Genomic DNA, 112,448 nt, shown 5'->3' with positions numbered 1-112,448 from the left:
CAGGAGTACAGCGCGAGGTCGTAGTCGCCGGAGGCGATGTGGTCCTTGAAGTAGCTCGCGTCCGGGACTTTGCTGATCGTGGTGCGGATGCCGACCCGCTCCAGCATGGCCGAGATCCGCTCGGCGACCGAGTTCAGCGTCTCGGAGCCGGCGCCGGCCGGGAGGACGAAGCGGAGCAGGAGCGGCTTGCCGTCCTTGGCGAGCGGCTGCACGGCCGCGGCCGCCGGCGCGGCCGTGCCCTGCGGAGCGTACGCACCCTGTGCACCGCCCTGCTTGCCCTCTCGAGCCAGGTGCCGGTCACCGCCGTCGTCCCGTCCGCCGCTCTTGTTGTCCTCGCCGACGATGTACTCGCCGTCCTTGCCGCCGTCGGACTTCTTCTCGTGCTTGCTCTTGTCGTGCTCGGGGCCGGCCGCCTTCTGGGTCTTCTTCTGCTCCTTGACCGGGCCGCCCGGCACCCAGCCGGCGTCGGCGAGCAGCGCCTGCGCCGCCTTGGTGTCCAGGCCGCCGATCGCGCCGCTGTTGTCGGCGTACGCGGGCTGCCCGGACAGGGCCAGATGGCTGCCGACCGGGACGGCGGGCAGGCCCAGCGGGGTGAGCACCAGCCGGGCCAGTTCCCGGCGGTCCAGGGCGCGGGCGACGGCCCGGCGGACGCGTTCGTCGGCGAGGGGGCCCGTGGAGCCGTTCAGGGCGAGCTGGGTGTAGGCGGGCTCCAGCGACTTGCGGACCTCGATGCCGCGCAGCGCCTCCTGGTCGTCCAGGTACCGGGAGACGGCCTTGCGCAGTTTCTTCACGGAGGTCTTGCCGGAGCCCTGCAACGGGTTCGCGGTGCGGCGGGCGGCGAGCCCGATCCGCTGGGCGTCCGCGGGGTCGACGTCGGCGAGGTCCACGCTGCCGTCGGCGAGCGCGGCGGCCCGCTTGTCGCGGGGCACGGCGTGCAGCACGATCTCGTCCAGCTTGGCGGGCTTGCCCCACCAGCGCGGGTTGCGGGTGAGGACGACGTCCTTCTTGGCGGTGTCGACCTTGTTCACCGTGTAGGGCCCGGCGGTGACCTTCAGATTGCGGCGGGCGCCGTCGTTGAAGGCGTCCGGGGTGCCCATGACGTCCTTCGGGTACAGCGGGGAGAACAGCGACTTCCAGTCGGCGTAGGGGCGGGCGAAGGTGACCCGGACCTGGAGGTCGTTGGCGCCGCGCTCGATCTTCTCGATGCGGTCGTAGCCGGCGTTGCGGGCAGTCCAGTAGGCGCTGTTCTTCCCGGCCAGGGCGCGCCACTGGGCGAGGAAGTCGGCGGCGCCGATCTCCCGGCCGTCGCTCCAGACGGCCTGCTGGTTCAGCTTGTACAGCACGACCTGGCGCGGCTCGGTCTCGATGACCTTGGCCGACTCCAGATAGGCGGGGTTGGGCACCGGCCGGCCACTGGCGTCCAGCCGGAACATCGAGGGCAGGACGGCCTGGGCGACGCGGCTGGTGCCGGCGTCGGCGTCGGCCTGGAAGGCGTTCAGGGTCTCGGGCAGGGCGTCGACGGCCCACTTCAGCGTGCCGCCGTCGGCGACCAGGCCACGGGCGACCGGAGCGATGTCCTGCCCGGCGAGCGGCTTGCTGACCTTTTCCTCGGAGCTGCACCCGGCAAGGAACGGCACCGCGAGCGCGCCCGCGGTCAGGAAGGAAACCGAGCGCATCACCGCACGCTGTCCGACGCCGTCGTGGGACATCTCTGCTACCTCCGGGAAGCCGCTGGTTTATGCTCACATTTGTCGGTATATGGAGCTGATCACCTTTGGCGGTATTTTGAGCTGATCAGATCTATGCGACCCACTGAAGAGGAAAGGATCCGGCCACAACGGGCGACACGGCGACCACGGGCGGTTACCCCACCCGTGCGGCGCAACACCACCCGAGATGCACCAGTGCGCCTCCGCCAATCGCTGCACACGCCTTCACATCGGCGGGTGTGACGCGCAACACTCCAAGGCGCATGAACGTTGCCACCAGGGTCCGCCGGACCCGCGGAAGTGAGGGCAAGTCATGTCCGTGCACGACGACATCACCTCGGTCCAGCGCTCCCTCGACGACCTGAACCGGTCGCTGGGACGCCTGGAACACCAGCTCGGCCGCGGCGGCCTGGAGATGCGCCGGGTCCGACTGGACGCCGACCATCTGCGCGAGAGCCTGGCGCTGCTGCGTGAGGCTGCCGACACCCGGGAGACGCCGCGCCGCCCCGACCTCGTCACCATCTCCGACACGCCGTACGACACCAGCCTGTGGGTCGGCTCGGACGACGAGGGCCTGGGCGCCCGCGACCGGCGCGCCCCCTGATCCCCGACGACCGGAGCCTGCCTTGGCCACTGGTACGGAACCCCAACAGAACAGCGGCGGCGTACGGACCACTGCGCGCGCCGCGCTCACCGCCCCGCATCTGCGGACCGACCGCTGGTGGCTGGCGCCCGCCGTCACCGCGGCCGGTCTGCTGGCCTTCGTCGTCTACTCGACCTGGCGGGCCTTCGCAGGCGCGGACTACTACGCGGCGCCGTACGTCTCGCCGTTCTACTCACCGTGCCTGGCGAGCAACTGCAAGACCATGCACGCGGGGCCGAACGCCGATCTCTTCGGGAGCTGGTGGGGCATCTCCCCCGCGATCATCATCCTGATCTTCCCGCTCGGCTTCCGGCTGACCTGCTACTACTACCGCAAGGCGTACTACCGCAGCTTCTGGGCGTCCCCGCCCGCCTGCGCGGTGGCCGAGCCGCACCGGACGTACACCGGCGAGACCCGCTTCCCGCTGATCCTGCAGAACGTCCACCGGTACTTCTTCTACGCGGCCCTGCTGGTCGCCGGCGTACTCACCTACGACACCGTGCTGGCCTTCCGGGACACGCACTACCGCTGGGGCCACATGGGGCTCGGCACCCTGGTGTTCCTGGCCAACATCGTGCTGATCTGGGCGTACACCATCTCCTGTCACTCCTGCCGGCACATCGTCGGCGGCAAGCTCAAGCACTTCTCCAGACACCCCGTGCGCTACAAGACGTGGCAGTTCGTCGGCAGGCTCAACGCCCGGCACATGCAGCTGGCCTGGGCGTCGCTGGTGAGCGTGGCGCTCGCCGACTTCTACGTCTATCTCGTCGCGTCCGGGGTCTTCGCCGACCCGCGCTTCTTTTAGGAACAGGTGAGCCGTCTTATGTCCGTGGTGGACCGCCAGGAGTGGGACGTCGTCGTGGTCGGTGCCGGCGGCGCCGGGCTGCGGGCCGCGATCGAGGCGCGCGAGCGGGGCGCCCGTACGGCGGTGATCTGCAAGTCCCTGTTCGGCAAGGCGCACACGGTGATGGCCGAGGGCGGTATCGCGGCGGCCATGGCCAACGCCAACGAGCACGACAACTGGCAGGTGCACTTCCGCGACACCATGCGCGGCGGCAAGTTCCTCAACCAGTGGCGGATGGCCGAGCTGCACGCGCAGGAGGCCCCGGACCGGGTGTGGGAGCTGGAGACCTGGGGCGCGCTGTTCGACCGTACGAAGGGCGGCCGGATCTCCCAGCGCAACTTCGGCGGCCACGAGTACCCGCGGCTCGCGCACGTCGGCGACCGTACCGGCCTGGAGCTGATCCGCACGCTCCAGCAGAAGATCGTCGCCCTGCAGCAGGAGGACTTCAAGGAGACCGGGGACTACGAGTCCCGGCTGAAGATCTTCCAGGAGTGCACGGTCACCCGGGTCCTGAAGGACACGGCATCCGATAGCGGCTCCGCCGCGGGCCGGGTCTCCGGCGTCTTCGCCTACGAGCGTGAGACCGGCCGCTTCTTCGTCCTGGAGGCCCCCGCGGTCGTGGTCGCGACCGGCGGCATCGGCAAGTCCTTCAAGGTCACCTCGAACTCGTGGGAGTACACGGGTGACGGGCACGCGCTCGCCCTGCTCGCGGGTGCACCCCTGCTGAACATGGAGTTCGTGCAGTTCCACCCGACGGGCATGGTCTGGCCGCCGTCGGTGAAGGGCATCCTCGTCACCGAGTCGGTGCGCGGCGACGGCGGGGTCCTCAGGAACTCCGAGGGCAAGCGGTTCATGTTCGACTACATCCCGGACGTCTTCAAGGAGAAGTACGCCGAGTCGGAGGAGGAGGCCGACCGGTGGTACGAGGACCCGGAAAACAACCGGCGCCCACCGGAACTCCTCCCCCGCGACGAGGTGGCCCGCGCCATCAACGCCGAGGTCAAGGCGGGCCGGGGCTCGCCGCACGGCGGGGTCTTCCTGGACGTGTCCACGCGGATGCCCGCCGAGGTGATCCGGCGCCGGCTGCCCTCCATGTACCACCAGTTCAAGGAGCTGGCGGACGTCGACATCACGGCGGAGGCCATGGAGGTCGGCCCGACCTGTCACTACGTGATGGGCGGCATCGCGGTCGACTCCGACACGGCGGCGGCGCGCGGGATGCCGGGCCTGTTCGCGGCCGGTGAGGTGGCCGGCGGTATGCACGGCTCCAACCGCCTCGGCGGCAACTCCCTCTCCGACCTGCTGGTCTTCGGGCGCCGCGCGGGCTGGCACGCGGCGGAGTACGCGCAGGGACTGGCGTACCAGCGCCCGCCGGTGGACGACGCCCAGGTCAACACGGCAGCGGCGGAGGCCCTGCGGCCGTTCTCCGCGGAGGCCGACCGGGAGGGCGAGGCCGGCCCGCCGGAGAACCCCTACACCCTGCACCAGGAACTGCAGCAGACCATGAACGACCTGGTCGGCATCATCCGCCGCGAGGGCGAGATGGAGCGCGCCCTGCACAAGCTCGCCGAGCTGCGCGTGCGCGCCCGCCGCGCCGGGGTCGAGGGCCACCGCCAGTTCAACCCCGGCTGGCATCTGGCGCTGGACCTGCGGAACATGCTGCTGATCAGCGAGTGCGTGGCCCGTGCGGCCCTGGAGCGCACCGAGTCGCGCGGCGGCCACACCCGCGAGGACCACCCCACGATGGACCGCAAGTGGCGCAACGTGAACCTGCTGTGCGCCCTCGCCGACCCCACCGGCGGCCTCGCGGCGACCGACCCCGGCCGCGGCCAGATCCGCCTCACCCGTGAGACCACCGCCCCCATCCGCCCGGACCTGCTCGCCCTCTTCGAGAAGGAGGAGCTGGTCAAGTACCTCGCCGAAGAGGAGCTGTACGAGTGAGCAGCTACGAGGCCCGCTTCAAGGTGTGGCGGGGTGACACCGAGGGCGGGGGCCTTACGGACTTCGCCGTCGAGGTGAACGACGGCGAGGTGGTCCTGGACATCATCCACCGCCTCCAGGCCACCCAGGCGCCCGATCTGGCCGTGCGCTGGAACTGCAAGGCCGGCAAGTGCGGTTCGTGCTCGGCGGAGATCAACGGCCGCCCCCGGCTGATGTGCATGACCCGCATGTCGGTCTTCGACCGGGCGGAGACGATCACGGTGACCCCGATGAGGGGATTCCCGGTGGTCCGGGATCTGGTGACGGACGTCGGGTTCAACTACCGGAAGGCGCGGGAGGTCCCCGCCTTCGTCCCGCCCGCCGGTCTGGGCGCCGGTGAGTACCGGATGATGCAGGAGGACGTGGACCGCTCGCAGGAGTTCCGCAAGTGCATCGAGTGCTTCCTGTGTCAGGACACGTGCCATGTCGTCCGTGACCACGAGGAGAACAAGACGGCGTTCGCGGGCCCGCGTTTCCTGATGCGGATCGCCGAACTCGACATGCACCCGCTGGACGCGGCCGCCGAGACCGGCCTGGACCGCAAGCGCACGGCCCAGGACGACCACGGCCTCGGCTACTGCAACATCACCAAGTGCTGCACCGAGGTCTGCCCCGAGGGCATCAAGATCACCGACAACGCCCTGATCCCCCTGAAGGAGCGCGCGATCGACCGCAAGTACGACCCGCTGGTGTGGCTCGGCTCGAAGATCAGGAGACGGTCCTCGTAGCACCGTCCCGCGGCGTGCGGCCGGGGCGCTGGGCCAGCGTCTGCAGACCCAGCGCCCCCATGAACACGAACCAGCCGATGAGGGGCAGCAGATCGAACCTGTTGGGGAGGATCCCGAGGAACATCCAGAGGGACAGCCCGGCCGCACCGATCAACTGCCCGTACCCCCACAGCTTCGGCCGCAGGATCCGGTGCCGGCCGAGCGGGATCACCCAGCCGGTCGTGATGCCCGCGACGCCGAACGCCACCATGAGCGCCACGACCAGCGCGGCGGCCACCACCAGGAACATGTGCATGCCCATCATGCTCCCACCAGAGCCAGGGCCTCGGCCAGGTTGTACTCCGCGATCCCGCGCATGGATTCCGCAAAGGGAAAGTCGCCGTCGAGCAGCCGCAGCGGACCGGCGACGAGGTTGAGGTGCATGGCCAGCCGGTACAGCCGCAGCCGGTCCTCGTCCAGGCCGCCGTCGCGCAGGGCGTCGTAGTGCGGCCCGAAGCGCAGCCGCAGAAAGACGTGCTCCCACTCGGCGTCGAAGTACATCAGCCCTTCGATGTCGATCAAGGCGGGACGGCCGTCGGCGTCCAACAGGACGTGATCCGGGCCGAGTTCCCCATGGACGAGGGTGTGACCGGCGGTGCGCGGACGGACCCGGTCGGCGAGGCGGCGCACGGCGTCCTCCAGCTGCTCCCGGGCGGCGGCGACCCGCGGGTCGCGTACGGCGGTCTCGGCGATGTCGGACAGGGCCCGGTCGCTGACGAGCCCGGCGCAGGAGGCGCCGTAGGAGGTGCCGCCGCCGTCGACCAGCGCGACCTTCCCGTAGCCGGCGGAGCGGCAGCCGCGCAGGGTCCGCAGGGCCTCGGCGAACTCCCGCAGCGCCGGGCCCGCGGCGTCCGGGTCCCGGCGCAGGGCCGCCTCCAGGCTGCCGCCGGGCAGGTCCTCGACCACGGCCGCGGCCGCTTCGGGGTCCACGTGGAGCAGGCGCGGGGTGCGGACGCCGGCGGCCATGAGACGGTCGTGGGAGGCGGTGAACAGATCGAGTCCGGAGGCGTGCGAGAAGGGGTCGCGGGGGTCGGCGTCCGGCTGGTCCCAGTAGTCCTCGTCCGGCGACCAGACGTAGGCGATCGCGGTGCCGCCGTCGTCGAGGCGGAGCCGGTAGACACCCTTCTTGGAGCCGCCGCGCAGCCGGGTGACGGCCGTGAGCGCACGGTGCCGGCCCAGGGCGGCACGGGCGAGCGGGGTGAGGACGGCGACGGTCCTGTGCTGTCGTGTTCCGGTCACCGGACCCAGTCTTCCCGATTCACCGGACCCAGTCTTCCCGATAGGCCGTCCAGTCCGCCTCGGTGGCCGCGAAGTCGACGTAGAGGGCGACGCCGAAGCGGGCCCGGTCCTTGTCGGTGCGGGACAGACCGAGGCGGACCCCGCGCACGGCCGCCGGGACGGTCTCGGCGTGGGCCCAGTGGCCGAAGCGGTTCTCGTGGTAGAAGGGCAGGCCCATGAGGAGGTCGGTGGACTCGGGGGTGACCTCCAGGGCCAGCGAGGTCTGCTGGGCGACATAGCCGCCGTACAGGCTCTGCAACGGCTGCATGGTGTCGTACGACATCACCGCGATCTGGTCGACGCGGCGCGCGACCTGCCCGAAGTAGGCCTGCGACCACCACTTGGGATGGCCGGTGACCGTACCCCACACGGAGTGGAGGGCCGGGAGCGGATCGATCTGGTGGGCGGCGACGGAGAGCAGGGCGTGGCGGGCGCGGGTGACACCGTGCAGGGCGTCCAGGAGAGCGAGGTAGTTCCGGTCACCGGAGTGCAGGGGCTCCAGGTCGAAGTGGGCGCCCTGGAAGCCGGCGTCCAGGATGTGACGGGTGGACCCGACCACGGCGGAGCGGGTCGCGGGGCGCTCCAGGTGCATGGCGTACGGCTTCTCGGGGGCCACCTCGTCGCCGAGCCAGGCCTGGACGCGGATACGCGGCGCTCTGCCGTGCAGGGTCCTGATCAGCCAACGCGCCTTGGGGTACGCCGACTCCGGGAGCGTGCCGTCGTGTTCCAGCGGGCCCGCGTGGACGTACAGGTCGCGGATGCCGGTGTCGCGCAGGCGGCTGACCAGGGCGGTGACGTCGGCGTCGGTCTTGCGGCCGTCGACCCAGGCGTGGCCGAGCCAGATGGCGTCACGGTTTCGGGTGTACGTGCCGTGGTCGGGGGTGCCGGTGCAGTTGAGGCGGAGCGCGGTCTCCGCGGCGAGGGTGGGGAGGAGCAGGAGGAGGACGAGGGCGAGCGCGGTGCGCCTCAGGGTGCGAGGCCATCTGCGTTTCCGGCTCGGATCGGCGGGGCGGCTTTCGTCGTCTGGTGCGGGTGGGTTCGGTGGGGCGTTCTCGGGGTCGGGTGCGGATGGGTTCTCGAGGGTCTCCTCGGCGTCGGGTGCGGACGGGCCCTGTGGGGCGTCCTCGGCGTCGGAGGCCTCAGGCCGTCGCGGTGTGAGCTCGCCCGCTTCCCCGCCCATTCCCTCCCCGTCCGCCATGGCTCCGTCGGTCGTCGCGCGGTCGCTGCCTCTGGTGTCCATTCCTGACCCCCTGCCCATCCCGTCCCCCACCCGTATCCGTCCCGCTCGCGAAGGCGTCTACCTGCCCATACGCTCCGAAATGTGACGTCCTCCCTGATCCGTGGCCGGCCTCGGCGCGCCAAGGCGCACATATGGGTGCGGGTGGCGCATGCCCTGCTCGGTGTCGTGGTCGGGACCGGGTGGCTGGTGTTGCCGGTGATGACGGTCGGTGCGCAAGATCCGGTTCCCGTGGCGCCCACCGGCACCGCAGCGAGCGCCGCCGCGCCGCAGCAGGACGAGACGTCCACCACCGACCTCGTGCTGCCCCTGATCGCGGTGGTCGCCGCCGTGGGGCTGGCCGGATACAGCTACCTGCGCCGCACCCGCCGCGCCCGTACCCGTACGACCCCCGGGATCGTCTCCGCCGCCCCGCCCGCGCCCACGCCGACCGACACCGAGCGTCAGGCGCGCGCCGCGCTGGTCCTGGCCGACGACTGTGTGCGCACGAGTCGGGATGAACTCTCCTTCGTCCAGGCGCACTTCGCGGAGACCGAGACCGAGCCCTTCGTCCATGCGCTGCGGGCCGCCGAGACCGAACTGGCGGCCGCGTGCGCGATCTGGCGGCGGTACGAGCAGGGGGTGCCGGGGGACGACGCGGCCCGGCGGCAGGCGCTGGTCGGCGTGGTCGGCCGGTGCGCGGAGGCGGGACGCCGGCTGGATGCGGTGGCCCCCGCCCTGGATGGGCTGCGGGAGCTGGAGGGGCCGGGGCTGGCCGGGGCGCTGGCGGTCACCGAGGGGCGGTTCCGGGAGCTGACGGGGCGGACGCTGACCGCCGAGGACACCCTGACCGCCCTGCACGACCGCTGCACGCCCGCGGCCGTCGCGCCCGTCACCGGGTATCTGGAACAGGCCAAGGACCGGCTGGTGTTCGCCACCACGCGGCTCAACGAGGCCCGACAGGAGGCCGACGCGGGCGGCGACGTGCGGGCCGCCGGGCGGCTGCGCGCCGCCGAGGGCGCGGTGGCCCAGGCCGATGTCCTGGTCACCGGGGTGGAGCGGCTCGCCGCGGAGCTACGGGAGGCGGCGGAACTGGTGCCGGCCGCCCTGACCGGCGCGGAGGCGGAGATCGCGGCGGTCCGGAAAGGGGGCGTGCCGGGTCATCTGACCAGCGGTGAGCTGCACGCCCGGCTGGCCCACGCGGACGCCGTGCTGGCCGCCGTACGGGAGCAGCTGACGGCGGGCTCGTACGACCCGCTGGACGCCCTGCGCCGGATCGCGCGGGCGGTGGAGCGGCTGGAGACGGGCCACGCCGGTGCGCCGTCCGCCGCGGCGCTGCTCGTGGCGAGGAGTTCCGTCGCCGGGGCGGAGGACTTCGTCACGGTGCACCGGGGCGCGGTGGGCCCGGAAGCGCGGGTCCGCCTGGCGGAGGCGGCACGCGAACTGGGCGCGGACCACGCCGGCCAGGCCGACGCCTTGGCCCGCGAGGCCCGGGAGCTGGCCGAACGGAACGTACGGGCCCACGGCAACCCGCACACGAGCGCCGACGGAGACGCCCCGGGTCTGGCCGCCGCGGTCCTGGGCGGAGTCCTCCTGGCAGAGGACCCGGACGGGGGGCCACCGGCGAGCTACGGAGGACCGCAGACGCGGGGCCGCCACCGCTTCTCGGCACCGGCCTAGCCAACGGCGGGTGGGTCAGAAGAGGCTCAGCAAGGCCTCCGCCGGGTCGGTGAGGCCTGCCTCTCCCCCGGGCAACGGCAACTCGAACCACACCGTCTTGCCGCGAGGCGTCCGGCGCGAGCCCCACGCCGCACTCAGCAACCCCACCAGCTGCAGCCCCCGGCCCCCCTCGTCGGTGTCCCGGGCCCGCCGGCGCCGGGGCTGGACCAGCCCCGAGTCCCACACCTCGCAGACCAGCGTGCGGTCCAGCAGCAGCCGTAGCCGTATCTCCCCCTCGCCGTACCGCAGCGCGTTGGTCACCAGCTCGCTGACGAGCAGTTCGGTCGTGTCGACGAGCGGTTCCAGGTCCCAGCTCAGCAGCTGTCCCCGGGCGTACTCCCGCGCCCGCCCCACACTCCGCGGCTCGCGCGGCAGCGTCCAGTCGCCGACGGACTCGGCCGGCAGCCCCTGCACCCGGGCCATCAGCAGCGCGATGTCGTCCTCGCCGTGGTGGGTGTCGAGGGTGTTGAGGACGTGGTCGCAGACGTCCTCCAGCGGGCGGGAGGGGTCGGTGAGCGCGCCGACGAACGCCTGCAGGCCCTCGTCCAGCGGATGGTCCCGGGACTCGACCAGGCCGTCCGTGTAGAGCGCCAGCAGCGCGCCCTCCGGCAGCTCGACCTCGACCTCCTCGAACGGCTCGCCGCCCACCCCGAGCGGCATGCCGGGCGGCACGTCCAGCATCAGGGCCGGCTCACCGGGCTCGACCAGCACCGGCGGCAGATGGCCGGCGTTGGCGAACGTACATCGTCTGGTGACGGAGTCGTACACGGCGTAGACGCAGGTCGCGAGGTAGACCTCGGAGAGGTCGGCGTCGCGCGGCTGACGGGCCGTACGGGTCGCCTGCTGCACGCCCCCCGGGGTCCCCAGCCCCCGCGCGATCTCGTCCAGCGCGGAGAGCACCTCGGCCGGTTCGAGATCCAACAGCGCCAACGTTCGTACGGCGGTGCGGAGTTCGCCCATCGCGACAGCCGCCCGAAGCCCGCGCCCCATCACGTCGCCCACCACCAACGCCGTACGGTGGCCCGGCAGTTCGATCACGTCGAACCAGTCGCCGCCCACCTCGGTCGCCGCGTTGCCGGGCAGATAGCGGCAGGCGATGTCCAGTCCGGAGGCCTCGGGGTCACCTGGCGGCAGCAGCGAGCGTTGCAGTATCAGCGCCCGCTCGTGCTCCCGGCGGTACAGGCGCGCGTTGTCGATGCAGACCGCGGCGCGCGCGGCCAGTTCCACCGCCAGGTCCCGGTCCCGGTCGCCGAACGGCTCGCTGCCCTTGGCGCGGGCGAACTGGGCGAGGCCGACGACCGTGTCGTGGGCGACCATCGGCACGGCGAGCGTCGACTGCACGAGGCCGCCCTCCTCGGGGGGCACGGCTTGCGGCCGGGCGGTGCGCAGGGCGTCCGCGCAGGGCGAGTTGAAGGGGAAGTGGTGGACCGCGCCGACCTCGACAGGCTCGCCGGAGACGGCGAAGGGGGCGCCGGAGACGGCGCTCGCGAAGGCGACGCGGCGCAGTTCGGCGCTGCCGTCGACGAGTCCGGGCGGGGTCTCGTCGCCGGTGAGCAGGCCCTGGTAGAGGTCGACGGTGGCGAGGTCGCAGAAACCGGGGACGACGACGTCGAGGAGTTCCCGGGCCGTGGTCTCCAGGTCGAGGGAGTTCCCTATGCGGGCGCCGGCCTCGTTGAGCAGCGCGAGGTTGCGCCGGGCGGCGGCGGCCTCGCGAGCGGCGGCCCGGCGCGAGGTGATGTCGGTGCCGAGCCAGGCGATGCCGATGGGCCGGCCGCTGCCGCTGTGCACGCGGTAGAGGTTGACGGACCAGTGCCGGCGCTCCTCGGAGCCGGGGACGTGGCCGGTGACATGCATGTCGGTGATGGACTGGCCGGTCTCCAGCACCCGCCGCAGGGTGGCCGAAACCCGCTCGGCCTCACCGCGCGGCAGATAGTCGTGAACTCCCTTGCCCCGGTGGTCGTCAGGGGTTCCGCCGAAGATGGAGGCGAACCGCTCATTGGCCCGACGGACCCTCAGATCGGTGTCGATCAGCAGGAATCCGAACGGGGATTGACCGAAAATGGCCTGCGACGCGGCCAGATCGGTCTCGATGCTGCGCAGGGTACGGACGTCCACGACGATGCACACGGCGGCCTTGTCGCCCTCGGCGGTCCGGGTGGGCATGACGTAGACCTCGGCCAGGCCCTCCTCGCCGCGCCCGCCGTCCGTCTTGTCCGGCATCCGGAAGGGCACAACTCCGGTCCACTCCCGCCCGTCGAGGATTTCGGCCATCTTGCGCTGGCCGCGCTCGCGCAGATCGGGGTCGATGAAGGCCGCTATCGGGTCCATGCCGACGGCGCGTGCGGCGGGGACGCCGAAGAGCTGCTCGGCGCGCAGGCTCCACTGGTCGACCAGCCCGCCGGGACTGATGGAGAAGGAAGCGACCTTGATGTAGTCGTACATGGAACCGGGCGGACTGCTCTGCCACATGGCGTCTCCGGCTGCGGCTGCCTCCGCGGCCTGGTTCATCGCGCCGTCCGACGGGTCCTCGGACTCCGTGGCCTTCGCTGGTATCTCGCTCACGCGAACCGTCCCCTCCAGCTCACCGCGCCCGGCACCGGTCACCGACAGCGGCTGCCCGCAGTATCCAGCACTACGGCGCCGCACGACACGGTGTTCACGATCACAGCTCGGTCCAGATGTTTTTCGGACCGGTCCGTGACAACACTTCCACTCTTCTAACCAGGGAACACGCCCTCGAATCACGCGCCCCGGAGCCGGCCGCGCACCCGCGGCGCACGATGGACGCGTCCCCGCCGGCTGTACACCCGCGTGCTCCCCGGATGCTTCCGGCTCACCCCGGCACCGCCAGTTCGAACCAGACGGTCTTTCCGCTCACGCCGGGGCGGGTGCCCCAGCGGCGCGAGGAGCCGGCGACCAGTTGGAGCCCGCGCCCGCTCTCGTCCTCTTCGCGGGCGACACGTTCGCGCGGCAGGTCGGGCAGCGGGTCGGAGACCTCCACCAGCAGCGCGTCGTCCAGCCCGACGGGACGGACGAGCCGTACGCCGATCGGGCCGGTGGCATGCCGCAGCGAGTTGGTGACCAACTCGCTGACCAGCAAGGCGGCCAGGTCGGCGAGGCAGTCGAGGTTCCAGCCGTGCAACTGGCCGCGGACCGCGGCGCGTGCGGTGCGCACAGCACCCGGCTCCGCGGGAAAGGTCCACTCGGCGCAGTCGCCTTCGGTGTCGATCACGCCGATCACTTCCCAGGCCAGCGAGCCCCCACCCATGTCCGGTTTCGTGGGGTTAATGGGCCCATACCCGATATCCAAGGGGCAGTACCGTGCGGGAGGGCGCACAGTGGCACGAACGGCGTAGGGGCGCTCCGTTTGGACAGCCGCGCGCCTGAGAGCTCGGGTGGTGCGGCTGTCGTGCGAGTGCGGCTCCGTCAGGGCCGGTCGCTCCCCCAAGTCCGGGGCTGCGGTTCCGCGCCCCATCGGGCAGCCACCTCCCGGACCGCCGGGACGTCCTGGTCGAGCCAGTCCACCTCCCAGATCCGGCCCGGGGTCAGCCAGCGCAGCTCGTCATGGTCCTGGAGCGGCCTCGGCGCGGGTGAGCCGGGGCGCAGGCGGGCGGTCCACACCTGCAGGACGTACGGCGCCCGCAGCGGCCACTGCCCGGGCACGCGCCCGACCGCCTCGGCCTCGATGCCGAGTTCCTCGCGCAGTTCACGCACCAGGGCGTCCTCGGGCCGCTCGCCCGGCTCGACCTTGCCGCCGGGCAACTCCCAGCGTCCGGCCAGGTCGGCGGGTGCGCTGCGGCGCGCGGCGAGCAGCCGGCCGCCGTCGAGCAGGGCGGCCCCCACCACCACGATCCGGTCCGTCATGGGTGTGCCGGGTGTCATGGGCGTCATGGGGCGGAGCCTACGGGAGGGCCCACGAGGTCAGTTGCGGGTGCCGTCCCCGTTCTGGCCGATGCGCTCGACCCGGTAGACCTGTTTGTGTCCCCGGTCGTCGAGACTGTCGGCGATCCTCTGGGCCTCGGCGCGGGTCGCGTACCGGCCGACGCGGTAGCGATTGCCGTTGTCGTCCTGCCGTATCACGATCCAGGGCAGGGAGACCGTCCCCTCACTCATGGCCCCCACCGCCCGCGTCGCCCCTTCTCGCACCACCCCACCCGCTTCCTCTCCCGGGCCCCCGCCGCGCCCCGCCTAAGGAAACCGCACTACGCATATGCCCGAGCGTACGCCCAACCTTCACGCAGCGAATACGTCTTTTCACAAAGAGGTATGCAACCAGCCAGAACACAGGGGGCGCACGGAAACGAACGCGCCGTCGTGAGCGCCCCTGTCCCGAGTCGGGGGCATATCCGTGTGACCCCTGGTCACCTGGGAAAACGGCCGGATTGCGGCGTCGGGTCACCTGCGACCGGAGGCCGCGCGCCCGGTCCTACGCCGCTGGGACGTGCAGGGGTGTGCGCTACCTCACGCAAGGGGGCGCGCATCGGGGTCGGTTCGGTGATCGTGGTGGGGGCGCGGTGGGGCGGAGGCGTGGCGGGCCGTGGTGGGCGTGGGCTCATGGAGTGTTTTGGCAGCTTTGTTCTCACCGAACAGGCAAGTGATAAGCCACCCGATACCGATCCGCCGGAATCACCACATCCGCCGTCTCCACCGCCCGACCAGACGCGTAGTACGTACGCTGAACGACCATCACCACATGTCCGGGAACTCCCCCGAGCACATGGAGTTCCTCCGCGAGGCCGGGGCGGGCGCCGACCTCCTCGGTGACGTTGTCCACGATGACGTCGATGGCGTGCATGCGCTCGACCACACCCATGCCGCCGAGCGGTCCCTCCTCGGGCAGCATCACGGGGGTGCGGCCGGTGACGGCGAGGGGCTCCCAGGAGGTGGAGAGCATCATCGGCTCGCCGGCCTCCCGGAACAGGTACTTGGTGCGCATGACCCGGTCCCCGACCTGGAGGCCCAGCCGGTCGGCGATGGCGGACCCGGCCTCGGTCTGTTCACTGCTGGACTCCCAGGTGCCGCGCACCGAGGCGTCGGCCTGCTCCTGCCGGAAGGGCGTGGCACCGCCGGACGGGCGGTATCCGGAGCGGGCCACGCGGCGCGGCACCGGGCGCTCGCGGACGTAGGTCCCCGAACCGGAGCGGCCCTCGACCAGGCCCTCGGCCATCAGCACCTTGCGAGCCTCCAGCGCGACGGTGTCCGAGACGCCGTACTCCTCGCGGATGCGGGCCTGGGAGGGCAGGCGCGTGTGGGGCGGCAGCGATCCGTCGACGATCTTCTTGCGGAGATCACCCGCGACACGCAGGTACGCCGGCTGCTCACCGAAAGTCACTGGCCGCTCCCATCCGATTGTACAGACAGCAACAGCGTGGCAACCGTGGGTTGTGCCGCGCAAGCAAAGGCCAGAGAATCACCCGATGTGATGACGTGGGGTGCGGGAGGGCTTTACGCAGGCACTTTCTCTCTATAAATGCGCTCGCACAGCCCGCTCACACCTGGACGCCGGTGTCGGCACCGTCGTCGCCCTGCGGCGGGGCCGTGGCCAGCCCCAGAGCCTTCCGCACGGTGACCGCCCGGTGCGGCTCGATCAGCCCGAGGGCGGTCTCGTAGTGGTCGAAGTAGGCGTCCGCGTCCGGCGCCCCGGCCACCTTCGTCCACTCCGCCCGCGCCGTGTCGAGGTCGGCGGCCAGGGCGATGACCTGGCGCCGGGAGCCGGCGGGCCAGTCGTGCGCCCGCAGCATCCGGGCCTGCTCGCCCAGTGCGGACGCGACCCGGTCCGCCCAGCGCTTGTGGCCGGGCAGGTCGTCCTCCACGTACTCCGCGTCGGGGGCGCTCGCCAGCGCGACGTTGAGGACGTGCGCGGCCTTCAGATAGGCCACCTGGTCGGCGTCGAGGACGGTCTCGTCGTTGCGCAGCGAGCCGGTCAGCCGACCGCCCTCGTCGGTGCCGGCGAACACGCAGGTGACCTCGCGGTCCCCGGTGGCCCAGCTGTCCTCGGTCGGCGTCAGGTAGTACACGTCGACGCCGTCCGGCACCGCCCAGCCGTCCATCGCGTAGCTGTCCCGCAGGCCCCAGCAGCGCTCGTCGGCGGTGTCGGTGATCCTCACGTCGCCGGGATAGCCACGGCCGGTGAGCCGGAAGGACGCGAACACCTCACCGTCGTGCGCGCCGGCGCAGGGCACCTCGTCGAGGTCGTCGGCCGCGCCGCGCAGCGCGCCGCCGGGCGCGTTGAAGCACTCACCCTTGGCCGGCGAGATGCTCACGCCGCCGTGTGCGCCGCCCTTGAACCCCTGCCAGAAATCCGACGCGCCACCGGAGATGAGGAACAGCGCCCACAGCACCAGTCCGATACCGGACAGCACCGCGCCGCCGACGGCGAGCCCGGTGCCGCGCTCGCCGCGCCGGCGGATCTGCCGCAGCGCGACCAGCCCGAGCACCAGGCCCACGCCCGGCAGGAAGCACAGCACGCCGAGCACGAGGGAGGCGATGGCGAGGCCGTTGACGGGCGCCGGGTGGTTGAAGGGGCTGTAGCCCTGCGCCCACGGCCGGTACGGCGGCAGCCCCTGCGGGCCGCCCGGCTGCCCGGTGTGGGACGGCGGGGCGTACGGGCCCTGCGGGTACGGCCAGGGTGGCTGATACGGGTCTTCTGGCTGGTGGGGTCCGGAAGGCGGGGCTATGGGCACCGGTAGCGTGCTCCTGTGGCGGGCGGTGGCAGCGCGGGACCGGTGAACAGCCGGTGTGCGGGCTGACGTACGACTGGGCGGATGGTAGTCGAGGCACGAACGGGGGCGGAATGAGGGTGGACACCCATACCGGGAGCCGGGTGGGCGGCGAGGTCGTCCGAGCGGTGAACGGGCTCACCGCGCGGTGGGCGGAGACAGCGCAGAACGGCACGGTCTTCTCGGCGGCCGGGGTGTGGCCGCTGCTGGCCTTCCTGGCGGACGGTGCGACGGGCCCGGCACGGGCGGAGCTGACCGGGGCCCTCGGCCTGTCGGCGGATCAGGCGGCCGGTGCCGCTCGGGAGTTGCTGGCGGCGGTGCAGTCCGTGTCGGGGCTGGACGCGGCGCTCGGCCTGTGGACGCGCCAAGCGCTCACCCTGCGGGAAGAGTGGCGGGCCGGGCTGCCGGCCGGGACGTACGGGGTGTTCGGGGACGACCTCGTCACCGCGCAGGAGCGGCTGGACGCCTGGGCGGCCGAGCGGACCGGCGGGCTGGTGGAGCGGATGCCGGTGACGCTGACCCGGGACGCGCGGATGGTGCTGGCCAGTGCCCTGGCGCTGCGCACGACCTGGCGGCAGCCGTTCACCGAGCTGCCGCTGCGGCCCGGCTCCGGCCCCTGGCAGGGCCGTACGCTGCGCGGGCTGTACCGGCGTAGCGTCCGTCCGGACCGGGTGGGGGTGGCGGGCACCCCGGACGGCTTCGTCACGGCGCTGACGGTGCCCGGCGACAACGGCATCGACGTCCACCTGGTGCTCGGCGAGGAGCGCATGACCCCGGGTCAGGTGCTGACGGCCGGGGTCGGGATCGTGGAGCGGGCGCTGCCGCTGACCGGGGGCGGCTCGCTGCCGCACGGGCACGTGGGCCCGGGCCTGTACGTGGAGCAGCAGCCGGCCGTCGAGCCGACGCCGCTGACGCTGGATGTGCGGACGGTGGCGTACGAGGTACGCGCCGACCACGATCTGCTCGCTCTGGCAGGGCTGTTCGGCCTGACGGCGGCGGCCGATGCCGGAGTCGGTCACTTCCCGGGGGTCAGCGACTACCCGCTCGCCATCGGCGCGGCCCGCCAGTCGGCGCTGGCGCAGTTCGGTCCGCTGGGCTTCCGGGCGGCCGCCGTGACGGCGGTGATGGCGGCGCCGGGCAGCGCCCCGCCCCAGTACCGCTACGAGACCACGGTCGTCCGGGCCGTCCTCGACCGCCCCTTCGGCTTCCTCGCCGTCGACCGCGAGTCCCGGCTGGTGCTGATGGCGGGCTGGGTGACGGATCCGGCGCCGGAGCCCGTCATGAACTTCCCGGGCGCTGTTCCTCCAGGACTCTGACACACCGGGCGAGCAGCCCGGTCAGGGCCTCGCGCTCGGCGTCGGTGAACTCGGCGGCGAGGGCCCGTTCGACGCGTACGGCGGCCGTGTCGGCCTCGGCCATGACGGCGCGGCCCTCGTCCGTGAGGCGGGTCTCCAGGACGTTCTTGTGCCACTCATGCGGGCTGCGCGTGATCAGAGCGCGGTCCTGGAGGTTCTTCAGGACCGTGTTCATGGTCGGCGGGGTGACCCCGCACAGCCGGGCCAGCGCCGCGGCGGAGATGCCGGGGTTGTCGGCGAGGTGGAGCAGCGCGGCGTACTGGGCGACGGTCAGGCCCGCGGGCTTGAGGACCGCGGTCTTCGTGGCGTTGAGGGCCTGCTCGGCCCGCTTGAGGTGGGAGCCGAGGCGCTCGGAAGCGGGCATGGAGGTCACCCGGCCCAGATTAATGCTTGAGCGAAGATTCGCATTCTGATGATGATTAATACACTGGCGATCATTAGAGCTCTAATATAACTTTGCACACATCCCAGAGTGAGTAGCCGAACCGAGAGGCACCGTCGTGTCCCGTTCGATCCACCGTCGTACCTTCCTGACCGGCGCCACCGCGGCGGCCGTGGCCCTCGCCGCACCCCGGGCGACCGCGGCCACCGGCCCACCCCGCGTCTCGACCGCCTTCACCCTCCCGGACGGCCGGGCCTACCCCGAGGGCATCGCCCTCGACCCGCGCACGGGCGACGCGTACGTCGGCTCCTTCACGACCGGCGCGGTCTACCGGGCCGCCGTCGGCAGCCGCACCTCCGACGTCTTCCTGCCGGCCGGCACGGACGGCCGTACGACGGCCAACGGGCTGAAGGCCGACCGGGCGGGCCGTCTGTGGGTCATCGACCACACCGCCGGAATCGACGTCTACGACCTGCGCGACCGCTCCCTACTGGCCCGCTTCGAGGTACCGGAGGGTGATCAGCGCTTCGTCAACGACCTCGTCGTCACCGCGGACGGCACGGCGTACGCCACCGACAGTGTGCGTCCGGTGATCTACCGGGTCACCCCCGTCGAGGTGGCGCGCGGTGGCCGCGCGCCGCTGGTCGCTCACTTCGACCTGAGCGGGGCGGTGCCCCCGCACTCGCCGAACGCCTACACCCTCAACGGCATCGTCGCCGACCCCACCGGACGCCTGCTGTTCGTGGTCGACATGACCGGCGGCGGCCTGTACCGGGTCGCCGTGGCCGACGGATCGGTTCGCCAAGTCACCCTGCATGGGGGTGACTTGGTGAACGGCGACGGCCTGGAGCTGTCCCAGCGCACTCTGTGGGTGGCCCACAACAAGACCAACACCCTGACCCGCTGGCACCTCTCGCCCGACGGCGCCGAGGCCCGCCTGATGCGGACCCTGACCACCCCTACCCTCCAGATCCCCACCACCCTGGCCCACACACCCGGCGCCCTCCTCGTCGTCCGCTCCCAGTTCGACAAGGGCGGCCCGATGGGTCCGGGGACGCCGACCACGCCGTTCACGGTGGCGCGGGTTACGGGGATGTGAGCGTCCAGGGCCGGAGGATCAGCTCGCGGGCACCAGTGTCTGGCCCCGTTCGGTCGGCGGGCCAGATCGAGTACTGCTCCTCGTCGTCGAGCACGACCTTGCTAGACGCGGTTGTACGCGGCCTCTACACGGGCCCGGTCAGGGTCGATCTCAGGGTCGATCTCAGGAACGACCCTGAGGCTCCGTCGCCGGACGCGGTCCCAGCGTTGGCATGGCGCGTCGCATCCCCCCAACGAAAAGGCCGGAGAGTGTTCCTGAACAAGAGTGGACGAACGCCGTCTCCCTCCGGCGGAGCGGAGGGCGGCCGCGTGGTCGTCAGCGTGACCGCCCGCGCACAAGAAATACGGAAGCGGCGAGCACCAGGTGACCGCGCTCGACGGAGTCAGCCCGTCCTTCCGCGCCGGCACGTTCACAGCCATCATGGGCCCGTCCGGGTCCGGCAAGCCGACGCTGCTGCAGTGTGCCGCCGGACCGGACCGGGTGGACAGCGGGCAGGTGATGCTGGCCGACGCCGACCCGGCCCGGAGGGCGGGGACAAGTGGTGATGGCGCGTCGGACATCCTGACACCATCCCAGCGCGGGAAACAGGAGGTCCGACTCCGATAAGTCGGACCCTTCCTGACCTGCGCATTTGGCAAAAACGACGTGGTGGAATCGCGGCTAAACGTTGAACCGGAACTCCACCACGTCCCCGTCCTGCATCACATAGTCCTTGCCCTCCATGCGCGCCTTGCCCTTGGCGCGGGCCTCGGCGACCGAGCCCGTTTCGACCAGGTCGGCGAAGGAGATGACCTCGGCCTTGATGAAGCCCTTCTGGAAGTCGGTGTGGATCACGCCGGCCGCCTCGGGGGCCGTGGCGCCCTTCTTGATGGTCCAGGCGCGGGACTCCTTGGGGCCGGCCGTGAGGTAGGTCTGCAGGCCGAGGGTGTCGAAGCCGACGCGGGCCAGGGTGGCGAGGCCGGGCTCGTGCTGGCCGACGGACTCCAGCAGCTCCAGGGCCTCCTCCTCGTCCAGCTCGGCGAGGTCCGCCTCCAGCTTGGCGTTGAGGAAGATCGCCTCGGCGGGGGCGACCAGGGCGCGCTGCTCGTTCTTGAAGTCCTCGTCGATCAGTTCGTCCTCGTCGACGTTGAAGACGTAGAGGAAGGGCTTGGTGGTGAGCAGGTGCAGGTCGTGGAGGAGTTCGTTGCGCTCGGTGCCCTGGACGATGCCGTGCGCGAAGAGCGTGTCGCCCTTCTCCAGGATCTCCTTGGCCTCCTCGACCGCCTTGACCTTCGGGGCCACGTCCTTCTTGATGCGGGACTCCTTCTGGAGGCGCGGAAGGACCTTCTCGATGGTCTGGAGGTCGGCGAGGATCAGCTCGGTGTTGATCGTCTCGATGTCGTCCTTCGGCGAGACCTTGCCGTCGACGTGCACGACGTTCTCGTCCTTGAAGGCGCGGATGACCTGGCAGATCGCGTCGGACTCACGGATGTTCGCGAGGAACTTGTTGCCCAGGCCCTCACCCTCGGAGGCGCCGCGCACGATACCGGCGATGTCGACGAAGTCGACCGTGGCCGGAAGGATGCGCTCCGAGCCGAAGATCGAGGCCAGCTCGGCCAGCCGGCCGTCGGGAACGCCGACCACGCCGACGTTGGGCTCGATCGTGGCGAACGGGTAGTTGGCCGCCAGCACGTCGTTCTTGGTCAGGGCGTTGAACAGGGTCGACTTGCCGACATTGGGCAGGCCGACGATTCCGATCGTGAGCGACACGTTGCGACTTCCCGTAGATGAGTGGGCCAGGGGCTGCCAGGGGCCAGAAACCGACACTGGCCGATCCACCAGTCTACGGCGTCCGCGGCAGGCGGCTCGAGGGAGCTTCGAACGCCTGCCCAAGCTCTTCCCACCGGCGTGTCTGATGGGCTATTCGGCACATAAACAGACCTAAGTTGGTCCAGTGGAGCAACACAGGACGCGCCCCCCGAACGACGGACCGCGACGCGGCACGCCGCACCAGCCCGCGCGCCTGCCCCCGCAGGCCCGGCGCGGCGCCGACGGCGAGCGCAGGCCGGGCCAGGGGCAGGGGGCGCGGCGGCAGGAGCGCGGCGCCCGGCAGGCAGGGGCCGCCGCCCGGCCGATGCCGCGGCTCACCGGGCTCGGCGGCGGACTGTTCTGCGTCCTGGTGATGTTCCTGCTCGGCTGCCTGGACGCGCTGCTGTTCGGCGGGGCCATGACCGTCTACGGCGTGCTGTTCCTGCCGGTGTGCGGCCTGACCGCGCTGTGGGTGCGGGCCGGGGACGTACTGACCGCCCCCGTGGTCGTACCGATCGCGTTCGCCGTGGGGCTGTTCCCCGTCGCCGACGGCGGCGGGGGGCTGCTCGGCCGACTGATGGGCCTGTTCACCGGCCTCGCCACCCAGGCGGGCTGGCTGTACGGGGGGACGCTGGTCGCCGGGGTGATCGTGCTGGTACGCCGGGTGCGGTGGGTACGACAGCGTCGGCGGCGGACCTGAGGCAACGCCCCGGCCGCCCCCGGTCATCTCTCCTGGGCCGCTCTCATCGCCGCCCCCACGATCCCCGCGTTGTTCTGCAGCTGCGCGGGGACGATCTCGGCCTTGATGCCGTCGATGAAGCGGAGGAACTTGTCGGCCTTGCGGCTGACTCCGCCGCCGATGATGAACAGCTCGGGCGTGAACAGCATCTCCACATGCGCCAGGTACTTCTGGACGCGGCGCGCCCAGTGCTCCCAGGTCAGCTCGTGGTCCTCCTTGGCCTTGCTGGAGGCCCGCCGCTCGGCGTCGTGGCCTTCGAGCTCCAGGTGGCCCAGTTCCGTGTTCGGGACGAGGACGCCGTCCACGAAGACGGCGCTGCCGATGCCGGTGCCGAAGGTGAGCAGGATGACCGTGCCCCTGCGGTCCCGGCCGGCGCCGAACTGCATCTCGGCGACGCCCGCCGCGTCCGCGTCGTTGACGACCGTCACCGGCAGGCCGCCCAGCTTGCCGCTGAACAACGCGCGCGCGTCGGTGTCGACCCAGCTCCGGTCGACGTTCGCCGCCGTACGGACCGTGGCGCCGCCGGTGACCACTCCGGGGAAGGTCAGTCCGACGGGGCCGGCCCAGCCGAAGTGGTCGATGACCTGCTTGACCCCGTCGGCCACGCCGTCCGGCGTCGCCGGGTGCGGGGTGAGCACCTTGCAGCGCTCCTGGGCGAGGTCGCCCCTGTCCAGGTCCACAGGGGCGCCCTTGATGCCGGAGCCGCCGATGTCCACGCCGAAGATCTGCATGGCACCACGTTACGACGGACGACTGACAGTCACTCCTCGGAGGCGCCCCTGCCGCCACGCTCCGCGACCAGGGTGGCGGCCTCCTCGCGAAGGTCGCGGCGGAGCTCCTTGGGCAGGGAGAACGTGATGGACTCCTCGGCCGCCTTGACGATCTCCACGTCGCCGTAGCCGCGCTCGCCGAGCCATTCCAGCACCTGCTCGACCAGCAGCTCGGGGACGGAGGCGCCGGAGGTGACGCCGACGGTCGTCACGCCCTCCAGCCATGCCTCGTCGATCTCGCCGGCGAAGTCCACGAGGTAGGCCTCGCGGGCGCCGGCGAGCTTGGCGACCTCGACCAGCCGCTTGGAGTTGGAGGAGTTGCGCGAGCCGACGACGATGACCAGCTCGGCCTCGGCGCCCATCTGCTTCACGGCGAGCTGACGGTTCTGCGTGGCGTAGCAGATGTCGTCGCTGGGCGGGGAGACCAGGCCCGGGAACTTCGTCTTCAGGGCGTCGACGGTCTCCATGGTCTCGTCGACGGACAGGGTGGTCTGGGACAGCCAGACGACCTTCGAAGGATCGCGGACCTCGACCTTGTCGACGTCGCCGGGGCCGTCGACCAGCTGGATGTGGTCGGGGGCCTCGCCGGAGGTGCCGATGACCTCCTCGTGGCCCTCGTGGCCGATCAGGAGGATGTCGTAGTCCTCCTTGGCGTAGCGGACGGCTTCCTTGTGGACCTTGGTGACCAGGGGGCAGGTGGCGTCGATGGTGGCGAGGCGGCCCTGCTCGGCCTCCTCGTGCACGACCGGGGCGACGCCGTGCGCCGAGAACATGACGATGTTGCCGGGCGGCACCTCCTCGGTCCGCTCGACGAAGACGGCGCCCTTCTTCTCCAGGGTCTGCACGACGTACTTGTTGTGGACGATCTCGTGCCGGACGTAGATCGGGGCCCCGTACTGCTCCAGGGCCTTCTCGACGGCGATCACGGCGCGGTCCACACCGGCGCAGTAGCCCCGGGGGGCGGCGAGCAAGACACGGCGGCCAGACGAAGCGGTCATGAGTCCCATCGTAAGGGTGCGTTCGGCGGCGCCGGGATCGCGTGCCCACTGCCGCGCGGGGACACTGTCTGCCATGTCCGACCCGGATACGGCGACGCCGTCACCGTCCCCGACCGACCGGCACCACCGGCTGCGGCGCAGCCTCGGCTTCCGGGACCTCGTGGTCTACGGACTGTACTTCATCGCCCCCGTGGCGCCGGTCGGCATCCACGGCACGCTGGACGCCAGGTCGCACGGGGCGGTGGCGCTGGTGTACATGGTGGCGACGGTCGCCATGGCCTTCACCGCTTTCGGCTACGCGCAGATGGTGCGGGTGGTACCGCAGGCGGGGTCGGTGTTCGCCTACGCGCGCGTGGGGCTCGGCATGGAGGCCGGGTTCATCGCGGCTGGATGGCGATGCCGGACTACGTCCTCATCCCGGCGGTGGCCTACCCCTTCTCCGGGATCACGATGAACGCGCTGGTCCCTCAGGTGTCCCGCTGGGTGTGGACCGTGCTGGCCGCCGTCGTCACCACCCTGCTGAACCTGTGGGGCGTACGGGCTGCGGCGCTCGTGGGTTTCCTGGTGCTGGCCACGGAGATCGTGTGGCTGGGCGTGGGGGCGCTGGTGCTGGTGGGGCGGCGGGGGCGGGTGCGGCCGCTTGAGCAGCCGAGCGCCCCGAAGGGGCGCGGGGCCGTACCGACATGCGGCTCCGCCGCGTGGGCGACCAGCAACGACGCAGCCCCACCCGGCATACGACCGCAAGTCCAGCGGCGCGTCCCCGTGCTGTCGGTCCCCCCGTTACCCTCAACCGCATGGCTGCGAAAACCACCCCCGAAGCCCCCCTGCCCGTGGGCGAGGTCTCCCGGCTGATCGGGGGGTGGATCGATCGGCTCGGTGCGGTGTGGGTCGAGGGACAGATCACGCAGTTGTCGCGGCGGCCCGGCGCCGGGGTCGTGTTCCTGACGCTGCGGGATCCGTCGTACGACATCTCCGTGAGCGTGACCTGCTACCGGCAGGTGTTCGACGCCGTCGCCGATGTTGTCGGGGAGGGCGCCCGGGTCGTCGTACTGGCGAAGCCGGAGTGGTATGCCCCGCGCGGGCAGCTGTCCCTTCGGGCTGCCGAGATAAGGCCCGTCGGTGTCGGTGAGCTGCTGGCGCGGCTGGAGCAGCTGAAGAAGGCGCTCGCGGCCGAGGGGCTGTTCGCGCCGGAGCGGAAGAAGCCGCTGCCCTTTCTGCCGCAGCTGATCGGCCTCGTCTGCGGTCGCGCCTCCGCCGCGGAGCGGGACGTGCTGGAGAACGCCCGCCACCGCTGGCCCGCCGTCCGCTTCGAGGTGCGCAACGTCCCGGTGCAGGGCGTGCACGCCGTCCCGCAGGTCGTGCAGGCCGTCAAGGAGCTGGACGAGATCGAGGACGTCGACGTCATCATCGTCGCGCGGGGCGGCGGCAGCGTGGAGGACCTGTTGCCCTTCTCCGACGAGCAGCTCGTACGGGCCGTGGCCGAGTGCCGTACGCCCGTCGTGTCCGCCATCGGGCACGAGCCCGACAACCCGCTGCTGGACCACGTCGCCGACCTGCGCGCCTCCACCCCCACCGACGCGGCCAAGAAGGTCGTGCCGGACGTGGGTGAGGAGTTCGAGCGGGTGCGGATGCTGCGGGACCGGGCCCGGCGCTGTATGAACGCGTCCGTCGAACGGGAGGAGCGCGGGCTGGCGCACGCGCTGGCCCGCCCCTCGATAGAGGATCCGCACCGGATGATCGACGAGCGCGCCGACCACGTGGCCTCCCTCGTCGAGCGCGGCCGGCGGACCCTCGGCCATCTCCTCGACCGCGCGGACTCGGAGCTGACGCACACGCACGCGCGCGTGGTGGCCCTCTCCCCTGCGGCGACACTCAAGCGCGGCTACGCGGTGCTGCAGAAGACGGACGGGCACGTGGTACGCGGCCCGGACGAGGTGACGGAGGGCGAGGCGCTCCGGGCCCGCGTCGCCGACGGCGAATTCACAGTGAAGGTAGGCGAATGACCGGCAAGGTGGACGAGGCGCTCTCGTACGAGCAGGCGCGGGACGAGTTGATCGAGGTCGTACGTCGCCTGGAGGCGGGCGGTACGACGCTCGAGGAGTCCCTGGCCCTGTGGGAGCGCGGCGAGGAGCTGGCCAAGGTGTGCCGGCGCTGGCTGGAGGGGGCGCGGGCGCGGCTGGACGCGGCACTTGCCGAGGAGGAGGCGGAAGAGGAGGCGGACGCCGACTAGGCGTCCGCCCGTTGCGCCCTGTGAAGCGGGTCACCGCACCCTGACCATTGTTGAAGGTTGAACTTCATTGCCGTAGGGTCATCCCTGTCAGCCGATCCGGACTGCGGTCCGGTACGTCGGACCAAGGCGTCACCTAGGAAGTTCACGTATGTCTCTCGTTCTTGACCCCGCCGCCCAGGACCTGCTGTTCCGCGAGGCCCGCACCGCGAACACCTTCACCGACGAGCCGGTGACCGACGAGCAGGTCCAGGCGATCTACGACCTGGTCAAGTACGGCCCCACCGCCTTCAACCAGTCCCCGCTGCGCATCACCCTGGTCCGCTCCCCCGAGGCCCGTGAGCGCCTTGTGCAGCACATGGCCGAGGGCAACCAGCCGAAGACGGCCACGGCCCCGCTGGTCGCGATCCTCTCCGCGGACAACGAGTTCCACGAGGAGCTGCCGGCCCTCTTCCCGCACTTCCCGCAGGCCAAGGACGTCTTCTTCAGCGAGCGTCCGGCCCGTGAGGGCGCCGCCGGTCTGAACGCCTCCCTGCAGGCCGCCTACTTCATCATCGGCGTCCGTGCCGCGGGCCTCGCCGCCGGCCCGATGACCGGCCTCGACTTCGAGGGCATCCGCAAGGAGTTCCTGGACGACGACCACACCCCGCTGATGGTGGTCAACATCGGCAAGCCGGGCCCGGACGCCTGGTTCCCGCGCTCGCCGCGCCTGGGGTACGAGGACGTCGTCACGACCGTCTGAGCCCCACCGGACACACGAAGAGGCCCCCGGCACCGCCGGGGGCCTCTTTCGCACGTCATGCGTGACTCACTGCAGCTTCAGGGCCGCCGCGAACTTCGTCAGCTCCGCGAAGGACACCGTGCCGGCCACCACCGTGGTGGAGCCGGGCGTGCCGTTCAGCACGAGGGCGTCGTAACGGCCGCCGGTGTAGCGGGTCCAGGTACGGCCGTCGATCGGCTCGGTGTGCTTCGTCGCCGCCCCGCCCTGGCTGGCCTCGTCGATGAAGTCGGCGCGCTTCTGCGTGGACTGCTCGATCTGCACATACTGGCTGTCCGGGGTCTGGAAGCCCAAATGCCAGCGGTCGCCGTTCTCGCCCTGGAAGCGTACGGAGGTCGCCTTCCAGGCACTCGGCAGGCCCTCGGGCGCGGCCACCGGGTAGCTCGCGGCGCGACGGGCCGTGAGCAGTTCGACCCGGTAGTCGACCCGCTTGAGGTCGGGAGCGTGATCGTCGTGAGGGATGGTGAAAAAGTAGACGACCGCCGCCGCGATGCCGATCAGGGCCAGGGAAAGAATCATGTCCCGGGCCGTCTTCTGCTTGCCGTTCGAACCTGCCACGCCCCCTATCGTCGCAGGTACCCCAAGCGCTCATCCGTGGGGCCCCCTGCTCATTTTGTCTGCCTAACGATAGAGTCAGGACCAACACCCTCATCCGGCCGTCGTCGTATCAGAAAGGTGCGCTCCGATGACCGAAAATCATCACCTGCCGTCCGAGCTCGATGTTCCCTCCGAGGCTCCCGACCGCAACCTCGCCCTGGAACTCGTCCGGGTGACCGAAGCCGCCGCCATGGCCGCCGGCCGCTGGGTGGGGCGCGGCGACAAGAACGGCGCCGACGGTGCCGCGGTGCGCGCCATGCGCTCACTCGTCTCCACCGTGTCGATGAACGGCGTCGTCGTCATCGGCGAGGGCGAGAAGGACGAGGCCCCGATGCTCTTCAACGGGGAGCACGTGGGCGACGGCACCGGTCCCGAGGTCGACATCGCGGTCGACCCGATCGACGGCACCACGCTGACGGCCAAGGGCATGCCGAACGCGATCGCCGTCCTCGCGGCGGCCGAGCGGGGCGCCATGTTCGACCCGTCCGCCGTGTTCTACATGGACAAGCTGGTCACCGGCCCGGAGGCCGCCGAGTTCGTCGATATCGACGCGCCCGTGGCCGTGAACATCAAGCGGATCGCCAAGGCGAAGAAGGCCACGCCGGAGGACGTCACGGTCGTCATCCTCGACCGGCCGCGGCACGAGGGTCTGATCAGGGAGGTCCGGGAGGCCGGCGCGCGCATCAAGCTGATCTCCGACGGTGACGTGGCCGGCTCGATCTACGCGCTGCGCGAGGGCACGGGCGTCGACCTGCTGCTCGGCATCGGCGGTACGCCCGAGGGCATCATCTCGGCCTGCGCCGTGAAGTGCCTGGGCGGCACCATCCAGGGCAAGCTGTGGCCCAAGGACGACGAGGAGCGGCAGCGGGCCATAGACGCCGGGCACGACCTCGACCGTGTGCTCACGACGGATGACCTGGTCTCCGGTGAGAACGTGTTCTTCGTGGCCACTGGTATCACCGACGGTGAGCTGCTGCGGGGTGTCCGGTACCGGTCGGAGACCGCGCTGACCGAGTCGATCGTGATGCGGTCGAAGTCCGGGACGGTTCGCCGGATCGACTCCGAGCACCGGCTCAGCAAGCTGCGGGCCTACAGCGCGATCGACTTCGATCGGGCCAAGTAGCGCCTGATCCGAGGGGGCGCGTGGGGTGTTGGCGACCGCGGGTCGTCCGTGGTTGCTCGCACGGTTCCCCGCGCCCCTGAGGGACAAGCGCCCCCGGTGCGGCGGGGGCGCCCCCCTCTTCCGTGTCTAACCCGCTATGCGGTTGGCCGCCGTCGCCCTTGCCGCCTTCTTCAGTTCCATCTCCCTGCGGCGGCGCCTTGCCAGGACCACCCGGCGTTCCGCTGCCGTGAGGCCGCCCCAGACGCCGTACGGCTCGGGCTGGAGAAGGGCGTGTTCGCGGCACTCGACCATCACCGGGCAGCGGGCGCAGACGCGCTTGGCCGCCTCCTCGCGGGACAGCCGGGCGGCGGTCGGCTCCTTCGACGGGGCGAAGAACAGGCCGGCCTCATCGCGCTGGCACACGGCCTCGGTGTGCCAGGGAGCGTCTTGATCCCTGTCCCGCGCTGGCACCCGCGGCGCCGGAAGAGCAGCTACCTGCAGGGACGAATGCGGCGGTTGCAGCACGGTCTACTCCTGACGACGGCTTCGCGAGCGAGAGACGATGCAGCAAGGCCTACCCGCTGTACGCGCGCCTATGCACAGCGTCCCCAGTCGCGGGCGCGTGGGCGGCTCGTTCACGCCCCCGCCGTGGCGGTACGGGAGGAGCGGAACCTTCCGGTCACCGGCGGATTCGCGACCGTCAATGGCCCAGGTGTTTGCGCAGCTTCCGGTCGACCTTGTCCTGGACCCGCTCCAGCTTCCGGTCGACCTTGCTCTGCATCCGGTCCAGGATGTCCGCCACGCGCTTGCCGCGCTTGGGGTGTGCCTCGATATTGCCGAGTACGGCCCAGCCCTCGACGTAGACGACCGGGGCGTCGGACTCGACCGAGTCCAGCGTGTCCACCTCGAAGTTGCCGAGCACGCCGCCTCCGGTGCCGCGCAGCGACACGTTCTCTGGGACGCGGATCTGGACGTCGCCGAAGACGGAGACGGCCTTGATCACGACCTGCTGGTACTCGAAGATCGCCTCGCTGAGGTCGATCTCGACGCTGCCGAAGACCGAGAACGCGTGGATCCGGCGGCCGGCGCGCCAGCGGCCCCGGCGCACGGCGCTGCTGAGGACGGCGACAACGTTGGCGTCCGCCTCGTGCGGTATCGCGCCCGGGGTGGGGCGGGGCGGCACGGGAGTGTAGGCGGGGGTGGCGGGGCGCTGGTGGGCGGCGGGCAGGTCCCGGATGAAGACGTCCAGCTCGCCCACCGTCTTGGCGGCGAGGACGCCCTCGATCCGCTCGGCATGCTCCTCGGCGGTCAGCCGCCCCTCGGCCAGGGCCTCGCGGAGAATCTCGGCGATGCGATCACGGTCGGCGTCCGAGGCACGCAGCTCGGCGACAGGTGCTTCGGTGTGCTTCTGAAGGTCCACGGGAGCAGCGTACCGAAACGCGATAGATCGCGACTAGGGGCTGTGGAAAACCTCGGCGTGTCGAACTGAGCCTTACCTCACAGGTTCCGTGTCGGCGGCAGGTTCTACGCTGGTGAGGCCCGCCAGCGTCGGCGGGCGCCGTCCGTCAGAGTGAGGAATGGGCTGAGATGCCTGAGTTCGCGTACACCGATCTGCTCCCCCAGGGAGAGGACACCACCCCGTACCGGCTGGTGACGTCCGAGGGCGTCTCCACCGTCGAGGGCCCGGACGGGCGGACGTTCCTCAAAGTGGAGCCGGAGGCGCTGCGCAAGCTGGCCGAGGAGGCCATCCACGACATCCAGCACTACCTGCGCCCCGCCCACCTCGCCCAGCTGCGCCGGATCATCGACGACCCGGAGGCGTCCAGCAACGACAAGTTCGTCGCCCTGGACCTGCTGAAGAACGCGAACATCGCGGCGGCCGGCGTGCTCCCGATGTGCCAGGACACCGGCACGGCGATCGTCATGGGCAAGCGCGGGCAGAACGTCCTGACGGAGGGCGGCGACGAGGCGGCGCTGAGCCGCGGCATCTACGACGCCTACACCAAGCTCAACCTGCGCTACTCGCAGATGGCTCCGCTCACCATGTGGGAGGAGAAGAACACCGGCTCCAACCTGCCGGCCCAGATCGAGCTGTACGCGACGGACGGCGGAGCCTACAAGTTCCTGTTCATGGCGAAGGGCGGCGGCAGCGCCAACAAGTCCTTCCTCTACCAGGAGACGAAGGCCGTCCTGAACGAGGCCTCCATGATGAAGTTCCTGGAGGAGAAGATCCGTTCGCTCGGTACGGCCGCCTGCCCGCCGTACCACCTGGCGATCGTCGTCGGCGGCACCAGCGCCGAGTACGCGCTGAAGACCGCGAAGTACGCCTCCGCGCACTACCTGGACGAGATCCCGGCGGAGGGTTCGGAGCTCGGCCACGGCTTCCGCGACAAGGACCTCGAGGAGAAGGTCTTCGAGCTGACGCAGAAGATCGGCATCGGCGCGCAGTTCGGCGGCAAGTACTTCTGCCACGACGTCCGGGTCGTCCGCCTCCCCCGCCACGGCGCGTCCTGCCCGGTCGCCATCGCCGTCTCCTGCTCGGCCGACCGCCAGGCCGTCGCGAAGATCACCGCCGAGGGCGTCTTCCTGGAGCAGCTGGAGACCGACCCGGCGCGCTTCCTGCCGGAGACGACGGACGAGCACCTCGAGTCGGACGGCGACGTGGTCAAGATCGACCTGAACCAGCCGATGGACACGATCCTCGCCGAGCTGACGAAGTACCCGGTCAAGACCCGCCTCTCCCTCACCGGCCCGCTGGTCGTCGCCCGTGACATCGCGCACGCCAAGATCAAGGAGCGGCTGGACGCGGGCGAGGAGATGCCGCAGTACCTGAAGGACCACCCCGTGTACTACGCGGGCCCGGCGAAGACCCCCGAGGGCTACGCCTCCGGTTCCTTCGGCCCGACGACGGCCGGCCGTATGGACTCCTACGTGGAGCAGTTCCAGGCGGCGGGCGGCTCCAAGGTGATGCTCGCCAAGGGCAACCGCTCGAAGCAGGTCACCGACGCGTGCAACGCCCACGGCGGCTTCTACCTCGGCTCCATCGGCGGCCCGGCCGCCCGTCTCGCCCAGGACTGCATCAAGAAGGTCGAGGTCCTGGAGTACGAGGAGCTGGGCATGGAGGCCGTCTGGAAGATCGAGGTCGAGGACTTCCCGGCGTTCGTCGTCGTGGACGACAAGGGCAACGACTTCTTCACCGACCCTGCCCCTCAGCCGACGTTCACCTCGATCCCCGTGCGGGGTCCCGGGCTGGCGTAAGGCCTGTCCCTGTTGCCCGGCGGCTCCAAGTGACTGTTGGGGCCGCCCGCTTCTTCGCCGGTGTCGTGCTTCCGCGACCCGGGGAAAGCGGGCACCTTGCCGGGGTTGGGCCCTTGGGTCAGCTGCGTTCGCGCCCTTGTCCGCGGGGGCGCGAACGGGTCTCGCCCGCGCCCCGGGCTGGTTCAGCGGCTTGCGGCCGGTGGGTGGCGGTGCGCAGTCGCGCCTCGCCTGCACGCCGGGGCGGATTGGCGGGTGGCGGCCGGTGGTGGAGCGCGCGCAGGCGCCTCACCTGCACGCCGGCTGGGCCTAGCGGGTAACAGCCGGTGGTGGGACTTGCGGGCGGTGGCTGGGTGGGGTTCGCCGCTGGGTGTCACATCAGCCCTGGGATCACATGGAACGGATGATTGGCGGGTTTGTGCCGGCCATCCACCTTGACCACGCCTCTGACCTGCGCTGTGCCGAGGCGCGCGCCCCTGGCACAAATCTGCCGATCTCCGGCTGACGGTGGTGGGTGAGGCGGATGTGGGTCCCGAGGGTGGCCCGGAGGGCCATCGGCGAAGCCGGCGCGTAGCGCCTTTGACGCATCTCGCGGAAGCACGACACTGGCCAAGAAGCGAGCGGCCCAACGGTCACGTCACAGCTCAGGGCGCCTCACGCCCCGCCCAACTCCGACTCCCGCACCGCGGAAACGAACGACGACCATGCCGACCGGCCGAAGACCAGCGCCGGGCCCTGCGGGGCCTTGGAGTCGCGGACGGGGAGGCCATGGGCGTGGTGGTGGTCGAGCACTTCGAGGCAGCTGCCCTCGTTCCCGCCGCTGTACGACGACTTGCGCCAGCCCTTGAGCGTGGAGGCGTCGGGAATGATGTGCTGCTCAGTCATGGTGGCCGCATTCCTTCGCGATCGACCGCATAAGAGCCAGCGACTCCTTCTGCGGCAGGGCATCTCCAAGCACGAGATCGTAGGCGCCCTGAATGCGCTCGACCAGGGCCGGTTCGTCGTGCAGCGTGCCCGCGAAGGCACCTTCCTCATAGGCCGCCGGAGGCTGATCCTCGAACCACATCAGCGTGACCATGCCGCCGAGGAGCGGGTGCCCTCCGTGCCCCATCGGCACGATGTACAGCCGGATCCGCTCACCCTCGACCAACCGTCCGAGGTGTTCGAGCTGACCTGCCATCACTGCCGGCCCGCCGATCTGTCGCCGCAACACGACCTCGTCGAGCAGTGCCCAGACCATCGGCGTGCGCGGGTTCTCAAGTACCCGCGCCCGATCGAGCCGTGTGGCAACGGCTTGCGCACGCTCCTCCCCGACAAGTGGCGGGAAGGACGTATCCCGGAAAACTGCATGCGCGTACGCCTCCGTCTGAAGAATCCCAGGCACGAACGACAGCGCGAACTCCCTGATCATCGACGCCTGTTGCTCCAACGCCAAAGCAGCCTCGAAATGCGGTGCCACCGGCCTCCGCTCATTCCCCGGCCGAAAGCTCGTCAACGCCCCCTTCGTGCCGAGCACTCTGTCCAACCTCCGCGCATCCTCCTCCGACGGCACCCTCCTCCCAGCCTCGATATGCGCGATGTGCGTCCGCGACATGATCGCCGCCTCTGCCAGTTGCTGCTGTGTCAGCCCCGCCGCCTCCCGCTGCTGCCGGAGCCAGTCGCCGTACGCCGTCCCCACGAGGTACCTCCCTGCACCCGATCCCTCACTAAGCGTAACGAACGGGAACAATCAGGCGTGCCCGATCGCTATAGCTGCCATGAGCGACAGCGACTACCGCATCGAGCACGACTCCATGGGCGAGGTCCGCGTCCCCGCCACCGCGAAGTGGCGGGCCCAGACGCAACGCGCCGTCGAGAACTTCCCCATCTCCGGCCAGCGCATCGAACGCGCCCACATCGAGGCCCTCGCGCGCATCAAGGGCGCCGCCGCCAAGGTGAACGCGCAGCTCGGTGTGCTCGACAAGGAGGTCGCCGAGGCGATCCAGGAGGCGGCAGCCGAGGTCGCCGAGGGCAAGTGGGACGAGCACTTCCCCATCGACGTCTTCCAGACCGGCTCCGGCACCTCCTCCAACATGAACACCAACGAGGTCATCGCCACCCTGGCCACCGAGCGGCTCGGCCGTGACGTGCACCCGAACGACCACGTCAACGCCTCCCAGTCCTCCAACGACGTCTTCCCCTCCTCCATCCACATCGCCGCCACCGCCGCCGTCACCCACGACCTGATCCCCGCCCTCGACCGTCTCACCGCCTCCCTGACCCGCAAGTCGGAGGAGTTCGCCGACGTCGTGAAGTCCGGGCGGACTCACCTCATGGACGCCACCCCCGTGACGCTCGGCCAGGAGTTCGGCGGATACGCGGCCCAGATCCGTTACGGCGTCGAGCGGCTGAAGGCCTCCCTCCCCCGGCTCGCCGAACTCCCCCTCGGCGGCACCGCCGTCGGCACCGGTATCAACACCCCGCCCGGCTTCTCCGCCGCCGTCATCCAGGAGGTCGCCCGGGTCACCGGGCTGCCGCTGACCGAGGCCCGCGACCACTTCGAGGCGCAGGGTGCCCGGGACGGGATCGTGGAGGCCAGCGGGCAGCTCAGGACCATCGCGGTCGGGCTGACGAAGATCGCCAACGATCTGCGCTGGATGTCCTCCGGGCCGCGCACCGGGCTCGCCGAGATCCGCCTGCCCGACCTCCAGCCGGGGTCGTCCATCATGCCGGGCAAGGTCAACCCCGTAATCCCGGAGGCGGTCTTGATGGTCGCCGCCCAGGTCATCGGCAACGACGCCACCATCGCCACCGCCGGCGCAGCAGGGAACTTCGAGCTGAACGTCATGCTTCCGGTCATCGCCAAGAACGTGCTGGAGTCGATCCGGCTGCTCGGCAACGTCTCCCGGCTGCTGGCCGACCGGACGATCGACGGCATCACCGCCGACCGGGAACGGACCCGGGAGTACGCGGAGTCGTCTCCGTCCGTCGTCACCCCGCTGAACAAGTACATCGGCTACGAGCAGGCCGCGAAGGTCGCCAAGAAGTCCCTCGCCGAGCGGAAGACGATCCGGGAGGTCGTGCTGGACAGCGGGTACGTCGAGCGTGGCGACCTGACCCTGGAACAGCTCGACGAGGCCCTGGACGTCCTGCGGATGACGCACCCGTAACCGCGAGCGAACACTTCCGGTCACCCACCACGGGACCGGCCGGAACCGTGACGTGCACCGCAGCGTCGTATGCCTACGGCACCTAAAATCTCTCCATGACGGACGACGGAGCGATGACGCGCGTGGACACGGCGGACACGGGAGACACGGGACCTGCGGCCCACTGGGCCCCGGGGACCCAGGTCCTGTGGCGCTACCGGCAGAACGCCGGCGAGCGCATCCACATCGCCCGGCCCGTCACCGTCGTCCGGGACGACGCCGAACTGCTCGCCGTGTGGTTGGCCCCCGGTACCGAGTGTGTGAAGCCGGTCCTCGCCGACGGCACGCCCGTGCATCTGGAGCCGCTTCAGTCCCGCTACACCAAGCCGCGCTCGGTGCAGCGGGACCGCTGGTTCGGCACCGGGGTGCTGAAGCTGGCGCAGCCCGGCCGGCCCTGGTCGGTGTGGCTGTTCTGGGAGCCGGGCTGGCGGTTCAAGAACTGGTACGTCAACCTGGAGCAGCCCTTGGCCCGTTGGTCGGGCGGGGTGGACTCCGAGGACTACTTCCTGGACATCTCCGTGCACCCCGACCGCAGCTGGCACTGGCGCGACGAGGACGAGTTCGCGCAGGCCCAGCGGGACGGGCTGATGGCCGCGGCCACGGCCGAACGGGTCCGGGCGGCCGGGCGGGACGCGGTCGAGGTGATCGAGGCCTGGGGACCGCCGTTCTCGGACGGCTGGCACGACTGGCGCCCGGATGCGTCCTGGACGGTACCTTCTCTCCCCGAGGACTGGGACCGTACGCCCGCGCGCGTGTCCTCATGAGACCCTTGATGCGCCCCCGGGCAAGAAACGTAGGATCGTCCTCCGCAAGGGCGCAGAAGTGCAACTCCCGGAGCATGTGCCGGGCTTGACCGAACGTCATCGAGGGGCGGCAGCACGTGAGCGAGGGGCACCAGCGCACAGGAACCACCTCTGACCACGCGGGAATTCCGTTCCTGGGGCACGTATTGCGGGTATCGGGACTTCTGCGGGAGCAACTGCGCGCCCGACGCGCAGTGCCGTACGGATGGATGCGACACGCGTGACGGAGCAGCCCACCTCCTTCGAGCGCCGCCAGGGCGCCGACCCCGCGGAGGGCCGCGGGGCGCTCCTGCGTACCCCGGAGCCTGCCGCCACCCCGGCCTTACCGGTGCAGGCCGCCCGGGCGGAGGGGACGTCCTCCGGACCGGGCACAGCCAGGCCCTGTGGCCAGGGAAAGGACGGCAAGGGGATTCAGCCCCCGGTCGGCAAGGGGAAGGAGCCCCCAGTCAACGGCCCCGAGCACTCCCAGCCCGCCACCACCGAACCCGGTGCACACCGCCCGCGTCCCGCGCCGGAGGCCACCCCGTCGCGCCCCGCGCCGGAGGCCATCCCGCCGCAGCCCGGCGCCGAGCAGGAGCGGGCACCGGGCGGTCAGGAGCGCCGTACCGGGCGCGGCCTGCCGCCGGGCCGGCCGATGCCGATGCGGCGCGACGGCGACCGGCTGAGATTCGTGGGCGCGGCCACCCGGCGGATCGCGCGCGGACTGGACCTGGACGAGATCGTGATGGGGCTGTGCCGGGCGACCGTGCCGACCTTCTCGGACGCGATCCTGGTCTATCTGCGCGACCCGCTGCCGGTCGGCGACGAGCGGCCCACCGGACCGGTGGTGCTGCGGCTGCGCCGTACCGACCGGATACCGGAGGACCGGGACACCGACGGTGTGCTGCTGCCGCCCGCGTTCGACCCCGAGCCGGAACCGAGCGCGCTGGCCGAGCTGTCGTCGCTCACCACCGAGCTGTGCGAGGTGCGCCCGGGCGGCGCGCTGAACGAGGTGCTGCGCGGGGTGCGGCCGGTGTTCGCCGAGTCGCCCGCCGCCCGGGCCGCGCTGCCCGAACTGCTCGGCGAGTGCGCCGAGACGGTCGTACCGTCCGGGCAGCACGCGATCCTCGCGCCGCTGCGCGGCCGGCGCCGGGTGATCGGCGCGGCCCTGTTCCTGCGCCGCCCGGAGCGGCTCGCGTTCGAGGCCGACGACCTGCTGGTGGCCGCCCAGCTGGCCACGCACAGCGCGCTGGGCATCGACAAGGCGGTGCTGTACGGCCGCGAGGCCTACATCGCCGACGAGCTGCAGCGCACCATGCTGCCCGAGACCCTGCCCCGCCCGACCGGTGTGCGGCTCGCCTCCCGGTATCTGCCGGCGGCGGAGACCGCGCGGGTGGGCGGCGACTGGTACGACGCGATCCCGCTGCCCGGCAGCCGGGTCGCGCTGGTCGTCGGTGACGTCATGGGCCACTCCATGACGTCGGCGGCGATCATGGGCCAGCTGCGCACCACCGCGCAGACGCTGGCCGGGCTCGATCTGCCGCCGCAGGAGGTGCTGCACCACCTGGACGAGCAGGCGCAGCGGCTCGGCACGGACCGCATGGCGACCTGCCTGTACGCCGTCTACGACCCGGTGACGCACCGCATCACCATCGCCAACGCCGGCCATCCGCCGCCCGTGCTGCTGCACCTGGGCGGCCGGGCCGAGGTGCTGCGGGTGCCACCGGGCGCGCCCATCGGGGTCGGCGGGGTCGACTTCGAGGCCGTCGAGCTGGACGCGCCCGCCGGGGCCACGCTGCTCCTCTACACCGACGGGCTGGTGGAGTCCCGGCTGCGGGACGTGTGGACCGGCATAGAGCAGCTGCGTGAAAAGCTCGCCGCGACCGCCCAGTTGACCGGCCCGGACCATCCGCCGCCCCTGGAAGCCCTGTGCGACGAAGTGCTGGACATGCTCGGGCCGGGCGACCGGGACGACGACATCGCGCTGCTGGCGGCCCGCTTCGACGGGATCGCGCCGAGCGATGTGGCGTACTGGCAGCTGGATCCGGAGGAGACGGCCCCCGGCCAGGCCCGCCGGCTGGTTCGGCGCGCGCTCGCCCGCTGGGACCTGGAGGATCTGTCGGACTCGGTGGAGCTGCTGGTCAGCGAGGTCGTGACGAACGCCGTACGGTACGCCTCCCGGCCGGTGACGCTGCGTCTGCTGCGCACGGACGTGCTGCGCTGCGAGGTCGGCGACGACGTGCCGCAACTGCCGCGCCTTCGGCAGGCCCGGGCCACGGACGAGGGCGGGCGCGGCCTGTACCTGGTCAACAGGCTGGCCCGGCGCTGGGGCGCCACCCGGCTGAGCACCGGCAAGGTGGTGTGGTTCGAGGTCGCTTACGCAGCACCGCGGGACTGATGGCCGCCAGGGCGGGAACGGACCGTGAGCGGTGAAAACCAGCCACTTTTGCCAAGATCACCGCTTGGCCGCCCCACCCGTTGATCACAGCAACCCCACAGTCTCACCGCTGACTTGAGTCGCCCTCGGGCCGCCTGCCGGTGTTTCACGCCACGAGGCTTCCAGCCATGCATCGTTTAAGCCCTCGCCTGGCGTGTCCATGCCTCGCTTAAGGTAACCTCGCGATCAGTGACCCGGACTCGACCACTCCGACCTCCTGAGCGCGTGAACATCCAGGGGGACTCCCGCACAGTGCACTCCGTGTCGCCCCCATCCGTACGCATTGGCACGTGGGGGATCGAGTTGCGTCTCAGAAGAATCGGTAATTCGTCGGTCCTGGACGCCCTCTTTCGCTGACGCCCCCCAAAGGTCTCCTGCCCACCCCCTGACCACTTCCCCGGGGCGGGCAGGCCCACCCGTGCCTGGTCGTCCAGGCGGGGGAACCCACTCAACGAGAAACGGGGAAAGTCTCTCTTGAGACATAGAAGACGAACACTCATTTCCGTGGCCGCTACGGTGACTTCGGCCGCCCTCACCGGCGGGCTGCTGCAAACCGTGCCCGCCACCGCCGCCCCCAAGTCGAACTCCAGTGCAAGCACGGGCGAGTCGGCACGGCACGGAGGTGTCAGCAACCCCGACCACAAGCTCGGAAAGGGATGGCGGACCTCCGGGGACCGCGCCGTCACGGCCGCGGCCGACAGCGACGGCTTGCACATCCTGGTCGCCGACAGCACGAAGGCGTACGAGTGGAAGACCGCGGCGGTACTCTCGGAGCCGGGCATGCCCGCGGATTCCTGGATCGGCAACCAGTGCGTCATGGACCATGACCATGTTGCTGCCGTGTACGCACCGCGCACGTTCACGAACAAGCCGGACCTGATGCAGGGCGGCGCCTTCGCGGCGGTCGTGAACCTCGGCACCGGCCAGGTGACGAAGCTGTCGTTCACCGCATCGCTGGCGTACTTCGACCCGTCGTGTGATCCGGGCACGCACACCGCGGCGTTCACCGCGTTCCGGGACATGAACGACGCGGCCAGGACCATGACCCGCGTCGTGACGGTGAACACCGCCGGCAAGACCGTCATCAAAGCCGCGGCGAAGGGCGAGATCACCAGCGCCGTCCCGATCAAGGACGGCGCGGTCGCCGCCCTTGGCCGCCAACTGGTCCACCTCGACCGCTCCGGCAAGGTCAGCAATCTGCTCACCACGAGCGGGGTGGCCTTCGACCTCCACCCGGTCAAGGGCGGAAAGGTCGCCTTCGTCGAACGCGACGGCGCCAGGAAGGCGCGTGCCAGGGTGTGGGGCGGAAACGGCGACGCGGCCGCCACGATCGCCAGCGGCAGGCTCGGCGACCTCGACCTGAAGCGCGGCGGGGCCGAGCAGGTGTTCCTCACCGGCCATCCCGCCCACACCTCCGACACCGCGGGCAGCGGGATCACCCGCGTCAACGCCCCGGCTGGCACGGACATCTCCAGTCAGGGGCGGCTGGCCGTCGACCCCGTCCTCACTCCCGGTGTCCGGGCGGGAATCGAGCGGGTCAAGAACGCCGGCAAGGGTTTCAGCAAGACCGAACCCGCCGCGCAGGACACTCCGGCACAGGCGCCCGGTACCCTTGCGGCGGACACGCCGGTGACGGTTACCTCCACCGCCACCACCACCGGCGAGAAGATCAGCCAGAAGGTCACCGCCGTCACGAACTCCGCCGGCGACGACGGCTTGTCGCCCGCCCTCACCTCCGGCGGCACACCCCGCACGGGCGCGGGCAAGCACACGCGGCTGAGGCGGATCGGGGGTGCGAACGTGTCGCACGACCCCACCGACCCCGACCGCTGGTGCGCCATCTCCCGCAACGACGTCAAGGCGCAGGCCCTTCAGCCCACGCCCAACCAGGTCGAGTGGGCCGTCGACATGGCCGTACGCGGCCAACTGCACGCCGGCTCCATCCGGCAGGGCGGGTACCGCAACCAGACCGGCATGAGCAATATCGACCCGCAGGGCCTGTTCCCCGCGCCCACCCTGACCGGGCCGAAGGACGCGCGGATCCCGGCCAACGTGATGCTCGGCATCATGGCCCAGGAGTCCAACCTGTGGCAGGCCGAATCCGGTGCCATTCCCGGCCAGATGGGCAGTCCGCTGGCGGCGGTCGACGGCTACTACGGGCACAAGATCGACCCGGGGAACCCTGAGTCGTACTGGAGCATCAACTGGGACAAATCCGACTGCGGGTACGGCGTGGGACAAGTCACCGACGGGATGCGCCTGGCCGGACACGAGAAGCCGCATGAGACCAGCCTGAAGCCGGCTCTGCAGATGGCCGTCGCCGTCGACTACGCGACGAACATCGCCGCCTCGTTGAAGATCCTCGCCGACAAGTGGAACGAGGTCCACAAGGACGGCCAGAAGATCACCGTCAACAACGACGACCCCGCCTACGTCGAGAACTGGTTCACCGCGGTCTGGAACTACAACCTCGGCTTCAACCCGCCCTCCGACGCCTCGAAGAACGACGGGCACTGGGGGCTCGGCTGGTACAACAACCCGGCCAACCCCATCTACAAGAACAGCTGGGGCCACCCCTTCATGGACACCGACGTGGACGGCACCGAGGCCAACCACGACGCCGCACACCCGCAGGACTGGCCGTACGAGGAGAAGGTGATGGGCTGGGCCGCCTGGTCCATCGACACCGGCTACTCCTACGCCACAAGCGGCCGCCAGGACTGGAAGGGCGACCCCGGATTCTCCTCGGCGGGCTTCCGGCCGGCCTGGTGGAACACCACGCCCGCGCGCAGCCAGGTCTCGCCGCCACTGGTCACCTTCTGCAACAGCGCCAACAACTGTGACCCGACCAAGCCGCCGAACTGCGGCACGGAAAACTGTTACAAGCAGTTCTGGTTCAACAAGCCCAATGTGGCGTGGAAGAAGAACTGCGCCACCGAGTGCGGGCACGAGCTGATCAAGTACCAGACGGAGATCCCGGAGCCGGGGCGTGGCTACCGCCTCAAGAACGGTGCGGCCGTCTGCTCCAGTGAACCGACCGGCTCGCATGTCGTCGCCACCGTCCCGAACACCACCGAGACATGGGGCGACTGCGGCCAGGCCACCTCGTCCGGCACCTTCCAGTTCACGTTCAACCCGGACACGCTGGGGACCCACTACGAGGCGAGAGCCGACCTGCACCAGATCGGCGGCGGCTACGGCGGTCACTACTGGTACACCCACACCCGCGACGAGGACCATCTCGGCGGCCCCGACGGCCTGATGAACATCGACGCCCAGTGGACGCTCGGCGAGAAGATGGACCTGGCCCAGGTCTGGGCCTACATCCCCGACACCGGCGCCCAGACCAAGCTGGCGCACTATGTCATCAACGGGGCGTCCGGTGGTCCCTACGACCGCTACGTCGACCAGAACGGCAACAACGGCAAGTGGGTGTCCCTGGGCGCCTACAAGTTCACCTCCACCCCGAGCGTGACCCTGTCGAACTTCACGTCCGACGGCACCGGCGACGACGACATCGCCTTCGGCGCCATGGCCTTCCAGCCCGTCAAGGGCACGTTCGTCCGGCGCACCCTGACCGCGGCCGCGGTCTTCGACCCGAACCAGGAGCTCAACCAGAACTTCCCGGTGTCCACCGAGGTCGACACCCCCCTGCGCTCGATGAAGTCGCTGTACGAGTGGGCACTGGGCCGCGCCGACGAAGGCCACCTGTGGGACAACGACGACCCGTCGGTGCGCACGGAAGGCCTCATCTCCTGGCCTCGGTGCACGGACCGATTGACCGAGGACTGCACCGGCCAGAAGACCTGGGACGCGGCCAAGATCTGGGCCGATGACATCAAGGCCGGCGGTTATACACCGAATGCCGACGGCTCGGCACCGGCCATGTCGATCCCGGTGTGGATGGGCATGGCCAATCAGCGGCCCAATCCGTCGCTGCCCGCGAGCCAGGCATACCAGGGGAACAACAGCTACAAGATCAAGAGCGATGTCGTCGTGACCTTCGTCACCGATGGCAACGGGAAGATCATTCCGGGCAGTGAGGGCTCGAACTACAGGGTTCGTGTCGGCAACGCCCACCTCCCCACCTTCGTGACCAGCATCATGAAGGGCATCGAAGCCGACTACGGGATCCCGAAGCCGAACATCGACTACACCACCCAGGACGCGCTCGAATACGGCAACGTCATGACGTCCCACCCCTACACGGACGGTGACACACCGGGGCAGGCCTACTTCCCGCACTTCCGGGGTGCACGCCTGAACGCGGACCACACGTGCGTGGACTTCCGGGCGATCGGCGGCGGCGTACACGGCTACCGGGCCATGATCGGCCACAAGTACGTCAACGACAACGTCAAGGCATGGGTCGACAAGATCAACGCCAGCCCCGACACCAACTACGGCGTGCGCCAGTTCGCCGGAGACATCTACTCGATGTTCTTCAAGAACTCCGGCGACTGGAACAAAAACATGTGGGGCTCGTTGATCGGCAACGCTCCGCCTATCTGGCAGGACATCGCCGCCGCGTTCTGCGCCGACGGCAGCGTCAAGCCGACCCACCAACAGGACGACCGTGACGCCACACCCTCAAACGGCATCGTCTACCAGAGCTACATGCCCGATCTGTACCTGTACATCGACGACAAGATGACCGACAACCTGGGACACCTCTCGAGCACCAGAATCAGGGGAGGGGACTGGAGGGACTTCTCGAACGTCCCCGTTCCGCTCGAAAAGGGAAACGCCTACGGTACCTGCGACGCCTCAGACCGTGGAAGCGGCGGTAATCCCTGGAACGTCCAGCCGCCGGTTCCCGTCTACGGAGACGGCCCTGGCAACCGCCCAACAAGCGTCGTTCACTGCGACGACTCGGGCACGAAGTTCACTGACAACCTGACACCCTGACAACGGGTGATCCAATTCCCCGGGGCTGTTCCTGACTCGGTTCGGCCCCGGGGCCGCAGCAAGGGAGAGACAGCATGGGATCAGGCCTCAGCTTCATATTCATCCCGCTGTTCCTCTATGTGACACTGGTCGTGATTCTGTGCGTGAAAGTCGCCGACAAGACGTCCTGGAAAATGGGATGGCTGTTCGCGACGGCTCTCATCTTCTTTCCCGCAGGTGTCCTCACCATCGCCGGCATGTACGAATCCGGCACCTGGTAGAGATCAGGGGAACAGATGAAACTCCTCATCATGGCGCTGTCCATCGTGTTCCTGTGCGCAGCCTACGCATGGCCGGTGATTCCGCTGCTGGTCTACCCGCTCAACCGGCGGCGTGGCTTTGGGGCAGCCCTCTACTGCTGCGCCGTGGCGGTCTTCTTCGGAACGGCATTCCGGTACACCACCCGGTTCATGGTGAGCGACTTCTTTGAAGCGGCGGTGTACACCTCCGCCGTCCGGGTGATCGCAGAAGCGACCGGCATGCTCGAAAAGCCTCGCCACGCCTGGCGGACGCGTCGCCTGTGAGCGGGAGATTCTCAGGAGAGGGAATGAAGAACTTTCAGCGCGCGATCGGAATTTCCGCGGTGGCGGCGTTCACGATGCTCGGCACGGCATGCGACCGGGGCGGAGGCGGGGGCACAGAGGGAGCCGGCAGCCGGCCCGGCGGTCCTCAGCACGTGATGCGCGCACCTGACGGGGAAAACCTGCTGACGACCATGAAAAAAGTCGCCGACAACGGAAAGGGGTTCTCACTGAAGGACGCCACGTCCCTCGACCGGTACATATATCCCGCCGAGGCCAAGGCGTTTGTGACCTGCTTCCAGGTGGCCGACCCCAAAATGCAGGCGGTGGACATCTATGCGTCGCCCAAGACGGAGAAGTGTCCCGTTCGACTGCACGCCAGGGTCACCGCACCCAAAGTTCCGAAGCTCACCGGAGCGCGGGTGGACGAGTCCCTACTGAAAGCGTTGAACACCGGCTACTTCCCAGATCGACTGAAAGTGTCCAGGTCTTCCGATTTCGGCAATCCAGTGCCGATGGCGTCCGCCAAACCGTTCGCGAGCTGGCGCGTCTGCGCACAGAACCCGGAGTCCGGCACAGCTTTCGACGCAAAGATGCAGATGAAACTGTATGCGGCCAAAAAGTGCCCGTGAGTCCCATCATCGCCAACCACTCACCGGTCATGTCGTGCTCAATTCCCTTGCATCCAAGGAAATTGACATTTAAGATCAAAATCGAACTAACATTCGCCAGTCAATTCACCAAAAAGAAAGTGATGCAGATATGCGCCTTGCAGCACGCGCTGCCGTAGCAGCCTCCGCACTCGCCCTGGTGTGCCTGACCTCGGCCCCCGCCAATGCGGCCGGCCACGACAGCTACCTTGCGCACTCCTATCCCGCCGACGGCTCGAACTGCGACAACGGCGCCGTGGTCGACTTTCAGTCCTACGGCGAGATCTTTGACGTGAACGACACATGTGGGGACGGCCACTCCGCCGTCGGCGTGATCAACGTCGCCAGTTCGTTCTACTATTACTGGAACCGTAACGGCCACGGCACGACCCGGGTGGTCGACCTCGAATTCGCCGAGGGCCAGCCCCTGGCGATCCAGGCATGCCTGGGTGACTGGAAGGGCACCGCCACCGGCGGGATGCTCTGGGGGACATGCGGCCCCGTCAACGCCAACGTCACCGCCTGAGACACCGCGGCACGGCGGATCGACAGCACCGTCGAGAATGCGAGGGGCGCCCGGTGGTCACCGGGCGCCCCTCCCTCATGTCTGCTACTGGTTGCCGGGGTCGAGCGGGTCCTCGGGCGTGACGGGGTCCGTCGGAGGCTGGGTCGTCGGAGGCTGGGTCGTGGGCTGCGTGGGTGGCTGGGTCGTCGGCGGCTCGGTCGGCTTGTGCGTGGGCTTCCGGGTCGGCGAGTGCGACGGCTCGGGCGCCTTGCTGGTCGCCGTGTGCGACGGCGTGCTGGACGGCGTCTGGGAATGCGACGGCGGCACGGTCGGCGGGATCGCCGCGCCCTGCGTGGTGTTCAGGTCGAACCTGCTGACGCCGTCCATCGCCTCGAAGGTGTAGGCGGCCCAGATTTTCGCCGGGTAGCCGCCGCCGTTGATACGGGCGGGGCGGCCCAAGGTGTCGAGCTTGCCGGCCGCGCCCGTCAGCGGCACCTGCGCGTGAGTCTTGGAATCCTCGCCGAACAGGCCGACGGACGTGACGAGGCCAGGCGTGTAGCCGGTGAACCAGGCCGACTTGTTGTTGTCGGACGTACCCGTCTTGCCGGCGACCTGCTGGCCGTCGCGGGCCGGGTTGTCCGCCACCGACTGGCTGGCCGTACCGTCGTCGACCACGCCGGTGAGTACGGAGGTGACCGTGTCGGCGGCCTCTTCGGGGATCACCTGGTCGCCGATCGGGTCCGGGATGTCGACGGTGCGGTCCTTGTGGTCGGCCGACTTGATGATCGCCGGGGTGACCTTCTTGCCGTGGTTGTCGAGGGTCGCGTAGATGCCGGCCATCTCCAGCGGGCTCGCGCCCATGGAGCCCAGCGTCTGCGCGGGCACCGCCTCCATGCCCTTGGTGTCCATACCGAGCTTGCCGGCGACGTCCATCACCTTGTGCATGCCCACGTCGACGCCCATCTGCGCGAAGACGGAGTTGACGGACTGGTTCATGGCCTTCTGGACGGTGATGGGGCCGTAGTCGGTGTGGTCCTCGTTCGGCGGGCCGAAGCCGACCTTGCTGCCGTGGTCCACGACCTGGCGGCCGCTGGTGCCGTCGTAGATCGTGTTCGCCGTGATGGGCTGGCCGTCCTGCGTCTGGGCGCCCTCGGCCAGCGCAGCGGCCAGGATCACCGGCTTGAAGGTGGAGGCGGGCTGGTAGTCGGTACGTGTCGCGTTGTTGCGGAAGTGCTTGAAGTAGTCCGCGCCGCCGTACATGGCGAGGACCTTGCCCGTCTTCGGGTCGACGGACACGGCACCGGGCTGGACGTTGGCGTCGACGGAGCGCTTCTTCGGGTTCAGCTGGCCGGTCAGCTGTTCCTTGACGGCCTGCTCCAGCTGGTGCTGCTTGTTCCGGTCGATGTTGAGCGTGATGGTCCAGCCGCCCTTTCGCACCTGGGCCTCCGCGTCCCCGAGTGTGGCGGCCTGACCCTGGGCGACCAGCTGCTTCTCCAGCGCCGCGTTGGCCGCGTCCACCAGGTAGCCGGTCTGTCCCTTCATACCGGGCGCCGCCTTGGGCGCCTCCGGTGTCGGGAACTGCATGGTCTGGCGCTTGCCCGCGTCCAGCCAGTGCTGCTTGACCATGTTGTCCAGGACGTAGTTCCAGCGGGCCTTCGCCAGCCGCTTGCCGGTGTCGCTCGCGAGGGCCCAGTCGTACTGGTTCGGCGCCTGGAGCAGCGCGGCGAGATAGGCGCCCTCCTGCACCGTGAGTTCCTTGGCGTCCTTGCGGTAGTACGCCTGTGCCGCGGCCTGGATGCCGTAGGCGCCGCGGCCGTAGTAGCTGGTGTTGATGTACCCCGCGAGGATGTAGTCCTTGGACTTCTGGCGGTCCAGCTTCAGCGAGATGACCAGTTCCTGCAGCTTGCGCGAGACAGTCTGGTTCTGGTCTAGGTAGTAGTTCTTGACGTACTGCTGGGTGATCGTGGAACCGCCCTGGGTGCCGCGCCCCATGAGGGTGTTGAGTACACCGCGGGCAGTGCCCTTCAGGTCGACGCCGACGTCGTGGTAGAAGGTCTTGTTCTCGGCCGCGACGAAGGTGCGCTGGACGTCCTTGGGGACGTCGGCCAGGTCGACGCTCTCACGGTTGAGTTGGCCGGTGCGGGCGAGCATCGTGCCGTCGCTGTACTTGTAGATGTTGCTCTGCAGCTGGGCGTCGGCGTTCCCCTCAGGGATGTCCACGTACATGTACAGCCCGATGAAAGCCGCGATCACCAGCAGGCACAGCCCGAAGAACGTCCCGAGGATCTTCTTCCAGGTGAAGAGCTGGCGTATTCGGCCCTTGGGCGGCTTCGTGGCCTTGCCGGCGGATCTGCGGCCCGGGGCGGGCCCGGCGCTGCCGCCGGGTGCGGGGGCGGGCGCGGGGCCGCCTGCGGGGGCGGAGCGGCGGCGCCTGGGGGCCGCGCGGTGGCCACCGCGCTGTCGCGCTCGTCTCTCTTCCGCTCGTCCCATGGGTTCCTTCGCTCCGCTTCCGTCTCGGGGTCAACTCCGAAAGCTAACACCCGTCTATATGACAAAGGTCGTCCGATCCGCTCTTTTACGGACGTGACAATCAGCACCTGTTTCCAAGGGAACCGACGGTTCTGGAGGTCACGAGGTTGCTTCCGACCGCAAAAGTGCTATCACCTAGCTAGACGTACCCGAGATGCCCGCGCCACAGGTACGGGAGTTCACCGCGAACAGCATCGGCGGCGGACTCGCCCTGCTGCTCAGCCTGCTCGGGCTCGGCTCCACGGCCGCGCTGCTCGCCGCCGCCTCGGCCGTCTCCGCCTCCGGCGCCAAGGCCGGGCTCATCGTCGCCGGGCTCGTCGTCTTCCTCGCCGCGGCCATCTCGCTGCGCGGGCTGAACACCGTCGCGCCCGGCGAGGCCCGGGTCGTCCAGCTCTTCGGGCGCTACCGGGGCACGCTCCGGCAGGACGGCCTGCGCTGGGTCAACCCCTTCACCTCGCGGACCCGGATCTCCGCCCGGGTGCGCAACCGCGAGACCGCGGTCCTGAAGGTCAACGACGCCTACGGCAACCCGATCGAGCCGGTCACGGTCGTGGTGTGGAAGGTCCAGGGCATCGCGCAGGCCGTCCTCGAGGTGGACGACTACGCCGAGTTCGTCGCCACGCAAACCGAGACGGCCGTACGTCACATCGCGATCGAGTCCCCCTACGACGCCCACGACGAGGAGGGCCCGTCGCTGCGCGGCAACGCCGAGGAGATCACCGACAAGCTGGCACTCGAGCTGCAGGCGCGGGTGGAGGCCGCCGGAGTGCGGATCGTCGAGTCGCGCTTCACGCATCTCGCGTACGCTCCCGAGATCGCCTCGGCGACGCTCCAGCGGCAGCATCCCGGTGCGGTCGTGGCCGCGCGGCGGCAGGTCGTGGACGGCGCGGTCGGCATGGTCGAGGCGGCGCTCGGCCGCATCGCGGATGGGGGTACCTCCCACGCCCTTGGGGCAGTGGGGGAGGACATCGTGGAACTGGACGCGGAGCGCGAGGCGGCGATGGTGTCCAACCTGGTCGTGGTGCTGTGCGGCGCCCGGGCCCCGCAGGCGGTCCTCAACTCCGGGACGCTCCAGCAGTGACGGTTCCCTCCGGGGGTTCAGCCCCTCAGCGTCGGCCTCAGCAGCGCAAGCAAGTACTGCTGAGGCTCGACCCGTCGGTGTACGAGGCACTTGCGCGCTGGGCCGGGGACGAGCTGCGGTCGGCCAACGCGCAGACCGAGTTCCTTCTGCGCAGGGCGCCGGCGGAGGCGGGACGGCTGCCGAAGGACACCGGGCCGCTGCCGCGCAGGGGCAGGCCGCCTGTTTCGGAACCGTGACAATCGGCTCCCACCTGGACCGCCGTACAGCCCGCCATGATCTCCGCACTCCACGTATACATGCGGCGTATACACCGTGTGTAGAGTGCTGCGCATGTCCATCGGTCACACCCTCCTGGGACTCCTGGAGTCCGGCCCGCGGCACGGTTACGACCTGAAGCGGGCCTTCGACGAGAAGTTCGGTCACGACCGGCCGCTGCACTACGGCCAGGTCTACTCCACGATGTCGCGGCTGCTGAAGCACGGCCTCGTGGAAGTCGACGGGATCGAGGCCGGCGGCGGCCCCGAGCGCAAGCGGTACGCCATCACCGACGCCGGCATCACGGACGTCGAACGCTGGCTCGGCACTCCGGAGAAGCCGGAGGAATACCTGCAGTCGACCCTGTACACCAAGGTCGTCCTCGCCCTCCTCACCCACCGCGACGCCGCCGTCATCCTCGACATCCAGCGCGCCGAGCACCTGCGCAGCATGCGGATCCTGACCGACCGCAAGCGCAAGGGCGACCTCGCGGACCAGCTGATCTGCGACCACGCGCTGTTCCACCTGGAGGCCGATCTGCGCTGGCTGGAACTGACCGCCGCGCGCCTCGACAAGCTCCGTGCGACGGTGGCCAAGTGACTCCTCCCGCCGGCTCCCTGCTCACCGCCGAGAACCTGCGCAAGGCCTACGGCCCCACGGTCGCGCTCGACGGTGCCGAGTTCTCCATCCACCCCGGCGAGGTCGTCGCCGTCATGGGCCCCTCCGGCTCCGGCAAGTCGACCCTGCTGCACTGCCTCGCCGGCATCGTGCCGCCCGACTCCGGGTCCATCGTCTACAACGGCCGCGAACTGGCCGGCATGAGCGACGCCGAACGCAGCGCGCTGCGCCGCTCCGAGTTCGGGTTCGTCTTCCAGTTCGGCCAGCTGGTAACCGAGTTGACCTGCGTGGAGAACGTGGCGCTGCCGCTCAGGCTGAACGGCACCTCCCGCAAGCAGGCCGAGAAGGCCGCGCTCACCTGGATGGAACGCCTGGAGGTGGACGACCTCAGGGACAAGCGGCCCGGTGAGGTCTCCGGCGGCCAGGGACAGCGCGTCGCGGTGGCGCGGGCGCTGGTCACCGGGCCCCGGGTGGTGTTCGCCGACGAGCCGACCGGCGCGCTCGACTCCCTGAACGGCGAGCGCGTGATGGAGCTGCTGACCGACGCGGCCCGCACCACCAACGCGGCCGTCGTCCTGGTCACGCACGAGCCCCGGGTGGCCGCCTACTCCGACCGCGAGATCGTCGTACGCGACGGCAAGTCCCGGGACATGGAGCGGGCCATATGAATGCCCGCCAGTGGGGCCGGGACCTGGGCATGGGCGTGCGGTTCGCCTTCACCGGCGGGCGCGAGGGCTGGATCCGGATGCTGCTGACCGCGGTCGGTGTCGGCCTCGGCGTGGCGCTGCTGCTGCTGACGACCGCGATCCCGAACGCGCTGGCGGTACGGCACGACCGCGACCAGGCCCGCCTGGACTACACCTACGGCCCGCACCGGCCGAAGGCCGCGAACACCCTGGTGATCTCCGACGCCGACACCGCATTCCGCGGCGACGACGTGCGCGGCCGGCTGGTGGAACCGGAGGGGCCGCGAGCACCGATCGCGCCGGGCCTGGCGAGGTACCCGGCCCCCGGCGACATGGTGGTCTCCCCCGCGCTGAAGAAACTGCTCGACTCCGCCGACGGGAAGCTGCTGCGCGAGCGACTGCCGTACCGGATCGTCGGGACGATCGGCGAGCCCGGGCTCATCGGCTCGCACGAACTCGCCTACTACGCCGGTGCGAAGGACCTGGCCCCGCGCATCGACGGGTGGCGGACGGCCCGGATCACCCGCTTCGGGCCTTCGCAGTCGTCCCAGCAGGACGGGCTCGACCCGGTGCTGATCCTGCTGGTGCTGGTCGTCTTCGTGGTGCTGCTGATGCCGGTCGCCGTGTTCATCGCCACCGCCGTACGGTTCGGCGGCGAGCGGCGCGACCGCAGGCTGGCCGCGCTGCGGCTGGTGGGCTCCGACAGCCGGATGACCCGGCGGATCGCGGCGGGCGAGGCGCTCGCCGGATCGCTGCTCGGGCTGGTCTTCGGCACCGCCTTCTTCCTGCTCGGCCGGCAGCTCGCCGCCTCGGTCGAGATCATGGACGTCAGTGTGTTCCCCAGCTATCTCAACCCCTCCCCGGCGCTGGCCGCCCTGGTGGCGGTCGCCGTTCCGGCGGCGGCGGTCCTGGTCACGCTGTTCGCGCTGCGCGGGGTGGTCATCGAACCGCTGGGCGTGGTCCGTACGGCCAAGCCCGCGCGCCGCCGGCTGTGGTGGCGGCTGCTGCTGCCGCTGGGCGGACTGGCGTGCCTCGCCCCGATGATCGGCCAGGGCCGCGGCAATGGCACCTTCAACGAGTACCTGGTGATCGGCGGCGTCCTGCTCCTGCTCGTCGGCGTCACCGCACTGCTGCCGTGGGTCGTGGAGGCGGTGGTGGCCCGGCTAGGCCTGGGCGGGGTGGCCTGGCAACTGGCGGTACGGCGGCTGCAGTTGAGCAGCGGTTCGGCGGCCCGCGTGGTGAACGGCATCGCGGTCGCGGTGGCCGGGGCGATCGCACTGCAGATGCTGTTCGCGGGCGTTCAGGGCGACTACACCAAGTCCACCGGCAAGAACACCGACAGCATTCAGATGCAGGTCAACCTGTCGCGGGGCGTCCCCTTCGTGCCGGCCGCCCAGAAATTCGCGGCGACCAAGGGCGTACGCGAGGCCACCACACTCGGCAGCACCGAACTGGGGGACCGGCGCTGGAGCCCCGGTCACGGGCCGGACAGCACGGTGGGCCTCACCGTCGGCACCTGTACCTCGCTGCGCAAGGTGGCCGCGCTGCCCTCCTGCCACGACGGGGACGTCTTCGCCGCGAAGGGCGGGGACCAGGACTCCGACGTGGACCACCTCGTCCGGCCGGGCCGCACGCTCCACCTCAACACGAGCGACAGCCTGGGCGGCGGACCGGACGTCGTCTGGACCGTGCCGCACGGGCTGAGGCAGGTCCCCGCGGTCACCGGGCCGAACGGCACCAAGGACAGCGGGCTGCTGATGACACCGGCCGCGCTGTCCGGCCGGATGAGCAGCGCCCTGAACGGAGGGGTGTACCTCAGGCTCGACGAGTCGGTGCCGGACGTGCACGAGTACGTCCGCAACACGGCGGCGCGGATCGACCCGCTCGCGGACGCGATGGTGTGGTCGGCCACCGAGGAGTCGAACAGGTTCACCTCCATCCGCACCGGAACGTTCGCCGGCGCCGTCTGTGTGCTGGGGCTGATCGGGGCGAGCCTGCTGGTGTCCCAGCTGGAGCAATTGCGCGAGCGGCGCAAGCTGCTGTCGTCGCTGGTCGCCTTCGGCACCCGGCGGCGCACGCTGAGCATGTCGGTGCTGTGGCAGACGACGATCCCCATCGCCCTGGGCCTGCTGCTCGCCTCGGCCGTCGGGCTGACGCTGGGCGGGGTGCTGCTGAAGATGGTGGGTGCGACGGTGAGCGTGGACTGGCCGAGCGTGCTGTCGATGGCCGGCGCCGGCGCGGCGGTGGTCGTCACGGTCACGCTGCTGAGCCTGCCGCCGCTGTTGCGGCTGATGCGGCCCGAGGGACTGCGGACGGAGTAGCAGCGCGACGTCGCAGCGCGGTCGGCCGTGGGCCCCTCTCACCCGGAGGGGCCCATCGATCGGCGGGCTCAGGCGTCCGGGTCGAGCACCCGCACCGGCAGCGACCGCAGCGCCCCGCGCAGGGCCGACGCCAGTTCCTCGTACTCGGCGGACCGGGCCGCGCCCGCGCGCATGGCGAAGGCGACCCGACGGCTCGGGGCCGGCTCGGCGAAATAGCCGGTGAGGAGCTGGCTGCTGCGGGTGGTCTCCAGCTTCAGGGCCGTACGCGGCAGCAGGGTGCAGCCGAGGCCGCCCGCGACCAGTTGCACCAGCGTGGACAGGCCGGCGGCCGTCGTGGTCACCGGGGCGTCCGCGCGGCCCGCCTCCCGGCAGATGTCGAGGGCCTGGTCACGCAGGCAGTGGCCCTCGTCCAGGAGCAGCAGGTTCAGCTCCCTCAGCGCCTCGCGCGGGATGCCCTCGCGGCCGCCGAGCCAGTGGTCGAGCGGGGTGACGAGCGCGAAGTCCTCGTCGAACAGCGGCAGTTCGACGACTCCGGGCACACCGAGCGGCACCGCAAGCAACAGCAGGTCGAGACGGCCGGAGCCCAGGCCGTCGATCAGGCTGCCGGTCTGCTCCTCGTGCACCTGGAGGTCGAGGTGCGGATAGCGTTCGTGGACCAGCCGCAGCACGGTCGGCAGCAGGTACGGCGCGACCGTGGGGATCACCCCGAGACGCAGGACGCCCGTGAACGGCGCCCGGACCGCCTCGGCCTCCTCCAGCAGCGCCCCGACCGCGTCCAGCACCGCCTTCGCCCGTACGGCGAGCCGCTCACCGGCGGGCGAGAGCAGCACCTTGCGCGTCGTACGCTCGAGGAGGGTCACCCCGAGGGTCTCCTCCAGTGCCGAGACCGCGCCCGACAGGGCGGGCTGGCTCATCCCGATGGCGGCCGCCGCGTCCCGGAAGTGCAGATGCTCGGCCACGGCGGCGAAGGCACGCAGCTGCGCGAGGCTCGGTTGCCTCCGCTTGCCGTTACTCATGGTCACTGATAACCGCCTCCGATCAACAAGACCGAGTGTAGCTATTTCACTAATCAATGCACCCTGTGCCAACATCGAGAGCGTCCAACCCATGGGAAAGATCCTCAAAAGGGGCCTTTCCTCGCTGCAAGGAGAGCGTGTGCTCACTGTCGGTGACAAGTTCCCCGAGTTCGAACTGACCGCCTGCGTCTCGCTGGAGAAGGGCAAGGAGTTCGAGCAGATCCACCACAAGTCCTACGAGGGCAAGTGGCTGGTCGTGTTCGCATGGCCGAAGGACTTCACCTTCGTCTGCCCGACCGAGATCGCCGCGTTCGGGAAGCTGAACGACGAGTTCGCCGACCGCGACGCCCAGATCCTCGGCTTCTCCGGTGACTCCGAGTTCGTCCACCACGCCTGGCGCAAGGACCACCCGGACCTGACCGACCTGCCGTTCCCGATGATGGCCGACTCCAAGCACGAGCTGATGCGCGACCTGGGCATCGAGGGCGAGGACGGCTTCGCGCAGCGCGCCGTCTTCATCGTCGACCCGAACCGCGAGATCCAGTTCACCATGGTCACCGCCGGTTCCGTGGGCCGTAACCCCAAGGAGGTCCTGCGGGTCCTGGACGCCCTGCAGACCGACGAGCTGTGCCCGTGCAACTGGACCAAGGGTGAGAACACCCTGGACCCGGTCGCGCTGCTGGCTGGTGAGTGACCCATGTCGCTCGACTCGCTGAAGTCCCGGGTCCCGGACTACGCCAAGGACCTGAAGCTCAACCTGGGCTCGGTCATCGGCAACTCCGACCTGCCGGCGCAAGCGCTGTGGGGCACGGTGCTGGCGACCGCCATCGCCTCCCGTTCCCCGATCGTGCTGCGTGAGCTGGAGCCGGAGGCGAAGGCGAACCTCTCGCCGGAGGCGTACACGGCCGCCAAGTCGGCCGCCGCCGTCATGGCGATGAACAACGTCTTCTACCGCACCCGGCACCTGCTGTCCGACCACGAGTACGGCACCCTGCGCGCGGGTCTGCGGATGAACGTCATCGGCAACCCGGGCGTGGAGAAGGTCGACTTCGAGCTGTGGTCGTTCGCGGTCTCCGCCATCAACGGCTGCGGCATGTGCCTGGACTCGCACGAGCAGGTGCTGCGCAAGGCGGGCGTGGAGCGCGAGGTCGTCCAGGAGGCGTTCAAGATCGCCTCGGTGATCCAGGCGGTCGGCGTCACCCTCGACGCAGAGGCCGTGCTGGCCGAGTAAGCGGTTCTGCGAAGGCCCCGCTCACCCTTGGTGGGCGGGGTCTTCGGCGTTCTCCGCGAGGGGCTCGTCCGCAGCGGCCTTCTGCCGCTGGAGTTCCTCCGAATACTGCCGGAGATACCCGACCACCGTGTTCGTCACCGCCACCAACGGTACGGCCACCACCGCGCCGCCGATGCCGGCCACCATGCCGCCGGCCGCGACCGTGAGGACGACGGCGAGCGGGTGGACGCGGACCGCGCGGCCCAGGATGAACGGCTGCAGGACGTGGCCCTCGATCTGCTGCACGGCGAGGACGACGACCAGGGTCATGACGGCCGTGAAGACGCCCTGGGTGACCAACGCCACGATCACCGCGAGCGCCCCGGAGGCGACCGCGCCGACGAGCGGGATGAACGAGAACAGGAAGATGAAGACGGCCAGCGGGACGGCCATCGGCACGTCCAGGAAGTAGATGCCGATGCCGATGAAGATCGCGTCGATCAGGGCGACCAGGACCGTGCCGCGGACGTACGCCGTCAGGGTGCGCCAGGCGCGCGGGCCGGCGCCGGCCACGCCCGGGCGGGCCGCGGCGGGCACCAGCCTCAGGAACCACTCCCAGATGCGCTTGCCGTCGTAGAGCAGGAACAGCGTCGAGAAGAACACCAGCAGGATGCTGGTGAGGGTCTCGATGATGACCTGAACGCCCTCCAGGCCCGCGGACGTTATCTGGTCGGCGTTGGCGCCGATCGCCTCGCGGAGGTTCTTGGCGATCTGGTTGATCTGCTTGTCGGTGACGTGGAAGGGGCTCTTCAGCAGCCAGTCGCGCAGGTCGTCGATGCCGGACTGGATCTGGGTGGAGAGCGTGTCGATGTTCTCCATGACCTGCCAGGTCACGAACCAGCCCATCAGCCCTATGACGACGAACCCGCTGATCGCGGTGAGCGCGGTGGCCGGGCCGCGCGGCACTCCGCGGCGGGTGAGCCGGGCGACCGTCGGCTGCAGCAGCGCGGTGACGAGCAGGGCGATGACGAAGGCGAACACCACCAGCTGGATCGCGCTGATGACCCGCATCAGGATCCAGAGGGTGCCGGCGAGGACCAGCATGCGCCAGCCTGCCTCGGCCGCGACCCGCACACCCCAGGGCACGGCCTCGGCGGGGTCGGGGCGGTGGCCGGCGACCGCGGGTGCGGATGCGGGTGCGGGCCGACGGGCGGGCGGTACGGCGGCCTCGGCGACGGGGGCCGGGTCGGCGATGAGGGCCGGGTCGGCGGCGGGCTGCGGCGGGGCCGGCGGGGTGACCGAGGATTCCGGGGCGTGCTCGCGCTCCACCTCCGCACGGCGCTCGTCCAGGCGCTCGCTCATCTCGGTGAGACCGGCACCGAGCCTGCCGAGCCACCCTGGCACTCGCGACATGATCCGTCCTCTTCCCCCGCGTCCCCGCGTGCTCGCCACCTCTCCTCCCCCCGGAGGCGTTGGGTACGACCGTACAGGGCGAAAGCCCCTCCCCTAAGGACGGGGAGGGGCTGCGCGAGGTTGAGTGTGACCGGCAGTGACCGGACGGGCCTAGTACCAGTGGTTGGCCGCCCAGAACGACCAGGCCTGGCAGGGGCTGCCGTACCGGCTGTTCATGTAGTTGAGGCCCCACTTGATCTGGGTCGCGGGGTTGGTCTGCCAGTCGGCGCCGGCCGAGGCGTACTTGCCGGCGGGCAGGGCCTGGAAGAGACCGTAGGCACCGGAGGAGGCGTTCGTCGCCTGGTAGTTCCAGCTGGACTCGTGGTCCACGATGTTGCTGAAGCACTGGAACTGGTCGGCCGCCACCATCTGACGCGCCATCGCCTGGATCTGCGCGACGCTATAGCTGCTCTGGACGGGGAAGCTGGAGGAGTCGCGGGCGCTGTCGCGGCTGGCCGCGGCCTTCGCCTCGGCGCGCTCCTTGGCCTCCTTGGCCGCCTTCTCGGCCGCCGCCTTCTTCGCGATGGCGGTCTCGGCGGCCGCCTTGCGGGCCGCCGCCTCGGCGTCCTTCTTGGCACTCGCGTCCGCGGCGATGGCCTGGGCGTCGGCCTGCTGCGTCAAGGACGCGGACTGGACCTGCGCCTGCTGACCCGCAGGTATGTCTGCGAGGAGCGTGGTGTCGGCTGCCGTCGCCTCGGCGTCGTTGTTGTTCTGCGCGACGCTGCCCGAGGCAACTCCGACGACGCTCCCGACGGCGGTGACCGCGGTGGCCGAGGCCACTGCGAATCCCCGGACCGAAATCCGGCTCACACGGTTTCCTTCCAGCATCGCCCGCTTCGGTGACCCTGGCGGACGCAATCGTGCCCCTGGCACTGGCCTCCCAACTGCGGGGTCACGGGAGGCACGGGCCCGGTGGGCAACTCCCCCTTCGGGGAGCGCCGCGTGGTGCTCGGGCGGCATACGACGAACTCTATGGAGTTGGTGGTGCTTCTGTGGTGCTGTACCGCTGGGGGTACAGGTGTGTCGTATGCGGGGCCTGACAGGACTGAGACTCTGCCGTAACCGGACGCCGGGTGGCAATTCTGCGTTGCGTGTGAAAGGTCACATCCCGTTTGCCCCTGTGGATTTCCGGAAAGCTCCACACGCCAAGGCGCCGCCCGGCTAGGCTCTGGGCCTTTGCCGGACGGCGCCAACTGCTGTGCGGGTGGTCAGATGTGACCGTCCTCCAGCATTTCGGTCACAAGCGCCGCAATCTGAGACCTCTCGGACCGAGTCAGCGTGACGTGCGCGAAGAGCGGATGTCCCTTCAGCTTCTCCACTACGGCGACCACTCCGTCATAGCGGCCGACGCGCAGATTGTCCCTTTGCGCCACGTCATGGGTCAGAACAACCCGTGAATTCGCGCCGATTCGAGACAGAACGGTGAGAAGTACATTCCGTTCGAGGGACTGCGCCTCGTCCACGATCACGAACGCGTCGTGCAGCGAGCGGCCGCGGATGTGGGTGAGCGGCAGCACCTCCAGCATCCCGCGCGCGGTGACCTCATCGATGACCTCGCGGCTGGTGACCGCCGACAGTGTGTCGAAGACGGCCTGCGCCCACGGGCTCATCTTCTCCGCCTCGGTGCCCGGCAGATAGCCCAACTCCTGCCCGCCCACCGCGTACAGCGGCCGGAACACCATGACCTTCTGGTGCTGGCGGCGCTCCAAGACCGCCTCCAGACCCGCGCACAGCGCCAGCGCCGACTTGCCGGTGCCGGCCCGGCCGCCCATCGAGACGATCCCGACGTCCGGGTCGAGCAGCAGGTCGAGCGCGATGCGCTGCTCGGCGCTGCGGCCCTTGATGCCGAACGCCTCCCGGTCGCCGCGCACCAGGCGGACATTGCCCTCGGCGGTGATCCGGCCGAGCGCCTTGCCGCGCTCGGAGTGGATGGTCAGGCCAGTGTGCACCGGCAGCTCGGCGGCCTCGGGGACGTACAGATGGCCTTCCTCGAAGAGGATGTCCACCTGCTCGCCGGAGAGCGTCAGTTCGGACATTCCGGTCCAGCCGGAGTTCTCCGTGATGGCGAGTTCGGCGCGGTACTCCTCGGCGAGCAGACCGACGGAGGACGCCTTGATCCTCAGCGGGAGGTCCTTCGAGACGACGGTGACGTCGTACCCCTCGGCCTGCAGATTGCGGGCCACCGCGAGGATGCGGGAGTCGTTGTCCCCCAGGCGGTAGCCGGTGGGCAGCACGCTGGGGTCCGAGTGGTTGAGCTCGACACGGACGGTCCCGCCCAGCTCCCCGATCGGGATGGGGGCATCGAGGCGACCGTTCTTCACCCGGTAGTCGTCCAGCAGGCGCAGGGCCTGGCGGGCGAAGTAGCCGAGTTCCGGATGGTGCCGCTTGGCCTCCAGTTCCGTGACCACCACGATGGGGAGCACGACCTCGTGCTCGTCGAAGCGGGTCAGGGCGTTCGGGTCGGCCAGCAGGACGCTGGTGTCGAGAACATAGGTGCGCCGGTCTGGCTTGTGGCGCTTTGTGCTGGTCACCACGGAAGGACGTACCCCCTCGGATGAGGTCGGGGAGCGACGAGATCGAGCTGGACCGGTCGTCGGCCGCCCTGCACGGGCCGAGAACCGGCCCGCCGCCTCTTCGTCCGCGCATGGACCGCACGATCGGGCTGGTGCAAAGGGCCTCCCGGGCGGACGGCCCCGTGCCGCCCGCTGAGATCCGACACCCGTGGTTCGGGTGTCGACCTGTCTGGCTTATGCCCTCGAACATGCACCGCCATGCAAAAGCGGCCATCGGCATGCCGGTGAACTCCTTGTTACACCCCCACAAATCATGGGTATGTGAACGCCCCGCTGCCTTGGCGGCCGGCGGGGCGTGCGTCGGGTATCAGCCGCCGTAACGGCGGTGACGTGCGGCGTAGTCGCGCAGGGCGCGCAGGAAGTCGACCTTGCGGAAGGCGGGCCAGAAGACCTCGCAGAAGTAGTACTCGGAGTGCGCGGTCTGCCACAGCATGAATCCGGACAGTCGCTGTTCGCCACTGGTGCGGATGACGAGGTCCGGGTCGGGCTGGGCACCGGTGTAGAGGTGACGGCCGATCATGTCGATGTCGACGGACTCGGCGAGGTCGTCCATCGTCACGCCCTTGTCGTGGGCGTCGAGCAGCATGGAGCGCACGGCGTCGGCGATCTCTTGCCGGCCGCCGTAGCCGATGGCCACGTTGACGAGTATGCCGTCGATGTGGGCGGTGGACTCCTCGGCCTCCTTCAGGGTGCGCTGCATGCCGCCCGGCAGCAGGTCCATCGTGCCGACGTGGTGCACGCGCCAGCGGCCGTCGGCGGCGAGCGTGTGGACGACGTCCTCGATGATGCCGAGCAGCGGGACGAGTTCCTCCTGCGGCCGGTCGAAGTTGTCCGTGGACAGCAGCCACAGGGTGACGACCTCGACGTCGGTCTCGGTGCACCAGCCGAGGAACTCCTCGATCTTGTCCGCACCGGCCCGGTGGCCGTGGACGGTGGTGGAACCGGACGCCTTCGCCCAGCGGCGGTTGCCGTCCATGATGACGCCGATGTGCTTGGGCACCTGAGCGTGGTCGAGGTGGCCCTCCACCCGGCGTGCGTAGAGCCTGACGAGCAGGCTGCGCAGGTTGTCGCGCAGGTTCACGTGGCCCTCCGGGGGTTTGGCATGGGGGGTTCGGTGCGTAAGGGTGCCCGAGCCGTTGAGCCTACCCCTGCCGGGGGCCTGGTTCTGGTTCGGGGTTTGGGGTTTGGGGTTCGGGGGCTTGGGGTTTCGACCGTCTGGTGCAGGTCCGTGGGGGCTTGTCGCGCCCACGCGGCGCAGCCGCGTGTCGAGCGCGGCCCCGCGCCCCTTGAGTGGGGACGCCGGGTCGGCGCCGAGCGGTTCCCGGGTTCCCCTCGATGGACCCACCGGTGTCCCGTTCGAGGACCTATCGGTGGCGGGAACGAAAAACGGGCCGGTCCGTGGGGGGGAGACGGACCGGCCCGAGGGGGGGTTTCCACCATAACCCTTCGTAAGGGATGGTGGGTGCATTGGCGGGACACAACTACTCTCCGGAATCATCCGGCGACGCCCCGGTGGGTGCGGAACGCTGGATTCAGGGGTGTCTCATGGCCGGTTCACAGCGGAATCCCAGGGAAAACCGATCGGATACGAAATGATTCGGCAGGGATCCGGGCGGTTTACGCCATCCTGGGGATATGTCGGCAAGTCCCCCCGACGGAGTACCGGGCCAGCGAACGGTGACTTGACGGTTCCGCTACGGCGACCCGGGAAGACAGCTCGGTTTCACAGCACCGCGCAGCCCCCTCCACTGCGCGGTGCCGCCCGCGCGGGTTTGCCAGCGCGAATTACCTTGGTCTGAACTTATGTGACAGATGAGGCTGATGTGAACCGCACCGGATAACGATGTGGAAACCGTTGGCAAACTGCCCGTGAATCAGCCGGGTTTGCGGACGTCGAAGAGATGCCGGGTGCTGTGCGCCACGAATGGCCCCTCCTTCTCGATCCGCTCGTGCAGCGCGCGCAGTCGGGGCTCGTACGCCTCCACCGTGAAGCCCGGGACCATCCACACCACCTTGCGCAGGAAGTGGACGACGGCGGCGATGTCGTGGAACTCCATCCGCAGCCGCTCCGCCCGGAGCCCGGCCACCTCCAGCCGCGCCGCCTCGGCGTCGGCCCGCTCGCGCTCGGGGTCCCGGGCCGAGCGCACCTCCTCCGGCAGCGGCCCGAGGAAGTACTCCACCAGTTCGAAGACGCTGGCCGGCCCGACATGCTGGGCGAAGTAGGTGCCACCCGGCCGCAGCACCCGGGCGATCTCGTGCCAGTACGGCCGCACCGGATGCCGGCTGAGCACCAGGTCGAACGTCCCGTCGGCGAACGGCAGAGGCGCGTCGTCCGCGGCAGCGACGACCACCACCCCGCGCGGCCGCAGCAGCGCGGTGGCCTTGGCCACGTTCGGCGGCCAGCCCTCCGTCGCGGCGGCCAGCACCGGCCGGGCGGGCTCGGCCCTGCCCAGCGCGAAGTCCAGCACCTCACCGCCGCCGGTCTGGATGTCCAGCACGGCCCCGGCCCGGGCCAGCCGCTCCCCCGCCGAGACGGCGTACCCCCACGAGGGCCGCTCCTCGCCGGCCCGCCCTTCGAACCAGGAGAAGTCCCATCCCTCGGTGGGTACGGCGGCGCCCTCGGCGACGAGGTCCTCGAAGGAGCGGTTCACTGACATGCCCGCCATGATCGCAGGGTGTTGTCGGCACGGCCTGCTAATTTCCGCACGCATGACGACCCGTATGACGACGTACACCGCCGGAGAGAAGCAGACCCTGCACGCGAGCCTGAACCGGCACCGGGACGCCGTGCTGTGGAAGCTGGACGGCCTGGACGACGAGCAGCTGCGCCGGCCCATTACACCGTCCGGCACCAACCTGCTGGGCCTGGTGAAACATCTGGCCTGCGTCGAGTACGGCTGGTTCGTGGAGACGTTCGGCGGCGAGGCCGAGCCCCTGTGGTTCGACCCGCACGACGACATGTGGGTCACCCCCGAGGAGACGACCGAGCGGATCGTCGCCTTCTACGGCCGCGCCCGCGCCGCCGCCGACGCCCTGATCACCGGGCTGCCGCTGGACGCCCAGGGCAGCCCGGCCTGGCGGGACATCACCGTGAGCCTGCGCTGGACGCTGGTCCACATGGTGGAGGAGACCGCGCGGCACGCCGGCCACATGGACATCCTGCGGGAGCTGATCGACGGCGCCACCGGCGACCACCCGCCGGTGACCCGGCGCTAGCCGACCAGGGACGGGGCGGCGAGGGCGTAGGCCGCCCGGGCGGTCGGCGCGGTGAGCACCCCGGCGTCCAGCAGACGCCGGGCCTCCCGCGCGCCCGCACCCTCCGGCAACCGCTGCGATCCGTACCGCACCTGCCACAGCCGCATGAGCAGCCCGCCGAACCGGGCGAGCGGCCGCAACGGCCCCTCCTGCGGGCCCTCGCGCCGCGCCCAGCGGGCCGCGATGGCGCCGCCCACCTCCGGAACCCGCTCGATGCCACGCCGCCCGTCGTCGGCGGCGGCGTAGACGACATGCGGCACATGTGCGTGGATCAGCGCGCTGCTGCACAGCAGGCAGGGTTCGAGGGTGGTGTGCAGCCGGTGGCCCGGGTGGCGGCGGCCGGCCGGAAGCTGGGCGAGGGCGTTGATCTCGGCGTGCGCGAGGTCGGTGCCGGCCAGCTGACCGGGCGGGGCGTCCGTCTCCCGGCTGCGGTTGCGCCCGGCCGCGACGACCCGGCCCTCCGGGGCGTACAACACCGCGCCGACAGGCCGGCTCCCGGCCCGCAGGGCCTCCCGGGCCAGCTCGAAGGGCAGTTGCCAGGGCGCGGGGAAGGAGGCCGGGGCGACACCGGGAAGGACCGTCATCAGCGGCCCCCGCCGGCCGTCCCCCCGAGCACGAGGAGGATGTGCTCGTCGTCGCCGTGCCGGACCGTGCCGGCCCGCTCGAAGCCGTGTCTCTCCAGCAGCCGGACGGAGGCCGTGTTGCCGCCGAAGGGGTCGGCGTACAGGGGTCGTACGCGCTCCAGCTCCAGGAACAGTCCGAGGGCGCGGGTGCCGACGCCGCCGCCCCAGTACGGCCGCCCGAGCCAGTACCCGACGAACCGCCGCTCGCCCTCCGTCCAGGAGACGACGCTCCCGGCGACCTCGCCGCCCACCGTGACCGTCCGCACGAGGCAGTCCGGATCGCCGAGCACGCGCTCCCGCCAGTGCCGCAGGAAGGCGTCCCGCGGCCGGGGCGTGAATCTCGACCGCCGGACGGCTTCCGGGTCGTGCTCATAGGCGAGGAAGACGAACAGGTCGTCGTCCGTGACGCCCCGAAGGCTCACCTCGCTGTGCTCGTCGCGCTCGTCACGTTCGTCGGTCATGTCAGGAGTGTGGCAGCCGCCACTGACAACGCCTCTCTGTCACGTCAGTCCAGCAGGGGCCGGACGTCCTCGGCGGCGAACCGCACGAACCCCTCCGGGTCGGGCTCGTCCCCGGTCGGCTGCAGCACGACGGTGTCGGCACCGGCCTCGGCGAGCCGCCGTACGGCCGCGGCCACGGCCGCCGCGTCGCCCGCGACGCCGATGTCCGTGGCCGTCGCCAGCCCCTCGTCGGAGAGTTCGGCCCGCAGCCGGGCGTCGGCGTCCGGGCCCGTGGCGGTCAGCAGATAGACGACGACCGGGTGATGCTCGCCGCGCTCGGCCTCCTTCTGTCCCTCCTCGATGAGCTGCCGGGCCTGCCGTACGCCGTCCGGGGAGGTGGCGGCGGTGAGGAGGGTGCCGTCGGCCTTGGCGCCGCAGAGGCGCAGGGTGCGCGGCCCGGTGGCGCCGGCGAAGACGGGCACCGCCCGCTCCGGCGGCCAGTCGAGGGCGACGTCGTCCAGGGAGACGTACCGGCCCCGCACGGTGAGCCGTTCACCCCGGAACAGTGCGCGCAGGGCGTCGAGATGCTCGCCTAGAAGGGTGAGCGGCGAGGCGGCACGGGCGCCGACCTGCCCCATCCAGTCCTGTACGCCATGCCCGACGACGACGGTGGCCCGCCCCGGGAACATCCGGTGCAGGGAGGCGGCCTCCATCGCGGTCAGCGCCACGTTCCTGAGCGGCACCGGCAGCAGTCCGACACCGACCCGCACCCGCTCGGTCCAGGCGAGCGCCGCGGCGGCGGTCGCCATCCCGCCCTCCCGGAAACAGTCCTCCCACAACCACAGTTCCTCAAGCCCTGCTCCGTCCGCCGCGCGGGCCACCGCCCGCAGCCGCTCGGGCGGAAGCTGGGGGCGGAAGACGACACCGAGTCCAGTCATGGACCTCTTCCTAGTGGGGAGGACGTGGGGTGACAAGTGGTTTTGTCCGGCGGAGAGTTGGCCACACCGAGAGACCGCGGGAGGGGACGGACATGGGCAGACGCCGGCGTGACGGGGTCGGAAGGCTGATCGTGCCCCGGGGTGAGCGAACGGAAGACCCGTTGGTCCTTCCACTGGAGATCTCGGCCTCTTACCGGGCCCGGACGAAGGGCCTGCTGGGCCGGGACTCGATCGCCGGGGCGATGCTGCTGTCACCGGCGAGCGGGGTGCACACCTTCGGCATGCGCATCCCGATCGACGTCGCCTACCTGGACCGCCACCTGACCGTCCTCGCCGTCCGCACGATGCCCCCGGGCCGCCTGGGCCTGCCCCGGCTGCGGGCCCGGCACGTGCTGGAGGCGGAGGCGGGGGCGATGGCGGGGTGGGGGGTGCGGGTTGGGGTGCGGCTGAGGGCGGACGTCGAAGGTGGTGCCGGTTGATCGGTTTGAGGGCGTTGTCAGTGGTGCGTCCTAGCATCGCGTCATGAGGACTTCAGGGACGTTCAAGGTCGAGGAGTTCGCCCCGGCGGAGGTGCCGCTGCCGGAGCCGGTGGTCGGGACGGCGGTGCCGGTCGGTGTGGCCACGATGCGGAAGCGGTACGAGGGTGAGGTCACCGGGGTGTCGCAGACGCTGTTCACCGCGGCGTACGACCAGTCCAGTGGGACCGGTACGTATGTCGCCATGGAGTCTTTCGAGGGAAGTCTCGGCGGGCTGAGCGACAGCTTCAATTTCGCCCACTCGGGGACGACCCTCGGGGAGGGCAGAGAGGCCGAGTTCTTCGTGATCGTGCCGGGGAGCGGGACGGGGGCACTGGCCGGGATCCGAGGGGCCGGCGGCCTGCGGATCGACGCGGACGGCACCCATCGGATCTGGTTCGAGTACGAGGTGGGTGAGTAGCGGGACTTCTCCGTCGGGTTACTCCTGGGTGCGGGGGAAGGACACCTCCACGCGTCGGTTCTTCCTCCTTCCCTCCTCGGTGGAGTTGTCTGCGATCGGGTACTGCTCGCCGTAGCCGCGGACCTCGAAGGTGACGTTCGGGTCGTTCAGGTCCTGGTCCAGGACGGCCTGTACGGCGTTGGCGCGTTGCCTGGACAGGATGTCGCCGTGGGCGGACGAGCCGAGGTTGTCCGTGAAGCCGAAGACGCGGACCTGCGTCGCGTTCTGCTTCCTGATCTCCCCGGCGATGGTCGCGATACGGCCCTTCGCCTCCTCGCTGAGTTTCGCGCTGTCCTTGCTGAAGAGGACTTCGGCCTGGAGTGCGAAGGTGACGTCGGCGTTGGTGTCCTCGCGTCGCTCGTCCCCGCTCTGGTCCTCCACGACCGACTTGATGTCCAGCACCTTGGGCGCGGCGAGGGTTGCCCCCTCGGGGAGCTTGAGGTCGGGGTCGGTGGGGTCGATCTTCACCGGGGCGCTGGCGGAGGGCGCGGTGTCCGGCGGCTGACTCGGACCCGTGTCGTCGGCTTGGGCCGGCGTGGCCGCGAGGAGGAGGGTGACGGCGGTGAGGGCGAGGGTGAGACGAGTGGTGGTCACTTCGGCCTCACCCGGAGATCTTGATGGTGGCGGAGGAGAGGGTGGGCAGTTGGAGGGCCACCTCGATGGTGTCCGTGGGCGGGGAGGGGAACTGCATGAAGACCTGCAGCGACTGACCGGCCTTGAGCGTGCCGAGGCCGGTGGTGGTGAGCGGGCGGCCCTCTGTGTCGCGCAGTACGTAGTAGCGCTTCTTGCCCTTGGAGTCGACAAGGGTGGCTCCGCCCAGGGACGGGCCGTTCTTGGTGATCTCGGTTTCATTGCCGCTGAGAGCGGATGGGATGAGCAGATCACCGGCCCCGTCGTTCTTCAGGGTGCCGTTCACGGTGACGAAGCCGCCGGAATCACGTTGCACGGAGGTGATCTGGAGAAGCAGGCCATCCGAACCCTTCAGTTCGGCCAGCGGTTGGTCCGATTGCCCCTCCTGGGCGCTCGGGCCGGAGTTGCCTCCCTGGGAAGCGGACTCGGAACTGTGCGGCTTCTTGTCGTCGCCGGCGCCTCCGCCGCAGCCGGCCACCCCGACAGCCAGACCAGCCACAACGGTCAATGCGACCATCCCCCTGCGGGCCTTCGCAGTGAACCGAATGCTCATCGCTCCGCTTCCTTCGTCATTGATCGTTCGCTCGTCAGTCGGCCAGGTGGACGTCGAAGAGGTCTTCGGGCTTCGGCAGCCCTGTTGTGTCGTCCGGCTTCAGATGCCAGACCTTGCCGTTGCAGGTGAGTGGGGGCAGCGCGTCGCCGTCGGCACCACCGGCGGGGGGCTTGAAGGTACAGAGGGACTTGATCTCGGCTGTGGCGGAAGCCGTCGACCGGTACTTCTCCGACCCGGGCACGACGGACCGGCCGACGGACTTGTTGGTCTGCACGTCGACCCGGTATTTCAGCAGCCCTTGCGGAAAACAGCCGTTCAGCAAGGCATCGTTCTGCGCAGCGAGTTGGCCGGCCCGTCCGCACGGATCGTCATCGAACGTCACCCTGCCGTCGAAGACCTCCTGCCACTTCGCGGGGTCGGACAGCACCTTCACCCACTGGGCCGCGAGTTGGTCACGCTCGCTCTGAGCCGCCGCGAGCGCTGCCGCGTCGGCCGCCGTCTGGGCCCCGCTGCGGTTCACCGACGCCTGGCCGACGGCGAGGTAGGCCAACGCAAGAAAGAGCAGGCCTGCCACCACCGTGATGTAGATGGGGAAGGCCTGCCCTGCGTCGCGGCGTGGAGGCATCAGCCACCGGTGACTTCGGAGATCTTGTTCCTGATCGCGTCGAAGATCGTCTGACCGATGCTCGTGCCCGTGATCGCCAACACGATCGCCACCACCACCGCGATGATGCCGAGGTACTCCACCGCGGTCTGCCCCCTGTCGCCGCGAGCAACGCGGGCCTGCAGATACGCGACGGTGGTGTTGAACCAGTTGTTCATGGTGGTCCCCTCCGGACTCGCCTCCGATCCGGACAACGTATGCCGGGGCGCAGCACTCTCGAGAGGGCCCCAGGACCCAACCCGGGACCCATTCCCCCCGCCGTCCTCTCCCCCACGCACCCACCTCAAGCCACCCCCAACCACTTCGCGGCCGCCTGGGACCGGGTGGTGCTCTGGAGCTTGGGGAAGATGCGGTTGATGTGGTTCTTGACCGTCTTCTCGGAGATGAAGCAGGCGGCGGCAATCTGCTGGTTGGTCATGCCGGACGCGATGAGGTCCATGATCTCCGCCTCCCTCGTGCTCAGCCGGAAACGCGAACGGAATGACTGTCCCACAGGTGATTGCAGTTGCGAAAGAAGTTTTGGGGCATTTTCCCTTAAAAACTGGGGGACTTCGCGTTCCGCATGTGCAGGTGCACCTGCCTGCAGGCCCGTCAGTAACGCCTTCGTCGCGCCCGGAGTCACATGCGGCCGCCCCTCCCGGACATCCCGCACCGCGCGTACCAACTGCTCCGTCGTGAACTCGCCGTGCACCAGATATCCCCCCGCCCCCAGCCGCAACGCCTCCCGCACGGTCTCCGTCTCGTGGCTGTAGGTGAGCATCATGACCGGCGCCAGCCGCACCAGGTGCGGCAACGCCGAGATTCCGTCGACGCCGGGCATGCGGACGTCGAGGAGGATGACGTCCGGGCGGTGTCGTACGGCCGCCTCGTACGCCTCTCTGCCGTCCGTCGCCTCCGCCACCACCGTGGTGTCCTCGCGGCCCGAGAGCAGTGCCGTCAGGCCCGCCCGGACCACGGGGTTGTCGTCGGCCACCAACAGCCGCAACGGCGGCGTCGGCGTGGGGGCCTCCGGCCAGGGGTCACTGTGCTGCATGGCGCCTCCTCTCAGGGCTCCCGAGATGCGGGGTCGGAGCCGTTCGGGGACGGCAGGGGAAGTTCCACGCGCACCTCCGTGCCGCGCTCGTGGCCGCCCCGCCCGATGCGGATCCGGGCGCCCACCTGCGCGGCCCGCTCCACCATGCCGAGCAGGCCGAAGTGGCCGGAATCGCGGAGCCGTTCGAGCGTGGTGCCGGGCGGGAGGCCCCGGCCGTCGTCGTGGACCGTGAGGCGCAGCAGGTCTTCGTGCACGGCCGCCCGTACCTCCACTTGGGTCGCGTACGCGTGGCGGTAGGCGTTCTCCAGCGCTTCCGTGGTGATGGAGAGGAGGTGGCGGGTCGTGGGGGCGGGAAGTTCGGGGAGGGAGGCGGGGTCGGTGTTCGGACCGCCGCTGTCGGGCTGCCAGGAGCAGGTGACCCGTAGGCCCGTGCGGGCCGTGAAGTCACGTGCAACGTCCGTCAGCTCGTGCCACACCAGTGTCCCGCCCTCGTCGAGCGAGTCCGGCTGCTGTCGGCGCAGGTCCGTCAGGAGTTCCCTCGACTCCGCCGCCGCCCTGCGCGCCGAGCGGGACACCAGTTCCGCCTGTTGCCGGATGCGGTCGGGAGCGTCGGCCGAGGCCGTGGCCGCCAGGCCGTCCGCCGCGAGGGCCACGCCGTACAGGGTCTTGGCCACGGAGTCGTGCATCTCGAGGGCGAGCCGGGCGCGTTCCGCGCTCACCGCCTCCGCCGCCGCGAGGCGCGCCTGGACCGTCGTCAGGGCGTTGGTCGCGGCGCCGACGCGGAGCATCAGGTTGCGCAGGGTCGAGCCCATCGCGCCGGCGATGACGCACAGGCCGGGCAGCAGAAGGGCCTCGGCGATGGGCGCGTGGCGATCGGCCTTCAGGGTGGCGTGGACCAGCAGCAGGATCAGGGACTGGAGGGAGGCGAAGCAGGCCGCGCCCCGCCAGCTGTAGACCAGGCCCGCCAGGAGCGGGGTGCAGACGCTGACGTAGGCCAGGGTGGTGTCCGGGCCGGCCGAGATCAGGAGGAACGAGCCGAAGAGGGTGTCGGCGGCGAGGAGGCTGGGGTGACGCAGGAGGAGCGGGCCGAAGCGCTCCCAGTCGCGGAACAGGACGTACGACACCATGAACGTCACGACCACGGCCGCGCCGACCAGGCGGACGCCCAGGCCGGGGGCGGCGTTGAGCAGCGCGGCGGGGGCCGCCAGGGCGATCATGGCCAGCCGGAAGCCGAAGACCTGCCGGCACATCGCCTGCAGCGCACGGATCTGGATCTTCTCCGAGGCTTCGGCGGTGGCGGGATCCGTACCGGCAGTCGCCCTCCAACGGCGTACGAACCAGCCGACGCCTCCGCGCACCCGGCCGCCACCCCCGGACAACGCTCCTCCCCCGCGCCCCATCAGCCCCGTCACCGTCACGTCCGCCTCACTTCCCCGTGAGCGAGCCGAAGTCCACGCCGGAGCCGAGGAGCAGGCCGGCGCCCAGCAACAGCATCGTGGCCGGGACCATGAACGTGGTGATCATCAGCGTGGCCTTGGGCACCGCGCGGGCGGCCTTGCGGCGGGCGTTCTGGGCGTCGGTGCGGCGCATGTCCTTCGCCAGGGAGACCAGCGTGTCCACGATCGGCGCGCCCAGTTCCTCCCCCTGCTGCAACGCCGTCACGAACATCGCCACCTGTTCCGAGTCGTTCCTCCGCCTCAGCTCCGCGAAGGCCTGGCGGCGGCTCATGCCGAGGTCCATCTGGCGCAGGGTGATGCGCAGTTCGTCGGCCCAGGGGCCCTCGTAGCGGGAGGCCACGCGGTCCAGGGCCTGGCGGAAACCGAGCCCGGCGCTGACCACCACCGCCAGCACGTCCAGGAAGTCCGGCAGCGTGCGCTCGATGACGTCCTTGCGGACCCGGATCGCCGACCAGATGCCGACCTCCGTCCAGAACGCGCCAAACAGCAGCAGGAGTACGGCCACGAACCACTGGCCGCGCAGCAGGAACACCAGGAATCCCACGCCGCCCAGCGCGCCGTAGACCGCCCGCCGGGCCGCGTAGCGGTCGATGGTCAGGCCGCCGGGGTTGCCGGCGAGGTCGATCTTGCGGCGGTACTTGGCCACCAGGCGCGGGCCCATCAGGCGCAGCACGGCGGGGGCGTATCGCATGCCCATCCGGTCGATGACCGAGCCGACCGCGCCGGTGCGGGTGGCGCCGACCTCCAGGGCCACCGCCAGGTCACCGGGGAGTTTCGCGTCCGCGCGGTACATCCGGAGGCCGGCGAAGGCGCCCCAGACGCCGAGCCCCATCAGCAGGGCAAGCAGAAATCCAACCATCGGGCCGGCCGCCCCCTCACACGTCGATCCGGCTCAGGCGCCGGATGAGGACGAATCCGACGGCGTACATGGCGAACGCGATGAGCACGCAGGCCTGGCCGACCGGTGAGCCGGTCATGCGGGCCAGTGCGCCGTCCTTCACCGCGTTCATGAGGAAGAGCGCGCCGACGCCGAGGACGGGGACGGCGTACGACGTCATGGTCACCTGGGAGAGCTGGGTGCGGATCTCGCGCCGGGTCTCCTTGCGTTCCTCCAGGGTCTCGGTCAGGTTGCGCAGGGCCGACACCACCTGGCCTCCCGCCCGGTTGGACAGGATCAGGGTCGTGACGAGGACGACCAGCTCCCGGGACGGGAGGCGGTCGGCCAGTTCGCCCAGCGCGTCGTCGAGGGACTGGCCGATGGCCAACTGGTCGGAGACCTTGGCCAGTTCCTCGCCCGCCGGGGCCTCCAGCTCCTCCGCGGCCATGCCGATCGCGGTGCGCAGGGCGAGGCCGGCCTGGGTGGCGTTGGCCAGGATGCGGGCGAGCTCGGGGAGTTGGTTGATGAAGCGCTCGATGCGTTTCTGCCGCTGCCAGTTGAGGAACTGCGCTGCCGCCCAGATGCCGAGGAGGCCGGCGAGCGGCCCGAAGAAGGGCGCCAGGGTGGCCTGGCCGATCAGCCAGAGCGCGGCGACCGTGGCGAGCATGTAGACGAAGAACTCACCCGGGGTGACGTCCAGTCCGGTCGCCGCCAGGCGCAGCTCCAGCCAGCGGCCGAGGCGGGTGCGGCGCAGCCGCCGGTCCAGGTCGCGGAAGCGGCGCCTGCGGCCGGTCGCCGGGACCGGGCCGGTGTGGGTGAGCCGGTCCACGAGGGCCGCGCGCTGGGCCCGGCCCGAGGCGTAGGCGTGTACGCCGGCCACCGCCAGGACGCAGGTCAGCAGCGTCACGCCGGTGGTGAGCTGGACGAGGGTGTGGAGTTCCATGGGTGGCCTACCTGGCTTCTCGGGTGGCGAGCTGGTCCACGGAGTGGGCGACTCCGAAGGCCTGCGGGACGGGCTGGCTCGCCATGTAGAGGCGGTCGGCGGTACGGCGCGGCAGCGGGAAGTACTGGAAGCTGCCGTACACGCGGCCGTCGGGGGTCATGGGCTGGGCGTCGAACCGGGCCACGGTCGCGATCCGGTACGGCTCCCCGCCGTGGCTGTCGAGCAGCGCGATCTCGGTGATCCGGCGGGCGCCGTCGGCGAACCGGGTGAGCTGGACGATGACGTCGACCGCGCTGTTGATCTGGTCGTGCAGGGCTACGAAGGGCACCTCGACGTCGGACATGGAGGCGAGGGTCTGCAACCGGGTGAGCGCGTCCTCGGCGCTGTTGGCGTGCACCGTCGCCAGCGATCCGTCGTGGCCCGTCGACATCGCCTGGAGCATGTCGAGGGACTCGCCGCCGCGGACCTCACCGACCACGATCCGGTCCGGGCGCATGCGCAGCGAGTTGCGGACCAGGTCGCGGATGGTGACCTGTCCCTTGCCCTCGACGTTCGGCGGCCGCGACTCCAGCCGGACCACATGCGTCTGCTGGAGCTGGAGCTCGGCGGAGTCCTCGATGGTGATGATGCGCTCGTGCGAGGGGATCAGTCCGGAGAGGGCGTTGAGGAGGGTGGTCTTCCCGGTGCCCGTGGCACCCGAGACGATGATGTTGAACTTCGCCTGCACCAGCCCGGCCAGCAGATACACCATGTGCTCGTCCAGTGAGCCGAAGGAGATCAGCTCCTGGAGGGTGAAGGAGCGCGGGAAGCGGCGGATGGTGAGGATCGGGCCGGTCAGGGACAGCGGCGGGATGATGACGTTGACGCGCTCGCCGGAGGGCAGTCGGGCGTCCACCATCGGGTTCGACTCGTCCACCCGGCGGTTGACCGTGGACACGATCCGCTCGATGGTCTGCATCAGCTGGTCGGCGGAGACGAACCGGAGCGGCAACTGCTCGACGCGGCCGCCGCGTTCCACGAAGATCGCGTCGGGTCCGTTCACCATGATCTCGGTGATCGACGCGTCCTCCAGCAAAGGCTCCAGGATGCCGAGACCCAGCGCCTCGTCCACCACCCGGCGGATCAGCTGGGAGCGCTCCACGGTCGACAGCACCGGGCCCTCACGGCTGATGATGTGCCCGAGCACCCGCTCGAGGCGGGCCCGGCGTTCGGCCGCCGCGAGCGAACTCATCTCCGCGAGGTCGATCTCCTCCAGCAGCTTGGCCCGGTAGGAGGCGACCAGATGCCCGTCCTCGCCCCGGCTGCCGTGCTCCTCCGGAGTGCTGATGCGCGCCCGCAGGCTCATGTCGGCATCTCCTCGCTCAGTGGTCCAGCGGCATGGTGGCGGACTTGGTGGCGTAGCCGAAGTCCCAGACGATCTTGGGGATGTGGACCCTGGCGGTGACGGTCACGGAGCCGTCTCCCCCGCCGCCGGGTGAGCAGGTCACTTCGAGTCCGCCGCTGACGGCTTCCGAGCACGCCTGCTGGGCGTCCTGCCGCAGGGAGGCCGCCCGCGCCCCCGCCCTGGCCGCCGTACCGGCCTGCTCGGCGGCGTAGGCGACGGCCCCGATCTGGATGCCGGCCAGGCCGACGATCAGCAGGAGCGGGATGAACCCGAGGTACTCGATGGCCACTTGGCCCCGGTCACGTCCACGGCGGCATGGCATCTCAGCGCTTCACCTCCTCGACGGCGCCGGCGTGGCCGTACACGGTTACGGGGAAGTCGATGGAGCCGGGGAAGAGGACGGGCACCTTCACCCCCACGTCCACGGTCACATAGCCGGTCTGGTCGCACCCGGTCACGCTGGCACCCTCCCGCCACGCCCCCGACAACTGCGCCAGCGCCTTCTCCCGGCACACTCCGTACCGCTCGCCCCGAGGCGCCGCCGTCCCCGCCCGCACCCCCTCCTCCGCAGCATTCCCCGCGAGCGTGAAGGCGTACCCCACCAGCACGGCCTGCCACATCAGCACCAGCGTCAGGATGATCAGCGGCGTCATCCCCAGAAACTCGATACTGACCTGCCCCCGGTCTCGCTCCCCGCCACCCCGTTTCACGACCCGCTCACTCCTTCCGCCGCCGGAACCCACCCGGACCACGCCCGCTCCCCCGGTGGCCCGCGGCCCCCTCGGCCGCCCGCACCAGCCCCAGCTCCCCCGCGAGCCCCCACAAGGCCTGCTTCACGGAACTCCTGCTGTCCAGCTCGTGCACCCGCCCGGCGTCGACAACGGCCTGAAGTTCCCTGAAGTTGGCGGGAATGGCCGTACGCGCCAGCGCCGTCCCGGTGATGCGCTGCACGAGCGCCGGCTGGATCTCCGTGCTGCGTGTGTGCCGGTTGACGACCACGGTCGTCTCCTCGGCCTTGCGGATCTGCAGCCGGTCCCACATCCGTACGGTCCGCTTGGCGGCGCGGACGGCGATGACGTCCGGCGTGGTGACCAGCAGCGCGATGTCGGCCATCTCCACCACCGCCGCACCTGCCCCGCTCAGCTGGGCGCCGCAGTCGACGACGACCACCTCGTAGCGGGCGCGCAGGGCGCTGACGATCTGGCGGGCGGCGCGGTCGGTGACATCCTCGCCGCGTTCGCCCTCGCCGGGTGCGAGGAGCAGGGCGAGCCCGGTGTCGTGGCGGAAGACGGCGTCGGCGAGGACGCGGGGCGAGATGTCCGTGATGGCGGCGAGGTCGACCACGGACCGCCGGAACTGGATGTCCAGGTAGGAGGCGATGTCCCCGGTCTGCAGATCGAGGTCGAGCAGAGCCGTCGGCCGCCCGGAGGCCTGTGCAGCGAGGGCCAGCTGGATCGCCGCCAGGGTGGCACCCACGCCTCCCTTGGCGCCGCTGACCGTGACGACCGTGCCGCCGGCTCCGCCGAACACGTCGGAGCCGTGGCCGAGATGGCGCCGTACCCCCGTCGACCACTGGGCGACGGCCTGGACCCGGCTGGCGAGTTCCTCGTACGACAGCGGGAGCGCGACCAGGCCACGGGCACCGGAGTCCATGGCGGCGGAGAACAGACCGGGGCCGGCGTCGGTGGTGACGAGGATGACGCCGACGGCGGGGAAACGGAGCGCGACCTCGCGGATCAGCTCCAGGGCCGGGACGGGGCCGATCCGCTCGTGGACGACCACGACCTCGGGCAGTTCGTCCACGGACTCGGCGGCGAGGCGGGCGAGGGTGTCGACGAGCTGGGTGGAGTCGCCGACCGGCGGCTGTGGTTCGGCGTCCGGGAGCTGGCTGAGCAGGGTGGTGAGGGAGCGTACGGCGTCCGGGTCGGCTCCCGCCGGGAGGATCCTGATAGGCATGCGGGCCGCCTCTCACTTGTCCGTCGCGAGTTCGTAGGTGCGGTCCTTGTCCGGGACGCTGGTCTCGCTGCCGGGCGCCACCAGCGCGAGCCGGACGCGCTGGGCGAAGGACTCGGCGTAGGTGATGCGCTGGGCGTCGAGGGTGGACAGCGCGAAGGTGATGGGGACGGCCTCGCTGGGCTGCTGCTGGTTCTTGCTCTGGTCCGGGTCGAGGGCGGTGATCTGGCCGACGTCGAGGACCCGGGCGTCGGTGACGATGATCTTCGACTGGTCCGGGTCGCCTTCCTTCTTTCCGGAGAAGGTGGCGTACACGTTGACGTGCGATCCGGGGGTGATCTTCCCCGCCACGCCGGTCGCCGCGTCGATCATGATGGCGACCTCCTGCTGTCCGGGCTGCAGGGCGGGCTGGTCGACGATCATGTCGGTCTGGAGCAGGGAGCCCTTGCGCAGGGTGGTGACCGCGATCTTGCCCTGGATCTGCCGCAGATCCGTGACCGCGTTGCCGGACAGCCACCGCCTGGGCATCTCGATCTTCTCGAACTGACCGGCGTCCAGAGTGGTGTACGGCTTCACATCGGACCGCACCCGATAGGCGGTGGCCTCCGGGCCGACCTTGGAATTGACGTTGCGGACGACGGAGAGCACGCCGGCGAACGCGCCGAGAGCGCACAGGACCGACAGGATCAGGAGTATCACGCCGCGGCGCTGACGGGAGTTCATGAACCGTGCAACCTCATTGGGGGAATCGGTCGAGCGGGATGCGGACTTGCTCGTCTGGTCAGGCGGGCGTGCGCTGCTCCAGGGCGCGGGGCGCGGCGGGTTCGTAGGCGGGCGGGGTGGCGGAGCAGAAGACACAGCGGTCGCCGATGACGTCCAGTCCGCACCAGTGGCAGGCGGCCCGCCGTACCGACGTGACCAGTTGGTACAGAACGGGCAGATCCGCGAGGTAGCTGCAGAACTCGGTCACGCGGCCCGTGCCCCACCACACCGGGGACTCGGCGGGCAGCGGGACCTCGCGCAGCCCGTGCACGCTCCACTGCCCCGCGAGCCCGGCGACCCAGTCACCCTGCGCCTGCCCCTTGGCGACGAGCATCCAGGTGTTGAACTCGGGCCCTTTGAGCGTGACACCGGGTCCTGTGCGCACGAGCTGCGGTTCGGGATGCGCGAGCACGGCGAACTGGCTGCCGGGGACCCAGGACTTGGCGTGCGCCTTCAGTCCGACCGGCACCCGGTCCAGCTTGGCGACCGAGCCGAGCACGGCCCCGGCGTGGATGTAGTGGGTGAGCAGCCGCCCGGCGGAGGCGAGCACGCCGGGGCTCAGATCGCAGGAGGCGAGCTGCCGCAGCTGCCGGGCGAGGACGGCGATGCCCAGCGGGGGCAGCTCCGGGCGGAAGAGGGCGATGCGATCGCTCTCCAGCAGCGAGCGCAGGGTGTACAGCCGTCGTACGACGGGTTCCGCAGTGGCGGTCGAGCAGACGACGACCACGTATCCGTACTGCTCGGTCAGGGTGTGGAGTTCGGTGAGCGCCTGCTCCAGGGGCCGCTGGTCGAGGCCTTCGAGCACGACGGCGGGCATGGTCCGTTCGTCCTGCGCCGGCAGTGCCATGTCGGCACTGGTCACGGCAATGGCAGTTGGCACGCGCAGCTCCCCGCTCTTCACACCCGCCGGCCCACAGAGGTAACTCCCGTGCGCCAGGACGACTTCACTGCGTGACTACGTGAGCACTGTATCCACGGCCGGATGACCGGAGAACAGCGTTTGTGAAGCTCGCGTGGAACTCTCTGTTCACAACTCCGGCCAAATACGGACAGCTTGAGCGGCGATCCGGAAGCCGATTTGGTCTGGACCTCTTGACACCCCGATTGGTCTGGACCAACTTGTATGCGCGACGGCGGCCACCCCATCTCTTCCCCTCCCTGCCCGCCACGGCTCCCTCTTCTCCGACTTCACTTCCCCACCGGAGGCCCCAGTGGACCATGCACCAGGCATACCCAGACCCCGCGGACGGCGAATCACCCTGTGGTCCGCCGCCACGGCACTGGCCCTGTCCGTAGCAGGCCTCACCGCGGCCGCCGGCCCGGCCTCCGCGGCGGACGTCAACAACGTCAGGAACGCGGGCTTCGAGTCGGGCCTGTCGAACTGGACGTGCACGGCAGCCAGCGGCACAACCGTCTCCTCACCGGTGCACTCCGGCACCTCGGCGCTGAAGGCGACCCCGGCCGGCCAGGACAACGCCCAGTGCACCCAGACGGTCGCGGTCAAGCCCAACTCGACGTACACGCTGAGCGCGTGGGTGCAGGGCGGCTACTCCTACCTGGGCGTGACGGGCACGGGCACGACGGACGTGTCCACGTGGACGCCGGACACCTCCACCTGGAAGCAACTGTCCACGACCTTCACCACAGGCTCGTCGACGACATCGGTCACGATCTACACGCACGGCTGGTACGGCCAGGCGCCCTACTACGCCGACGACGTCTCGGTCTACGGCCCCGACGGCGGCGGAGGCGGCGACCCGACCCCGACGGTCCCGGCGGCTCCCACCGGCGTGACGGTCTCCGGCACGACGTCCTCCTCCGTCTCGCTGTCCTGGTCCCCGGTGTCGGGCGCGACGGGCTACAACGTCTACCGCGACGGCACGAAGGTGACGGCGGTGACGGGAACGTCCGCGACGGTGACCGGACTGACCGCCGCCATGTCGTACACCTTCCAGGTGACGGCGACGAACACGGCGGGCGAGTCGCCCAAGTCGGCGCCGCTGACGGCCACGACGGCCTCGACCGGCGGCGGAGGCGGTGGCGGCGGTGCGCTGCCCAAGCACGCGGTGACCGGCTACTGGCAGAACTTCAACAACGGCGCGAAGGTCCAGAAGCTGTCCGACGTCCCCTCCTCCTACGACATCATCGCGGTGGCCTTCGCGGACGCGACCTCGACGCCAGGCGCCGTGACCTTCAACCTGGACTCCTCCGGCCTCGGCGGCTACACGGTGGACCAGTTCAAGGCGGACATCAAGGCCGAGCAGGCGGCCGGCAAGAAGGTCATCGTCTCGATCGGCGGCCAGAACGGCACGGTGTCGGTGAGCGACTCGACGTCGGCGACGAACTTCGCGAACTCGGTCTACTCGCTGATGCAGACGTACGGCTTCGACGGCGTGGACATCGACCTGGAGAACGGCCTCAACGCGACGTACATGACCCAGGCCCTCCGCGCCCTGTCCGCGAAGGCGGGCTCGTCCCTGATCATCACGATGGCCCCGCAGACGATCGACATGCAGTCGACGTCGAACGCGTACTTCCAGACCGCGCTCAACGTGAAGGACATCCTCACGGTCGTCAACATGCAGTACTACAACAGCGGTTCCATGCTGGGCTGCGACGGCAAGGTCTACAGCCAGGGCTCGGTGGACTTCCTCACCGCACTCGCCTGCATCCAGCTCCAGGGCGGCCTCTCCCCCTCCCAGGTGGGCCTCGGCCTCCCGGCCTCGACGAGCGCGGCGGGCAGCGGCTACGTCTCGCCGACCGTGGTCGACAACGCCCTGGACTGCCTGACGGCCGGCACCAACTGCGGCACCTTCAAGCCGTCCAAGACCTATCCCGACCTGCGGGGCGCGATGACCTGGTCGACGAACTGGGACGCGTCGGCGGGGAACGCGTGGTCGAACGCCGTGGGGGCGCATGTGCACGCGCTGCCGTGACGTGAGTTTCACGTGGTGACGACGCCCGGGCCCTCGGCGGTCCGGGCGTCGTCGTACACACACGCAGGTGACAGTTCGGTGCCTTGGACGCCAGGTTGCGGCGATCATGGACCGGTCACCGCCACTCACGACCGCCGAGGATGCGCCCACCATGCCTGTACCCGCCGACCCGACGGTCCTCCACCCCATGCCCGAGCAGCCGCGGGTGGTGCTGCTCAAGCCGCTGGTGAAGTCCCCGCTGATCGAGGTCGGGGAGTACTCCTACTACGACGACCCGGACGACCCGACCGCGTTCGAGACCCGCAACGTGCTCTACCACTACGGCCCCGAGAAGCTGATCATCGGCAAGTTCTGCGCGCTGGGCACGGGAGTGCGGTTCATCATGAACGGCGCCAACCACCGCATGGACGGCCCCTCGACCTTCCCCTTCCCCACCATGGGCGGTTCCTGGGCCGACCACTTCGACCTGCTCACCGGCCTGCCCAACCGCGGGGACACCGTCGTCGGCAACGACGTCTGGTTCGGCCACGGCACCACGGTGATGCCCGGTGTACGGATCGGCCACGGCGCGATCATCGCCACCGGCGCCGTGGTCACCACCGACGTACCCGACTACGGCATCGTCGGCGGCAACCCGGCCCGCCTCATCCGCACCCGCCGCACCGACCGGGACATCGCCCGCCTGCTGGCGCTGGCCTGGTGGGACTGGCCGGCGGAACACATCACCGAGCACGTGCGAACGATCATGTCGGGCACCATCGACGACCTGGAGGCCGCCGCCCGGGAGATCTCCCACGGGTGACTCATCGACGCGGACGGTGCCCCTCCTGCCGGAGGGGAGAAGGGGCGGTGCGGGGATTGGCAGGTTTGTTCCGGGGGAGTCGCGTGCATGTGCGGGTCAGCGTGACGGCTGCGGATCTGGGGTGGAACGGATCTGCCAATCGTGGCCTCCGCCCTTCCGGGCCGCTCGCGCACTCCGCGACGAACGACTCCCCCGCCTCCGGTTGAGTCGTCAACGCCCTGAAGGAGACCCCTCCCACCAGCTCCGTCTGACCTGGTTCACCCGCTCGTGATGGTCGTCGATCCAGTTCTCCTCCGGATCGACGCCGAACATCGCGGTGAGGCGGTCGGGGTCGTGGACCGTCACGGCCAGGGAGTGGTCCTCGAACATGTGCAGCATGAGCGTCAGTCCGCGCTCGTTCCCGATGCTGAGGTCACGACCCGGCGCCAGTTCGATCAAGCCGCCCTGCCAGTCGTCCAGATCCTGCGGGAAGAGGTGGACGTCCAGGCGTGCGTCGAGAAAGCTCGTGGAGAGCAACACGTCGGCCTCAAGCGTGTCACCGACGGGTTTGGACAGGCCGGTCACGCGTACGACGCAAGAGCTGCCGTCCGCGTCCTCCAGATGGACCAGGTCCACCGGCCCCTGACCGGCTTCAGTCACTCGGCGTCCTTGGAATCCTTGGCGTCCTTGGAATCCTTGGCATTCTTGGCATCCTTGGAGTCCTCGGCGTCCTCGAAGTACGCGTCCAGCACCGCGTCCAGCTGCTCGTCCCACTCTTTGAAGCGGGCCCGGGCCGCCGCCTCGATCTCGATCGGGTACCAGCGGCGGTCCGGGGTGTGGACGGTGATCGTGTAACGCTTGCCGAAGCGGGGGGACTCCGTCTCGACCGCCGCGATCTCGTCCCAGTGGAACTCGCAGGACTCCTCGTCCAGCCGGAGGCGGACGCCCTTGCGGTCGGCCACGATCTTCGCCCGGCGGTCGGAGGCCTCGAAGACCGGACCGCCGTCCGGGCCGCCGTCCGAGCCGTCGTCGTCCGCAGGCTCCGTGGCATCCTCGGTCGCCTCGGACACCTCGGTCACCTCAGGCGCCTTCGAGTCCTCCAGATCCACGGACTCCGACTCCGGCTCCGCGTCCGCAGGCTCGTCCGGCTCCTGCGACTGGGCCGGCTTGGCCGGTGCCGGGCCCGTGATTCCGGGGATGAACGCCGGGTCGAAACCGGCGCCCGTCACGGGCTCGACCTTCAACGGCTCGGCCTCGGACGGCTTGCTGCTCGCTCCTATGCGCTGCTCCACGGCGGCAGTATGGACGACTTCCCTGTGCCGGAACCAGTCAGCCCGCCCATCCCCGGTTTCACTCACGTCACGTTCACACGAACACACTCACCACCGCCGCCACCGCGAACCCCGCCACCGACAGCACCGACTCCAGGACCGTCCACGTGCGCAGCGTGTCCCGTTCGCTGATGCCGAAGTACTTGGCCACCATCCAGAAGCCGCCGTCGTTGACGTGCGAGGCGAAGATGGAGCCGGCCGAGATGGCCATGATGACCAGGGCCACGAAGGGCTGGGAGTGGTGGCCCTCCGAGAGCAGGGGCGCCACGATGCCCGCCGTCGTCACGATCGCCACCGTCGCCGAACCCTGGGCCACCCGCAGGACCAGGGAGATGAGATACGACAGCACGATCACCGGCAGGCCTACGCCGTTGAAGGTGTCCGACAGGGCCTGGGCCACGCCGCTCGCCTTCAGTACGGCGCCGAAGATCCCGCCCGCGCCGACCACCAGCAGGATGTTGCCGACCGGCTTGAGCGAGGAAGTCGACACCGCCTCCAGGGACTTGCGGGACCAGCCACGCCGGATCCCCAGCAGGTAGTACGCGAGCAGCAGGGCCAGGGTCAGGGCCACGAACGGGCTGCCGAAGAACTCCAGGACCGATCGGGTGGGAGACGGGTCCAGGGCGATCGAGGAGAAGGTGGCCGCGAGGATCAGGATCAGGGGCGTACCGATGATGGCCAGGACTGTGGCGAGCGGTACGGGCCTCTCCTGCGGCTCCACTCCCTGGGCGCGTTGTTCGGCCACGACCGCCCGCTTCGCTTCTTCCGCCGCCTCGACCATGTCCTGCGGTACGGCGACGAAGATGCGCTTTCCGATCCAGGCGGAGTACGCCCAGGCGGCCAGTACGGCCGGGATGCCGCAGACGATGCCCATGAGGATGATCCAGCCGAGCTGGACGTGGAGGAGGCCGGCCGCGGCGACCGGGCCGGGGTGCGGCGGCAGGAAGGCGTGGGTCATGGAGAGGCCGGCCAGCAGGGGGAGGCAGTACAGGAGGATCGACTTGCCGCCGCGCTTGGCCGCCGCGTAGACGAGCGGGGCCAGGACGAAGATGCCCACGTCGAAGAAGACGGGGATGCCGAAGATCAGGCCCGTCAGGCCCATCGCCAGGGGCGCTCGGCGTTCGCCGAACAGGCCCAGCAGGCGGGTCGCGAGTACCTCCGCGCCGCCGCTGACCTCCAGGATCGCGCCGAGCATCGTGCCGAGGCCGATGATGATCGCGACGTGGCCGAGGATGCCGCCCATGCCGGACTCGATGGTGGAGACGGCGTCGGAACGCTGGACCGTGCCGAAGAGTTCGGTGACCGACAGGCCGCCCAGCAGGCCCACGGCTATGGAGACGGCGAGGAGAGCCACGAAGGGCTGCAGCCGGACCTTGATGATCAGGAACAGCAGCAGGGCTATGCCGAGGCCTGCGACGGTGAGGAGGCCGGGGGTGCCGTCGAGGAGGAGGAGCAGGCCTCCGGTGTGGGGCGGGGTGGCGGGGGCTGTGGCAGCCAGGGGGAGGGACATACGGGGGTCCTCTGCATAAGTACATGGTGCTTTCGGGCAGGGGGGATCGCGGCACGGCGGCCCAGGGGTGGGGGCCGCCGTACCGTGACGGACGTGCGGAAGGTGAGGGGGCGTCAGTCGGTCGTCAGCTCAGGACGGCGAGCGCGTCGATCTCGATGAGGAGGCCGGCCGGGAGACCGACGTAGACCGTGGTCCGGGCGGCGGGCGGCTGGGTGAGGCCCTGCTCCTCGAAGTAGGTGTTGTAGATCTCGTTCATCTCGGCGAAGTGGTCCACGTCCGTCAGATAGACGCGGATCATCATCACGTCGTCCCAGGTCGCGCCGCCCTCTTCGAGGATCGCCTTGACGTTGGCGAGGGTCTGGAGGGTCTGCTCGCGCAGGGTGGGACCGGCCGGCGTCGGGGGCTTGCCCTCCTCGGCGGGCAGGAAGCCGACCTGGCCGGCGACCTGGAGGACGTTGCCCTTCCTCACGCCGTGCGAGAACTTCGCGGGCGGGGTGGTGTGGGTCTTCGGGGTGAGGGCGGTCTTCTCGCTCATGCACGGTCCTCGTCTGTCATTCGGGGTCACCTACGGGCGTTCTTCCGGAGTACTCGCCGCTGATCGCGTCCGCGGTACGGCGGACCTGCGGGAGCAGGGTGAGGAGTTCCTCGGCGGCGACGACCACGTTCGGCGCGGACACCGACATCGCGGCGACCACGCGGCCGTCGGCGCCGCGGATGGGGGCGGCGACACAGTTGATGGACTCCTCGTGGCCACCGAGGTCGGTGGCCCAGCCCTGTTCGCGGACCTTCTCCAACTCCCGTAGGAAAGCGGGGGCGTTGGCGGTCGAACGGGGCGTGTACAGGGGGTAGTCGAGCTTGTCCGCGAGGGTGCGGCGCTCGGGCTCGGGCAGGTCGGCGAGGAGGAGTTTGGCCACGGCCGCGACGGTGATGGCGACGGGCTTGCCGATCCGCGAGTACATGCGGACCGGGTAGCGGCTGTCCACCTTGTCGATGTAGAGGACCTCGCCCTCCTCATACACGGCGAGGTGCACGGTGAGCCCGCAGGCCTCGTTCAGCCGTACGAGGTGGGGGTGGGCGATCTCGCGGATGTCGAGGTTCTCCATCGCCTCCTGGGCGAGGGCGAAGAGGCGGGCGCCGAGGCGGTAGCGCTGGTCGGACTGGCGGTAGACCAGGCCGTGTTCGTGCAGGGTGCGCAGGAGGCGGAGTGCCGTGGATTTGTGTACGCCGAGCCGGTCGGCGACCCGGCCGAGGTCGGCCGGGCCCTCCGCCAGGAGCGGCAGGATGCTCAGGGCGCGGTCTACGGTCTGACTCATGGGGTGTTCGCCTCCTCCGTGGCCCGCTCGGCCTGCGTCCAGCCGGGGGCGAGTCGAAGTCTCCCCCATGCGGTGTCGTCCAGGGCGGTCAGGCGGTCGGCGTGGCCCCGGGCGGGGGGTGTGGCCAGGTCGCCGGGGGTGGTGAGGCCGGCCGCGGCGAAGAGGTGACCGAGCCGGAGGCGCGCCCCCAGGGGGAGGTTGCGGAGCGTCCCGGAGAGGAAGCCGGCGGCGAAGGCGTCTCCGGCGCCGGTGGTTGCCACGACGTCCACGTGGAGGGCGGGTTCGAAGGCGGCCGGGTTTGTGGTGGGCCGGCACCGTTCGAACGCCGTCGCGCCCTTCCCGCCCTGCTTCACCACCAACACCCCCGGCTCCGGAAGCGCCGCTCGAATCGCCTCCGGGCCGCCGGTGATGCCCCAGGCCTCCTCCGCCTCGTCCTCGCCGACGAAGACGATGTCCGCTCGGCGGGCCAGGTGCAGCAGCGTCAGAGGTCCCTCGGCGGTGGGCCACAGGGCCGGGCGGTGGTTCACGTCGAAGGACACCAACGGGCGCCCCGGGCGGGCTGCCGTCAGCGTCCGCATCAGGGCTCCGCACTCCTGGGACAGCGCCGCCGTGATGCCCGACAGGTGCAGCACACGGCCCGCCCGCACCGCCGACAGATCCACGTTGGCCACCGACATCGCCGACGCCGCCGAGCCCGCCCGGTAGTACGCGACCTCGTGCGCGCCCGTTCCCCGGTCGCCGGCCGTGCGGAAGTAGACGCCGGTGGGGCGGTCCGGGTCGCGGGAGACGGACGTGACGTCGACGCCGTATCCGGCGATGCGCTCCACCAGGTGGTCGCCGAAGCCGTCCGCGCCGACCCGGCCGACCCAGCGGGCGGTGTGCCCGGCGGCGGCCAGCACGCAGGCCACGTTGGACTCGGCGCCGCCGATCGCACGGTCGAAGGAGGGCACGTCCGCGAGGCGGCCCGGTCGGCTGGGCAGAAAGGTGACCATGGACTCGCCGAGCGCCACGACGTCCACCATCGGAACCGTGTCGTGCGCAACGGTCGAGACGTAAGCAGCGTCGTTGATGATGACTCCTGTCCGATACCCGGGCGACGGCTTCCGTTGACCCGATGTCGGCGAGATGCTAGACACCAGTAGGCAATACATGCAATGGCCGTTGCACATTCTGCAACGATCGAGAGAGGGGCTCCATGAGCAGCAGCGAAGCGCTCACCCGGCTGGCCGAGGAACGCGTCGACCACCGCTTCAAGGGCCTCCCGCCGGACGCCGACGGCCTCACCGTCGGCGAGTTGGCCGCCCAGCGCCGCAATCTCTTCGCGGAGGCCGACGGAGGCGGCGGCTTCACCACGCCCCTCCTCGTCCTCTCCGCCGAGCGGCTCGCGCACAACCTGGCGCTCATGGAGACGTATGCCGCCCATCACGGCCTCGCCTTCGCCCCACACGGCAAGACCTCCATGGCCCCGCAGCTCTTCCAGCGCCAGATCGACCACGGCGCCTGGGGCATCACGCTGGCGGTGCCCCACCAGGTGCGCGTCGCCCGGGCGTTCGGCATCCAACGGGTCTTCCTCGCCAATGAGCTGGTCGACGCCTCGGCACTGAGGTGGATCGCCGCCGAACTCGCCGCCGACCCGGACTTCCGGTTCGTCTGCTACGTCGACTCCGTGCGCGGCGTCGAGCTGATGGACGCCGCGCTCAAGGCCTCCGCCCGGCCCCTGGACGTCGTGGTCGAGCTGGGCGCCGGAGACGGCGCGCGGACCGGCGTGCGCACGGAGGCCGAGGCCCGCGCCGTGGCCGAAGCGGTGAGCCGTACGCAGACGCTGCGGCTCGTGGGTGTCGCCGGGTACGAGGGCGAGGTCCCGCAGGCCGATCCGGAGCGGGTGGGGTCGTACTTGCGGCGGCTGGTGGCGCTCGCCGCCGACCTCGATGGGACCGGACTCCTCAAGGACGCGGGGGAGATCGTCGTGAGCGCGGGCGGCAGCGCCTGGTTCGACGCGGTGGCCGAGGTGTTCGCGGAGATCCCCGAGCTCTCCCTGCCCGTACTGAAGCTGCTGCGCTCGGGGGCGTACGTCTCGCACGACGACGGGCACTACCGCAGGCTCACCCCCTTCACCCGCGTCCCGGAGGAGGGGGCCCTGGAGCCCGCCTTCCGGCTGTGGGCGCAGGTCGTCTCCCGGCCCACCCCCGAGCAGGCCTTCGCCAACGCGGGCAAGCGCGACGCGGCCTACGACCTGGACCTGCCCATCGCCCAGGTGGTACGCCGGAACGGTGTCGAGCGCCCGGCCACCGGGATCACCGTGACCGGCCTGTCCGACCAGCACGCCTGGCTGCGCACGGAACCCGGTGCGGACGTCCGGGTGGGCGACTGGATCGGGCTCGGTCTGTCCCACCCGTGCACGTCGTTCGACAAGTGGCAGCTGATCCCGGTGGCCGAGGCCGACGGGACGGTCGTCGAGTACGTCCGCACCTTCTTCTAGAGGACATCAGGAGGCCTGGCATGGAGGACCTGGTCATCCGGGACGCCGACGTCGTGGACGGCAGCGGCGAACCGCCGTACCGGGCCGATGTGGTGATCGACGGCGGCCGGATCGTCGGAATCGTCAAGGAGGCCGCCGCGGCCGGCTGCCAGCGCCCGCGCGCCGTGCGGGAGCTGGACGCGGAGGGCCTGGTCCTCTCCCCCGGTTTCATCGACATGCACGCCCACTCCGACCTCGCCCTGCTGCGCGACCCCGACCACAGCGCGAAGGCCGCTCAGGGGGTCACGCTGGAGGTCCTCGGGCAGGACGGGCTGTCGTACGCGCCCGTCGACGACCGCACGCTTCAGGAGGTGCGGCGGGCGATCACCGGGTGGAACGGGTACGGCGACGACATCGACTTCGACTGGCGGTCGGTCGGCGAGTACCTGGACCGGCTCGACCGGGGCATCGCCGTCAACGCCGCCTATCTCATCCCCCAGGGCACGGTCCGCGCGCTCGCCGTCGGCTGGGAGGACCGCCCGGCGACCCCCGCGGAGCTGGACCGGATGCGGCAGTTGGTCGCGGAGGGGATGGAGCAGGGCGCGGTCGGGCTGTCCTCCGGGCTGACGTACACGCCCGGCATGTACGCCCCCGACACGGAACTGACCGAGCTGTGCCGGGTGGTGGCGTCGTACGGCGGCTACTACTGCCCGCACCACCGCTCCTACGGCGCCGGCGCCCTTCAGGCCTACGCCGAGATGGTCGCCCTGGCGCGGGAGGCCGGGTGTCCGCTGCATCTGGCCCACGCGACGATGAACTTCGGCGTGAACGAGGGCCGGGCGCCGGAGCTGCTCACCCTGCTGGACGAAGCGCTGGACGCCGGTGCGGACATCTCGCTGGACACCTATCCCTACACCCCCGGCTGCACCACCCTGGCCGCGCTGCTGCCGAGCTGGGCGAGCGAGGGCGGCCCGAAGGAGATCCTGGCGCGGCTCACCGACCCGGCGACGGCCGCGCGGATCCGGCACGACCTGGAGGTGACCGGCTCGGACGGCTGTCACGGCGTGCCGGTGGAGTGGGAGACGATCGAGATCTCCGGTGTCACCGACGGGATCGGCGACCCCGCGCTCGGCGACCTCGTGGGCCGTACGGTCCGGGAGGCGGCCGAACTGCGCGGCGAGGCCCCGTGGGACACCGCACGCCGGCTGCTCGTCGAGGACCGGCTCGGTACGACGATCCTCCAGCACGTCGGCCACGAGGACAACGTCCGCACGATCATGCGGCACCGCACCCACACCGGCGGCTCCGACGGCATCCTGCGGGGCGACAAGCCGCATCCGCGCGCCTACGGCACCTTCCCCCGCTATCTCGGCCACTACGTGCGGGAGTTGGGGATCCTGTCACTGGAGGAGTGCGTCGCCCACCTCACGTCCCGGCCCGCGGCCCGGCTGCGGCTGCCGGACCGGGGGCTGGTGCGCGAGGGGTACCGGGCCGACCTGGCGCTGTTCGACCCGGAGACGGTGGCGCCCGGCGCGACCTTCGCCGAGCCCCGCACGCTGCCGACCGGTATCCCGTACGTCCTGGTCGACGGGCGGTTCGTCATCGAGGACGGCAAGCGGACGGATGTGCTCGCGGGCCGGTCCGTCCGCCGCGCGAACGCCCGCTAGGACTTCGGCAGGGTGCAGCCGGCCGCGCTGAGGTTCAGCTTGTTGCCCGTGGTGAAGCAGGCGGGGATCTGGTAGGTCTCCTCGGCGTAGTTGATGCCCTGGTGGATGGTGACGTTGCCGTTCTCGTCCACCTCGCACGGGTTGTTCACCGTGCAGGTCTCGCCGTCCTCGTTGCCGGTGTTGTTGACGGCGACGACCTTGCCGGTGGTGGTGTCGATCACCGGGGAGCCCGAGGTGCCGCCGATGGTGTTGCAGGAGGACGTGTAGCGGACCGAGTCCTTCCAGGTCCAGTCGCCCTCCTTCAGCCGGTACACGAACCCGTCGATGCTGCAGCTGTAGGTCCGCTTCCAGTAGCCGGAGACGACCTTGATGGCGGTGCCGGCGGCGGGGTGGGTGTCGTTCACGGTGAGCGGGCTGATCCCGTACGCGCTCTTGATCTGCGCGTAGCTGGTGGTCAGTCGGTAGATCGTGACGTCCGTGTCCGTCATGGTCGAGTACACGACCTGGTTGGCGCGGAGGGTGGCGACCCTGCTGCCGGAGGCGTTCAGCAGGCCGAAGGTGCGGCTGGAGGACTGGCCGGTGATGACCTCGCCGGGGTCCGGGAAGCCGGTCTCCAGGCAGTGGCCGTTGGTCAGCACGAGCGCGGGGTCGCCGTCGGCCGAGTTGGGGAACCGGATGACGGAGCCGGAGCAGTTGCTGAGCGCGACGGTACCGGCGAAGTTGACGGTCACCGCGGCGGGCTTGGCGGCGGGCGTGGCGGTGTGCGGTGCGGCGACCGCGGGGGTGGCGCCCAGGCCGGCCATGGCCAGGGAGGAGAGTGCGGCAAGGAGAGGCTTGTTCATGTGGGGGTCCCCTCTGACGACTTGGGCGACCGGAGTGTTCCGGCCGCCCGCTCGTTTTGTCATGCACATCTTCAACGCACGAAGGGGACGGCAACAAGAAGCGGACTCAGGTCGTAGGGGTTTCCCTCTGCGGAGAGGCTCATGCAACTCCGCCGTAACTGCGCCGACTTGGAGTCAGCGGGCCCGGGCTGCGCCACGACATGAGCGGGCGCGCCCACGGCATCAGCGGGATGCGAAACCCCGCGGGACACACGGGCCGGCGTCCACGCCGCCGGAGGCGTACGTCGGCCTTGGCGGAGGGGCGTCCGTCAGCGCGGGCGCTTGGTGGCGCCGTGGCCGTGGCCCCGGCCGCCGGGGAAGGCGGACGTGGAGGTGGGCGGGTCGGCCGTGGTCGCGGTGGGCGTGGGAGCGCCGGCCGTCGCGGAGGTCGTGGCGGGGGCCGAGGTGGTCGGGCCGGTGCTCGCCTTCCCCTGGGACGCGCCGGCGGCCGGGGAGGCGGACGAGCGGGACGGCGAGGCCGAGGAAGCGCCGGGGGCGGCCGTCGAGGCGGCCGCGGAGCCGGCGTCCGTACCGGGGCTCGCGGTGGCGGAGTCGCCGACGACGGCGTGTGTGCCGCCGGCCGGACCGGACCCGTCCGAGGCGGGGGAATCCGAGCCGCCCGCCACGGCGGCGATCACCGCGACCGCGCCGGCCACCCCCAGCGCCCCGGCGACGGCCACCACCCGGCGGCGGCCGCCCGTGCGCCGCTCGGCGCGCCGCCGCGCGGCCCGCCCCTCCCCCTCGCCCGCCCGGGACCGGCCGACCGGCTCGGTCGGTTCGGTCGCCCCAGCCGGCGCAGTCGGCTCGCTCACCCCGGTCGGCTCGGTCAGCGGGGGCAGCGAAGGCAGCTCGCGGGTCTCGTCGTAGGCGCTCGTCCAGCCGTGGGCGGCGGCGGGGTCGGCGTACTGGTGGTACTCCGGAGCGGAGTCCGCCTGGGGCAGGTACACGTTCGGCGAGGCCGACGGCGCGGGACCGACGTCCGGCAGGGCCGCCTGCCCGGGCTCGGTGTCGTACCCGTGCGACGTTTGCCCGACCGGCTGTCCGTACGACACGTTCGGCGGTGCCTGGGGCGCTTCACCCGGTCCGCGTCTGTCGTCCGTCCCCGTCTCTCCGTGCATCCCCGCCCCACTCCGCCTCGCTGTGCGCACAAGCCACCCACTCGGGCCCGCCCCCCTGGCGACCCCGCCGTGCCGGCCCGACCCGGCGGAGCGGCACAGCATTCTAGGGACGCAAGTGGCTCCTGAGACAGCCATCGGCGATATCCGGGCAAACCGTCGTGTCTCACGTGGCGGAAAACACGACTCAAGAGGCATGTGCGGGCCGTAAGCTCACGACATGCAGGTGATCCAGTCGACCAAGCTCGCCAACGTCTGTTACGAGATCCGGGGCCCGGTTCTCGAGGAGGCCATGCGGCTTGAGGCGGCGGGACACCGCATCCTCAAGCTCAACACCGGCAACCCGGCCGCCTTCGGCTTCGAGTGCCCCCCGGAGATCCTGGAGGACATCCTCCGCAACGTCTCCACCGCGCACGGCTACGGCGACGCCAAGGGCCTGCTGGCCGCCCGCCGTGCCGTCGTCATGCACAACCAGACCATCGGCATCGAGACGGACGTCGAGCACGTCTTCATCGGCAACGGCGTCTCCGAGCTGATCGTGATGGCGATGCAGGGGCTCCTCGACGACGGCGACGAGGTCCTCGTCCCGACCCCGGACTACCCGCTGTGGACGGCGGCCGTCTCCCTCTCCGGCGGCACGGCGGTGCACTACCGCTGCGACGAGCAGTCCGACTGGATGCCCGACCTCGCCGACGTCGAGCGCAAGGTCACCGACCGCACCAAGGCCATCGTCATCATCAACCCCAACAACCCCACGGGCGCGGTGTACGACGAGGCGATGCTGAAGGGCCTGACCGACATCGCCCGCCGGCACAACCTGCTGGTCTGCTCCGACGAGATCTACGACAAGATCCTCTACGACGACGCCACCCACACCCCGACCGCGAAGATCGCCCCCGACCTGCTCACCCTCACCTTCAACGGCATGTCGAAGGCGTACCGGGTGGCCGGCTACCGGGTCGGCTGGATGTCGATCTCCGGCCCGCGCGCCCACGCCGACTCCTACATCGAGGGCCTGACGATCCTGGCGAACATGCGGCTGTGCGCCAACATGCCGGGGCAGCACGGGGTGGTCGCAGCGCTCAGCGGACGACAGTCGATCAAGGACCTGGTGCTGCCGGGCGGGCGGCTGAAGGAGCAGCTGGACACGGCGTACGAGCTGCTGACGCAGATCCCGGGCGTGAGCTGCGTCCGCCCCAGGGGCGCGCTGTATCTCTTCCCGCGCCTCGACCCCCAGGTCTTCAAGATCAAGGACGACCGGCAGATGGTCCTGGACCTGCTGCGCCAGGAGAAGATCATGGTCGTCCAGGGCACGGGCTTCAACTGGCCCGAGCCGGATCACTTCCGGGTGGTGACCCTGCCGTCGGTCGGCGATCTCCGAGACGCGGTCAGCCGGATCGGGAACTTCCTGGACGGATACAGCCAGCCGTAGCCGACGGACTCCATTCCGTGACCCGGCTCAACTTTAGACGAAATCCAAGCTAGGATGGTTTCCTGTCAGCGCACAGGAGGCCATCCCCCATGTACGAACCGATCCGCACCAAGTCGGTCCACAGCACGCTGGCCGGCACCGCCTCCGACTTCCCCCACCGGTCACGCGAGGAGGAGCTGGACATCCAGCTCGCCGGACACCTCGCGGCCCTGCTCGCCGTCACGGACGAGCTGCGGGCGCTCGCGCCCTCCGCCGACCTGGACCTGGCGGCCGAACGGCTCGCCGAGCAGGTGGCCCGGCTGCGGAGCGGACGAACGCCGGCCCGCGCAACCGGCACCGCACCCGAGCCCCGGCTGGCGGCCCTGCACGAGCGGGCCCACACCCTCGCCGGTCGCGCCCTCGTCGTCGCGGCCTCCCGCGCCGATACGGCGGCGGCGATCCTGTCCGCCGAACGCATGGACGCCCACACCGCCGCACTGGCCGACCCGAAGGAACTCAGCGCGGCCCACTGACCCCTCCCCCGGGGTCCCCTCGACGGCCCCGGTCCGCGTGCACCCGCAGCGACGCGCGGACCGGGCGCCATCTTTCGTGCGCGCGACGCGTACATTCGGGTGGACTACGCACCCCAAGTGGCCGCCAAAAGGCGGCCGCACCACCACTGCCTCGTAACGTCGATGGAAATGACGGTGGTTCGGACTCCGACACCCCATCGTCCCTCACTATTCCACGAGATATGACAAAGTGAAACGTAGGCAATTGTTGGTGGGGCTCTTCACTGCGGCTGCAGTTGCCACCGGAGTGACATCGTGGGCCATTCATTCGTACTCGGCAGCGCCTCCGGATTCCAAGGCCCCGTCATCAGCGGACCAGAACCTGCAGGATGCCGATATCCTTTTGCAGGCCGGCATTGCGCAGCAGGAGAATCACGACGTCCAAGGGGCCGACCGTACCTACCGGCGCGTCCTGAAGCTGGACCCGCGGAACAAGTACGCCTGGTACAACCTGGGAGTCATGGCGCACCAGGCCGGCAGGGCGGCCGATGCCCGTGCGGACTACGACCACGCCCTGAAGATCGACCCGGTGTTCACGTCGGCTCTCTTCAACGAGGCGCTTCTGCTGGAGTCGAGCGATCCCGACCAGGCCGGCGAACTCCTGAAGCGTGTCATCGCCGGCAAACCCAAGGCGGGCACGGCACATCTGCACCTCGGAAGAATCCGAGCGCGGCAGAACCGTGCCAAGGACGCCGCGGACGAGTTCCGTCGTGCGATCGCCGCCGATCCCTCACTGCGTTCCCAAGTGCCGGCGGAATTCCGATGATTCCCGGCTCCCCAACCCTCTCACCGACATCGAGCCAAGCAGGGAGCAACAGATGACGTCGACCGCGACACCGAGGTTCTCCGTCTTCACCCCCAGCCACCGGCCCCGTTTCCTCGATGAGTGCCTGGCAACCCTGCAGGCACAGACCTGTTCGGACTGGGAGTGGATCGTCCTGCTCAACAACGGCGCCCGGTGGCGGCCGGAGCGGCCCGACGACCGCGTCCGCATCGAGATCGCGGACAACGTGGACGGCGTGGGGGCTGCGAAACGCAGGGCCTGTGAACTGGCACGCGGCGAGATCCTCGTGGAACTCGACCACGACGACCTGATGGCGAAGTCGTGCCTGGAGGAACTCGGCAAGGCGTTCGACGAAAATCCCGACGCTGTCTTCGTCTACAGCAACACCGCGCAGATCGCCGAGGACGGGGGGCGGGACGACAGCCGTTTCGACGAGACGTTCGGCTGGCAGTACGAGGAGGTGAACGTCGACGGCCGCAAGCTGCTGCAGGTCGTCTCCCTCGCGCCGACGCCGCACAACGTCGCCTACATCTGGTACGCACCCAACCACGTGCGGGCGTTCCGCAAGAAGAGCTACGAGAAGGCCGGCGGGTACGATGCCGAGCGTACGGTTCTGGACGACCAGGACCTGATGTGCCGCCTCTTCCACCTCGGCGACTTCCACCACATCAACCGCTGCCTCTACCTCCAGCGGGTCCACCCCGACAACACCCAGCGCGACCCGGAGATCAACGCGCACATCCAGCGCGAGACGGTCGCCCTGTACGACAAGTACATCGAGGCCAACGCCCTCGCATGGACCTACCGGCGCGGACTGATCGCGTTGGATCTCGGCGCGGCCCACCGGAAACCGCCGGGCTACGTCGGCGTGGACCAGCGGCCGGGAGACGGTGTCGACATCGTCGCGACCCTGCCCGGGAAGCTGGACCTGCCCGACGGCTCCGTCGGCCTGATGCGGGCGGTGAACTTCCTCGAGTACGTGCCCGGGAAGGTGCCGCTGATCAACGAGCTGTACCGGCTGCTGGCGCCCGGCGGCATGCTCCTCACCATGACGCCGAGCTCCGACGGCCGCGGCGCCTACCAGGACCCGACGCACGTCGCCTACTACAACGAGAACTCGTTCTGGTACTACACGGACGACCAGTACCGCACCTTCGTGCCGGACCTGGAGGCCCGGTTCCAGTCGTCGCGGCTGGTCACCTACTTCCCCAGCGAGTGGCACTCCCAGAACGACATCTCGTACGTGGTCGCGAACCTCATCGCGATGAAGGACGGCGCCGCGCGATGCGGCGGAAAGCTGCTCGTCTAGGCCGCCCGAGACAGTAGGCGCCCGGTGGACCGTGAGGTTCCACCGGGCGCCTACGACGTCTGCGGGCCGGACTCACACCGCTTCAGACGCCGACGCGTTGCTTCGCCGCGACGAGTTGCCTCGAGCGCAGGTGGCGTCGTGAGAGCTCCAGATTCTGGAGCACGCGGTCACGATGTTCGGCAGGCAACTTGTTCCCCATCAGCAGGCGTTCACAGCAGTTCTCCGCTTCCTCGTACTCCCCCACCCAGTAGGCGGACACTCCGAGTTCGTCGAGTGCGCGCCAGTCGTACCAGTCGGACTCGACGAACAGGTGGTCGTTCCTCGGATACGGGAGGCTCGCCGCCTGCCGGGCGAACAGGTGGGCGAGCGGCCAGCGCTGCCCGTTGAGGCGGCACCAGCGCGCGAGCTCACCCAGTGCTTCGGCGCGTGTGGGACGGATCTCGTGCGCACCGAGGTAGCGGTCCATCACCTCGGCCGGCGGCCGCTCCAGCTTTTCGGCCGACTGTGCGGCGAACAGGCGGGAGCAGAAGACCTCCTCGTCCCAGCCGCCCATACCCGCCCGGCGGTCGTAGGCTTCGATCGCCTTGTCGAACTCACCGACGCCGCGCCAGCACTGAGCCAGGTAGAACACATAGCGCTCGTTGCCGGGCTCCTTGATCAGGCCCTGCTGGAGGATCTCGACATCTCCCAGATACTTCTCCCGCGGGCTCTTTCCCCTGCTGCGTCCCCCGCCGCCCACGACGACGATGGTGGCGCCTTCCAGGTTCCCGAGGCTGTACCGCGAACCGCAGTCGAGTTACTCGTGCAGGACACCGACGTACCGCCACGGCAGCCGGGTCGAGACCAGGGCGCGGCGCCGGTGGATGTAGCGCCCGCTTCTGATGTTGAGTCGGTAGGCGTCGAGAGTCAGCTCGGGCATGCTCGAGCCGGGCGCCACCTCCATCATGTCGTCGGCGTCCGTGAAGAGCAGGTAGTCCGCGCCGGCACGAGCGAGTTCGATCGCCTCGGCGCGGCTGCCGTCGAACCCCTTCCAAGGCCGTTCGTACAGTTCGCCGGGCAAGTCGCTGTAGACGTCGCGGATGACGTCCTGCGTGCCGTCGGTCGAGCCGGTGTCCACGATGACCCAGGTGTCGATCAGGGGCCGTACGGATTCGAGGCAACGCCGGATCACCGGGGCCTCGTCCTTGACGATCATGTTGAGACAGACCGTTGACTTCACGGGTCCCATCCAATCCAGCCGATGAAATCCATGCAAAGAGGCTGGGCCGCAGCCATTTCTCAGGACTCGTGCATTCGAGTGGTCTGAACACCCCTGGCGCCTGCCGCACGACGGCACCATCGGGGACGCCTCGTAACGTCGGTGCCGACGACCTGAGACAGGCGAACTCCATCCGTCCGCCACCTTCCACGAAAAGTGACCAAGTGAAACGTACGAAATTGTGGGCAGGGCTCGTCGCGGCCGCGACGGTTGCCACCGGGGTGACCGTCTGGGCTCTGTCCCTGTCGACCGTGCCGTCGGAATCCAAGCCCGCGTCCGTGACCCGGACCACCGAGCAGACAAACGCACTGTTGCGGTCCGCACTTCAGCGCCAGACGCAGCAGGACTCCCCCGGGGCTGCCCAGGACTACCGGCATGTGCTGGAACTGGACCCCACGAACAAGCAAGCCTGGTACGGCCTCGGCGTGATCGAGCAGCAGAACGGCAGGACGGCGAATGCCCGTGCAGCGTACGAGAAGGCTCTGGAGACCGATCCGAAATTCATGTCCGCGCTCTACAGCGAGGCGTTTCTGCTGAGGTCGAGCGATCCCGACCGGGCCATTAAGCTCCTGAAGCGTGCCGTTGCCGCCGATCCGAAGGGCACCACGATCCAGATGCAACTGGGTAACCTCCTGGCCGGGCAGCACCGCAAGGACGAGGCCGAGGATGCTTTCCGTCATGCGGTCGCGGTCGACCACAGGCTCCTTTCCCAAGTACCGGAAGAGTACCGGGATTCTGTGAGCCGCTGAGTGCCTGGCGGCGCGGACGACGCCCCGGAAGGCGCCCGCGGACCCGTCTGGTTCCGCAGAACGCCTCCTACGCGTGGCAGGCGCTCGCACGCGCCGCGGCGGCCAGCTGGGCAAACCCGGGATCCGTCAGAGCGGCCGTCAGCTGGTCGTCCCATGGGGAAAGGGGCTCTAGGCCGGCTCGCAGCCAGTTGCCGTGGTCGAGGACACCGAACGCCGGACGGGTGGCCGGACGCGGGAACTTGTCCGAGCCGACCGGGCGGATCCGCTCGGGATCGAGACCGCTGAGCCGGAAGGTCTCACGCGCCAGGCCGCACCATGTGGTGCGGCCTGCCGCCGTCCCGTGGTAGATGCCGGCCGGTGCCCGTCCGGTCAGCGCGGCGCGGCCGAGGGCGGCCAGCTGCCGGGCGAGCGCCCGGGACCAGGTCGGCTGACCGTGCTGGTCGGCCACCACGTCCAAGGTTTCGCGCCGAGCGGCGAGTTCGAGCATGGTGGCCACGAAGTTCGGGCCGTGCGCGCCGTAGAGCCAGGCGGTGCGCACGATGTAGCCGGTACGCGGGAGCAGTTCGACGACCGCCCGCTCCCCCGCCAGTTTGCTTCGCCCGTATGCGTTGACGGGCCCCGTCGGCGCGTCTTCCGGGTACGGGCGGCGGGCGTCGCCCGGAAACACGTAGTCGCTGGAGATGTGCAGCAGAATGGCGCCGGCGTCTGCACACGCGTGGCCGAGGTGGCGGACACCCGTGCCGTTCACGGCCGTGGCCGCCGCCTCGGACCGCTCCGCGCCGTCGACGTCCGTCCATGCGGCACAGTTGACGACCACTCGGTGACCGGCGACGGCGGCGCGTACGGCGGCCCGGTCGGTGATGTCTAGCTGCTCCCGGCCCAGTCCCGTGACCCCGGCATCCGGGTCGGTGGCGAGTTCGGCCAGCACGTCCTGGCCGAGGAGCCCCCGGGCGCCGGTCACCAGCCAGTTGGTGCTCATTGCAGTGCGGCCCTCTCCTTCAGCGGCTCCCACCAGGCGCGGTGCTCCCGGTACCAGGCGACCGTGGCGGCAAGGCCCTCGTTGAAGGCCACCTGTGGGGCGTAGCCGAGCTCTTCGCGGATCTTGCTGTCGTCCAGCGAGTAGCGCAGGTCGTGGCCCTTGCGGTCGGCCACGTACTCGACCCTGTTCCAGTCCGCGCCGACCGCGTCCAGCAACAGGCCGGTGAGCTTGTGGTTGGTCAGTTCGGTCCCGCCACCGATGTGGTAGATCTCTCCGGCCCGGCCGCCGTGCAGGACCAGGTCGATGCCCCGGCAGTGGTCGGAGACGTGCAGCCAGTCGCGCAGGTTGCGGCCGTCTCCGTACAGGGGGACCGTTTTCCCGTCGAGCAGGTTGGTGATGAAGAGCGGGATGACCTTCTCGGGGAACTGGTACGGCCCGTAGTTGTTGGTGCAGCGGGTGACGACCACGTCCAGGCCGTGGGTGCGGTGGTAGGCGAGCGCCAGCAGGTCGGAGCCGGCTTTCGACGCGGAGTACGGGGAGTTCGGCGCCAGAGGCCACCCCTCGGTCCATGCGCCTTCGCTGATCGAGCCGTAAACCTCGTCGGTGGATACATGGACGAAGCGGCCGATGCCGTGCCGGTGGGCCGCGTCCAGGAGCACCTGCGTGCCCATCACATTGGTGCGGACGAACGGACCGGCCCCGTCGATCGACCGGTCCACGTGCGACTCGGCGGCGAAATGGACCACGGCGTCCTGGCCCGCCATCACCTGGTCGACCACGTCCGGGTCGCAGATGTCGCCTCGGACGAAGGTGTACCACGGGTGTTCCGCCACCGATGCCAGATTTTCCTCGACCCCCGAGTAGGCGAGTTTGTCGAGGACGGTGATCCGCGCTCCCGGATCCGATTCCATCCGTCGGCGAACGTATTCCGAACCGATGAATCCGGCACCGCCGGTCACAAGGACGCGCATAACTCTCCGATTTTTTTCCTGCTGCCCGACGTTTCAACGCCGGGGCTTCCCATCCGATGCCAGGTCGCGGGCGCGGACACCATGCGGACGGTGCCCCCGAGGCCGAAGCCTCGGGGGCACCGTCGTTCATTCCCAGGAGAAGCAGGCGGCCGGTGCCGCACTGCCGCTCGCATGGGAGTTACTAGGCCACGTCGGCACACACCACGTAGGCGATGGTCGTGTTGGACGCCCCCGGGGGGAGGGTGAGGGCGCCGCCCGGAGTGGCAACCTGCCACCCGATGGGGAAGCTTCCATCAGCGGCGGGGATGGGCCTGCTGGTCGCGGTGTTGGCGCCACCGCCGCTGAATCCACCGCCGGTGGCGACGTCGCCGGGGTCGCAAAAGACAGTGACCTCCTTCTTGGGCTCAGTGAAGGAGTCAGTCCTGACGTACGTCTTGATGCCGCCAGGACCCTGAGCGCCTTGGGCACCCTGCGCGCCCTGCGCGCCCTGAGCACCCTGCGCGCCCTGCGCGCCCTGAGCACCCTGCGGGCCCTGGACACCCTTGCCCTGAGCACCCTGAGCACCCTGAGCACCCTGCGCGCCCTGAGCACCCTGCGCGCCCTGAGCACCCTGCGGGCCCTGGACACCCTTGCCCTGAGCACCCTGCGGACCCTGCGGACCCTGCGGACCCTGCGGACCCTGCGGACCCTGCTTACCGTGCTTACCCCGCGGGCCCTGCGGACCCTGCGGACCCTGCGGACCCTGCGGACCCTGCGGGCCCTGCGGACCCCGCTTGCCGGGCTTGCCGTCATGGCCGTCATGGCCGTCATGGCCGTCATGGCCGCCATGGCCCCGGCCGCCCCAGCCGCCAGCCATGTCTTCGTTCGTGCTGCTGGACGCCGCCTGGGGCAAAGAGCCCGACCGGTGGATTGCGTCGGCGATGGCCACCGGGCTCTGCCCAACATTGAGCGCCACCGCGAGAGCGCCCGCGGACATGAGCGTGGCGGACCTCAGGCGTGAACTTCGGATCGTTCTACGGTTCAAGAGAACCTTCCTCAGTAACTGGGAGTCAGACCGCAAGCGCGCGCACCGGGTGCGCTTTCCGCATGCGCGTCACGTCGCCTCTGGCTACGGACAAATCCATTCTTAAACTCGCGGCAACTGAAGGGTTACGGGTCACACCGCGACTTGCGCCAAGATCACCCGTGCGGCCTCAAAAAACCTGTTCCCTCCGTGCCTTCCTCGCGGATTCCTTTGACGAGCCCTCTGCGATACGCGATGCAGTCCTCGAAGGACGGCAGCAGGCCCAGTCGCCCCGCTTCCTCCAGCGTTGGCGCAGCGGCGTCCTTGCCGGAAAGGCGAGGTGCGAGTTCCCCGGGCCAGGAGATGGCCAAATCGGGGTCCAGCGGGTTGATCCCGTATTCGCGGTGCGGCGCGTATCCTTCTGAACAGAGGTAGATGACGGTCGAATTATCCTCCAGAGCCATGAAGCCATGGCCCAGGCCTTCCGAGACATAGACGCAACGGTGCGTCGCGTCGTCGAGCCTGACCGCTTCCCATTTCCCGAAGCTCGGAGAACCGGTGCGGATGTCGACCACCACGTCGAGGACGGCGCCGCTGACACAGGTGACGAACTTGGCCTGGCCCGGTGGAACCGATGCGTAGTGGATGCCGCGGAGAGTGCCGAGAACGGAGCGCGAGTAGTTGGCCTGCTCGAGTCGGAATCCCTGGCCGGTGGAATCAAGAAACCGTTCCCCCTTGAACCACTCATGGAATCTGCCCCTGGTGTCCGTGAACACCTCGGGCGCGTCCACCCAGGCCCCTTCGATGCCAAGTGGCTCCATGTGAATACTCCTTTTCACCTCGCGACCGGCTCAGGGTCGGCCGAGCGATTCCTCGTAGTGCGATCCGCTGCTTCTCTGGGGCAGGACGACATGCCGGTAGTCCTCCAGCAGCCCCAGCAGATAGTGGCCGTATCCGCTCTTGAGCAGGGGCTGGGCCAGTTCCCGGAGCCGGTCGTCATCGATCAGGCCGGCACGCCACACCGCTTCCTCCACGCACCCCACCTTGAAGCCCTGGCGCTCCTCGATCACCCGGACGAACTCCGACGCCTGCATCATGGAAGTGAAGGTCCCGGTGTCCAGCCATGCGGTGCCGCGGTCCAGCCGGGTGACCTGCAGCGTCCCGGCTTCCAGATAGGCACGGTTGAGGTCGGAGATCTCCAACTCGCCTCGGGCGCTGGGCCGCAGACTGCGGGCGATTTCCACGACATGATGGTCGTAGAAGTAAAGGCCGGGCACGGCGTAGCGGGACTTCGGCCGGGCCGGTTTCTCTTCGATGGACAGTGCCCGGCCCGCCTCGTCGAACTCCACCACGCCGTAGGCCGAGGGGTTTGCGACCTGGTAGGCGAACACCCTCCCGCCCTTGAGTTCGTCGTCGTGGCGGGCAAGCCGGGTACCGAGGCCACTCCCGTAGAAGATGTTGTCGCCCAGGATCAGGGCCACCGATTCGTCGCCGATGAAGTCGGCGCCCAAAAGGAAGGCCTGGGCGATTCCCTCCGGACACTCCTGCGCCATGTACTCAAGCCGCAGGCCGAGTTGACGACCGTCGCCGAGCAAGCGGCGGAATTGGTGCTGGTCTTCGGGCGTGGTGAGGACAAGGATTTCACGCACACCGGCCATCACCAGTGTGGAAAGCGGGTAATAGACCATCGGTTTGTCGAAAACCGGCAGCAGTTGCTTCGATACCGAGCGGGTCAGTGGCCACAGTCGCGAGCCGGTACCCCCGGCCAGGAGAATTCCGCGCATGGCAGCACCATAGGTGGATTGCCTATCGGTGCCACCTTTAGACGCGACGGACGGCCGTACACGGCGAAAAGCGGGGGACCGGCCGGTCGGCCATTCGGTGGATTCTCGGCACACGGGAGTTCGTTCGAGTCCGAATGCCGCATGCTGCTGGCATCTTGATGGCCGCAAGTCTCCGTTTCCCAAGGGGGATCCCGATGCAAGCACCGCTCGTCAACGGCGCGACAGTTCCGGCGCAACAACAGACTCATGGCAAAACGGCACTGGCCGAACCACCACGCAAAGGCCGCTTCGACGGCACATGGTGGGTCTGGGCCATGGCGGGAGCGCTGTTCGTGATGTACGCGGCGGTGTCACTGCGACTCCACCAGCACATGCTCACGAGCAGCTACGACCTGGGAATCTTCCAACAGGTCGTCCGCTCGTACGCGGAAGGACACCTGCCGGTCTCCGAGGTGAAGGGCCAGGACTTTCCCGTCCTGGGGGATCACTTCTCCCCGATCCTGGCGCTCGTGGCACCCTTCTACCGGGTGTGGCAACGAGCGGAAACACTCCTCGCCGTACAGGCCGCACTCCTCGCCGTGAGCGTCGTCCCGCTGGCTCTCTGGGCGCGCCGGGCCCTGGGCTCCCTGGCCGGCGCGGCGATCGGTGCCTGCTACGGGCTCTCCTGGGGAATCGCGAGTGCGGTCGGCTACGACTTCCACGAAGTGGCATTCGCCGCTCCGCTCTTGGCACTCTCGCTGACCGCCCTCGGGAACGGCCGGCTGACCGCCGCGGCATGCTGGGCCCTACCCCTGTTGCTCGTGAAGGAGGACCTCGGGCTCACGGTTCTCGTCATCGGCCTCGTCATCGCCCGGCGAGGCAACCGCAGGCTCGGAACGCTCACGGCTGTGGCCGGCCTTGCCGGGACTGCGCTGGCCCTGTTCGTGGTCCTGCCGGCCTTCAACCCCGGCGGATCCTTCGCCTATTGGTCCCTGCTGCAGGATCCCGCCGCAGGCGGCCAGGGGGCGGCCGAGGGCAGTGCGGGCGGTCTGCTGGATGTGCTCCACCAGGGCACGATCGGTCTCCTCACCCCCCTGCCCAAGGTGACGACCTTCGTCCTCGTGCTGGCTCCCACCCTGTTCCTGGCGATGCGGTCGCCCCTGCTGTGGGTGGCCCTGCCCACGCTGGTGTGGCGCTTCGCGTCGAGCAACAGCCTGCACTGGGGGACCAGCTTCCACTACTCGCTCGTCCTGATGCCGATCGTCTTCGCGGCCTTCGTCGACGCCCTGGTGCGACGCGGGACGAGCGGACGCGGCCTGCGCCGCTACCTCGCGGGCTCCGCCGCGATCACCCTCGTGATCCTTCCGAGCTTCCCCCTGTTCCAGCTCGCCCAGCCCGAGACCTGGCGAACCGACTCTCGCATCACCGTCGCCCGTCGTCTGATCGCCATGATCCCCGACGGCGTCACGGTCCAGGCGTCCGACCATCTGGTACCCCAGCTCGCCGACCGCACGAGCGTCGGCCTCTACGGCTCCCCCGGCAGCCGTCCCGATCCCCAGTGGATCATGGTGGACACCGAGGTGCCGGACGAACAGCGAGGGTGGCCGGGCCAGCCGCTCAGCGTCGAGGCGGAGCAGCAGAGCTTGACAGCCAACCTCGGCAACGGATACGACCTGGTGGCCTTGCAGGACGGCTACATGCTGCTGCACCGTCGGACGACGACGAGGGGCTCGTACCAGCCCCCGACTACCCCCTGACCCTCTACGGCGGCACGGCCGCGCACTACCGCTGCGACGAGCAGTCCGACTGGATGCCGGACCTCGCCGACGTCGAGCGCGAGGTCACCGACCGCACCAAGGCCATCGTCATCATCAACCCCAACAACCCCACGGGCGCGGTGTACGACGAGGCGATGCTGAAGGGCTCAACCGACATCGCCCGCCGGCACAACCTGCTGGTCCGCTCCGACGAGATCTACGACAAGATCCTCTAGCCGCAATCCAAGCCAGAATGGCTTCCTGTCAGCGCACAGGGGGCCGTCCCCATGTACGAACCCGCTCGATCAGCAGCGGATCCGAGGAGATCCTGAAGTCCTCCGTGCGCCACGGCTGCAGACCGAAGGCCCGCCGGATCCGCAGCACGCTCGTCGGCGAGATCCCCACCCTCCTGGCCAGCTCCCGCTTCGACCAGTGCGTGGCACCCTCCGGGACCTGTTCCAGGGTGCGCACCACCACCTCCACCACCTGGGCATCGGTGATGGTGCGCGGCACCCCGGGCCGAGGTTCGTCGCTCAGGCCGTCGAGCCGGTCACGCTGGAACCTGGTCCGCCAGCGGCGCACGGTCCCCCCATCGGCGTCCAGCCGCGCGGCCACCGCGGTATTGCTGAGCCCGTCGGCACACGCCGACACAATTCGGGCCCGCTTCGCCAGGTCCTGCGCAGTCGTCCGGCGCTTGGCCCACCCCTGCAACGTCCGCCGCTCGGCATCGGATAACACGACGGTTCCTCAGGACCAGGTCACTGGCCCAGGCGCTCCACCAGCGCGTGGTACTGGTCCCACAGCTCCTTCGGGGTGTGGTCGCCGAAGGTGTTGAGGTGCTCGGGGACGAGCGCGGCCTCCTCGCGCCAGATGTCCTTGTCGACCGTGAGCAGGAAGTCCAGGTCGGACTCGGACAGTTCCAGGCCCTTGGTGTCCAGCGCGCCCTTGGCGGGCAACACGCCGATCGGGGTCTCGACGCCCTCGGCCTTGCCCTCCAGGCGCTCCACGATCCACTTCAGGACACGGGAGTTCTCGCCGAAGCCGGGCCAGACGAACTTGCCCTCGTCGTTCTTGCGGAACCAGTTGACGTAGTAGATCTTCGGCAGCTTGGATTGGTCCTTGTCCTTGGCCACGTCGATCCAGTGGGCCATGTAGTCGCCCATGTTGTAGCCGCAGAACGGCAGCATCGCGAACGGGTCGCGGCGCAGCTCGCCGACCTTGCCCTCGGCGGCGGCGGTCTTCTCGGAGGCCACGTTGGCACCGAGGAAGACGCCGTGGTCCCAGTCGAAGGACTCCGTCACCAGCGGCACCGCGGAGGCGCGGCGGCCACCGAAGAGGATCGCCGAGATCGGCACGCCCTTGGGGTCCTCCCACTCCGGCGCGATGATCGGGCACTGCGCGGCGGGGGTGGTGAAGCGGGCGTTGGGGTGCGCGGCGGGCTCGGCGGAGTCCGGGGTCCAGTCGCGGCCCTTCCAGTCCGTCAGGTGGGCCGGGGTCTCCTCCGTCATGCCCTCCCACCACACGTCGCCGTCGTCGGTGAGGGCGACGTTGGTGAAGACCGAGTTGCCCCACAGGGTCTTCATCGCGTTGGCGTTGGTGTGCTCACCGGTGCCGGGCGCGACGCCGAAGAAGCCGGCCTCGGGGTTGATCGCGTACAGGCGGCCGTCCTCGCCGAAGCGCATCCAGGCGATGTCGTCACCGATGGTCTCCACGGTCCAGCCGGAGATCGTCGGCTCCAGCATGGCGAGGTTGGTCTTGCCACAGGCGCTCGGGAAGGCGGCGGCGACGTACTTGGACTCGCCCTGCGGCGGTGTGAGCTTGAGGATCAGCATGTGCTCGGCCAGCCAGCCCTCGTCACGCGCCATGACGGAGGCGATACGCAGCGCGTAGCACTTCTTGCCGAGCAGGGCGTTGCCGCCGTAGCCGGAGCCGTAGGACCAGATCTCGCGGCCCTCGGGGAAGTGCGAGATGTACTTGGTGGAGTTGCATGGCCACGGAACGTCCTCCTGGCCCTCCTCCAGCGGGGCGCCGAGGGAGTGGACGGCCTTCACGAAGAAGCCGCTGTCGCCGAGCTGGTCCAGGACTGCCTGGCCCATGCGCGTCATCGTGCGCATGGAGGCCGCGACGTAGGCGGAGTCGGTGATCTCCACGCCGATCGCGGACAGCGGGGAGCCGAGCGGGCCCATGCAGAACGGGACGACGTACATGGTGCGCCCACGCATGGAGCCGCGGAACAGGCCTTTCTCGCCGCTGAAGATCTCCCGCATCTCGGCGGGGGCCTTCCAGTGGTTGGTCGGGCCCGCGTCCTCCTCCTTCTCGGAGCAGATGAAGGTGCGGTCCTCGACGCGCGCGACGTCGGTCGGGTCGGAGGCCGCGTAGTAGGAGTTGGGGCGCTTGATCGGATCGAGCTTCTTGAAGGTGCCCTTGGCCACGAGCTCTTCGCAGAGCCGCTCGTACTCCGCCTCGGAGCCGTCACACCAGACCACGCTGTCCGGCTGCGTCAGTTCGGCGATCTCGTTGACCCACGAGATCAGTTCCTGATGGGTGGTGGGAACGCTGGAAGCCGAGATGTCGCGCGCCACGGTTGCTCCTAAGTGAGGGATTTTGTCCTTGTGGCCCCGTGGGGGCTGCGACCCGGACGCTTCTGATGCTCATCCGGTGCCGACCGCACTCATATGATCATCCGTCGTCCCTGCGCATCTGTCCAGGGGACCTCACAAGTGAGCGACGTGAGGAAGGCCACGGTTTCCAGGCCCGTTTACGTTTCCTTTACGTCCAGGTTTGGGTCACCTGAAGGTCTTTTTGCGTTCGATCGACCAAGACCCGCGCTGACACCCGACTTACGGTGCCGTAGGTACCATGCCCCGCATGACTGCGTCCGCTCCCGACGCGCCCACGGAGACGCCGGCCGACGGCCGTGGTCCCGTCGCGCTCTCCCTGCCGCATCCGGTCAAGCCCAGGCTCCGCGGCTGGCTGCACCTGGGCATGTTTCCGGCCGTACTCATCGCGGGCCTCGTGCTCACCGCCCTCGCCGACTCCACCAGAGGCCGCATAGCCTGCGGGATCTACGTCCTCACGGCCTGCCTGCTCTTCGGCGTCAGCGCGCTGTACCACCGGGGCAACTGGAGCCCGCGGATGGACGGCGTCCTGCGCCGCCTGGATCACGCCAACATCTTCCTGATCATCGCGGGCACCTACACCCCGCTGACCCTGCTGCTCCTGCCCGGAGCCAAGGGCCAGTGGCTGCTGTGGGGCATCTGGGCCGCCGCCGCGGCCGGGATAGTCTTCCGGGTCTTCTGGGTGGGCGCCCCGCGCTGGCTCTACACGCCCTGCTACATCGCGATGGGCTGGGCGGCCGTGTTCTTCCTGCCCGACTTCCTGCGCACCGGCGGCATCGCGGTCCTGGTCCTGGTGGTCGTCGGCGGTCTGCTCTACAGCGCCGGCGGCGTGGTCTACGGCATCAAGCGTCCGAACCCGTCACCGCGCTGGTTCGGCTTCCACGAGGTCTTCCACTCCTTCACCCTCGCCGCGTTCGTCGTCCACTACGTCGGCATCTCGCTGGTGGCCTACCAGCACGCATAGGCCCTCCTCCCGCCTTCCGGCCACGGCTCACCAGCCGTGGCCGTTTGGTTTGCCTGGGACTACCTGAAAGCAGGCTCCCGTTGACAGTAAACAGATTTTGAGAGTTTCCCTCATTTAATGGCGACTGTCACTCACCCGGCGAAACGCGGCGTGCTCCCCGCCGCTGGTGGGCCCTCGGGGCCCTGGTCGCGAGCATGCTGGTGCTCGCCTTCGACTCGACGATCCTCAACGTGGCCCTGCCCACCATGGCCGCACAGCTCGACGCCACCACCGGGCAGCAGCTGGGGGTGCCCCAGGCATTTAGCACTGGGGGAGGATGAGCGACGCGTACGTCGTCGTCCTCGCCGCGCCGATGCTCCCTCCGGGCCTGCTCGGCGACCGGTTCGGCCGGCGCCGGATGCTCGTCACCGGACTCGCCGTCTTCCTCGCGGGCTCGGTGCTCGGCTCCCTGGCCGGCGATGTGAACGCCGTGATCGCCGCCCGCGCGGTGCTCGGCATCGGCGCCGCGCTGATCATGCCTCTGTCCCTGTCCGTGCTGCCCTCGGCAGCCTCCTCGCAAGCGCCTTCCGGGGCCGGCTCGACGTGGCGGGGCTGCCGGGCCCGGTGGCACACAACGCCAGGGAGTCCGTGGTCGCCGCGCATGTGGTGGCCGCGCACACCGACTCGGCTCGCCTCGCGGCCTCCGCGAACAGCGCGTACGTCCATGGGATGACCGTGGTGCTGCCGGCGTGCGGGATCGCCTCCCTGGTGGCGGCCCTGCTCGCGGCGCTGCTGAACACCCCGGTGGTACGGCCCACCGGTCGAGAGGACGCCCCGGCCATGGCCGCCCCCGGGGCGGATGCCGGAGAATGACCGCATGACGGCCGCACGTTCCCCCCTCTCCTCCGCCGACCGCCCGCAGCTGGGGCTGCGCGAGCGCAAGAAGATCAAGACCAGGGAGGCGATCCGCGCGGCGACCTACGCCCTCGTCCGGGAACAGGGCTACGACGCCACGACGATCGACCAGATCGCCGAGCGGGCCGAGGTGTCGCCGTCGACCGTCTTCCGCTACTTCCCGACCAAGGAGGACATCGTCCTCACGGACGAGTACGACCCGGTCATCCTGGAGGAGATCAGGGCGCGGCCAGCCGACGAACCCTGGTCCGAGACCATCCGGTACGTCCTGCACCGGGCGGTCGAGCTCGGCGTGAACGACGACCTCGCGGTGTCCCGGCTGCGCACCCACCTCATGGTCCAGGTCCCCGCGGTGCGCTCACGGATGACGGAGAGCATGTCGGCCACCGGCCGCATGCTCTGCGAGGCCATCGGCGAGCGCACCGGCCGCGACCCCGACAGCCTGGAGGTCCGGGTCTACGCCATGTCCCTGATCGGCGGCCTGATGGAGACCTCGATGTACTGGGCGGAGAACGACCACCGGGACGACTTCACGGTCCTGGTCGACCGCGCCCTGGACGTCATGGAGCACGGCCTGGCGAACGAAAAGCACTGAGGTCCGAGCGGACTCCCGTGCGATCCTGGCACCGTGAACCGACCCGAGATCCACGTCGAAGTCGCCCCCGCGCTCCACCTGTTCGTACCGCACGCCCGGCGGGCCGGTGCCACGCCCCTGGCCACGGACGGCGTCTCGACGCTCGGCCATGTCATCGAGTCCCTCGGCGTCCCGCTGACCGAGGTCGGCGCGCTGGTCGTGGACGGCCGCGAGGTTCCGGCGTCGCACATCCCGAAGGCCGGCGAGACGGTGAACGTACGGCCCGTCGACCGCCCCCAGCGGGTCCCCGGCGCCCCGCTCCGCTTCCTCCTCGACGTGCACCTCGGCACACTCGCCCGCCGCATGCGCCTGCTCGGCGTGGACACGGCGTACGAGTCGACGGACATCGGCGACGCTGCCCTCGCCACGCGCTCGGCGACCGAGAAACGGGTCATGCTCAGCCGCGACCGGGGTCTGCTGCGCCGCCGCGAACTCTGGGCCGGCGCCTTCGTCTACAGCACCCGCCCCGACGACCAGCTGCACGACGTCCTCGACCGCTTCGCCCCGGACCTGAACCCCTGGACCCGCTGCACCGCCTGCAACGGCCTGCTCGCGGAAGCCACCAAGGAAGAGGTCGCCGACCAGCTCGAACACGGCACCCAGCGGTCGTACGACGTCTTCGCCCAGTGCACGGAGTGCGGCCGCGTGTACTGGAAGGGCGCGCACCACGAACAGCTGGAGGCAGTCGTGGAGCGGGCGTTGAGCTCGCGTACCCAGGGGGATTGAGTACGCGAGCCGATCTCCGGGACCGGACGGCGCGGTGGGATGGGGTCATGAACACCACGACTCCGCGGCAAGTGACGCTCACCCCGCAGCATGCCTGCAGTACGGCGAGCAGTGCTCGACGATCCCCGGCCACGCCCTCTACGGCGCCTTCTGGCCGGCGGTGTTCGCCGGTCTGGCGGCACTGGTACGGCCCAGAGCCCGGTGGACGTACGCCAGGCTCTGGGCCGTGTTCGTGCAGTGGGGTGCTCAGCTCACCCTCGGGGCGCTGATCCTCAGCGGCGCCTGACGTCCCCCTTCCCGCACGCCACCCCGTCCCGGTTCCGGTCCAGCACCAGGGGATCGTCGGCGCCGTTCACCCTCAGCCGGCCGTAGTTGTTCTGCTGAAGCCAGGCACACCGAGCAGCCGTCGTCCTCTTCACTTGCGGCGGGAACACCGTCGGCACGCACACGTTGGCCGAGCCGTAGTGCCGGTCGCAGCCGGAGATGGTCGGGCTGACCTGCTGTGCGGTCTTCTTCTTGCCGGGGCCCGACACCTTGCCGGACAGCGAGTCGGCGAAGGCGTGGACGTGCGGGGACGCGGCGCCGAGGGCCGTCGGGCCCGTCAGGTGGACCCACTTGGCCACCGAAGGCACCCCGCCCGCGTCCACCCCGAAGAGCATGTACCAGCCGGGCGGGGCGATGTTCGGGTTGTTGGTGACGTTCAGGTCCACGTTGTCGCCGTCCACGCTCAGCGGCAGGTCCACGAACCGCTGGTTCGGGTCGGACGAATGCGTGACCGCCGCCGGGCGGATCAACTCCGCCTTGGCGATGGGGCGGTCGACGGTGATCCGCTGGGTGTCACCGTACTTCCACTCCTGGTTGATCACCGAGGTGATCGTCGGCCGGGTGCCCTTGTAGAGGTAGGGCGGGGTGTAGATCGACACGTTGTGGTTCCAGGTGCCGTTGCCCGGGTTGTCGCCCGTCGCCATCACCCGGCCGTCGGGCAGCAGGAACGCCGAGGAGTGGTAGCCGCGGGACTCGGGGTCGGCGGCCACGGGGTCGAAGGTGTTGCTGCCGGGGTCGTAGATCGAGGACTCGTACACCGGGTTGGCCCGGTTGTGCAGGGCGCCGCCGGTCTCCAGCACCTTGCCGTCGGGCAGCAGCACCGCGGAGACGTACATCTTGCCCTGGCTGCCGGTCTCCGGCTGGGGCCCGTTGCCCAGGTCGACCGTGCCCTGCGGGATCGGCGGCCCGGCGACGTACGACGGGTTCGCCTGCTTGAGGTCGATCAGGTCGGTGAGGCGGCCCGCGTCCGGGTTGGAGTCGATGTTGCCGCCGCCGATCGTCAGCACCCGCTGATCCTGCGCGGGAGGCAGCAGTACGCTCGCCGACTGGTCCCGTTCGTCCTTGTTCTGCAGGCCCGGGATCTGGGTGATCGTGTTGGCGTCGTAGTCGTAGATCGCCGAGCCCGTGCCGGGGATGTTGTTGCCGAAGACATGGCTGCCCGTGTAGAAGAGGCGGCCGTCCTGCATCAGGATCATCGCCGGGTACAGACCCCAGTACGACCAGGTCTGGTTGACCTGCCACAGCGGCAGCCACTGGTTCTGCGCGTCACTGAACTTCTCCGCGGTCACCGAGCCGGTGGAGTCCTCGCGGAGCCCGCCGAAGCTGATGACGTCACCGTTGCCCAGCTCGGTCGCCGACGGGTACCAGTGGCCGTCGTTGAGGTCGTTGGTCTTGCTGTAGGTCTCGGTCTTCGGGTCGAAGATGTACGAGTCCTTGAACCCCTCGTAGCCGTGCCCGCCCGCGACCGGGTACGCCTTGTTGCCGCTCAGCACCAGCACCCGGCCGTCCTGCAGCTGGACGTGGCCCGCGCAGAACATGTCCTTCGGGGTGGGGATGACCTTGTAGTCGCCGGTCGCCGGGTCGTACACCGCGCTCGTGAACGTGCCCGCGTTGAAGTTCTCCTCGCTGTTGCCGGAGCCGGCGATCAGCAGCACCTTGCCGTTGTCGAGGACGACGGAGTGCATGGAGCGGACCGGGTTCTGCGTCGGCAGGACCGACCAACTGCCGTTCGCACACTGGTCGTTCGTGCCCGTGCACTGGGCCGGCGGGAGCGGGTCCGCCACCTGGTCCATGGTGTAGTCGTCGGTGGTCGCCGAACCGGTGCCGTAGACGGAGACACCCCAGGTGATGCGGTCGGTGCCGGCCGGCACCTCGGGGGTGCGGACCGTGGCCTGCGTCCAGGCCGACGCCATGTCCAGGGTCTTGAGGTCGGTCCAGTACTGCCAGCCGGCGGTCGTGTCGTGCCGGAAGAGGGTGATGTTGGCGTCGGGGGTGGTGGTCTTGTACCAGAGTCCCAGGTCGTACTGCTTGCCCACGGACACGGCGGGCGCGCAGTCCGTGGACTCCGTGATCAGCGCCTTGCGGTCGCCGTCGACCCGGCGGGTCAGCGTGACCTTCATGGCCTTGGTCCCGGAGTGCGCGTCCGGGGTCGTCTCGAAGCTGAAGTCGTTGTCGCCCCACCCCGACTTCTCCCAGCAGTACGGCATGCCGTCGCCGCCGGCGGTCTCGAAGCCGGGGTTCTTGATCAGGTTGGCGGCCTCCGCCGGCTGGGGTGCGGTCAGGAGCAGACCGGCGGTGAGGGCGCCCACCCCGGCCAGCGCGGTCCGTCTGCGGCGTCTGCGATATGTCGTCGTACTCACACGGCTCTCCTTGCTCGGCTCCCCCGGCGCCGGGGGAGGTAGACCAGCGCCTCGGTGCCGACGAAGCGCAGGACGAACGTCATGACCAGCGCGAGCGCGGTGGCGGGCAGGGCGCCCATGCCGAACCGGCCGACGAGCAGGGCGATCAGCGGGATGCGCAGCACGAGGTCGGCGTTGGCCAGCAGCGCGAACCGGCCGAGCCGGTCCCACCAGCGGCGGTGCGCGCGCCGGTCGCGGAACAGCAGCTGCTCGATGAGCAGGAAGTTCCAGGCGACCCCGAGCTGGTTGGCGAGGATCTCGGCGGGCAGGTAGTGCATCCCGAGGGCGGTCAGTGCCCACAGCCCGACGAGGTTCGGCACGAACCCGCTCGCGCCGATCAGCCCGAAACCGACCATGCGGGCGACCGGGGACGCGGTGCGCAGGCCCGCCAGGTGGCGCAGGAAGCGGAAACCCTCCCGGGCGCTGGACTTGGACTCGCCGGCGAACCGGTCCTGGAAGACGAACGGCACCTCGGCGACCCCGCGCGGCCGGCTGCGGACGGCCAGCTCCAGCAGGATCTTGTAGCCGAGGGGCTTGAGGACGTCGGCGGTGACCGCGCTGCGCCGGATGGCGAAGAAACCGCTCATCGGGTCGCTGATCCCGCGCAGCCTGCGCGGGAAGAGTCCCTTGGCGAGCCAGGTGGCACCGCGCGAGACGGCCACCCGGTAACCGCCGGCGAGCCCCGCCCGGCTGCCGCCCTCGATGTACCGGGAGGCGACGACCAGGGAGGCGTTCGTCCGCTCGCCGGTGGCCACCAGCTCCGGTACCAGGGACGGCGGGTGCTGGCAGTCGCCGTCCATGACGACGATCCACTCCGACGTCGCCGCCTTCAGCCCTTCCACGACCGCCCCGCCGAGCCCGCCTCGGGGTTCCTCGCGGTGCAGTACGGCCACCGGGAACGGGCAGTCCTTGGCGGCCTCGCGGATGACCTCAAGGGTGTCGTCGGTGGAGTCGTCCACGAAGAGGACCTCACAGGGCAGCCGCGTGGGCACCGACTCGGTGATCCGGTGCAGCAGCTGCCGGATGTTCGCGGACTCGTTGAAGGTCGGTACGACGATGGTGACGGCGCCGGGCTCGGGGACCTCCACGGCGTCAAGGCCCTGTGCCGGGGTGGTGTACTCGCTCATCGCGCCCCTCCCACGGCCTGGATCCGCCGGATCTCGATGCGGTCGGGTCCGGTGCCGAAGGTGGTGACCGGCGTGGAGTGCCGGATCGCCGCCCGCACATTGGGCAGGTCCTTGGCGTCGCGGCGGACGGTGGGTGAGGCGACGACGTAGTCGATGTCCCGCCAGCCGTGCGGCATGGTCTTCGTGACGGCCGGGTCGAGGTCGGCCTTGTAGAACCAGATGGCGCCGAGCCCGGGCCGGTATCCGGCGTGCACGAGGTCCAGCCAGAGGGCGTCGTCGACGAGCACGCGGGTGTCCTTCGGGTCCGCCACCTCGGTGCTGAGCCAGTGGGAGGCCTGCCGGTAGGGCTTGTTGGCGTCGGCGGTGACGGCGGTGCGGTCGCCGTCGTACCAGTGCGGTACGACGTAGGCGCCGGCGGCGAGGGCCAGGACGGCGGCGAGCGCGTACCGGCCACCGGTGAGGTACCGGTTCTCGGCCTCCTTGCGCCATCTGCGGAGGACCGCGTGGGCGATGGAGGCGGCGCCGCCCGCGAGGACCAGGGCCAGGAAGGGCAGCGCGCCGATGACGTACATGGCGGGCAGATAGCCGTTCGGGCGCAGGGCCACCGCGGCCAGGATGGCGACCGTGAAGGCCGGTCCGGCGAGGGCGCGGGCGATGACCGACCAGCGCCAGGTGAACAGCAGGAGCAGGGCTCCGGCGAGGCCGCCGAGGGGCAGGACGCGGTCGTAGTACAGCCAGGAGTGCAGGGCGCCGTAGGAGCCGGAGGAGCGGTCGAGGATGAATCCCGAGCCCGGCCTGGACATCTGGTAGGTGATGCCGTCCCACAGGGAGACGTGCCCGGTGCCCGGGAAGAGCTCGCCCTTGAGCAGGGCGAACAGCGGGTAGGAGAAGCCGATCAGGGCGCAGCCGGTGACGGCTCCGGTGAGGGCGAACTTGCGGGTGTCGCGGTGGCTGTGCCGCCACATGGTGACGAACAGGGCGGGCAGGACGA

Annotated in this window: 109 protein-coding genes and 5 pseudogenes (2 of these 114 cut by a window edge); 51 read left to right on the top strand and 63 right to left on the bottom strand. The window is 70.0% G+C overall.

Annotated elements, in window-relative coordinates; translation table 11 throughout:
* Positions 1–1,709 carry the 5' portion of an ABC transporter family substrate-binding protein gene (locus AB0M27_RS15470; RefSeq protein WP_365721821.1) on the bottom strand. It extends 376 nt beyond the left edge of the window, so the window shows 1,709 of its 2,085 coding nt (coding positions 1–1,709); its start codon is at positions 1,707–1,709; its stop codon lies off the left edge, out of view.
* A gap of 313 nt (positions 1,710–2,022) precedes the next feature.
* Between AB0M27_RS15470 and AB0M27_RS15465 the strand changes: the two genes are divergently transcribed.
* From AB0M27_RS15465 to AB0M27_RS15450, 4 genes are read left to right on the top strand one after another with little or no spacing between them, the layout of a single operon-like run.
* Positions 2,023–2,313 carry a hypothetical protein gene (locus AB0M27_RS15465; protein WP_365721819.1) on the top strand — a complete coding sequence of 97 codons (291 nt, stop codon included), beginning with the start codon at positions 2,023–2,025 and terminating at the stop codon, positions 2,311–2,313.
* A gap of 22 nt (positions 2,314–2,335) precedes the next feature.
* A complete protein-coding gene (locus AB0M27_RS15460) occupies positions 2,336–3,157 on the top strand; it encodes a hypothetical protein (protein WP_365721817.1) in 822 nt (273 codons plus the stop codon).
* An 18-nt stretch (positions 3,158–3,175) separates the two neighbouring features.
* The gene (locus AB0M27_RS15455; RefSeq protein WP_365721815.1) at positions 3,176–5,137 is read left to right on the top strand and encodes a fumarate reductase/succinate dehydrogenase flavoprotein subunit; all 1,962 of its coding nucleotides are present in this window, start codon (positions 3,176–3,178) and stop codon (positions 5,135–5,137) included.
* The gene (locus AB0M27_RS15450; protein ID WP_365721813.1) at positions 5,134–5,904 is read left to right on the top strand and encodes a succinate dehydrogenase/fumarate reductase iron-sulfur subunit; all 771 of its coding nucleotides are present in this window, start codon (positions 5,134–5,136) and stop codon (positions 5,902–5,904) included. The genes AB0M27_RS15455 and AB0M27_RS15450 overlap by 4 nt, the downstream gene beginning before the upstream one ends.
* Here AB0M27_RS15450 and AB0M27_RS15445 read toward each other — a convergent pair.
* Genes AB0M27_RS15445 through AB0M27_RS15435 form a run of 3 tightly spaced genes read right to left on the bottom strand, consistent with a single transcriptional unit; the run spans position 5,885 to position 8,461 of the window.
* Complete coding sequence (locus tag AB0M27_RS15445) at positions 5,885–6,199, bottom strand: hypothetical protein (RefSeq protein ID WP_365721811.1); 315 nt, start codon at positions 6,197–6,199, stop codon at positions 5,885–5,887. The genes AB0M27_RS15450 and AB0M27_RS15445 overlap by 20 nt on opposite strands.
* A gap of 5 nt (positions 6,200–6,204) precedes the next feature.
* Positions 6,205–7,182 carry a phosphotransferase gene (locus AB0M27_RS15440; RefSeq protein ID WP_365721809.1) on the bottom strand — a complete coding sequence of 326 codons (978 nt, stop codon included), beginning with the start codon at positions 7,180–7,182 and terminating at the stop codon, positions 6,205–6,207.
* A gap of 19 nt (positions 7,183–7,201) precedes the next feature.
* A complete protein-coding gene (locus tag AB0M27_RS15435) occupies positions 7,202–8,461 on the bottom strand; it encodes a hypothetical protein (protein ID WP_365721807.1) in 1,260 nt (419 codons plus the stop codon).
* An 81-nt stretch (positions 8,462–8,542) separates the two neighbouring features.
* Here AB0M27_RS15435 and AB0M27_RS15430 point away from each other — a divergent pair, with 81 nt between their 5' ends.
* The gene (locus AB0M27_RS15430; RefSeq protein WP_365721805.1) at positions 8,543–10,117 is read left to right on the top strand and encodes a hypothetical protein; all 1,575 of its coding nucleotides are present in this window, start codon (positions 8,543–8,545) and stop codon (positions 10,115–10,117) included.
* A gap of 15 nt (positions 10,118–10,132) precedes the next feature.
* Here the strand turns inward: AB0M27_RS15430 and AB0M27_RS15425 are convergent, their stop codons facing one another.
* From AB0M27_RS15425 to AB0M27_RS15400, 6 genes are all read right to left on the bottom strand, one after another.
* Positions 10,133–12,718 (bottom strand): SpoIIE family protein phosphatase, encoded by a 2,586-nt coding sequence (locus AB0M27_RS15425; protein WP_365721803.1) that lies wholly within the window; start codon positions 12,716–12,718, stop codon positions 10,133–10,135.
* Positions 12,719–12,989: 271 nt separating this feature from the next.
* Positions 12,990–13,424, bottom strand: coding sequence for an ATP-binding protein (locus AB0M27_RS15420; RefSeq protein ID WP_365721801.1), 435 nt, complete (start codon positions 13,422–13,424; stop codon positions 12,990–12,992).
* Between the two features lie 158 nt (positions 13,425–13,582).
* Positions 13,583–14,020 (bottom strand): (deoxy)nucleoside triphosphate pyrophosphohydrolase, encoded by a 438-nt coding sequence (locus tag AB0M27_RS15415; protein WP_365721948.1) that lies wholly within the window; start codon positions 14,018–14,020, stop codon positions 13,583–13,585.
* A 57-nt stretch (positions 14,021–14,077) separates the two neighbouring features.
* Positions 14,078–14,269: an SPOR domain-containing protein gene (locus AB0M27_RS15410; protein WP_365721799.1), complete on the bottom strand. Its 192-nt coding sequence runs from the start codon at positions 14,267–14,269 to the stop codon at positions 14,078–14,080.
* A gap of 466 nt (positions 14,270–14,735) precedes the next feature.
* On the bottom strand, positions 14,736–15,488 hold the full coding sequence (locus AB0M27_RS15405; protein ID WP_365721797.1) for a GntR family transcriptional regulator: 753 nt from the start codon (positions 15,486–15,488) through the stop codon (positions 14,736–14,738).
* A 157-nt stretch (positions 15,489–15,645) separates the two neighbouring features.
* The gene (locus tag AB0M27_RS15400; protein WP_365721795.1) at positions 15,646–16,839 is read right to left on the bottom strand and encodes a DUF4190 domain-containing protein; all 1,194 of its coding nucleotides are present in this window, start codon (positions 16,837–16,839) and stop codon (positions 15,646–15,648) included.
* Between the two features lie 110 nt (positions 16,840–16,949).
* On the opposite strand from AB0M27_RS15400, the gene AB0M27_RS15395 reads away from it, so the two are divergent.
* On the top strand, positions 16,950–18,191 hold the full coding sequence (locus AB0M27_RS15395) for a serpin family protein (RefSeq protein WP_365721793.1): 1,242 nt from the start codon (positions 16,950–16,952) through the stop codon (positions 18,189–18,191).
* On the opposite strand, the gene AB0M27_RS15390 is transcribed toward AB0M27_RS15395, so the two are convergent.
* On the bottom strand, positions 18,154–18,594 hold the full coding sequence (locus AB0M27_RS15390) for a MarR family transcriptional regulator (RefSeq protein ID WP_365721791.1): 441 nt from the start codon (positions 18,592–18,594) through the stop codon (positions 18,154–18,156). The two genes, AB0M27_RS15395 and AB0M27_RS15390, sit on opposite strands and share 38 nt — an antisense overlap.
* 136 nt (positions 18,595–18,730) lie before the next feature.
* Between AB0M27_RS15390 and AB0M27_RS15385 the strand changes: the two genes are divergently transcribed.
* The gene (locus AB0M27_RS15385; RefSeq protein ID WP_365721789.1) at positions 18,731–19,711 is read left to right on the top strand and encodes an SMP-30/gluconolactonase/LRE family protein; all 981 of its coding nucleotides are present in this window, start codon (positions 18,731–18,733) and stop codon (positions 19,709–19,711) included.
* Here AB0M27_RS15385 and AB0M27_RS15380 read toward each other — a convergent pair.
* A pseudogene (locus tag AB0M27_RS15380) lies at positions 19,698–19,811 on the bottom strand (MbtH family NRPS accessory protein); the annotation flags it as partial. The gene AB0M27_RS15385 and the pseudogene AB0M27_RS15380 overlap by 14 nt on opposite strands.
* A 208-nt stretch (positions 19,812–20,019) precedes the next feature.
* Here AB0M27_RS15380 and AB0M27_RS15375 point away from each other — a divergent pair.
* Positions 20,020–20,215, top strand: a pseudogene (locus tag AB0M27_RS15375) (ATP-binding cassette domain-containing protein); the annotation flags it as partial.
* Between the two features lie 156 nt (positions 20,216–20,371).
* Here AB0M27_RS15375 and ychF read toward each other — a convergent pair.
* Positions 20,372–21,460, bottom strand: coding sequence for a redox-regulated ATPase YchF (ychF, locus tag AB0M27_RS15370; protein WP_365721787.1), 1,089 nt, complete (start codon positions 21,458–21,460; stop codon positions 20,372–20,374).
* 184 nt (positions 21,461–21,644) lie between these two features.
* Here ychF and AB0M27_RS15365 point away from each other — a divergent pair, with 184 nt between their 5' ends.
* Positions 21,645–22,199: a DUF6542 domain-containing protein gene (locus tag AB0M27_RS15365; RefSeq protein ID WP_365721785.1), complete on the top strand. Its 555-nt coding sequence runs from the start codon at positions 21,645–21,647 to the stop codon at positions 22,197–22,199.
* Between the two features lie 23 nt (positions 22,200–22,222).
* On the opposite strand, the gene ppgK is transcribed toward AB0M27_RS15365, so the two are convergent.
* Positions 22,223–22,969 (bottom strand): polyphosphate--glucose phosphotransferase, encoded by a 747-nt coding sequence (gene ppgK, locus AB0M27_RS15360; protein ID WP_365721783.1) that lies wholly within the window; start codon positions 22,967–22,969, stop codon positions 22,223–22,225.
* A gap of 29 nt (positions 22,970–22,998) precedes the next feature.
* A complete protein-coding gene (locus AB0M27_RS15355) occupies positions 22,999–24,006 on the bottom strand; it encodes a 4-hydroxy-3-methylbut-2-enyl diphosphate reductase (protein WP_365721781.1) in 1,008 nt (335 codons plus the stop codon).
* Between the two features lie 73 nt (positions 24,007–24,079).
* On the opposite strand from AB0M27_RS15355, the pseudogene AB0M27_RS15350 reads away from it, so the two are divergent.
* The 4 genes and pseudogenes from AB0M27_RS15350 to AB0M27_RS15335 all read left to right on the top strand — a co-directional run.
* Positions 24,080–24,633: pseudogene (locus AB0M27_RS15350) on the top strand (amino acid permease); the annotation flags it as partial.
* A gap of 167 nt (positions 24,634–24,800) precedes the next feature.
* Complete coding sequence (gene xseA, locus AB0M27_RS15345; protein WP_365721779.1) at positions 24,801–26,009, top strand: exodeoxyribonuclease VII large subunit; 1,209 nt, start codon at positions 24,801–24,803, stop codon at positions 26,007–26,009.
* Positions 26,006–26,236, top strand: a complete 231-nt coding sequence (locus AB0M27_RS15340; protein ID WP_365721777.1) for an exodeoxyribonuclease VII small subunit — start codon at positions 26,006–26,008, stop codon at positions 26,234–26,236. Before xseA ends, AB0M27_RS15340 begins: the two co-directional genes overlap by 4 nt.
* Before the next feature lie 148 nt (positions 26,237–26,384).
* Positions 26,385–26,975 (top strand): malonic semialdehyde reductase, encoded by a 591-nt coding sequence (locus AB0M27_RS15335; protein ID WP_365721775.1) that lies wholly within the window; start codon positions 26,385–26,387, stop codon positions 26,973–26,975.
* A gap of 66 nt (positions 26,976–27,041) precedes the next feature.
* Here AB0M27_RS15335 and AB0M27_RS15330 read toward each other — a convergent pair whose 3' ends face one another.
* Positions 27,042–27,569: a DUF4245 domain-containing protein gene (locus AB0M27_RS15330; RefSeq protein WP_365721773.1), complete on the bottom strand. Its 528-nt coding sequence runs from the start codon at positions 27,567–27,569 to the stop codon at positions 27,042–27,044.
* Positions 27,570–27,696: 127 nt separating this feature from the next.
* On the opposite strand from AB0M27_RS15330, the gene glpX reads away from it, so the two are divergent.
* The gene (gene glpX / locus AB0M27_RS15325; protein ID WP_365721771.1) at positions 27,697–28,731 is read left to right on the top strand and encodes a class II fructose-bisphosphatase; all 1,035 of its coding nucleotides are present in this window, start codon (positions 27,697–27,699) and stop codon (positions 28,729–28,731) included.
* A 126-nt stretch (positions 28,732–28,857) separates the two neighbouring features.
* Here glpX and AB0M27_RS15320 read toward each other — a convergent pair whose 3' ends face one another.
* Together AB0M27_RS15320 and AB0M27_RS15315 are read right to left on the bottom strand one after the other, a co-directional pair.
* The gene (locus tag AB0M27_RS15320; protein WP_365721769.1) at positions 28,858–29,235 is read right to left on the bottom strand and encodes a WhiB family transcriptional regulator; all 378 of its coding nucleotides are present in this window, start codon (positions 29,233–29,235) and stop codon (positions 28,858–28,860) included.
* A 175-nt stretch (positions 29,236–29,410) separates the two neighbouring features.
* Positions 29,411–30,130, bottom strand: a complete 720-nt coding sequence (locus AB0M27_RS15315) for a DUF1707 domain-containing protein (protein WP_365721765.1) — start codon at positions 30,128–30,130, stop codon at positions 29,411–29,413.
* A gap of 167 nt (positions 30,131–30,297) precedes the next feature.
* Here AB0M27_RS15315 and AB0M27_RS15310 point away from each other — a divergent pair, with 167 nt between their 5' ends.
* Positions 30,298–31,968, top strand: coding sequence for a fumarate hydratase (locus AB0M27_RS15310; RefSeq protein WP_365721763.1), 1,671 nt, complete (start codon positions 30,298–30,300; stop codon positions 31,966–31,968).
* A gap of 651 nt (positions 31,969–32,619) precedes the next feature.
* On the opposite strand, the gene AB0M27_RS15305 is transcribed toward AB0M27_RS15310, so the two are convergent.
* Together AB0M27_RS15305 and AB0M27_RS15300 are read right to left on the bottom strand one after the other, a co-directional pair.
* On the bottom strand, positions 32,620–32,850 hold the full coding sequence (locus AB0M27_RS15305; RefSeq protein ID WP_365721761.1) for a DUF397 domain-containing protein: 231 nt from the start codon (positions 32,848–32,850) through the stop codon (positions 32,620–32,622).
* Positions 32,843–33,643 (bottom strand): helix-turn-helix transcriptional regulator, encoded by an 801-nt coding sequence (locus tag AB0M27_RS15300; RefSeq protein ID WP_365721759.1) that lies wholly within the window; start codon positions 33,641–33,643, stop codon positions 32,843–32,845. Before AB0M27_RS15300 ends, AB0M27_RS15305 begins: the two co-directional genes overlap by 8 nt.
* 79 nt (positions 33,644–33,722) lie before the next feature.
* Between AB0M27_RS15300 and AB0M27_RS15295 the strand changes: the two genes are divergently transcribed.
* The 8 genes from AB0M27_RS15295 (at position 33,723) to AB0M27_RS15260 (ending at position 45,016) form a co-directional block, all read left to right on the top strand.
* Positions 33,723–35,114, top strand: a complete 1,392-nt coding sequence (locus tag AB0M27_RS15295) for a class II fumarate hydratase (protein WP_365721757.1) — start codon at positions 33,723–33,725, stop codon at positions 35,112–35,114.
* 95 nt (positions 35,115–35,209) lie between these two features.
* Complete coding sequence (locus AB0M27_RS15290; protein WP_365721755.1) at positions 35,210–35,917, top strand: DUF402 domain-containing protein; 708 nt, start codon at positions 35,210–35,212, stop codon at positions 35,915–35,917.
* 259 nt (positions 35,918–36,176) lie between these two features.
* Entirely contained in the window at positions 36,177–38,333 is a 2,157-nt protein-coding gene (locus AB0M27_RS15285; RefSeq protein WP_365721753.1) for a SpoIIE family protein phosphatase, read from the top strand.
* A gap of 543 nt (positions 38,334–38,876) precedes the next feature.
* Positions 38,877–43,280 (top strand): hypothetical protein, encoded by a 4,404-nt coding sequence (locus AB0M27_RS15280; RefSeq protein WP_365721751.1) that lies wholly within the window; start codon positions 38,877–38,879, stop codon positions 43,278–43,280.
* Between the two features lie 74 nt (positions 43,281–43,354).
* Entirely contained in the window at positions 43,355–43,540 is a 186-nt protein-coding gene (locus tag AB0M27_RS15275; protein WP_365721749.1) for a hypothetical protein, read from the top strand.
* A 15-nt stretch (positions 43,541–43,555) separates the two neighbouring features.
* Positions 43,556–43,843 carry a hypothetical protein gene (locus tag AB0M27_RS15270; protein WP_365721747.1) on the top strand — a complete coding sequence of 96 codons (288 nt, stop codon included), beginning with the start codon at positions 43,556–43,558 and terminating at the stop codon, positions 43,841–43,843.
* Positions 43,844–43,866: 23 nt separating this feature from the next.
* Complete coding sequence (locus AB0M27_RS15265) at positions 43,867–44,472, top strand: hypothetical protein (protein WP_365721745.1); 606 nt, start codon at positions 43,867–43,869, stop codon at positions 44,470–44,472.
* 130 nt (positions 44,473–44,602) lie between these two features.
* Entirely contained in the window at positions 44,603–45,016 is a 414-nt protein-coding gene (locus AB0M27_RS15260) for a hypothetical protein (protein ID WP_365721743.1), read from the top strand.
* Positions 45,017–45,100: 84 nt separating this feature from the next.
* Here the strand turns inward: AB0M27_RS15260 and AB0M27_RS15255 are convergent, their stop codons facing one another.
* Positions 45,101–47,485 carry a transglycosylase domain-containing protein gene (locus AB0M27_RS15255; RefSeq protein ID WP_365721741.1) on the bottom strand — a complete coding sequence of 795 codons (2,385 nt, stop codon included), beginning with the start codon at positions 47,483–47,485 and terminating at the stop codon, positions 45,101–45,103.
* Between the two features lie 193 nt (positions 47,486–47,678).
* Here AB0M27_RS15255 and AB0M27_RS15250 point away from each other — a divergent pair, with 193 nt between their 5' ends.
* The 5 genes from AB0M27_RS15250 to AB0M27_RS15230 all read left to right on the top strand — a co-directional run bounded on the left by AB0M27_RS15250 (position 47,679) and on the right by AB0M27_RS15230 (position 52,485).
* Positions 47,679–48,605: an SPFH domain-containing protein gene (locus AB0M27_RS15250; protein WP_365721739.1), complete on the top strand. Its 927-nt coding sequence runs from the start codon at positions 47,679–47,681 to the stop codon at positions 48,603–48,605.
* Positions 48,602–48,841, top strand: a complete 240-nt coding sequence (locus tag AB0M27_RS15245) for a hypothetical protein (RefSeq protein ID WP_365721737.1) — start codon at positions 48,602–48,604, stop codon at positions 48,839–48,841. Before AB0M27_RS15250 ends, AB0M27_RS15245 begins: the two co-directional genes overlap by 4 nt.
* Before the next feature lie 94 nt (positions 48,842–48,935).
* Entirely contained in the window at positions 48,936–49,460 is a 525-nt protein-coding gene (locus AB0M27_RS15240) for a PadR family transcriptional regulator (protein WP_365721735.1), read from the top strand.
* On the top strand, positions 49,457–50,146 hold the full coding sequence (locus tag AB0M27_RS15235) for an ABC transporter ATP-binding protein (RefSeq protein ID WP_365721733.1): 690 nt from the start codon (positions 49,457–49,459) through the stop codon (positions 50,144–50,146). Before AB0M27_RS15240 ends, AB0M27_RS15235 begins: the two co-directional genes overlap by 4 nt.
* Positions 50,143–52,485, top strand: a complete 2,343-nt coding sequence (locus AB0M27_RS15230) for an FtsX-like permease family protein (protein ID WP_365721731.1) — start codon at positions 50,143–50,145, stop codon at positions 52,483–52,485. Before AB0M27_RS15235 ends, AB0M27_RS15230 begins: the two co-directional genes overlap by 4 nt.
* A gap of 68 nt (positions 52,486–52,553) precedes the next feature.
* Here AB0M27_RS15230 and AB0M27_RS15225 read toward each other — a convergent pair whose 3' ends face one another.
* Positions 52,554–53,501 carry a LysR substrate-binding domain-containing protein gene (locus tag AB0M27_RS15225; RefSeq protein WP_365721729.1) on the bottom strand — a complete coding sequence of 316 codons (948 nt, stop codon included), beginning with the start codon at positions 53,499–53,501 and terminating at the stop codon, positions 52,554–52,556.
* 139 nt (positions 53,502–53,640) lie between these two features.
* Here AB0M27_RS15225 and AB0M27_RS15220 point away from each other — a divergent pair, with 139 nt between their 5' ends.
* Entirely contained in the window at positions 53,641–54,195 is a 555-nt protein-coding gene (locus AB0M27_RS15220; RefSeq protein WP_067047469.1) for a peroxiredoxin, read from the top strand.
* A gap of 3 nt (positions 54,196–54,198) precedes the next feature.
* The gene (locus AB0M27_RS15215; protein WP_365721726.1) at positions 54,199–54,732 is read left to right on the top strand and encodes an alkyl hydroperoxide reductase; all 534 of its coding nucleotides are present in this window, start codon (positions 54,199–54,201) and stop codon (positions 54,730–54,732) included.
* A 21-nt stretch (positions 54,733–54,753) separates the two neighbouring features.
* Here AB0M27_RS15215 and AB0M27_RS15210 read toward each other — a convergent pair whose 3' ends face one another.
* From AB0M27_RS15210 to AB0M27_RS15190, 5 genes are all read right to left on the bottom strand, one after another.
* Positions 54,754–56,124 carry an AI-2E family transporter gene (locus AB0M27_RS15210; RefSeq protein ID WP_365721724.1) on the bottom strand — a complete coding sequence of 457 codons (1,371 nt, stop codon included), beginning with the start codon at positions 56,122–56,124 and terminating at the stop codon, positions 54,754–54,756.
* A 150-nt stretch (positions 56,125–56,274) separates the two neighbouring features.
* On the bottom strand, positions 56,275–56,973 hold the full coding sequence (locus tag AB0M27_RS15205) for a lytic transglycosylase domain-containing protein (protein WP_365721721.1): 699 nt from the start codon (positions 56,971–56,973) through the stop codon (positions 56,275–56,277).
* 398 nt (positions 56,974–57,371) lie between these two features.
* Complete coding sequence (locus tag AB0M27_RS15200) at positions 57,372–58,697, bottom strand: PhoH family protein (RefSeq protein ID WP_365721719.1); 1,326 nt, start codon at positions 58,695–58,697, stop codon at positions 57,372–57,374.
* Positions 58,698–59,043: 346 nt separating this feature from the next.
* Positions 59,044–59,817, bottom strand: coding sequence for an isoprenyl transferase (locus tag AB0M27_RS15195; protein ID WP_365721717.1), 774 nt, complete (start codon positions 59,815–59,817; stop codon positions 59,044–59,046).
* A 793-nt stretch (positions 59,818–60,610) separates the two neighbouring features.
* Complete coding sequence (locus AB0M27_RS15190; protein ID WP_365721946.1) at positions 60,611–61,393, bottom strand: methyltransferase domain-containing protein; 783 nt, start codon at positions 61,391–61,393, stop codon at positions 60,611–60,613.
* A gap of 52 nt (positions 61,394–61,445) precedes the next feature.
* Between AB0M27_RS15190 and AB0M27_RS15185 the strand changes: the two genes are divergently transcribed.
* Positions 61,446–61,952: a DinB family protein gene (locus tag AB0M27_RS15185; RefSeq protein ID WP_365721715.1), complete on the top strand. Its 507-nt coding sequence runs from the start codon at positions 61,446–61,448 to the stop codon at positions 61,950–61,952.
* On the opposite strand, the gene AB0M27_RS15180 is transcribed toward AB0M27_RS15185, so the two are convergent.
* From AB0M27_RS15180 to AB0M27_RS15170, 3 genes are read right to left on the bottom strand one after another with little or no spacing between them, the layout of a single operon-like run.
* Positions 61,949–62,575, bottom strand: a complete 627-nt coding sequence (locus AB0M27_RS15180; RefSeq protein WP_365721713.1) for a nucleoside deaminase — start codon at positions 62,573–62,575, stop codon at positions 61,949–61,951. The genes AB0M27_RS15185 and AB0M27_RS15180 overlap by 4 nt on opposite strands.
* Complete coding sequence (locus tag AB0M27_RS15175) at positions 62,575–63,075, bottom strand: GNAT family protein (protein WP_365721711.1); 501 nt, start codon at positions 63,073–63,075, stop codon at positions 62,575–62,577. The genes AB0M27_RS15180 and AB0M27_RS15175 overlap by 1 nt, the downstream gene beginning before the upstream one ends.
* 44 nt (positions 63,076–63,119) lie before the next feature.
* The gene (locus tag AB0M27_RS15170; protein WP_365721709.1) at positions 63,120–64,166 is read right to left on the bottom strand and encodes an LLM class flavin-dependent oxidoreductase; all 1,047 of its coding nucleotides are present in this window, start codon (positions 64,164–64,166) and stop codon (positions 63,120–63,122) included.
* Here AB0M27_RS15170 and AB0M27_RS15165 point away from each other — a divergent pair.
* Positions 64,085–64,471, top strand: coding sequence for a DUF192 domain-containing protein (locus AB0M27_RS15165; protein ID WP_365721707.1), 387 nt, complete (start codon positions 64,085–64,087; stop codon positions 64,469–64,471). The two genes, AB0M27_RS15170 and AB0M27_RS15165, sit on opposite strands and share 82 nt — an antisense overlap.
* 43 nt (positions 64,472–64,514) lie before the next feature.
* Positions 64,515–64,928 carry a DUF3224 domain-containing protein gene (locus tag AB0M27_RS15160; protein WP_365721705.1) on the top strand — a complete coding sequence of 138 codons (414 nt, stop codon included), beginning with the start codon at positions 64,515–64,517 and terminating at the stop codon, positions 64,926–64,928.
* Between the two features lie 18 nt (positions 64,929–64,946).
* Here the strand turns inward: AB0M27_RS15160 and AB0M27_RS15155 are convergent, their stop codons facing one another.
* From AB0M27_RS15155 to AB0M27_RS15090, 14 genes are all read right to left on the bottom strand, one after another.
* Positions 64,947–65,561 carry an OmpA family protein gene (locus AB0M27_RS15155; protein WP_365721703.1) on the bottom strand — a complete coding sequence of 205 codons (615 nt, stop codon included), beginning with the start codon at positions 65,559–65,561 and terminating at the stop codon, positions 64,947–64,949.
* A 7-nt stretch (positions 65,562–65,568) separates the two neighbouring features.
* Positions 65,569–66,150 (bottom strand): hypothetical protein, encoded by a 582-nt coding sequence (locus AB0M27_RS15150; RefSeq protein WP_365721701.1) that lies wholly within the window; start codon positions 66,148–66,150, stop codon positions 65,569–65,571.
* Between the two features lie 34 nt (positions 66,151–66,184).
* On the bottom strand, positions 66,185–66,775 hold the full coding sequence (locus AB0M27_RS15145; RefSeq protein WP_365721699.1) for a pilus assembly protein TadG-related protein: 591 nt from the start codon (positions 66,773–66,775) through the stop codon (positions 66,185–66,187).
* Positions 66,775–66,972, bottom strand: coding sequence for a hypothetical protein (locus tag AB0M27_RS15140; RefSeq protein WP_365721697.1), 198 nt, complete (start codon positions 66,970–66,972; stop codon positions 66,775–66,777). Before AB0M27_RS15140 ends, AB0M27_RS15145 begins: the two co-directional genes overlap by 1 nt.
* Before the next feature lie 125 nt (positions 66,973–67,097).
* Complete coding sequence (locus AB0M27_RS15135; RefSeq protein WP_365721695.1) at positions 67,098–67,847, bottom strand: response regulator transcription factor; 750 nt, start codon at positions 67,845–67,847, stop codon at positions 67,098–67,100.
* Positions 67,848–67,858: 11 nt separating this feature from the next.
* Positions 67,859–69,097 (bottom strand): histidine kinase, encoded by a 1,239-nt coding sequence (locus AB0M27_RS15130; protein ID WP_365721944.1) that lies wholly within the window; start codon positions 69,095–69,097, stop codon positions 67,859–67,861.
* Between the two features lie 175 nt (positions 69,098–69,272).
* A complete protein-coding gene (locus tag AB0M27_RS15125) occupies positions 69,273–70,163 on the bottom strand; it encodes a DUF5936 domain-containing protein (RefSeq protein WP_365721693.1) in 891 nt (296 codons plus the stop codon).
* 16 nt (positions 70,164–70,179) lie between these two features.
* Positions 70,180–71,124: a type II secretion system F family protein gene (locus AB0M27_RS15120; RefSeq protein WP_365721691.1), complete on the bottom strand. Its 945-nt coding sequence runs from the start codon at positions 71,122–71,124 to the stop codon at positions 70,180–70,182.
* A gap of 7 nt (positions 71,125–71,131) precedes the next feature.
* Entirely contained in the window at positions 71,132–72,469 is a 1,338-nt protein-coding gene (locus AB0M27_RS15115; RefSeq protein ID WP_365721689.1) for a CpaF family protein, read from the bottom strand.
* A gap of 16 nt (positions 72,470–72,485) precedes the next feature.
* A complete protein-coding gene (locus AB0M27_RS15110) occupies positions 72,486–72,830 on the bottom strand; it encodes a TadE/TadG family type IV pilus assembly protein (RefSeq protein ID WP_365721687.1) in 345 nt (114 codons plus the stop codon).
* A gap of 1 nt (position 72,831) precedes the next feature.
* Positions 72,832–73,161: a pilus assembly protein gene (locus tag AB0M27_RS15105; protein ID WP_365721685.1), complete on the bottom strand. Its 330-nt coding sequence runs from the start codon at positions 73,159–73,161 to the stop codon at positions 72,832–72,834.
* Between the two features lie 64 nt (positions 73,162–73,225).
* Positions 73,226–74,464, bottom strand: coding sequence for a cellulose synthase operon protein YhjQ/BcsQ (locus tag AB0M27_RS15100; protein WP_365721683.1), 1,239 nt, complete (start codon positions 74,462–74,464; stop codon positions 73,226–73,228).
* Between the two features lie 12 nt (positions 74,465–74,476).
* Entirely contained in the window at positions 74,477–75,184 is a 708-nt protein-coding gene (gene cpaB, locus AB0M27_RS15095) for a Flp pilus assembly protein CpaB (RefSeq protein ID WP_365721681.1), read from the bottom strand.
* A gap of 58 nt (positions 75,185–75,242) precedes the next feature.
* Positions 75,243–76,070 carry a hypothetical protein gene (locus AB0M27_RS15090; protein ID WP_365721942.1) on the bottom strand — a complete coding sequence of 276 codons (828 nt, stop codon included), beginning with the start codon at positions 76,068–76,070 and terminating at the stop codon, positions 75,243–75,245.
* Between the two features lie 364 nt (positions 76,071–76,434).
* On the opposite strand from AB0M27_RS15090, the gene AB0M27_RS15085 reads away from it, so the two are divergent.
* Together AB0M27_RS15085 and AB0M27_RS15080 are read left to right on the top strand one after the other, a co-directional pair.
* Positions 76,435–78,159 carry a glycoside hydrolase family 18 protein gene (locus AB0M27_RS15085; protein ID WP_365721679.1) on the top strand — a complete coding sequence of 575 codons (1,725 nt, stop codon included), beginning with the start codon at positions 76,435–76,437 and terminating at the stop codon, positions 78,157–78,159.
* A gap of 151 nt (positions 78,160–78,310) precedes the next feature.
* Positions 78,311–78,961: a CatB-related O-acetyltransferase gene (locus AB0M27_RS15080; RefSeq protein ID WP_365721677.1), complete on the top strand. Its 651-nt coding sequence runs from the start codon at positions 78,311–78,313 to the stop codon at positions 78,959–78,961.
* A gap of 210 nt (positions 78,962–79,171) precedes the next feature.
* On the opposite strand, the gene AB0M27_RS15075 is transcribed toward AB0M27_RS15080, so the two are convergent.
* The 6 genes from AB0M27_RS15075 to AB0M27_RS15050 all read right to left on the bottom strand — a co-directional run bounded on the left by AB0M27_RS15075 (position 79,172) and on the right by AB0M27_RS15050 (position 84,116).
* Positions 79,172–79,600, bottom strand: a complete 429-nt coding sequence (locus AB0M27_RS15075; RefSeq protein WP_365721675.1) for a DUF5959 family protein — start codon at positions 79,598–79,600, stop codon at positions 79,172–79,174.
* Positions 79,597–80,232, bottom strand: a complete 636-nt coding sequence (locus tag AB0M27_RS15070; RefSeq protein WP_365721673.1) for a hypothetical protein — start codon at positions 80,230–80,232, stop codon at positions 79,597–79,599. The genes AB0M27_RS15075 and AB0M27_RS15070 overlap by 4 nt, the downstream gene beginning before the upstream one ends.
* A gap of 73 nt (positions 80,233–80,305) precedes the next feature.
* On the bottom strand, positions 80,306–81,781 hold the full coding sequence (locus tag AB0M27_RS15065; protein ID WP_365721671.1) for a gluconate:H+ symporter: 1,476 nt from the start codon (positions 81,779–81,781) through the stop codon (positions 80,306–80,308).
* A 124-nt stretch (positions 81,782–81,905) separates the two neighbouring features.
* Complete coding sequence (locus AB0M27_RS15060; protein WP_365721669.1) at positions 81,906–82,316, bottom strand: RidA family protein; 411 nt, start codon at positions 82,314–82,316, stop codon at positions 81,906–81,908.
* A gap of 16 nt (positions 82,317–82,332) precedes the next feature.
* The gene (locus tag AB0M27_RS15055) at positions 82,333–83,094 is read right to left on the bottom strand and encodes an IclR family transcriptional regulator (RefSeq protein ID WP_365721667.1); all 762 of its coding nucleotides are present in this window, start codon (positions 83,092–83,094) and stop codon (positions 82,333–82,335) included.
* On the bottom strand, positions 83,091–84,116 hold the full coding sequence (locus tag AB0M27_RS15050) for a sugar kinase (protein WP_365721665.1): 1,026 nt from the start codon (positions 84,114–84,116) through the stop codon (positions 83,091–83,093). The genes AB0M27_RS15055 and AB0M27_RS15050 overlap by 4 nt, the downstream gene beginning before the upstream one ends.
* Before the next feature lie 173 nt (positions 84,117–84,289).
* On the opposite strand from AB0M27_RS15050, the gene AB0M27_RS15045 reads away from it, so the two are divergent.
* Complete coding sequence (locus tag AB0M27_RS15045) at positions 84,290–85,573, top strand: amino acid deaminase (RefSeq protein WP_365721663.1); 1,284 nt, start codon at positions 84,290–84,292, stop codon at positions 85,571–85,573.
* A 20-nt stretch (positions 85,574–85,593) separates the two neighbouring features.
* A complete protein-coding gene (locus AB0M27_RS15040) occupies positions 85,594–87,219 on the top strand; it encodes a D-aminoacylase (RefSeq protein ID WP_365721661.1) in 1,626 nt (541 codons plus the stop codon).
* Here the strand turns inward: AB0M27_RS15040 and AB0M27_RS15035 are convergent.
* Both AB0M27_RS15035 and AB0M27_RS15030 read right to left on the bottom strand, forming a co-directional pair.
* Entirely contained in the window at positions 87,216–88,061 is an 846-nt protein-coding gene (locus AB0M27_RS15035) for a serine protease (RefSeq protein WP_365721659.1), read from the bottom strand. The genes AB0M27_RS15040 and AB0M27_RS15035 overlap by 4 nt on opposite strands.
* 308 nt (positions 88,062–88,369) lie before the next feature.
* Entirely contained in the window at positions 88,370–89,218 is an 849-nt protein-coding gene (locus AB0M27_RS15030) for a hypothetical protein (protein WP_365721657.1), read from the bottom strand.
* Positions 89,219–89,435: 217 nt separating this feature from the next.
* Between AB0M27_RS15030 and AB0M27_RS15025 the strand changes: the two genes are divergently transcribed.
* From AB0M27_RS15025 to AB0M27_RS15010, 4 genes are all read left to right on the top strand, one after another.
* Positions 89,436–90,647 (top strand): pyridoxal phosphate-dependent aminotransferase, encoded by a 1,212-nt coding sequence (locus AB0M27_RS15025; RefSeq protein WP_365721655.1) that lies wholly within the window; start codon positions 89,436–89,438, stop codon positions 90,645–90,647.
* A gap of 89 nt (positions 90,648–90,736) precedes the next feature.
* Positions 90,737–91,159, top strand: coding sequence for a hypothetical protein (locus AB0M27_RS15020; protein WP_365721653.1), 423 nt, complete (start codon positions 90,737–90,739; stop codon positions 91,157–91,159).
* Between the two features lie 250 nt (positions 91,160–91,409).
* Positions 91,410–91,964, top strand: coding sequence for a tetratricopeptide repeat protein (locus AB0M27_RS15015; protein ID WP_365721651.1), 555 nt, complete (start codon positions 91,410–91,412; stop codon positions 91,962–91,964).
* 52 nt (positions 91,965–92,016) lie between these two features.
* Positions 92,017–93,291 (top strand): glycosyltransferase, encoded by a 1,275-nt coding sequence (locus tag AB0M27_RS15010; RefSeq protein ID WP_365721649.1) that lies wholly within the window; start codon positions 92,017–92,019, stop codon positions 93,289–93,291.
* A gap of 82 nt (positions 93,292–93,373) precedes the next feature.
* On the opposite strand, the gene AB0M27_RS15005 is transcribed toward AB0M27_RS15010, so the two are convergent.
* Positions 93,374–94,030 (bottom strand): hypothetical protein, encoded by a 657-nt coding sequence (locus AB0M27_RS15005; protein WP_365721647.1) that lies wholly within the window; start codon positions 94,028–94,030, stop codon positions 93,374–93,376.
* A 57-nt stretch (positions 94,031–94,087) separates the two neighbouring features.
* A complete protein-coding gene (locus tag AB0M27_RS15000; protein ID WP_365721645.1) occupies positions 94,088–94,510 on the bottom strand; it encodes a glycosyltransferase in 423 nt (140 codons plus the stop codon).
* A gap of 203 nt (positions 94,511–94,713) precedes the next feature.
* Here AB0M27_RS15000 and AB0M27_RS14995 point away from each other — a divergent pair, with 203 nt between their 5' ends.
* Entirely contained in the window at positions 94,714–95,298 is a 585-nt protein-coding gene (locus AB0M27_RS14995; RefSeq protein WP_365721643.1) for a tetratricopeptide repeat protein, read from the top strand.
* Between the two features lie 67 nt (positions 95,299–95,365).
* On the opposite strand, the gene rfbD is transcribed toward AB0M27_RS14995, so the two are convergent.
* Both rfbD and rfbB read right to left on the bottom strand, forming a co-directional pair.
* Positions 95,366–96,277 (bottom strand): dTDP-4-dehydrorhamnose reductase, encoded by a 912-nt coding sequence (gene rfbD, locus AB0M27_RS14990; protein WP_365721641.1) that lies wholly within the window; start codon positions 96,275–96,277, stop codon positions 95,366–95,368.
* Entirely contained in the window at positions 96,274–97,248 is a 975-nt protein-coding gene (gene rfbB, locus AB0M27_RS14985) for a dTDP-glucose 4,6-dehydratase (RefSeq protein ID WP_365721639.1), read from the bottom strand. The genes rfbD and rfbB overlap by 4 nt, the downstream gene beginning before the upstream one ends.
* 460 nt (positions 97,249–97,708) lie before the next feature.
* Here rfbB and AB0M27_RS14980 point away from each other — a divergent pair, with 460 nt between their 5' ends.
* On the top strand, positions 97,709–98,248 hold the full coding sequence (locus tag AB0M27_RS14980) for a hypothetical protein (protein WP_365721637.1): 540 nt from the start codon (positions 97,709–97,711) through the stop codon (positions 98,246–98,248).
* 179 nt (positions 98,249–98,427) lie between these two features.
* Here the strand turns inward: AB0M27_RS14980 and rfbC are convergent, their stop codons facing one another.
* Positions 98,428–99,072, bottom strand: coding sequence for a dTDP-4-dehydrorhamnose 3,5-epimerase (gene rfbC, locus AB0M27_RS14975; protein WP_365721635.1), 645 nt, complete (start codon positions 99,070–99,072; stop codon positions 98,428–98,430).
* Between the two features lie 30 nt (positions 99,073–99,102).
* A complete protein-coding gene (rfbA, locus tag AB0M27_RS14970; protein WP_365721940.1) occupies positions 99,103–100,035 on the bottom strand; it encodes a glucose-1-phosphate thymidylyltransferase RfbA in 933 nt (310 codons plus the stop codon).
* Positions 100,036–100,349: 314 nt separating this feature from the next.
* Here rfbA and AB0M27_RS14965 point away from each other — a divergent pair, with 314 nt between their 5' ends.
* Positions 100,350–101,771, top strand: a complete 1,422-nt coding sequence (locus AB0M27_RS14965; RefSeq protein ID WP_365721633.1) for a DUF2079 domain-containing protein — start codon at positions 100,350–100,352, stop codon at positions 101,769–101,771.
* Positions 101,729–102,004 (top strand): annotated as a pseudogene (locus tag AB0M27_RS14960) (aminotransferase class I/II-fold pyridoxal phosphate-dependent enzyme); the annotation flags it as partial. The gene AB0M27_RS14965 and the pseudogene AB0M27_RS14960, both read left to right, overlap by 43 nt.
* A gap of 31 nt (positions 102,005–102,035) precedes the next feature.
* On the opposite strand, the gene AB0M27_RS14955 reads toward AB0M27_RS14960, so the two are convergent.
* Complete coding sequence (locus tag AB0M27_RS14955) at positions 102,036–102,509, bottom strand: helix-turn-helix domain-containing protein (RefSeq protein ID WP_365721631.1); 474 nt, start codon at positions 102,507–102,509, stop codon at positions 102,036–102,038.
* Between the two features lie 20 nt (positions 102,510–102,529).
* The gene (locus tag AB0M27_RS14950) at positions 102,530–104,353 is read right to left on the bottom strand and encodes a phosphoenolpyruvate carboxykinase (GTP) (protein ID WP_365721629.1); all 1,824 of its coding nucleotides are present in this window, start codon (positions 104,351–104,353) and stop codon (positions 102,530–102,532) included.
* A 286-nt stretch (positions 104,354–104,639) separates the two neighbouring features.
* Here AB0M27_RS14950 and AB0M27_RS14945 point away from each other — a divergent pair, with 286 nt between their 5' ends.
* The 6 genes and pseudogenes from AB0M27_RS14945 to AB0M27_RS14920 all read left to right on the top strand — a co-directional run bounded on the left by AB0M27_RS14945 (position 104,640) and on the right by AB0M27_RS14920 (position 107,893).
* Positions 104,640–105,353, top strand: coding sequence for a hemolysin III family protein (locus AB0M27_RS14945; RefSeq protein ID WP_365721627.1), 714 nt, complete (start codon positions 104,640–104,642; stop codon positions 105,351–105,353).
* 194 nt (positions 105,354–105,547) lie between these two features.
* Positions 105,548–105,897 (top strand): annotated as a pseudogene (locus tag AB0M27_RS14940) (MFS transporter); the annotation flags it as partial.
* Between the two features lie 164 nt (positions 105,898–106,061).
* Entirely contained in the window at positions 106,062–106,205 is a 144-nt protein-coding gene (locus tag AB0M27_RS14935) for a hypothetical protein (protein ID WP_365721625.1), read from the top strand.
* 4 nt (positions 106,206–106,209) lie between these two features.
* Positions 106,210–106,842 carry a TetR family transcriptional regulator gene (locus AB0M27_RS14930; protein ID WP_365721623.1) on the top strand — a complete coding sequence of 211 codons (633 nt, stop codon included), beginning with the start codon at positions 106,210–106,212 and terminating at the stop codon, positions 106,840–106,842.
* Positions 106,843–106,875: 33 nt separating this feature from the next.
* Positions 106,876–107,607, top strand: a complete 732-nt coding sequence (locus AB0M27_RS14925) for a Mut7-C RNAse domain-containing protein (RefSeq protein WP_365721621.1) — start codon at positions 106,876–106,878, stop codon at positions 107,605–107,607.
* Positions 107,608–107,641: 34 nt separating this feature from the next.
* Entirely contained in the window at positions 107,642–107,893 is a 252-nt protein-coding gene (locus AB0M27_RS14920) for a hypothetical protein (protein ID WP_365721619.1), read from the top strand.
* Here the strand turns inward: AB0M27_RS14920 and AB0M27_RS14915 are convergent.
* The 3 genes in view from AB0M27_RS14915 to AB0M27_RS14905 are tightly spaced (each overlapping or abutting the next) and all read right to left on the bottom strand, a layout consistent with a single transcriptional unit that may run on beyond the window.
* A complete protein-coding gene (locus tag AB0M27_RS14915; RefSeq protein WP_365721617.1) occupies positions 107,880–110,291 on the bottom strand; it encodes a galactose oxidase early set domain-containing protein in 2,412 nt (803 codons plus the stop codon). The two genes, AB0M27_RS14920 and AB0M27_RS14915, sit on opposite strands and share 14 nt — an antisense overlap.
* A complete protein-coding gene (locus AB0M27_RS14910; protein ID WP_365721615.1) occupies positions 110,288–111,457 on the bottom strand; it encodes a glycosyltransferase family 2 protein in 1,170 nt (389 codons plus the stop codon). The genes AB0M27_RS14915 and AB0M27_RS14910 overlap by 4 nt, the downstream gene beginning before the upstream one ends.
* Positions 111,454–112,448, bottom strand: the 3' portion of a protein-coding gene (locus tag AB0M27_RS14905; protein WP_365721613.1) for a glycosyltransferase family 39 protein. It continues 652 nt past the right edge of the window; only the last 995 of its 1,647 coding nucleotides appear in the window; its start codon lies off the right edge, out of view — the gene reads right to left on this strand; its stop codon occupies positions 111,454–111,456. The genes AB0M27_RS14910 and AB0M27_RS14905 overlap by 4 nt, the downstream gene beginning before the upstream one ends.

The organism is Streptomyces sp. NPDC052107, assembly GCF_040680215.1.
In the GTDB taxonomy this organism is placed as follows: domain Bacteria; phylum Actinomycetota; class Actinomycetes; order Streptomycetales; family Streptomycetaceae; genus Streptomyces.
This window is presented reverse-complemented; position numbering and strand designations above follow the sequence as displayed.

Coding starts and splice junctions, on each gene's coding strand:
- AB0M27_RS15465 (WP_365721819.1), top strand. CDS start 2,023: ATGTCCGTGCACGACGACATCACCTCGGTCCAGCGCTCCCTCGACGAC.
- AB0M27_RS15455 (WP_365721815.1), top strand. CDS start 3,176: ATGTCCGTGGTGGACCGCCAGGAGTGGGACGTCGTCGTGGTCGGTGCC.
- AB0M27_RS15445 (WP_365721811.1), bottom strand. CDS start 6,199: ATGCACATGTTCCTGGTGGTGGCCGCCGCGCTGGTCGTGGCGCTCATG.
- AB0M27_RS15435 (WP_365721807.1), bottom strand. CDS start 8,461: ATGGACACCAGAGGCAGCGACCGCGCGACGACCGACGGAGCCATGGCG.
- AB0M27_RS15420 (WP_365721801.1), bottom strand. CDS start 13,424: ATGGGTGGGGGCTCGCTGGCCTGGGAAGTGATCGGCGTGATCGACACC.
- AB0M27_RS15415 (WP_365721948.1), bottom strand. CDS start 14,020: ATGACGGACCGGATCGTGGTGGTGGGGGCCGCCCTGCTCGACGGCGGC.
- AB0M27_RS15410 (WP_365721799.1), bottom strand. CDS start 14,269: ATGAGTGAGGGGACGGTCTCCCTGCCCTGGATCGTGATACGGCAGGAC.
- AB0M27_RS15395 (WP_365721793.1), top strand. CDS start 16,950: ATGAGGGTGGACACCCATACCGGGAGCCGGGTGGGCGGCGAGGTCGTC.
- AB0M27_RS15390 (WP_365721791.1), bottom strand. CDS start 18,594: ATGCCCGCTTCCGAGCGCCTCGGCTCCCACCTCAAGCGGGCCGAGCAG.
- ppgK (WP_365721783.1), bottom strand. CDS start 22,969: ATGCAGATCTTCGGCGTGGACATCGGCGGCTCCGGCATCAAGGGCGCC.
- AB0M27_RS15355 (WP_365721781.1), bottom strand. CDS start 24,006: ATGACCGCTTCGTCTGGCCGCCGTGTCTTGCTCGCCGCCCCCCGGGGC.
- xseA (WP_365721779.1), top strand. CDS start 24,801: ATGGCTGCGAAAACCACCCCCGAAGCCCCCCTGCCCGTGGGCGAGGTC.
- AB0M27_RS15340 (WP_365721777.1), top strand. CDS start 26,006: ATGACCGGCAAGGTGGACGAGGCGCTCTCGTACGAGCAGGCGCGGGAC.
- AB0M27_RS15335 (WP_365721775.1), top strand. CDS start 26,385: ATGTCTCTCGTTCTTGACCCCGCCGCCCAGGACCTGCTGTTCCGCGAG.
- glpX (WP_365721771.1), top strand. CDS start 27,697: ATGACCGAAAATCATCACCTGCCGTCCGAGCTCGATGTTCCCTCCGAG.
- AB0M27_RS15310 (WP_365721763.1), top strand. CDS start 30,298: ATGCCTGAGTTCGCGTACACCGATCTGCTCCCCCAGGGAGAGGACACC.
- AB0M27_RS15305 (WP_365721761.1), bottom strand. CDS start 32,850: ATGACTGAGCAGCACATCATTCCCGACGCCTCCACGCTCAAGGGCTGG.
- AB0M27_RS15295 (WP_365721757.1), top strand. CDS start 33,723: ATGAGCGACAGCGACTACCGCATCGAGCACGACTCCATGGGCGAGGTC.
- AB0M27_RS15290 (WP_365721755.1), top strand. CDS start 35,210: ATGACGGACGACGGAGCGATGACGCGCGTGGACACGGCGGACACGGGA.
- AB0M27_RS15275 (WP_365721749.1), top strand. CDS start 43,355: ATGGGATCAGGCCTCAGCTTCATATTCATCCCGCTGTTCCTCTATGTG.
- AB0M27_RS15270 (WP_365721747.1), top strand. CDS start 43,556: ATGAAACTCCTCATCATGGCGCTGTCCATCGTGTTCCTGTGCGCAGCC.
- AB0M27_RS15265 (WP_365721745.1), top strand. CDS start 43,867: ATGAAGAACTTTCAGCGCGCGATCGGAATTTCCGCGGTGGCGGCGTTC.
- AB0M27_RS15260 (WP_365721743.1), top strand. CDS start 44,603: ATGCGCCTTGCAGCACGCGCTGCCGTAGCAGCCTCCGCACTCGCCCTG.
- AB0M27_RS15255 (WP_365721741.1), bottom strand. CDS start 47,485: ATGGGACGAGCGGAAGAGAGACGAGCGCGACAGCGCGGTGGCCACCGC.
- AB0M27_RS15250 (WP_365721739.1), top strand. CDS start 47,679: ATGCCCGCGCCACAGGTACGGGAGTTCACCGCGAACAGCATCGGCGGC.
- AB0M27_RS15240 (WP_365721735.1), top strand. CDS start 48,936: ATGTCCATCGGTCACACCCTCCTGGGACTCCTGGAGTCCGGCCCGCGG.
- AB0M27_RS15230 (WP_365721731.1), top strand. CDS start 50,143: ATGAATGCCCGCCAGTGGGGCCGGGACCTGGGCATGGGCGTGCGGTTC.
- AB0M27_RS15225 (WP_365721729.1), bottom strand. CDS start 53,501: ATGAGTAACGGCAAGCGGAGGCAACCGAGCCTCGCGCAGCTGCGTGCC.
- AB0M27_RS15215 (WP_365721726.1), top strand. CDS start 54,199: ATGTCGCTCGACTCGCTGAAGTCCCGGGTCCCGGACTACGCCAAGGAC.
- AB0M27_RS15210 (WP_365721724.1), bottom strand. CDS start 56,124: ATGTCGCGAGTGCCAGGGTGGCTCGGCAGGCTCGGTGCCGGTCTCACC.
- AB0M27_RS15190 (WP_365721946.1), bottom strand. CDS start 61,393: ATGTCAGTGAACCGCTCCTTCGAGGACCTCGTCGCCGAGGGCGCCGCC.
- AB0M27_RS15185 (WP_365721715.1), top strand. CDS start 61,446: ATGACGACCCGTATGACGACGTACACCGCCGGAGAGAAGCAGACCCTG.
- AB0M27_RS15180 (WP_365721713.1), bottom strand. CDS start 62,575: ATGACGGTCCTTCCCGGTGTCGCCCCGGCCTCCTTCCCCGCGCCCTGG.
- AB0M27_RS15175 (WP_365721711.1), bottom strand. CDS start 63,075: ATGACCGACGAACGTGACGAGCGCGACGAGCACAGCGAGGTGAGCCTT.
- AB0M27_RS15165 (WP_365721707.1), top strand. CDS start 64,085: ATGGGCAGACGCCGGCGTGACGGGGTCGGAAGGCTGATCGTGCCCCGG.
- AB0M27_RS15160 (WP_365721705.1), top strand. CDS start 64,515: ATGAGGACTTCAGGGACGTTCAAGGTCGAGGAGTTCGCCCCGGCGGAG.
- AB0M27_RS15150 (WP_365721701.1), bottom strand. CDS start 66,150: ATGAGCATTCGGTTCACTGCGAAGGCCCGCAGGGGGATGGTCGCATTG.
- AB0M27_RS15145 (WP_365721699.1), bottom strand. CDS start 66,775: ATGCCTCCACGCCGCGACGCAGGGCAGGCCTTCCCCATCTACATCACG.
- AB0M27_RS15140 (WP_365721697.1), bottom strand. CDS start 66,972: ATGAACAACTGGTTCAACACCACCGTCGCGTATCTGCAGGCCCGCGTT.
- AB0M27_RS15135 (WP_365721695.1), bottom strand. CDS start 67,847: ATGCAGCACAGTGACCCCTGGCCGGAGGCCCCCACGCCGACGCCGCCG.
- AB0M27_RS15130 (WP_365721944.1), bottom strand. CDS start 69,097: ATGTGCCGGCAGGTCTTCGGCTTCCGGCTGGCCATGATCGCCCTGGCG.
- AB0M27_RS15125 (WP_365721693.1), bottom strand. CDS start 70,163: ATGGTTGGATTTCTGCTTGCCCTGCTGATGGGGCTCGGCGTCTGGGGC.
- AB0M27_RS15120 (WP_365721691.1), bottom strand. CDS start 71,124: ATGGAACTCCACACCCTCGTCCAGCTCACCACCGGCGTGACGCTGCTG.
- AB0M27_RS15115 (WP_365721689.1), bottom strand. CDS start 72,469: ATGAGCCTGCGGGCGCGCATCAGCACTCCGGAGGAGCACGGCAGCCGG.
- AB0M27_RS15110 (WP_365721687.1), bottom strand. CDS start 72,830: ATGCCATGCCGCCGTGGACGTGACCGGGGCCAAGTGGCCATCGAGTAC.
- AB0M27_RS15105 (WP_365721685.1), bottom strand. CDS start 73,161: ATGACGCCGCTGATCATCCTGACGCTGGTGCTGATGTGGCAGGCCGTG.
- AB0M27_RS15100 (WP_365721683.1), bottom strand. CDS start 74,464: ATGCCTATCAGGATCCTCCCGGCGGGAGCCGACCCGGACGCCGTACGC.
- cpaB (WP_365721681.1), bottom strand. CDS start 75,184: ATGAACTCCCGTCAGCGCCGCGGCGTGATACTCCTGATCCTGTCGGTC.
- AB0M27_RS15090 (WP_365721942.1), bottom strand. CDS start 76,070: ATGGCACTGCCGGCGCAGGACGAACGGACCATGCCCGCCGTCGTGCTC.
- AB0M27_RS15080 (WP_365721677.1), top strand. CDS start 78,311: ATGCCTGTACCCGCCGACCCGACGGTCCTCCACCCCATGCCCGAGCAG.
- AB0M27_RS15065 (WP_365721671.1), bottom strand. CDS start 81,781: ATGTCCCTCCCCCTGGCTGCCACAGCCCCCGCCACCCCGCCCCACACC.
- AB0M27_RS15060 (WP_365721669.1), bottom strand. CDS start 82,316: ATGAGCGAGAAGACCGCCCTCACCCCGAAGACCCACACCACCCCGCCC.
- AB0M27_RS15055 (WP_365721667.1), bottom strand. CDS start 83,094: ATGAGTCAGACCGTAGACCGCGCCCTGAGCATCCTGCCGCTCCTGGCG.
- AB0M27_RS15050 (WP_365721665.1), bottom strand. CDS start 84,116: ATGGTGGACGTCGTGGCGCTCGGCGAGTCCATGGTCACCTTTCTGCCC.
- AB0M27_RS15045 (WP_365721663.1), top strand. CDS start 84,290: ATGAGCAGCAGCGAAGCGCTCACCCGGCTGGCCGAGGAACGCGTCGAC.
- AB0M27_RS15040 (WP_365721661.1), top strand. CDS start 85,594: ATGGAGGACCTGGTCATCCGGGACGCCGACGTCGTGGACGGCAGCGGC.
- AB0M27_RS15035 (WP_365721659.1), bottom strand. CDS start 88,061: ATGAACAAGCCTCTCCTTGCCGCACTCTCCTCCCTGGCCATGGCCGGC.
- AB0M27_RS15030 (WP_365721657.1), bottom strand. CDS start 89,218: ATGCACGGAGAGACGGGGACGGACGACAGACGCGGACCGGGTGAAGCG.
- AB0M27_RS15025 (WP_365721655.1), top strand. CDS start 89,436: ATGCAGGTGATCCAGTCGACCAAGCTCGCCAACGTCTGTTACGAGATC.
- AB0M27_RS15020 (WP_365721653.1), top strand. CDS start 90,737: ATGTACGAACCGATCCGCACCAAGTCGGTCCACAGCACGCTGGCCGGC.
- AB0M27_RS15010 (WP_365721649.1), top strand. CDS start 92,017: ATGACGTCGACCGCGACACCGAGGTTCTCCGTCTTCACCCCCAGCCAC.
- rfbD (WP_365721641.1), bottom strand. CDS start 96,277: ATGAGCACCAACTGGCTGGTGACCGGCGCCCGGGGGCTCCTCGGCCAG.
- rfbB (WP_365721639.1), bottom strand. CDS start 97,248: ATGCGCGTCCTTGTGACCGGCGGTGCCGGATTCATCGGTTCGGAATAC.
- rfbC (WP_365721635.1), bottom strand. CDS start 99,072: ATGGAGCCACTTGGCATCGAAGGGGCCTGGGTGGACGCGCCCGAGGTG.
- rfbA (WP_365721940.1), bottom strand. CDS start 100,035: ATGCGCGGAATTCTCCTGGCCGGGGGTACCGGCTCGCGACTGTGGCCA.
- AB0M27_RS14965 (WP_365721633.1), top strand. CDS start 100,350: ATGGCGGGAGCGCTGTTCGTGATGTACGCGGCGGTGTCACTGCGACTC.
- AB0M27_RS14945 (WP_365721627.1), top strand. CDS start 104,640: ATGACTGCGTCCGCTCCCGACGCGCCCACGGAGACGCCGGCCGACGGC.
- AB0M27_RS14935 (WP_365721625.1), top strand. CDS start 106,062: ATGACCGTGGTGCTGCCGGCGTGCGGGATCGCCTCCCTGGTGGCGGCC.
- AB0M27_RS14930 (WP_365721623.1), top strand. CDS start 106,210: ATGACGGCCGCACGTTCCCCCCTCTCCTCCGCCGACCGCCCGCAGCTG.
- AB0M27_RS14910 (WP_365721615.1), bottom strand. CDS start 111,457: ATGAGCGAGTACACCACCCCGGCACAGGGCCTTGACGCCGTGGAGGTC.